Annotated in this window: 105 protein-coding genes, 1 tRNA gene and 2 pseudogenes (2 of these 108 cut by a window edge); 39 read left to right on the top strand and 69 right to left on the bottom strand. The window is 70.9% G+C overall.

Annotated features, from left to right (window positions below):
- On the top strand, positions 1 to 959 hold the 3' portion of the coding sequence (locus QC180_RS18745) for an MHYT domain-containing protein (protein ID WP_278264036.1). It extends 67 nt beyond the left edge of the window; 959 of the gene's 1,026 nt are visible here — the last part of the coding sequence; the start codon falls outside the window, past its left edge; it ends in the stop codon at positions 957 to 959.
- A gap of 1 nt (position 960) precedes the next feature.
- Here QC180_RS18745 and QC180_RS18740 read toward each other — a convergent pair whose 3' ends face one another.
- The 3 genes from QC180_RS18740 to QC180_RS18730 are packed head-to-tail and all read right to left on the bottom strand — an operon-like array spanning position 961 to position 3,036.
- Positions 961 to 2,139 carry a cation:proton antiporter gene (locus QC180_RS18740; RefSeq protein ID WP_278264035.1) on the bottom strand — a complete coding sequence of 393 codons (1,179 nt, stop codon included), beginning with the start codon at positions 2,137 to 2,139 and terminating at the stop codon, positions 961 to 963.
- Positions 2,140 to 2,144: 5 nt separating this feature from the next.
- The gene (locus QC180_RS18735) at positions 2,145 to 2,627 is read right to left on the bottom strand and encodes a cation:proton antiporter regulatory subunit (RefSeq protein ID WP_278264034.1); all 483 of its coding nucleotides are present in this window, start codon (positions 2,625 to 2,627) and stop codon (positions 2,145 to 2,147) included.
- Positions 2,628 to 2,664: 37 nt separating this feature from the next.
- Positions 2,665 to 3,036 carry a DUF952 domain-containing protein gene (locus QC180_RS18730; RefSeq protein ID WP_278264033.1) on the bottom strand — a complete coding sequence of 124 codons (372 nt, stop codon included), beginning with the start codon at positions 3,034 to 3,036 and terminating at the stop codon, positions 2,665 to 2,667.
- Between the two features lie 124 nt (positions 3,037 to 3,160).
- Here QC180_RS18730 and QC180_RS18725 point away from each other — a divergent pair, with 124 nt between their 5' ends.
- Both QC180_RS18725 and QC180_RS18720 read left to right on the top strand, forming a co-directional pair.
- Positions 3,161 to 3,334: a hypothetical protein gene (locus tag QC180_RS18725; RefSeq protein WP_278264032.1), complete on the top strand. Its 174-nt coding sequence runs from the start codon at positions 3,161 to 3,163 to the stop codon at positions 3,332 to 3,334.
- 105 nt (positions 3,335 to 3,439) lie between these two features.
- Positions 3,440 to 3,634, top strand: coding sequence for a DUF7455 domain-containing protein (locus QC180_RS18720; protein ID WP_029903635.1), 195 nt, complete (start codon positions 3,440 to 3,442; stop codon positions 3,632 to 3,634).
- 142 nt (positions 3,635 to 3,776) lie between these two features.
- Here the strand turns inward: QC180_RS18720 and QC180_RS18715 are convergent, their stop codons facing one another.
- Entirely contained in the window at positions 3,777 to 4,532 is a 756-nt protein-coding gene (locus QC180_RS18715) for a TetR/AcrR family transcriptional regulator (RefSeq protein WP_278264031.1), read from the bottom strand.
- A gap of 242 nt (positions 4,533 to 4,774) precedes the next feature.
- Here QC180_RS18715 and QC180_RS18710 point away from each other — a divergent pair, with 242 nt between their 5' ends.
- Both QC180_RS18710 and QC180_RS18705 read left to right on the top strand, forming a co-directional pair.
- Complete coding sequence (locus tag QC180_RS18710; protein WP_347567334.1) at positions 4,775 to 6,595, top strand: DEAD/DEAH box helicase; 1,821 nt, start codon at positions 4,775 to 4,777, stop codon at positions 6,593 to 6,595.
- The gene (locus tag QC180_RS18705) at positions 6,595 to 7,143 is read left to right on the top strand and encodes an SWIM zinc finger family protein (protein WP_278264030.1); all 549 of its coding nucleotides are present in this window, start codon (positions 6,595 to 6,597) and stop codon (positions 7,141 to 7,143) included. Before QC180_RS18710 ends, QC180_RS18705 begins: the two co-directional genes overlap by 1 nt.
- A gap of 127 nt (positions 7,144 to 7,270) precedes the next feature.
- Here the strand turns inward: QC180_RS18705 and QC180_RS18700 are convergent, their stop codons facing one another.
- Entirely contained in the window at positions 7,271 to 8,008 is a 738-nt protein-coding gene (locus QC180_RS18700) for an SDR family oxidoreductase (RefSeq protein ID WP_278264029.1), read from the bottom strand.
- 157 nt (positions 8,009 to 8,165) lie between these two features.
- Between QC180_RS18700 and QC180_RS18695 the strand changes: the two genes are divergently transcribed.
- Complete coding sequence (locus QC180_RS18695; protein ID WP_278264028.1) at positions 8,166 to 8,780, top strand: TetR/AcrR family transcriptional regulator; 615 nt, start codon at positions 8,166 to 8,168, stop codon at positions 8,778 to 8,780.
- A gap of 256 nt (positions 8,781 to 9,036) precedes the next feature.
- Here QC180_RS18695 and QC180_RS18690 read toward each other — a convergent pair whose 3' ends face one another.
- Positions 9,037 to 10,782, bottom strand: coding sequence for a DEAD/DEAH box helicase (locus QC180_RS18690; protein WP_474646485.1), 1,746 nt, complete (start codon positions 10,780 to 10,782; stop codon positions 9,037 to 9,039).
- A gap of 184 nt (positions 10,783 to 10,966) precedes the next feature.
- On the opposite strand from QC180_RS18690, the gene QC180_RS18685 reads away from it, so the two are divergent.
- A complete protein-coding gene (locus QC180_RS18685; protein ID WP_278264027.1) occupies positions 10,967 to 12,100 on the top strand; it encodes a YihY/virulence factor BrkB family protein in 1,134 nt (377 codons plus the stop codon).
- On the opposite strand, the gene QC180_RS18680 is transcribed toward QC180_RS18685, so the two are convergent.
- Positions 12,073 to 12,309, bottom strand: a complete 237-nt coding sequence (locus QC180_RS18680) for a DUF3039 domain-containing protein (protein WP_278264026.1) — start codon at positions 12,307 to 12,309, stop codon at positions 12,073 to 12,075. The genes QC180_RS18685 and QC180_RS18680 overlap by 28 nt on opposite strands.
- Before the next feature lie 83 nt (positions 12,310 to 12,392).
- Here QC180_RS18680 and QC180_RS18675 point away from each other — a divergent pair, with 83 nt between their 5' ends.
- Positions 12,393 to 12,809: a DUF3099 domain-containing protein gene (locus QC180_RS18675; protein WP_278264025.1), complete on the top strand. Its 417-nt coding sequence runs from the start codon at positions 12,393 to 12,395 to the stop codon at positions 12,807 to 12,809.
- Here the strand turns inward: QC180_RS18675 and QC180_RS18670 are convergent.
- Complete coding sequence (locus QC180_RS18670) at positions 12,806 to 14,191, bottom strand: MFS transporter (RefSeq protein WP_474646477.1); 1,386 nt, start codon at positions 14,189 to 14,191, stop codon at positions 12,806 to 12,808. The genes QC180_RS18675 and QC180_RS18670 overlap by 4 nt on opposite strands.
- 189 nt (positions 14,192 to 14,380) lie before the next feature.
- On the opposite strand from QC180_RS18670, the gene QC180_RS18665 reads away from it, so the two are divergent.
- The 3 genes from QC180_RS18665 (at position 14,381) to QC180_RS18655 (ending at position 17,988) form a co-directional block, all read left to right on the top strand.
- On the top strand, positions 14,381 to 15,127 hold the full coding sequence (locus QC180_RS18665) for a VOC family protein (protein ID WP_278264024.1): 747 nt from the start codon (positions 14,381 to 14,383) through the stop codon (positions 15,125 to 15,127).
- 202 nt (positions 15,128 to 15,329) lie between these two features.
- Complete coding sequence (locus tag QC180_RS18660) at positions 15,330 to 16,847, top strand: DUF7782 domain-containing protein (protein ID WP_278264023.1); 1,518 nt, start codon at positions 15,330 to 15,332, stop codon at positions 16,845 to 16,847.
- 172 nt (positions 16,848 to 17,019) lie between these two features.
- Positions 17,020 to 17,988, top strand: a complete 969-nt coding sequence (locus tag QC180_RS18655; protein WP_022566390.1) for a sigma-70 family RNA polymerase sigma factor — start codon at positions 17,020 to 17,022, stop codon at positions 17,986 to 17,988.
- 100 nt (positions 17,989 to 18,088) lie between these two features.
- On the opposite strand, the gene QC180_RS18650 is transcribed toward QC180_RS18655, so the two are convergent.
- Both QC180_RS18650 and QC180_RS18645 read right to left on the bottom strand, forming a co-directional pair.
- Complete coding sequence (locus tag QC180_RS18650) at positions 18,089 to 20,851, bottom strand: bifunctional acetate--CoA ligase family protein/GNAT family N-acetyltransferase (protein ID WP_474646476.1); 2,763 nt, start codon at positions 20,849 to 20,851, stop codon at positions 18,089 to 18,091.
- Complete coding sequence (locus QC180_RS18645; RefSeq protein WP_278264022.1) at positions 20,844 to 22,085, bottom strand: acetoin utilization protein AcuC; 1,242 nt, start codon at positions 22,083 to 22,085, stop codon at positions 20,844 to 20,846. Before QC180_RS18645 ends, QC180_RS18650 begins: the two co-directional genes overlap by 8 nt.
- 129 nt (positions 22,086 to 22,214) lie before the next feature.
- On the opposite strand from QC180_RS18645, the gene QC180_RS18640 reads away from it, so the two are divergent.
- Together QC180_RS18640 and galE are read left to right on the top strand one after the other, a co-directional pair.
- Positions 22,215 to 22,901, top strand: coding sequence for an iron-dependent transcriptional repressor DtxR (locus QC180_RS18640; protein ID WP_278264021.1), 687 nt, complete (start codon positions 22,215 to 22,217; stop codon positions 22,899 to 22,901).
- A 3-nt stretch (positions 22,902 to 22,904) separates the two neighbouring features.
- On the top strand, positions 22,905 to 23,885 hold the full coding sequence (galE, locus tag QC180_RS18635) for a UDP-glucose 4-epimerase GalE (RefSeq protein WP_278264020.1): 981 nt from the start codon (positions 22,905 to 22,907) through the stop codon (positions 23,883 to 23,885).
- A gap of 16 nt (positions 23,886 to 23,901) precedes the next feature.
- On the opposite strand, the gene QC180_RS18630 is transcribed toward galE, so the two are convergent.
- Both QC180_RS18630 and QC180_RS18625 read right to left on the bottom strand, forming a co-directional pair.
- Entirely contained in the window at positions 23,902 to 25,068 is a 1,167-nt protein-coding gene (locus tag QC180_RS18630) for a DUF4192 domain-containing protein (RefSeq protein ID WP_278264019.1), read from the bottom strand.
- Positions 25,069 to 25,218: 150 nt separating this feature from the next.
- A complete protein-coding gene (locus QC180_RS18625; RefSeq protein WP_278264018.1) occupies positions 25,219 to 25,941 on the bottom strand; it encodes a sensor domain-containing protein in 723 nt (240 codons plus the stop codon).
- A gap of 193 nt (positions 25,942 to 26,134) precedes the next feature.
- Between QC180_RS18625 and QC180_RS18620 the strand changes: the two genes are divergently transcribed.
- The 5 genes from QC180_RS18620 (at position 26,135) to QC180_RS18600 (ending at position 32,706) form a co-directional block, all read left to right on the top strand.
- On the top strand, positions 26,135 to 27,079 hold the full coding sequence (locus QC180_RS18620) for a proteasome assembly chaperone family protein (protein ID WP_278264017.1): 945 nt from the start codon (positions 26,135 to 26,137) through the stop codon (positions 27,077 to 27,079).
- Between the two features lie 26 nt (positions 27,080 to 27,105).
- On the top strand, positions 27,106 to 29,604 hold the full coding sequence (locus QC180_RS18615; protein WP_278264016.1) for a DEAD/DEAH box helicase: 2,499 nt from the start codon (positions 27,106 to 27,108) through the stop codon (positions 29,602 to 29,604).
- 104 nt (positions 29,605 to 29,708) lie between these two features.
- Positions 29,709 to 30,812 (top strand): type III PLP-dependent enzyme, encoded by a 1,104-nt coding sequence (locus QC180_RS18610; RefSeq protein WP_278264015.1) that lies wholly within the window; start codon positions 29,709 to 29,711, stop codon positions 30,810 to 30,812.
- Positions 30,813 to 30,819: 7 nt separating this feature from the next.
- Entirely contained in the window at positions 30,820 to 32,022 is a 1,203-nt protein-coding gene (gene speD, locus QC180_RS18605; RefSeq protein WP_278264014.1) for an adenosylmethionine decarboxylase, read from the top strand.
- Positions 32,023 to 32,145: 123 nt separating this feature from the next.
- Positions 32,146 to 32,706 (top strand): hypothetical protein, encoded by a 561-nt coding sequence (locus QC180_RS18600; RefSeq protein ID WP_278264013.1) that lies wholly within the window; start codon positions 32,146 to 32,148, stop codon positions 32,704 to 32,706.
- Between the two features lie 4 nt (positions 32,707 to 32,710).
- Here QC180_RS18600 and QC180_RS18595 read toward each other — a convergent pair whose 3' ends face one another.
- Genes QC180_RS18595 through QC180_RS18585 form a run of 3 tightly spaced genes read right to left on the bottom strand, consistent with a single transcriptional unit; the run spans position 32,711 to position 34,599 of the window.
- Positions 32,711 to 33,313, bottom strand: a complete 603-nt coding sequence (locus QC180_RS18595; protein ID WP_278264012.1) for an energy-coupling factor transporter transmembrane component T family protein — start codon at positions 33,311 to 33,313, stop codon at positions 32,711 to 32,713.
- Entirely contained in the window at positions 33,310 to 33,990 is a 681-nt protein-coding gene (locus tag QC180_RS18590) for an energy-coupling factor ABC transporter ATP-binding protein (RefSeq protein ID WP_278264011.1), read from the bottom strand. The genes QC180_RS18595 and QC180_RS18590 overlap by 4 nt, the downstream gene beginning before the upstream one ends.
- Positions 33,991 to 34,005: 15 nt before the next feature.
- Entirely contained in the window at positions 34,006 to 34,599 is a 594-nt protein-coding gene (locus tag QC180_RS18585; protein ID WP_278264102.1) for a biotin transporter BioY, read from the bottom strand.
- 134 nt (positions 34,600 to 34,733) lie between these two features.
- On the opposite strand from QC180_RS18585, the gene QC180_RS18580 reads away from it, so the two are divergent.
- Positions 34,734 to 35,819: a helix-turn-helix transcriptional regulator gene (locus QC180_RS18580; protein WP_278264010.1), complete on the top strand. Its 1,086-nt coding sequence runs from the start codon at positions 34,734 to 34,736 to the stop codon at positions 35,817 to 35,819.
- Between the two features lie 12 nt (positions 35,820 to 35,831).
- Here the strand turns inward: QC180_RS18580 and QC180_RS18575 are convergent, their stop codons facing one another.
- From QC180_RS18575 to QC180_RS18565, 3 genes are all read right to left on the bottom strand, one after another.
- A complete protein-coding gene (locus QC180_RS18575) occupies positions 35,832 to 36,479 on the bottom strand; it encodes a chymotrypsin family serine protease (RefSeq protein ID WP_474646475.1) in 648 nt (215 codons plus the stop codon).
- Positions 36,480 to 36,552: 73 nt separating this feature from the next.
- A complete protein-coding gene (locus tag QC180_RS18570) occupies positions 36,553 to 36,795 on the bottom strand; it encodes a hypothetical protein (protein ID WP_278264009.1) in 243 nt (80 codons plus the stop codon).
- 90 nt (positions 36,796 to 36,885) lie between these two features.
- The gene (locus tag QC180_RS18565; protein WP_278264008.1) at positions 36,886 to 37,794 is read right to left on the bottom strand and encodes a hydrogen peroxide-inducible genes activator; all 909 of its coding nucleotides are present in this window, start codon (positions 37,792 to 37,794) and stop codon (positions 36,886 to 36,888) included.
- Between the two features lie 79 nt (positions 37,795 to 37,873).
- Between QC180_RS18565 and QC180_RS18560 the strand changes: the two genes are divergently transcribed.
- The 3 genes from QC180_RS18560 to QC180_RS18550 all read left to right on the top strand — a co-directional run bounded on the left by QC180_RS18560 (position 37,874) and on the right by QC180_RS18550 (position 39,867).
- On the top strand, positions 37,874 to 38,461 hold the full coding sequence (locus QC180_RS18560; RefSeq protein WP_019048020.1) for a peroxiredoxin: 588 nt from the start codon (positions 37,874 to 37,876) through the stop codon (positions 38,459 to 38,461).
- 44 nt (positions 38,462 to 38,505) lie between these two features.
- Positions 38,506 to 39,045, top strand: coding sequence for an alkylhydroperoxidase, AhpD family (gene ahpD / locus QC180_RS18555; RefSeq protein ID WP_278264007.1), 540 nt, complete (start codon positions 38,506 to 38,508; stop codon positions 39,043 to 39,045).
- Positions 39,046 to 39,165: 120 nt separating this feature from the next.
- The gene (locus QC180_RS18550) at positions 39,166 to 39,867 is read left to right on the top strand and encodes a PhzF family phenazine biosynthesis protein (protein ID WP_278264006.1); all 702 of its coding nucleotides are present in this window, start codon (positions 39,166 to 39,168) and stop codon (positions 39,865 to 39,867) included.
- Here the strand turns inward: QC180_RS18550 and QC180_RS18545 are convergent.
- Together QC180_RS18545 and QC180_RS18540 are read right to left on the bottom strand one after the other, a co-directional pair.
- Positions 39,864 to 40,934: an RskA family anti-sigma factor gene (locus QC180_RS18545; RefSeq protein WP_278264005.1), complete on the bottom strand. Its 1,071-nt coding sequence runs from the start codon at positions 40,932 to 40,934 to the stop codon at positions 39,864 to 39,866. The genes QC180_RS18550 and QC180_RS18545 overlap by 4 nt on opposite strands.
- A 58-nt stretch (positions 40,935 to 40,992) precedes the next feature.
- Positions 40,993 to 41,580 carry a DUF5134 domain-containing protein gene (locus tag QC180_RS18540; protein WP_278264004.1) on the bottom strand — a complete coding sequence of 196 codons (588 nt, stop codon included), beginning with the start codon at positions 41,578 to 41,580 and terminating at the stop codon, positions 40,993 to 40,995.
- A 119-nt stretch (positions 41,581 to 41,699) separates the two neighbouring features.
- Here QC180_RS18540 and QC180_RS18535 point away from each other — a divergent pair, with 119 nt between their 5' ends.
- Positions 41,700 to 42,182 carry a GNAT family N-acetyltransferase gene (locus tag QC180_RS18535; RefSeq protein ID WP_278264003.1) on the top strand — a complete coding sequence of 161 codons (483 nt, stop codon included), beginning with the start codon at positions 41,700 to 41,702 and terminating at the stop codon, positions 42,180 to 42,182.
- Between the two features lie 53 nt (positions 42,183 to 42,235).
- Here the strand turns inward: QC180_RS18535 and QC180_RS18530 are convergent, their stop codons facing one another.
- Both QC180_RS18530 and QC180_RS18525 read right to left on the bottom strand, forming a co-directional pair.
- Complete coding sequence (locus QC180_RS18530; protein WP_278264002.1) at positions 42,236 to 43,459, bottom strand: aminotransferase family protein; 1,224 nt, start codon at positions 43,457 to 43,459, stop codon at positions 42,236 to 42,238.
- A gap of 54 nt (positions 43,460 to 43,513) precedes the next feature.
- Positions 43,514 to 44,155: a Pr6Pr family membrane protein gene (locus QC180_RS18525; protein ID WP_278264001.1), complete on the bottom strand. Its 642-nt coding sequence runs from the start codon at positions 44,153 to 44,155 to the stop codon at positions 43,514 to 43,516.
- A 168-nt stretch (positions 44,156 to 44,323) separates the two neighbouring features.
- Here QC180_RS18525 and hrpA point away from each other — a divergent pair, with 168 nt between their 5' ends.
- Positions 44,324 to 48,544 (top strand): ATP-dependent RNA helicase HrpA, encoded by a 4,221-nt coding sequence (gene hrpA / locus QC180_RS18520; protein WP_278264000.1) that lies wholly within the window; start codon positions 44,324 to 44,326, stop codon positions 48,542 to 48,544.
- Between the two features lie 6 nt (positions 48,545 to 48,550).
- Here the strand turns inward: hrpA and nrdR are convergent, their stop codons facing one another.
- The 3 genes from nrdR to QC180_RS18505 form a co-directional block, all read right to left on the bottom strand.
- A complete protein-coding gene (gene nrdR / locus QC180_RS18515) occupies positions 48,551 to 49,018 on the bottom strand; it encodes a transcriptional regulator NrdR (protein ID WP_278263999.1) in 468 nt (155 codons plus the stop codon).
- A gap of 51 nt (positions 49,019 to 49,069) precedes the next feature.
- Positions 49,070 to 50,299: a hypothetical protein gene (locus QC180_RS18510; protein WP_278263998.1), complete on the bottom strand. Its 1,230-nt coding sequence runs from the start codon at positions 50,297 to 50,299 to the stop codon at positions 49,070 to 49,072.
- 150 nt (positions 50,300 to 50,449) lie between these two features.
- Positions 50,450 to 51,160 carry a hypothetical protein gene (locus QC180_RS18505; RefSeq protein ID WP_278263997.1) on the bottom strand — a complete coding sequence of 237 codons (711 nt, stop codon included), beginning with the start codon at positions 51,158 to 51,160 and terminating at the stop codon, positions 50,450 to 50,452.
- A gap of 229 nt (positions 51,161 to 51,389) precedes the next feature.
- On the opposite strand from QC180_RS18505, the gene lexA reads away from it, so the two are divergent.
- Entirely contained in the window at positions 51,390 to 52,106 is a 717-nt protein-coding gene (gene lexA, locus QC180_RS18500) for a transcriptional repressor LexA (RefSeq protein ID WP_278263996.1), read from the top strand.
- Here the strand turns inward: lexA and QC180_RS18495 are convergent.
- The 7 genes from QC180_RS18495 to QC180_RS18465 all read right to left on the bottom strand — a co-directional run bounded on the left by QC180_RS18495 (position 52,103) and on the right by QC180_RS18465 (position 59,011).
- Complete coding sequence (locus QC180_RS18495; RefSeq protein ID WP_278263995.1) at positions 52,103 to 52,843, bottom strand: pirin family protein; 741 nt, start codon at positions 52,841 to 52,843, stop codon at positions 52,103 to 52,105. The genes lexA and QC180_RS18495 overlap by 4 nt on opposite strands.
- A 90-nt stretch (positions 52,844 to 52,933) precedes the next feature.
- Positions 52,934 to 53,836 (bottom strand): lysophospholipid acyltransferase family protein, encoded by a 903-nt coding sequence (locus QC180_RS18490; protein WP_278263994.1) that lies wholly within the window; start codon positions 53,834 to 53,836, stop codon positions 52,934 to 52,936.
- A 97-nt stretch (positions 53,837 to 53,933) separates the two neighbouring features.
- Positions 53,934 to 55,364 carry a GTPase HflX gene (gene hflX, locus QC180_RS18485; protein ID WP_278264100.1) on the bottom strand — a complete coding sequence of 477 codons (1,431 nt, stop codon included), beginning with the start codon at positions 55,362 to 55,364 and terminating at the stop codon, positions 53,934 to 53,936.
- Between the two features lie 170 nt (positions 55,365 to 55,534).
- The gene (gene dapF, locus QC180_RS18480; protein WP_278264099.1) at positions 55,535 to 56,416 is read right to left on the bottom strand and encodes a diaminopimelate epimerase; all 882 of its coding nucleotides are present in this window, start codon (positions 56,414 to 56,416) and stop codon (positions 55,535 to 55,537) included.
- A gap of 44 nt (positions 56,417 to 56,460) precedes the next feature.
- Positions 56,461 to 57,297: a TrmH family RNA methyltransferase gene (locus QC180_RS18475; protein ID WP_278263993.1), complete on the bottom strand. Its 837-nt coding sequence runs from the start codon at positions 57,295 to 57,297 to the stop codon at positions 56,461 to 56,463.
- Positions 57,294 to 58,241: a tRNA (adenosine(37)-N6)-dimethylallyltransferase MiaA gene (miaA, locus tag QC180_RS18470; RefSeq protein ID WP_278263992.1), complete on the bottom strand. Its 948-nt coding sequence runs from the start codon at positions 58,239 to 58,241 to the stop codon at positions 57,294 to 57,296. The genes QC180_RS18475 and miaA overlap by 4 nt, the downstream gene beginning before the upstream one ends.
- Positions 58,238 to 59,011 carry a class III extradiol ring-cleavage dioxygenase family protein gene (locus QC180_RS18465; protein WP_278263991.1) on the bottom strand — a complete coding sequence of 258 codons (774 nt, stop codon included), beginning with the start codon at positions 59,009 to 59,011 and terminating at the stop codon, positions 58,238 to 58,240. Before QC180_RS18465 ends, miaA begins: the two co-directional genes overlap by 4 nt.
- 263 nt (positions 59,012 to 59,274) lie before the next feature.
- On the opposite strand from QC180_RS18465, the gene QC180_RS18460 reads away from it, so the two are divergent.
- A complete protein-coding gene (locus QC180_RS18460) occupies positions 59,275 to 60,654 on the top strand; it encodes a DUF349 domain-containing protein (protein ID WP_278263990.1) in 1,380 nt (459 codons plus the stop codon).
- 54 nt (positions 60,655 to 60,708) lie between these two features.
- Here QC180_RS18460 and QC180_RS18455 read toward each other — a convergent pair whose 3' ends face one another.
- Together QC180_RS18455 and miaB are read right to left on the bottom strand one after the other, a co-directional pair.
- Complete coding sequence (locus tag QC180_RS18455) at positions 60,709 to 61,290, bottom strand: Rv2732c family membrane protein (protein WP_278264098.1); 582 nt, start codon at positions 61,288 to 61,290, stop codon at positions 60,709 to 60,711.
- A 128-nt stretch (positions 61,291 to 61,418) separates the two neighbouring features.
- Positions 61,419 to 62,963, bottom strand: coding sequence for a tRNA (N6-isopentenyl adenosine(37)-C2)-methylthiotransferase MiaB (gene miaB / locus QC180_RS18450; protein ID WP_278263989.1), 1,545 nt, complete (start codon positions 62,961 to 62,963; stop codon positions 61,419 to 61,421).
- 223 nt (positions 62,964 to 63,186) lie between these two features.
- Here miaB and QC180_RS18445 point away from each other — a divergent pair, with 223 nt between their 5' ends.
- From QC180_RS18445 to QC180_RS18430, 4 genes are all read left to right on the top strand, one after another.
- Positions 63,187 to 63,915: an amino acid ABC transporter ATP-binding protein gene (locus QC180_RS18445; protein WP_278264097.1), complete on the top strand. Its 729-nt coding sequence runs from the start codon at positions 63,187 to 63,189 to the stop codon at positions 63,913 to 63,915.
- 37 nt (positions 63,916 to 63,952) lie between these two features.
- Positions 63,953 to 64,789, top strand: coding sequence for a glutamate ABC transporter substrate-binding protein (locus tag QC180_RS18440; protein WP_278263988.1), 837 nt, complete (start codon positions 63,953 to 63,955; stop codon positions 64,787 to 64,789).
- A 90-nt stretch (positions 64,790 to 64,879) separates the two neighbouring features.
- The gene (locus QC180_RS18435) at positions 64,880 to 65,551 is read left to right on the top strand and encodes an amino acid ABC transporter permease (RefSeq protein WP_278263987.1); all 672 of its coding nucleotides are present in this window, start codon (positions 64,880 to 64,882) and stop codon (positions 65,549 to 65,551) included.
- Entirely contained in the window at positions 65,548 to 66,441 is an 894-nt protein-coding gene (locus QC180_RS18430) for an amino acid ABC transporter permease (protein WP_278263986.1), read from the top strand. Before QC180_RS18435 ends, QC180_RS18430 begins: the two co-directional genes overlap by 4 nt.
- 51 nt (positions 66,442 to 66,492) lie before the next feature.
- Here QC180_RS18430 and QC180_RS18425 read toward each other — a convergent pair whose 3' ends face one another.
- The 14 genes and pseudogenes from QC180_RS18425 to QC180_RS18360 form a co-directional block, all read right to left on the bottom strand.
- Positions 66,493 to 68,259 (bottom strand): oleate hydratase, encoded by a 1,767-nt coding sequence (locus QC180_RS18425; protein WP_278263985.1) that lies wholly within the window; start codon positions 68,257 to 68,259, stop codon positions 66,493 to 66,495.
- 40 nt (positions 68,260 to 68,299) lie between these two features.
- Positions 68,300 to 69,157: a 3-hydroxyacyl-CoA dehydrogenase gene (locus QC180_RS18420; protein WP_278263984.1), complete on the bottom strand. Its 858-nt coding sequence runs from the start codon at positions 69,155 to 69,157 to the stop codon at positions 68,300 to 68,302.
- A 157-nt stretch (positions 69,158 to 69,314) separates the two neighbouring features.
- Complete coding sequence (locus QC180_RS18415) at positions 69,315 to 70,313, bottom strand: glycine betaine ABC transporter substrate-binding protein (RefSeq protein WP_278263983.1); 999 nt, start codon at positions 70,311 to 70,313, stop codon at positions 69,315 to 69,317.
- The gene (locus QC180_RS18410) at positions 70,310 to 71,113 is read right to left on the bottom strand and encodes an ABC transporter permease (protein ID WP_278263982.1); all 804 of its coding nucleotides are present in this window, start codon (positions 71,111 to 71,113) and stop codon (positions 70,310 to 70,312) included. Before QC180_RS18410 ends, QC180_RS18415 begins: the two co-directional genes overlap by 4 nt.
- A gap of 226 nt (positions 71,114 to 71,339) precedes the next feature.
- Positions 71,340 to 72,500: an ABC transporter ATP-binding protein gene (locus QC180_RS18405; RefSeq protein WP_278263981.1), complete on the bottom strand. Its 1,161-nt coding sequence runs from the start codon at positions 72,498 to 72,500 to the stop codon at positions 71,340 to 71,342.
- A complete protein-coding gene (locus QC180_RS18400; RefSeq protein ID WP_278264096.1) occupies positions 72,493 to 73,143 on the bottom strand; it encodes an ABC transporter permease in 651 nt (216 codons plus the stop codon). The genes QC180_RS18405 and QC180_RS18400 overlap by 8 nt, the downstream gene beginning before the upstream one ends.
- 226 nt (positions 73,144 to 73,369) lie before the next feature.
- Positions 73,370 to 73,516 (bottom strand): annotated as a pseudogene (locus tag QC180_RS18395) (recombination regulator RecX); the annotation flags it as partial.
- A gap of 201 nt (positions 73,517 to 73,717) precedes the next feature.
- Positions 73,718 to 74,143: pseudogene (locus tag QC180_RS18390) on the bottom strand (regulatory protein RecX); the annotation flags it as partial.
- A 481-nt stretch (positions 74,144 to 74,624) separates the two neighbouring features.
- A complete protein-coding gene (gene recA / locus QC180_RS18385; protein WP_019048052.1) occupies positions 74,625 to 75,662 on the bottom strand; it encodes a recombinase RecA in 1,038 nt (345 codons plus the stop codon).
- A gap of 232 nt (positions 75,663 to 75,894) precedes the next feature.
- The gene (locus QC180_RS18380; protein WP_278263980.1) at positions 75,895 to 77,118 is read right to left on the bottom strand and encodes a tetratricopeptide repeat protein; all 1,224 of its coding nucleotides are present in this window, start codon (positions 77,116 to 77,118) and stop codon (positions 75,895 to 75,897) included.
- Between the two features lie 7 nt (positions 77,119 to 77,125).
- The gene (locus QC180_RS18375; RefSeq protein ID WP_278263979.1) at positions 77,126 to 77,317 is read right to left on the bottom strand and encodes a DUF3046 domain-containing protein; all 192 of its coding nucleotides are present in this window, start codon (positions 77,315 to 77,317) and stop codon (positions 77,126 to 77,128) included.
- 57 nt (positions 77,318 to 77,374) lie between these two features.
- Positions 77,375 to 78,523, bottom strand: coding sequence for a glycosyltransferase (locus QC180_RS18370; protein ID WP_278263978.1), 1,149 nt, complete (start codon positions 78,521 to 78,523; stop codon positions 77,375 to 77,377).
- A gap of 45 nt (positions 78,524 to 78,568) precedes the next feature.
- Positions 78,569 to 79,279 carry a PIG-L deacetylase family protein gene (locus QC180_RS18365; RefSeq protein ID WP_278263977.1) on the bottom strand — a complete coding sequence of 237 codons (711 nt, stop codon included), beginning with the start codon at positions 79,277 to 79,279 and terminating at the stop codon, positions 78,569 to 78,571.
- 31 nt (positions 79,280 to 79,310) lie between these two features.
- Positions 79,311 to 79,487 carry a hypothetical protein gene (locus tag QC180_RS18360; RefSeq protein WP_278263976.1) on the bottom strand — a complete coding sequence of 59 codons (177 nt, stop codon included), beginning with the start codon at positions 79,485 to 79,487 and terminating at the stop codon, positions 79,311 to 79,313.
- 197 nt (positions 79,488 to 79,684) lie between these two features.
- Between QC180_RS18360 and QC180_RS18355 the strand changes: the two genes are divergently transcribed.
- Positions 79,685 to 81,178 (top strand): carboxylesterase/lipase family protein, encoded by a 1,494-nt coding sequence (locus QC180_RS18355; protein ID WP_278263975.1) that lies wholly within the window; start codon positions 79,685 to 79,687, stop codon positions 81,176 to 81,178.
- Positions 81,179 to 81,232: 54 nt separating this feature from the next.
- On the opposite strand, the gene pspM is transcribed toward QC180_RS18355, so the two are convergent.
- From pspM to pgsA, 5 genes are all read right to left on the bottom strand, one after another.
- A complete protein-coding gene (gene pspM / locus QC180_RS18350; RefSeq protein ID WP_278263974.1) occupies positions 81,233 to 82,099 on the bottom strand; it encodes a phage shock envelope stress response protein PspM in 867 nt (288 codons plus the stop codon).
- Between the two features lie 163 nt (positions 82,100 to 82,262).
- Entirely contained in the window at positions 82,263 to 83,093 is an 831-nt protein-coding gene (gene pspA / locus QC180_RS18345) for a phage shock protein PspA (RefSeq protein ID WP_278263973.1), read from the bottom strand.
- A 146-nt stretch (positions 83,094 to 83,239) separates the two neighbouring features.
- On the bottom strand, positions 83,240 to 83,698 hold the full coding sequence (locus tag QC180_RS18340) for a helix-turn-helix domain-containing protein (protein ID WP_278263972.1): 459 nt from the start codon (positions 83,696 to 83,698) through the stop codon (positions 83,240 to 83,242).
- A gap of 91 nt (positions 83,699 to 83,789) precedes the next feature.
- Positions 83,790 to 84,281 carry a CinA family protein gene (locus QC180_RS18335; RefSeq protein WP_278263971.1) on the bottom strand — a complete coding sequence of 164 codons (492 nt, stop codon included), beginning with the start codon at positions 84,279 to 84,281 and terminating at the stop codon, positions 83,790 to 83,792.
- Positions 84,278 to 84,919: a CDP-diacylglycerol--glycerol-3-phosphate 3-phosphatidyltransferase gene (gene pgsA, locus QC180_RS18330; RefSeq protein ID WP_278263970.1), complete on the bottom strand. Its 642-nt coding sequence runs from the start codon at positions 84,917 to 84,919 to the stop codon at positions 84,278 to 84,280. The genes QC180_RS18335 and pgsA overlap by 4 nt, the downstream gene beginning before the upstream one ends.
- A 248-nt stretch (positions 84,920 to 85,167) precedes the next feature.
- Here pgsA and QC180_RS18325 point away from each other — a divergent pair, with 248 nt between their 5' ends.
- On the top strand, positions 85,168 to 85,734 hold the full coding sequence (locus QC180_RS18325; RefSeq protein ID WP_278263969.1) for an amino-acid N-acetyltransferase: 567 nt from the start codon (positions 85,168 to 85,170) through the stop codon (positions 85,732 to 85,734).
- A gap of 28 nt (positions 85,735 to 85,762) precedes the next feature.
- The gene (locus QC180_RS18320) at positions 85,763 to 86,047 is read left to right on the top strand and encodes a YciI family protein (RefSeq protein ID WP_278263968.1); all 285 of its coding nucleotides are present in this window, start codon (positions 85,763 to 85,765) and stop codon (positions 86,045 to 86,047) included.
- Positions 86,048 to 86,100: 53 nt separating this feature from the next.
- On the opposite strand, the gene QC180_RS18315 is transcribed toward QC180_RS18320, so the two are convergent.
- Positions 86,101 to 87,078, bottom strand: a complete 978-nt coding sequence (locus tag QC180_RS18315; RefSeq protein ID WP_278263967.1) for a TerC family protein — start codon at positions 87,076 to 87,078, stop codon at positions 86,101 to 86,103.
- Between the two features lie 417 nt (positions 87,079 to 87,495).
- Between QC180_RS18315 and QC180_RS18310 the strand changes: the two genes are divergently transcribed.
- Positions 87,496 to 87,569: transfer RNA gene (locus QC180_RS18310), tRNA-Leu, on the top strand.
- 152 nt (positions 87,570 to 87,721) lie between these two features.
- Here the strand turns inward: QC180_RS18310 and QC180_RS18305 are convergent.
- On the bottom strand, positions 87,722 to 90,277 hold the full coding sequence (locus tag QC180_RS18305; protein WP_278263966.1) for an FtsK/SpoIIIE family DNA translocase: 2,556 nt from the start codon (positions 90,275 to 90,277) through the stop codon (positions 87,722 to 87,724).
- 289 nt (positions 90,278 to 90,566) lie between these two features.
- Here QC180_RS18305 and QC180_RS18300 point away from each other — a divergent pair, with 289 nt between their 5' ends.
- Both QC180_RS18300 and QC180_RS18295 read left to right on the top strand, forming a co-directional pair.
- Positions 90,567 to 90,953 carry a DUF4189 domain-containing protein gene (locus QC180_RS18300; protein WP_278263965.1) on the top strand — a complete coding sequence of 129 codons (387 nt, stop codon included), beginning with the start codon at positions 90,567 to 90,569 and terminating at the stop codon, positions 90,951 to 90,953.
- 54 nt (positions 90,954 to 91,007) lie between these two features.
- Positions 91,008 to 91,562, top strand: a complete 555-nt coding sequence (locus QC180_RS18295; protein WP_278263964.1) for a WKL family lipoprotein — start codon at positions 91,008 to 91,010, stop codon at positions 91,560 to 91,562.
- 61 nt (positions 91,563 to 91,623) lie between these two features.
- Here QC180_RS18295 and QC180_RS18290 read toward each other — a convergent pair whose 3' ends face one another.
- Positions 91,624 to 93,726 (bottom strand): ribonuclease J, encoded by a 2,103-nt coding sequence (locus tag QC180_RS18290; protein WP_278263963.1) that lies wholly within the window; start codon positions 93,724 to 93,726, stop codon positions 91,624 to 91,626.
- Positions 93,723 to 94,631: a 4-hydroxy-tetrahydrodipicolinate synthase gene (gene dapA, locus QC180_RS18285; protein ID WP_278263962.1), complete on the bottom strand. Its 909-nt coding sequence runs from the start codon at positions 94,629 to 94,631 to the stop codon at positions 93,723 to 93,725. The genes QC180_RS18290 and dapA overlap by 4 nt, the downstream gene beginning before the upstream one ends.
- Positions 94,632 to 94,781: 150 nt before the next feature.
- Between dapA and QC180_RS18280 the strand changes: the two genes are divergently transcribed.
- The gene (locus QC180_RS18280; protein WP_278263961.1) at positions 94,782 to 95,228 is read left to right on the top strand and encodes a toxin-antitoxin system HicB family antitoxin; all 447 of its coding nucleotides are present in this window, start codon (positions 94,782 to 94,784) and stop codon (positions 95,226 to 95,228) included.
- A 7-nt stretch (positions 95,229 to 95,235) separates the two neighbouring features.
- Here the strand turns inward: QC180_RS18280 and QC180_RS18275 are convergent, their stop codons facing one another.
- From QC180_RS18275 to QC180_RS18240, 8 genes are all read right to left on the bottom strand, one after another.
- Positions 95,236 to 96,435 carry a winged helix-turn-helix domain-containing protein gene (locus QC180_RS18275; protein ID WP_278263960.1) on the bottom strand — a complete coding sequence of 400 codons (1,200 nt, stop codon included), beginning with the start codon at positions 96,433 to 96,435 and terminating at the stop codon, positions 95,236 to 95,238.
- A gap of 39 nt (positions 96,436 to 96,474) precedes the next feature.
- Complete coding sequence (locus QC180_RS18270; RefSeq protein ID WP_278263959.1) at positions 96,475 to 97,500, bottom strand: hypothetical protein; 1,026 nt, start codon at positions 97,498 to 97,500, stop codon at positions 96,475 to 96,477.
- A complete protein-coding gene (locus QC180_RS18265) occupies positions 97,493 to 98,707 on the bottom strand; it encodes a sensor histidine kinase (protein WP_278263958.1) in 1,215 nt (404 codons plus the stop codon). Before QC180_RS18265 ends, QC180_RS18270 begins: the two co-directional genes overlap by 8 nt.
- Positions 98,704 to 99,369 (bottom strand): response regulator transcription factor, encoded by a 666-nt coding sequence (locus QC180_RS18260; protein ID WP_278263957.1) that lies wholly within the window; start codon positions 99,367 to 99,369, stop codon positions 98,704 to 98,706. The genes QC180_RS18265 and QC180_RS18260 overlap by 4 nt, the downstream gene beginning before the upstream one ends.
- Positions 99,370 to 99,479: 110 nt before the next feature.
- Entirely contained in the window at positions 99,480 to 99,932 is a 453-nt protein-coding gene (locus tag QC180_RS18255; protein ID WP_278263956.1) for a flavodoxin family protein, read from the bottom strand.
- Positions 99,933 to 99,938: 6 nt separating this feature from the next.
- Positions 99,939 to 100,433, bottom strand: a complete 495-nt coding sequence (locus tag QC180_RS18250; RefSeq protein ID WP_278263955.1) for a hypothetical protein — start codon at positions 100,431 to 100,433, stop codon at positions 99,939 to 99,941.
- The gene (gene dapB / locus QC180_RS18245) at positions 100,430 to 101,176 is read right to left on the bottom strand and encodes a 4-hydroxy-tetrahydrodipicolinate reductase (RefSeq protein ID WP_278263954.1); all 747 of its coding nucleotides are present in this window, start codon (positions 101,174 to 101,176) and stop codon (positions 100,430 to 100,432) included. The genes QC180_RS18250 and dapB overlap by 4 nt, the downstream gene beginning before the upstream one ends.
- Before the next feature lie 73 nt (positions 101,177 to 101,249).
- On the bottom strand, positions 101,250 to 102,350 hold the full coding sequence (locus QC180_RS18240; RefSeq protein WP_278263953.1) for an alcohol dehydrogenase catalytic domain-containing protein: 1,101 nt from the start codon (positions 102,348 to 102,350) through the stop codon (positions 101,250 to 101,252).
- Between the two features lie 136 nt (positions 102,351 to 102,486).
- On the opposite strand from QC180_RS18240, the gene QC180_RS18235 reads away from it, so the two are divergent.
- Entirely contained in the window at positions 102,487 to 102,885 is a 399-nt protein-coding gene (locus QC180_RS18235) for a VOC family protein (protein WP_278264095.1), read from the top strand.
- Here the strand turns inward: QC180_RS18235 and QC180_RS18230 are convergent, their stop codons facing one another.
- Positions 102,886 to 104,145: an MFS transporter gene (locus QC180_RS18230; RefSeq protein WP_474646474.1), complete on the bottom strand. Its 1,260-nt coding sequence runs from the start codon at positions 104,143 to 104,145 to the stop codon at positions 102,886 to 102,888. It lies immediately after the preceding gene.
- A gap of 79 nt (positions 104,146 to 104,224) precedes the next feature.
- Here QC180_RS18230 and QC180_RS18225 point away from each other — a divergent pair, with 79 nt between their 5' ends.
- Positions 104,225 to 104,554: an ArsR/SmtB family transcription factor gene (locus tag QC180_RS18225; protein ID WP_278263952.1), complete on the top strand. Its 330-nt coding sequence runs from the start codon at positions 104,225 to 104,227 to the stop codon at positions 104,552 to 104,554.
- 16 nt (positions 104,555 to 104,570) lie between these two features.
- Here the strand turns inward: QC180_RS18225 and QC180_RS18220 are convergent, their stop codons facing one another.
- From QC180_RS18220 to QC180_RS18210, 3 genes are all read right to left on the bottom strand, one after another.
- Entirely contained in the window at positions 104,571 to 106,052 is a 1,482-nt protein-coding gene (locus QC180_RS18220; RefSeq protein ID WP_278263951.1) for a tetratricopeptide repeat protein, read from the bottom strand.
- A gap of 97 nt (positions 106,053 to 106,149) precedes the next feature.
- Positions 106,150 to 107,478: a M16 family metallopeptidase gene (locus QC180_RS18215; RefSeq protein ID WP_278263950.1), complete on the bottom strand. Its 1,329-nt coding sequence runs from the start codon at positions 107,476 to 107,478 to the stop codon at positions 106,150 to 106,152.
- Positions 107,479 to 107,575: 97 nt separating this feature from the next.
- Positions 107,576 to 114,367 carry the 3' end of a non-ribosomal peptide synthase/polyketide synthase gene (locus tag QC180_RS18210; RefSeq protein ID WP_278263949.1) on the bottom strand. Its footprint extends 16,050 nt past the window's final position, so the window shows 6,792 of its 22,842 coding nt (coding positions 16,051-22,842); the start codon falls outside the window, past its right edge; it ends in the stop codon at positions 107,576 to 107,578.

Here is a 114,367-nt window from a genome sequence, read left to right as displayed (position 1 = left end):
CCGGCTGCCTGCTCGGCCTCCAGTGCGCCGCACGCGGCCGCAACGCCACCGAGGGACGCACGGGCTGGCTCATCGGCGCGGCCGTGGCCATCGGCGGAACCGGCATCTGGGTCATGCATTTCATCGCCATGCTGGGTTTCAGCATCCGTGGCGCCGATATCCGCTACGACATTCCGCTGACCCTGTTCAGCGCGGTGACGGCGATGGTCGTGGTCGGTATCGGGCTGTTCATGGTCAACAAGCCGCAGCCGACGCTGCGGTCGCTGCTGTCGGGCGGCACGATCGCCGGTCTCGGCGTGGGCACCATGCATTACACCGGCATGTATGCGATGAAGTCGACCGCGACGCTGAGCTACGACGCGGGCACCGTGGCGCTGTCGATGGTGATCGCGGTCGTCGCCTCAGTGGTGGCGCTGTGGTTCACCTTGCGCGTCAAGGGTTTCCTGGCGACCGTCGGCGCCGCGCTGATCATGGGTGTGGCCGTGTGCGGCATGCACTACACGGGGATGGCGGCGATGCACGCGCACTCCGACCACCACGCCGCCCCGCCCACCGGCGCGGGCGCGATGGATCTACTGGCCCCGCTGATCGGCGTGAGCAGCATCGTCACGATGCTGGTGCTGATCAGTGTGAGCCTCACCGAGATCGAGAACGAGGAGGCGCTGCCGCGGATGTGGCTGACCTCCCGGCACCAGCCGCGACCCCGCCGCGCGCCCGCGCCCGTGCCGTCCGCCGTCACCCCGCCCGCGCCGTCGACCGCCAGGGCCGCGGCTCCCGCCGTCACCCGCGCCGCCGCGCCCGCCGGTCCTCGGCCCGCGCAGCCCCTCGCTCCCCGGCCCGCACAGCCCGTCGCTCCCCGGACCGCGCCGGTCACGCCCGGCGGCGAACCGATCGAGTACCGCACCGAGGAACTGGTCTACGACGGGGCGGGCAGCTGGCCGCGCCGGATCGTGGACTGACTCACACCGGCGCGGACTCCGCACGGCGACGGCCGAATTCGACCACCGGCTCGACGATCCTGGCGGCGACCGGCCCCAGGATCGCCATCAGCAGCACGTAGGCCGAGGCCAGCGCGGCCAGGCGCGCGTCCGCGGTGCCGTAGCTCACCGCGAGACCGGCGATGACGATGGAGAACTCGCCACGCGCCACCAGCGCCGCCCCCGCCCTGGCCCGGCCCATCCGGCGGATGCCCTGCCTGCCCGCCGCCCACCATCCCACCGCCATCTTGGTGACGGTGGTGACCACCGCCAGCAGCACCGCCCATCCGAACACCGGCGGTACCGCGCCGGGATCGATGGACAGGCCGAAGGCGACGAAGAACAGCGCCGCGAACAGGTCGCGCAGCGGTTCGAGCACCTTGGTGGCCTCCTGCGCGGTGGACCCCGAGATGGCGATCCCGAGCAGGAACGCGCCCACCGCGGCGGAGACGTTCAGCGCCGAGGCCGCACCGGCCACCAGCAGCGCCGAGCCGAGCAGTTGCAGCAGGAACACCTCGCGATCGGCGCTGTCGAGCACCGCCGAGACCACACGTCCGAACCGCAGCGCCACCACCAGCACCACGGTGATGGTCGCCAGCGCGATCGCCAGCGACACCAGGCCGCTGAGCAGGCTCAAACCCGCCAGCATCATGGTCAGGATCGGCAGGTACACCGCCATGGCGAGGTCCTCGAAGACCAGGATCGACAGCACCACCGGGGTCTCGCGGTTACCGAGCCTGCCCAGGTCGTCGAGCACCTTGGCCACGATGCCCGAGGACGAGATGTAGGTGACCCCGCCCAGCACCACCGCGCCGACCGCGCCCCAGCCCAGGATCAGCGCGACCGCGGCGCCCGGGAGCGCGTTGGCCACCAGGTCCAGCACTCCGGCCGCCCAGGAGCGCCGGAGGCCGGTCATCAGCTCGGGGGCGGTGTACTCCAGCCCGAGCAGCAGCAACAGCAGCACGACGCCGATCTCGGAGGCGAGATGGCCGAACTCGGTGGCGGCGTCGAAGTCGATGAAGCCGCCCTGCCCGAAGGCCAGCCCACCCAGCAGATACAGCGGGATCGGCGACATCCCGAACCGGCCCGCCACCCGGCCGCAGACTCCCAGCGCACACAGGATCACACCGAGCTCGACCAGAGCCAGGGCCTGCGAGGTCACCGCGCTCAGCCGTGCGTGAGGATCTTCGCGGCCGCGTCCAGGCCGTCCGGCGTGCCGACGACCACCAGCAGATCGCCCTCGGTGAAGGTGAAGTCGGGGCCGGGTGAGGGGTGCAGCTGACCGGCCCGCATCACCGCCACGATCGAGGTCTTGGTGCGAGTGCGCATCCCGGTCTCGCCGAGAGTGCGCCCGGCATAGGGTGATTCGTCGAGGACGGCGAGCTGGCGGGTGGTGATGCCGGGCAGGTCGCGGTGGTCGTCGTTGAGTTTGGCGACCAGTTGCGGCGCGCCGAGCAGGTTGGCCAGCACCGACGCCTCGTCGGTGGACAGCGGCACCTGGGCGGCGATCGCGTCGGGGTCGTCGGGCTTGGACACGATCAGGTCGATGTCGCCGTCGCGGTGGGCGACGACCCCGACGCGGCGGCCCGACCTGACCTCGAAATCCTTGCGCACTCCGATGCCCGGTAGCGCTGTGACGTCGACGTTCACCCCGTCCAGCGTAGTCGCGACGGCCCCCCGATGTGGCCTACGCCACGGTGCCGCGCCGGGGCGTCCCGAACTGTCCGTCGGCGCCGGGACGGTACTGCTCGGCCGCGAGCACCGCGCTCAGCGGCAGCGGCCCGTACAGGTGCGGGAACAGCATCGAGTCCGGATCGGTCGGGACGCCGGGTTCCCAGCGCACCGGGGCGGTGAACAGCTCGGGGTCCACCCACAGCACCATCATGTCGGCGCGACCGGCGAAGAGCCGGTTGGCGGGCAGATGCACCTGTTGCGGCGTGGACAGGTGGACGAAGCCGCTCTCGGCCAGCGACGGCGGCCTGCGTTCGCCGTCGTTTCGCAGTTGCAACCATTCTTGGGAAGTACACAGGTGAACCAGCGTGTGAGTGTCAGAGGTCACGGGTAATCTCCGGGTAGACAACAGGTTCGGACGAAGAAGACGCTGTCACAACACCGGGTTCCGCGCTCGTCGTGGTGGTCACGCTCGTGGCGTAACGAGCAACACCGCAGCGAGCGACATATCGGTGAGTGTCGGTATCGAGTGGGAGGTGGCGCACGGCTCCGCAGGTGTTCGGCGAGTACTCGACAACGATGGCCTGTTCCTGTTCGCTTTCAGCGAAACCGCAGGTCGTGTTATCGAAAACACAAAGATTCACTTCCGGGAACAAAGCCTGAACCCCGAACGTCTGACAGAGTAGTCGTACCCCTGCTGGGAAGTAGCGGATGCGAGCCTCGTGGAGTGACCACGGGGCCCACACCTAGGCGAACGGCCACGAAGCGCCGGGAGCCGGGACGGAGGAGTCATGCCAGGAACCCTGACCAGCACCCCACTGACCGCCGTCGATCGTTGCGATCGTTGCGGGGCGGCTGCCCGAGTGCGTGCCGTTCTTCCCGCGGGTGGCGAGTTGCTCTTCTGCCAGCACCACGCGAATGAACACATGGATCGCTTGCGCGAGCTGGAAGCCGTGATCGATACGGAATCCGCTCCCGCTCTCTGACCACTCCTCGCGTCCGAAACAACAGCATCCGACAACAGAACATCCCGACAGCGGGCACCCGGACAGGGCGCCCGCTGTCGCTGTGTTCGGGGGTGCCGCGCCACGATGGTCGATTGCCGGTGCCGGGCCCGCGCGAACTCGGTCAGACGTCGGCGAGGATGCCCTCGACCAGCGTCGCGATGCCGTAGGCGAAGGCGCCGTCCGGGTCCGCGGGCGCCTGGTGATACTCCCCGACCGCCGCACCCACCCGCCCGGCCAGCGGGAACGCCTCCTCGGGCATGACGCGGCCGAGCACCGGGCCGTACACCGCCCACCAGTCCGCGTCGCTGAGCTGCTCGGTCGCCCCGGCCGCCGCGACGGCGAGGCGGGCATTGCCGGTGGCGAAGTCGGTGAGCACCGCGATGGCGCGGTCCATCGCCAGATCGCTCAGACCGATACCGTCGACGGCACGCAGCTGGTTCTCGTAGCGGCGCATCCGGCCCGGTCCCAGCACCTGGCGCCACGGTGAGATCTCGAGCAGCCACGGGTGGGCCAGCAGCTCGGCGCGTACCGCGGTGGCGACGGCGATCATCCGGTCGCGGATCGGCAGGTCGGCCGGGATGGGCGCGTCCTCGGCGGCCACCGCGTCGACCATGAGCACCAGCAGGGCCTCCTTGCTCGGCACATAGGTGTAGAGGCTCATCGCGCGCACGCCCAGTTCGGCGGCGACCGCGCGGATGGTGAGCTTGGCGATCCCGTCCCGATCGGCCAGGGCGATCCCCGCCGCCACCACCGCGTCGACCGTGAGGCCGGGCTTGGGCCCCCGTGCGCCGGGTTTGGTGGGCAGTGAGTGCCGCCACAGCAATTCGAGGATCAGCGTGGCCTGCGCGGTGGACTTCTCGGCGCCGTCGGTGGGCACGAATTCGCCTTTCTGGCAAGCGGGAACAAACTCGGTACAGTGTACGTTGTTCAACCGTTCACGCTGCCCGATCAGAGGAGACCGCTCTGCCCGCCACCCAGGCCACCTATCTTCCCGACCGGCATCTGTTCGCCCTGTGGACGTGGACCGGGCACGGCGCGGGACCGGCGCCGTCCGGCATCGGCGACCCCGAAGAGCTCACCCTGGCCCTGCCCGTCGGCGAGCACGGCGCCATCGAGCCCGTGGCGATCCCCGCCGCCGTCGTCACGCCGAGCGAGCTCGCCGCCATGGACCGCGCCCTGGCACCGTCGGCCCTGGCCTGGCGCGCACTGCTCTCCCGCGACGACACCGCGATCGGCACCTCGACAGCCACAGCAGGCACGGTCGGCACCCCCGCGAGCTCAGCTGGTCCGGTCGACACCTCGGCTGGCTCGGCTGGCTCGGCTGGCTCGGCTGGCTCGGCTGGCTCGGCTGGCTCGGCTGGCTCGGCTGGCTCGGACGACGCCCTAGCAATCTCGGCGGATCGGGCTGATACCCCAGCGGCCTCGGACTGGACGGTTGGCGCATTGCCTCCGGCGGCGCACGCGGTGCCGGATGCGGTGGGTACGGCGATCGTGTCGGCGGAGCGGGCGGCGCGGGTGTTGTGCGAGACCGAGGTGCTCGACGTGGAGCTCGCGCGGGTGTTGGACGCGACGTTGCGGCCGTATCAGGTGCGGGGTGTGGGGTGGTTGCACGAGACCGTCGCGGCGTACGGCGGGGCGGTGCTGGCCGACGAGATGGGGCTCGGCAAGACCGTGCAGACGATCGGGTTCCTGCAGGGGCGAGCCGACGGGCCGCAGCTGGTGGTGTGCCCGACCTCGCTGGTGGGCAACTGGGTGCACGAGATCGCGCGGTTCGCGCCGGGGTTGAAGGCCCATGCCTGGCGGGGCGGGGAGGTGACGGCCGAGGCGGGCACGGTGCTGGTCACCGGGTATCCGACGCTGCGCCTGCACGGCGGTCTCCTGCACGAGCGTGAATGGGCGACAGTGGTCTTCGACGAGGCGCAGGCGTTGAAGAATCCGCGCACCCAGGTGTCGAAGGCGGCTCGGGCGCTCCCGGCCTCGGTCCGGGTCGCGCTCACCGGCACCCCGGTGGAGAACCATCTCGACGAGCTGTTCGCCCTGCTGAATCTCACCGTGCCGCGACTGTTCGCCCACCGCACCCAGTTCCGGCGCCGGTTCGTCCGGCCGATCGAGGAGGGCTCGACCGCGGCGGCCGCCCGGCTGCGCGACGCGGTCGAGCCGGTACTGCTCGCGCGCAAGAAGATTCAGGTGGCGGCCGCGCTCCCGGCCAAGATCCACAGCGACCTGCTGTGCGATCTCACCGCCGAGCAGGAACAGGTCTACGACGCCGCGCTCGCCCGCGCCGTGGACGAGGGTTTCGGTTCCGGTCTGCAACGCCAGGGGCGCATTCTCGCGGCACTCACCGAGCTCAAACAGGCGTGCAACCACCCCGGTCTGGTCTCCGGCGACCTGGCCGAGTTGGCCGGGCGCTCCGGCAAGCTCGACCTGTGCACCGACATCGTCGGCACCAATCTCGACACCGGCGACCCGACGCTGATCTTCACCCAGTACCGCAAGACCGGTGACCTGCTGGTCCGTCACCTGGCCGAGCAGTTCGGGATCACCGCGCCGTTCTTCCACGGCGGACTCGACGCGACCCGCCGTGGCGAGCTCGTCACCGAGTTCCAGTCCCCCGACGGCCCGCCGGTACTGATCCTGAGCCTGCGCGCGGCGGGCACCGGTCTGACCCTCACCCGTGCCGCCGACGTGATCCATTTCGACCGCTGGTGGAATCCGGCGGTGGAGGCCCAGGCCTCCGACCGCGCGCACCGGATCGGGCAGACCCGCACGGTCACCGTGACCACGCTGACCAGCGCCACCACCGTGGAGGAGCACATCGCGGCCATGCACACCCGCAAGTCGGCGCTGACCGATCTCGCCGATGCCGCGGGCATCGCCGAGTTGGCCCGCCTCGACGACGACGCCCTCGTCGACATCCTGCGCCGGAAGCGAGAGAACTGATGGCCGACAACGAATTCGGGTACACCGCCTGGGGCCGGGACTGGGTGCGCCTGGCCGAACCGCTGCGCCAGACCAAGCCCGAACCACTGCTGCCCCGCGCCCGCAGCATCGCCCGCAATCACGGGGTACGCACCGAGATCGGGGAGCGCACCGTGCGCGCGCACCTGCATCGCGGTGGGCAGGCCTCGGTCGCGCATATAGAGGTGGCGCCGCTGGACCGCGCGCGGGTCACCGCGATCGGGCGGATCATCCCCGATCCGAGCGTGCTCACCGACGAGATGCACCGGGCGCTGCTCGACGCCGGACACTCCCCCGCGCCGACCCTGGTGAGCACCGACTGTTCGTGCTCGGCGCGCACGGATCGGTGCGTGCACGTGCTCGCGGTGCTGTACGCGATCGCCGGTCAGGTGGACGAGAATCCGCGCCTGGCACTGGAACTCCAGGGCTACTTCGACGCGACCGTGAATACCGACACCCCGACCGCCGAGGCCCGCTGGACCAGCCTGCACACCCTCGATCCCGCGGAGTTCTTCACCGCCGCGCGCTGAATCGGTCGTCGGGCACCGCCGGAATCCGTCCGCCACGATGCCGCGACACGCGACGCCAGCGGCGCGTCGGCCGGATTGTTCGCATCGCCCCTGGTGCCTCGCCCCGGACGCGTGCGCGTCGCTCGTCTCAGGCGTTGGTGCCGCCGTCGACGGTGAAGAACGCGCCGGTGATCGAGCGGCCCGCCGGGCCCGCCAGGAAGGCGACGGTCTCGGCGATGTCCTCGGCGGTACCGAATCGACCGAGTGCGCTCAGCTCGCGTTGGAGCGGGGCGTGCTCGCTGTCGGCGGGGTTCATGTCGGTGTCGGTGGACCCGGGCTGCACGAGATTGACCGTGATGCCACGCGGACCCAGTTCGCGCGCGAGGGCTTTGGTGTAGCCGTTGAGCGCGGCCTTGCTGAGGTTGTAGAGCGCGAGCCCGCCGAAGGGCGCGTGCTCGGACAGGTTGGAGCCGATGGAGATGATCCGCCCGCTGTCACCGAAGTGGGGCAACGCCGCCTGGCCCGCCACGAAGGCGGCGCGCGCGTGGATGTTCAGCGCGCGGTCGATCTCGTCGAGGGTGAACTCCGCGTAGGGCTTGGCGGGGAAGATGCCCGCGTTGTTCACCAGCACGTCCAGGCCGCCGAGCTCGCGGGCGGTGGCGTCGACGGCGGCGACGACCTGGGCGGCGTCGGCGCTGTCGGCGCGGATCGGCAGGGCGCGACGACCCAGCGCCTCGATCTCGGCGGCGACCGACTCGGCGGCGGTCTCGTCGTGCCGGTAGGTCAGGGCCACGTCGGCGCCCGCCGCGGCCAGGCGGCGGGCGATGGCCGCGCCGATCCCCCGGCTGCCGCCGGTCACCAGGGCCACGGTGTCGGTGCTCGTCATCTCGCTCCTAATTTTGTGTTGGTCGATACATAAATAGACAAGCGCACGGCGGGCGACCCCGTCAAGAGTTTCTTATCGATCGACACAGAATTGCTGGGCGCGGATGAGCGGCCCGTGCGGGCGGGTATATTTATCGACCGACACAGAAAGGCTCCCCATGGCAGAACGCGGCCGCCCGCGCGGCTTCGACCGCGACGTCGCCCTGCGACGCGCCATGGAGGTGTTCTGGGAACACGGCTACGAGGGCGCGTCCATGGCCGACCTCACCACCGCGATGGGCATCAACTCCCCCAGCCTCTACGCCGCCTTCGGCGACAAGGAAGCGCTGTTCCGAGCTGCGGTCGAGCTCTACGGGCGCACCGACGGCGGACTCACCGCCCGCGCGCTGCGCGAGCAACCCACCGCCTACGCCGCGATCGAGGCGATGCTGCGCGACAACATCGTCGCCTACACCGACCCGGATCTGCCGCGCGGCTGCATGGTGGTGCTCGCGGGCGCCACCTACACCACCCGCAACGCCCCCATCCGCGAGTTCCTCACGCGGGCCCGCCGCGACACCGACGCCGACATCCGCGCCCGCCTGGACCGCGGCGTCGCCGAGGGCGACCTGGTCCCCGATACCGACACCGCCGCCCTCGCCACGTTCTTCAGCACCGTGCTCTACGGACTGTCGATCCAGGCCAGGGACGGCGTCGAGCACGCCGAACTCAGCGCCACCGTCGACAACGCACTGCGCGTCCTGGCGGCGGTGCGCCGAGACCAGCGCGTCTGAGCGTCGGCCTGCGCGACGGCGGCGCACCTGAGTCACCGGCCGCGCGCCCGAGTCACCGGCCGCGCGCCCGAGTCGAGGGGGCCCGTGTCAGCGGCGGGGCCCGAGTCAGGTCAGCGGTGCGTGCCCGCGTCAGCGGGGGGCCGAGTCAGCGGGGCGAGCCGAGTGAGCGGTGAGCGCCCGAGTCAGCGACGACAGCCGAGTCAGCGACGACAGCCCGAGTGAGCGGTGGGGGCCGAGTCAGCCGTGAGGGCCCGAGTCAGCGGCGGCGCAGCGCCGCGATCCGCTCACCGAGCTGATCGGCGGTGGCCAGCGCGGTCGGCGGACCACCGCATTCACGCCGAAGTTCCCCGTGGATCACCCCGTGCGGCTTGCCGGTGCGGTGGTGGTGCATGGCGACCAGACTGTTGAGCTCGCGGCGCAGTTCGCCGAGCTTGTCGGAGGTGGCGATCCGTTCGGCGACCGCGGCGGGCTGCGGGGCCGCCGCCTCCTGGGCGCTGCGATCGGCCAGCTGACGGGTCTGCCGCTCGCGCAGCAGCGCGCGCATCTGTTCGGCGTCGAGCAGGCCGGGAATGCCCAGGTAGTCGGCCTCCTCGTCGCTGCCCGCGATGGTCGCGGTGCCGAAGGAGGAGCCGTCGTAGATCACCTGGTCGAGTTCGGCGTCGGCGGCCAACGCGACGAAGGACTTCTCCTCCTCGCCGGGCTCGTCCTTGGTCTTGTTCGCGTCGATGAGCAGTTCGTCGTCGAGCGCGTTCTTCTCGCGGTGTGGCTTGCCGATCACGTGGTCGCGCTGCAGTTCCAGCTGCGCGGCCAGGTCCAGCAGCACCGGCACCGAGGGCAGGAACACGCTCGCGGTCTCGCCGGGCCTGCGGGCACGCACGAACCGGCCGATGGCCTGGGCGAAGTACAGCGGGGTCGAGGCGCTGGTCGCGTACACGCCCACGGCCAGGCGCGGCACGTCGACGCCCTCGGACACCATGCGCACCGCCACCATCCACGGCTGGGTGCCCTTGGCGAACTCGTCGATGCGGCTCGAGGACTGCGGGTCGTCGGAGAGCACGACGGCGGGCCGCTCGCCCGAGATGTGTTCGAGCAGTTCGGCGTAGTCGCGGGCACGTTCCTGGTCGGTGGCGATCACCAGGCCGCCCGCGTCGGGGATGCCGGAGGCGCGCAGCTGACGCAGCCGGGTGTCGGCGGCGCGCAGCACCGCCGAGATCCAGTCACCGGCCGGGTCCAGGGCGGTGCGCCAGGCGCGGGCGGTCTGTTCGGCGCTGAGCGGCTCGCCGAGGCGGGCGGTGTGTTCCTCGCCCGCGCTGTCGCGCCAGTGCGCGTCACCGGAGTAGGCCAGGAACACCACCGGGCGCACGACGCCGTCGGCGAGGGCGTCGGCGTAGCCGTAGGAGTGGTCGGCGCGCGAACGCGGGAAACCGGCCTCGTCGGGTTCGTAGGTGACGAACGGGATCTTCGAATCGTCGCTGCGGAACGGGGTTCCGGTCAGCGCGAGGCGGCGGGTGGCGTCGCCGAAGGCCTCCTCGGTGGCCTCGCCCCAGGTCTTGGCGTCGCCCGCGTGGTGGATCTCGTCGAGGATCACCAGCGTACGCCGGTTCTCGGTGCGCACCCGGTGCCGGGTGGGATGCGCGGCGACCTGGGCATAGGTCACCACCACGCCGTGGTAGTCGCCGGAAGTGCCGCCGGTGGAGTTGGAGAAGCGCGAGTCCAGCTGGATGCCCGAGCGGGCGGCCGAGGCGGCCCACTGGTGCTTGAGGTGTTCGGTGGGCGCGACGACGGTGATCTGATCGACCGTGCGATCGGCCAGCAACTCCGCGGCAACGCGCAGCGCGAAGGTGGTCTTACCGGCGCCCGGCGTGGCGACCGCGAGGAAGTCGCGCGGCTTGGTGGCCAGGTACTTCGTCAGCGCGCGCCGCTGCCAGGCGCGCAGGGACCCGCCCGGCACGCCCCCCGCGGCCGTCTCGCCCGGTGTACCCGCTTCTCTCGCCGCTGCGATGCCACCCGACCCAGTCACGCAGACGACCCTAGCCGCCCGAGGCGGCGTGTCGCCAAACCGACGCGGGGTGCGCGACCGGCATCACAAACGAGCCCGAGGTCACCGGCCATTTACCTGTTACCCACCGACACGATGCCCGGGCCGCACCACACGGACCCCCGTCGTGCGGGATGCTGGAGACGAGATGAGCAACGACCAGGTCCGCGCGGCCGACACGCCGCACCCGCCGCAGGCACCCCCGCGCGACGGGTCCGTCGTGCTGCCCACCCCCGCGTCCGGGGCCACCGGGCAACAGCCCCGCGAACACACGCGCGCGGTGCGGTGGCTGCTGACGGCGTGGCGGCTGGTGGTCCGGGTGGCCCAGAAATGCTGGGACAACTCGATCTTCGCCAAGTCGGCCGCCGCCGCCTTCTGGCAGACGTTGTCGCTGGCACCGCTGCTGCTCGGGTTGCTCGGCAGCCTGGGCTATGTCGGCGGACTGTTCGGGCCGGACACGGTCCAGATCGTCGAAGCCAAGATCATCGCGTTCAGCCGGGAGTTCTTCAGTCCGTCGGTGGTCTCGGACCTGATCGAACCGACCGTCGACGACGTGCTCGGGCGCGGGCGGGGCGCGGTGGTCTCGGTGGGTTTCGTGTTGTCGCTGTGGGCCGGGTCCTCCGCCATGGCGACCTTCGTCGACGCCATCGTGGAGGCCCACGGCCAGCAGGACGCCCGGCATCCGGTCTGGCAGCGGATCTTCGCGCTGCTGCTGTACGTGCAGTTCCTGGTGGCGGCGGTGCTGATCCTGCCGCTGATCGCGCTGGGGCCCACCCGGATCGGCCAGGTGCTGCCGGAGAGTTGGCGCGAGCCGGGCCTGCGGCTGATCGACACCTTCTACTACCCGATCGTCGGCATGCTGCTGATCGTCGGGCTGACCACCCTCTACAAGCTGGCGCTGCACAAATCGCTGCCGTGGCACCGGCTCTTCGGCGGTGCCCTGGTGGCGGGGGTGTTCTTCCTGGGCGCCAGCGACCTGCTGCGCCGGTATCTGGCCTGGATCACCGCGACCGGGGTGAGCTACGGCGCGCTGGCCACGCCGATCGCGTTCCTGCTGTTCACCTATTTCCTCGGCTTCGCGGTGATCCTCGGCGCGGAGTTCAACGCGGCGGTGCAGGAGTTCTGGCCCGCCCGCGCGACCAGGATGGAGCAGGTCAAGGAATGGTTGAGCAAGGTCCGCGCCGACGACGACGGACGCGAGTCACCGGCCGACGCCTCCCCCGAGACGTCGGCGGCACCGACCGGGCAGTCCGCTCAGTCGCCCTTGCGCAAGCCGTCGTAGACCTTCTTGCAGTCCGGGCAGACGGGCGAGCCGGGCTTGGGCGAGCGGGTCACCGGGAAGACCTCACCGCACAGGGCGACGACCATGGTGCCCATCACGGCACTCTCGGCGATCCGGTCCTTCTTCACGTAGTGGAAGAACTTGGGGACGTCGTCGCCGGTCGTCTCGTCGGTGGTGGTGTCCGGGCGTACCAGAGTGTCTGTACTCACGCCTTCCATGATGCCGCATCCGTGGCCCGCGCCGCTGACCAGCCGCGTGTGCGCGCCGCGAGCGCGAGTGGAAGACTCGGGGTATGCATTCCGACGGCGACACCTCCGGCGTCGGCGAGCCCACCCCGGACCCGCCGGTGTCCGAGCCCGCCGCGTCCTCTTCCTCGCGCGGGTACTTCCCCGGCGCCGACGCCAAACACCCGGTGCTCATCACCGAGGCGGCGCCGTCGCTCGACGAGCAGCATCGGGCCCGGGTCCGCCGTTACACGATCATCATGGCCTTCCGCATCCCCTGCCTGGTCCTGGCCGCGATCACCTACAGCATGTTCGAGAATCCGCTGATCTCCATCCTGATCATCGTGGCCTCGGTGCCGCTGCCGTGGATCGCGGTGCTCATCGCCAACGACCGGCCCCCGCGTACCAAGAACGAACCGAGCCGCTGGGACGGACGCAACAATCAGATCGCCCTGGAATCGGGGCACCGCAAAGCGATCGACTAGCGCGCCGGGCGGCGCACCAGCATCGACATCAGCGCCGCCGCCCCGCACAGGGCCCCGGCCAGGTACCAGGCCAGGTCGTAGGAGCCCTGCAGATCCCGGACCAGGCCCGCGCCGGTGGCCGCGATCGCGGCGCCGACCTGGTGGGCGGCGAACACCCAGCCGAACGCGATCGGCCCGTCGGCACCGAACAGTTCCCGGCACAGCAGCACCGTCGGCGGGACGGTCGCGATCCAGTCCAGGCCGTAGAACACCACGAACACCCACATGCTGGGCTGGGTGTGTGGGCCCAGCAGCGAGGGCAGGATGAGCAGCGAGAGCCCGCGCAGCGAGTAGTAGCCCAGCAGCAGGTAGCGCGGGTCGACCCGGTCGGAGAGCCAGCCCGAGGCGATGGTGCCCGCCACGTCGAAGATCCCGATCAGGGCCAGCAGCCCGGCGGCGGTGGTCGGCGGCATCCCGTGATCGTGCGCGGCGGTGACGAAGTGTGTGCCGACCAGACCGTTCGTCGACGCCCCGCACACCGCGAAACCCCCGGCCAGCAGCCAGAAGCCCCGCGTGCGCGCGGCGGTCGCCAGTACGCGCAGCGCCCGGCCCGCCCCACCGACGACGGTCACCCGCACGCCCACCTCCGAGCCGGGCGGCGCGCCGTAGGCCCGCACCCCGGCGTCGCTGGGATAGTCGCGCACGAACAACCACACCAGCGGCACCACCGCCAGCGCCACCACCGCGACCAGCACCGAGGGCACCCGCCAGCCGTGGTCGTGCGCCAGCATCGACACCAGCGGCAGGAACACCAGCTGACCGGTCGCGCCCGCGGCGGTGAGCACGCCGGTGACCAGGCCGCGGCTGCGCACGAACCAGCGTCCGGTGATGGTCGCCACGAACGGCATCGACATCGACCCGACTCCGAGCCCGACCAGCAGGCCCCAGGTGGCGACCAGCTGCCACGCCTGGGTCATGAACACCGTGAGACCACTACCCGCCGCGATCAGCACCAGCGCCGCGCAGACCACGCGGCGGATGCCGAAGCGATCCATCAGCGCGGCGGCGAAGGGCGAGATCAGGCCGTAGAGCAGCATGTTCAGCGAGACCGCGGCCGAGATGGTGGCGTGTGACCAGCCGAACTCGGCGTGCAGCGGCTCGATCAGGACACTGGGCACCGAGCGGAACGCGGCGGCGCCGAGCAGGGCCACGAAGCCGACGCCCGCCACGATCCAGGCGGGGTGCGGGCGGAGCGGTCCGGCTTTCCGCGCGCCGAGAGCGGTCTGCGCGGCGTCGGGGCGGGCGGCGCCGGTGCCGGGTCCGGCCACCGGGTCGAGATCGGCGCGGGGCGCGTCGTCGGACGAGGCGGTGGGGACGCCGAGGGGCGGGCGGAGATCGGTCACCGGATCAGGGTGCCGGACGGCGGGACGCGGAACGAGTGGCCGGGATGACATCTTTCGACGAAATCCTGCCAACCCGCTCGCGGCGCGGAAAAGCATCGACAGCGCCGCGCGCACGGCCTACCGTCGGGCAGCGTGACCCGTGCGCGCGGCGACGCGCGACCGATCGATCCACACCGCAAGGGAGACAGCATGATTCGCTGGACCTGGGCATTTCTCGACCGTCCCGCCGCCGGATTCGACGAGTGCGTGCGCTTCTGGGCGACGGTCACCGGCTCGACGGTGTCCGAACCACGCGGCGGGCACGGCGAATTCGTCACCCTGCTGCCCGCCGACGGTCCGGCCTGGCTCAAGATGCAGCGTGTCGGCGACGGCGGCGGCATCCACCTGGACCTCGACGTCGACGACATCGCCGCGGCCGTCGACACCGCGACCGCGCTCGGCGCCCGGGTGGTCACCGTCGCCGAGGACTACACCGTCCTGGAATCCCCCGCCGGACAGACGTTCTGCTTCACCCCCGCCGACAACGGCCCGTCCGCGCGCCCGGAGATCCCGCCGGTCACCGTGTCGAGTGCGCCGGACGGCACGGTCACCCGGCTCGACCAGGTGTGCCTTGACCTGTCCCCGGCCGACCTGGTCGCCGACACCGACTTCTGGCACGCGCTCACCGGCTGGACCCTGCGCCCCGGCCGCCGCGCCGAGTTCTCCCGCCTGCGCGGCCCCGACCAGCCCCTGCACCTGCTGCTCCAGCGCCTCGACGACCCGCGCCCGGCCGACGCGCACGCCGACCTGGCCTCCTCGAACATCGCCGCCACCGCCACCTGGCACGAATCACTGGGCGCGACCCGCGTCGCCGAGCAACCCGGCCAGTGGATCGTGCTGCGCGACCCCGGTGCCACCCACTACTGCGTCACCGCCCGCGACCCCTACACGGGCTGAGCACGGGCCGACTCCCCGTGCGCCCACTGTGCGACCGGGCTGCCGACGGCCTGCGCCTCGTTACCGTGCCCGCGCCTGACCTCCGCGGTCGGACCGGCCCACCGGCGGCCAGGGGCTGGGGACGCACGCGGTTTCCGCACGCGCCGCGACACGTGCTGTAGCTGGCGGTTCGCGTGTCGAGCCGCCCTGGCAGAGTAGGCGGGTGCCTACGAACCCCACCGCGACCGATTCCCTGCTCACCGCGCTGTGCCCCGATCTGCGGACCGCGCTGCTGCGGGTCGGTTATGACGCGGACACCCTCGTCGAGGCGCTGGGAGCCGACGTGCACGCGGCCCTGAGCCGTTCGGAGCCGGTGCCGGTGCGGCGGGCCGCGCGGGCGGCCGGTGAGCTGGGCACCCTCATCCGGCTGCTGCTGCTCGGCGACGCCCTGCCCGCACGCGAGGTCGGCGCGGCGCTGGCGCCGGTGCGCGTGGACGCCGCGATCGCGGCGGGACTGCTGGTGCGTGACGGCGACGAGATCCGGGCCGCGCTGGATCTGCGGCCGCTCGACACCGGCGCGGGCACCCGCTGGATCCTGTCCGACCTCGACGACTCGATGCGCAGGCGGACCCTGACCGAGGATCATGTGCTCGGCGTCGGGCACGCCTCGCTGTCGCTGCTGCGGGCCACGCCCACCGAACGGGTCGGCACCGTGCTGGATCTGGGCACCGGCTGCGGTGTGCAGGCCGTGCACGCGGCGAGCTACGCCGACCGGGTCACCGCCACCGACGTCAACGCCAGGGCACTGTGGCTGGCCGAGGCCACCGCGGCGCTCAACGAGCTCGAGTTCGAACTACTCGAGGGCTCCTGGTTCGAGCCGGTCGCGGGCCGCCGCTTCGACCGGATCGTGGCCAATCCCCCGTTCGTGGTCGGCCCGGCGCGTATCGAGCACACCTACCGCGATTCCGGGCTGGCGCTCGACGGCGCCAGCGAGTTGGTCATCGGACAGGCACCCGAGCTGCTCGTTCCCGGCGGTACCGCGTCCATGCTGGCCGCGTGGGTGCACCTCGACGGCCAGGACTGGCGCCAGCGGGTGTCGTCGTGGCTGCCCGCGCACGGTGTGGACGCCTGGGTGGTGCAGCGCGACGTGGCCGATCCGGCGCTCTACGTCGGCACCTGGCTGCGCGACGCCGGGCTGGACCCGCGCGATCCGGCCGCGCAGGCCCGCGCCGAGCAGTGGCTCGACGCCTTCGACGCCGCCGAGGTGTCCGGTGTCGGGTTCGGCTTCGTCTACCTGCGGTCCATCGACGGACCCACCGAGCTGCTCGCCGAGGACCTCACCCACGGTTTCGACGACCCGCTGGGCGCGGAGGTCGACGGCTACTTCGCCCGGTCGGCCTGGCTGCGCGCGGTCGCGGCCGATCCCGATCTCGCGTGGAACGCCCGGTTCGCCCCGAGCCCGGCGACCGCGCTGGAGCGGATCTCCCTGCCCGGCGAGTCCGGCTGGGAGCAGCGGGTCGCGCGCCTGCACCGCGGCGACGGGCCGCGCTGGCAGCACGAGGTCGACGAGTCCACGATCGCGCTGGTCGCGGGAATGCGACCGGACGGTCTGCCGTTGTCCGAACTGATCGAACTCCTCGCCTTCGCCGACGGCGCCGACGAGGTCACCCCGGAATTCGCCGGACAGGCGCTCGGCGTGGTCAGCGCTCTGGTGCGCCACGGACTGGTGATTCCGGCGTGAGTGGCACGGTGTGCGTGCCCACCGGTTCCCGGTAGCACCGCTTCTCAGGAACTTCTCAGCCGTCGGGGTAGGAATCCGCAGCTCAGCAGCTGTTTACCGACGACGGGATCGGGAACTTTCCTTATGTCGGTTCCGTTGAACGGAGTGAGACACCACCGACAGGAGGCAAGTCATGACAAGCCCCGCCACTACTCGTGTGCGCCCCAGCGAGTCCGATATCGACGCCCAGAGCCCCGCCGCCGACCTGGTACGCGTGTACCTGAACGGGATCGGTCGCACGGCACTGCTCACGGCGGCCGACGAGGTCGAGTTGGCCAAGCGTATCGAGGCGGGCCTGTATGCCCAGCACCTGCTCGAGACCGGTAAGCGGTTATCGGCCACGCGCAAGCGCGACCTGGCGATTCTGGTCCGTGAGGGGCAGGCGGCCCGCTCGCATCTGCTCGAGGCCAATCTGCGTCTGGTCGTCTCGCTGGCCAAGCGCTACACCGGCCGCGGCATGCCGTTGCTCGACCTGATCCAGGAGGGCAACCTCGGGCTGATCCGCGCGATGGAGAAGTTCGACTACGCCAAGGGCTTCAAGTTCTCCACCTACGCCACCTGGTGGATCCGTCAGGCCATCACCCGCGGCATGGCCGATCAGAGCCGCACCATCCGCCTGCCCGTGCACCTGGTCGAACAGGTGAACAAGCTGGCCAGGATCAAGCGCGAACTGCACCAGCAGCTGGGCCGCGAGGCCACCGACGCCGAACTGGCCAACGAGTCGGGTATCCCGGTGGAGAAGATCGCCGACCTGCTCGACCACAGCCGCGACCCGGTGAGTCTGGACATGCCGGTCGGCAACGACGAGGAAGCCCCGCTGGGCGACTTCATCGAGGACTCCGAGGCCACCTCGGCCGAGAGCGCCGTCATCGCGGGCCTGCTGCACCACGACGTGCGCAGCGTCCTGGCGACCCTCGACGAGCGCGAACAGCAGGTCATCCGCCTGCGCTTCGGCCTCGACGACGGCCAGCCGCGCACCCTCGACCAGATCGGCAAGCTGTTCGGCCTCTCGCGCGAGCGGGTGCGTCAGATCGAGCGTGAGGTCATGTCCAAGCTGCGCAAGGGTGAGCGCGCCGATCGGCTGCGTGCCTACGCCAGCTGATCCCTGAGCCCGACGGCCCCGCGGGGTCGTCTTCCGAAACGCCGACCGGTGTCCGCGGCCTGCCTCCTGGCGGGCCACGAGCCGGTCGGCGTTGCCGCGTTCAGGCCAGTCGCCGCGGCCCGGTGTCGAAGCGGCTGGGTTCGGGGCCGATACGCGCGCGGGCGTAGATGATCTCCGCGGAGGCGGGCGCGGCCAGCACCGGGTCGCAGGACAGTTCGCGCAGCTGCGGCAGGTCGTCGAACAGCGCCGAGATCCGTTGCGCGAGTTCGGCCAGCGCGGCCTTGTCGACCCCGGGCCCGCCCGCGCCCCCGGACAGCAGCGGTGCCGCGCGGGGCGCGTCGATCAGGGCCGAGGCCTCCTCGGCGGTCAGCGGCAGTGCCCGATAGGCCCGGTCCCCCAGCAGGTCGATGATCATCCCGGACAGCCCGAACTGGATGACCGAGCCGAAGGAGGGGTCGTCGGTGACCCGCAGCACGCAGCCCACGCCCTTGGTGGCCATCTGCTGCACGTGCAGCAAGGGGTCACCGCAGATCTCCACCAGGTCGGTGTAGGCCTGGCGCACCGCGTCCGGGCCCCACAGATCCAGGCGGACGCCGAGCAGATCGGGGCGCCGCCGCCACAGCTCGCCGGTGGCCTTGGCCGCGACCGGATAGCCGAGTTCGCCCGCTGCCGCGACCGCCTCCTCGGCACTGCGCACCGCCCGGAACGCCACCACCTCGATGCCGTAGCAGCGCAGCAGCCGCACGGCCTCGTCGTCGGTGAGCCAGCGCCCACCCGACTCGGCCAGCCAGCCCTCGACCAGCGCGGCCGCGGCCGCGGTGTCGATGCCCGGTGGCCGCCGTACCGGGGAGACCGGCCGGTCGCGCCATCGCGCGTAGCGTTCGACCCGGGCCAGGGCGCGCGCCGCGCGCTCGGGATCGGGATAGGACGGGATGGACCCGCGCGCGGGGGCGGTGCCGGTGGTGCGGACGGCCAGCAGGCGCGGAATGCCCGATTCGGCGACGAAGGTCGTCAGCACCGGCTTGCCCTGTCCCGGCGCGGACGCGGCGGCCGCGCGCAGGGCGTCGGCGAACCCGCCCATCGGCACCGGCACCGGCGGGGCCACGACGACGATGACGGCGTCCACGTCGTCACCGCGCAGGGCCGCCTGCACCGCCTCGCGGTAGTCGGCGGGCGTGGCCTCCGGGCCCAGATCCACCGGCCCGTCCACCGGCCCCGAGGGCGTGGCACCGGGGCGGGCGCCGCGTTCGGTCGGTCGGGCGCCGGGCCCCCGGTCCACGCGGGTCGCGGGCCGGTGTACGCGCAGGCCCTCGCTGTGCGCGGCGTCGATGGCCAGCCAGTTCAGGGCGGCGCTGTTGCCGATCACCGCCACCCGTGGCCCGCGCGGCAGCGGCTGGGTGGCCAGCAGGGCGGCACAGTCGAACAGTTCGGAGATGGAGTCGACCTGGATGATCCCGGCCTGGGCGAACAGGTCCCGGACCACCGTGCGGTCCATGTCCGCGCCCGCCGCGAGCCTGCCGCTGCTCACCGCCACGATCGGTTTGCCCCGGGCCACCCGGCGCGCCAGCCGCGAGAATTTGCGCGGATTACCGAAGCTCTCCAGGTAGAGCAGGATCACCTCGGTGTCGGCGGCGGTGTCCCAGTACTGCAGCAGGTCGTTGCCCGAGACGTCGGCGCGGTTGCCCGCCGAGACGAAGGTAGACAGGCCCAGGTTGCGCGCGGCGGCCTCGCCCAGGATGGCCGCGCCGAGCGGTCCGGACTGGCAGAAGAACCCGATCCGGCCGCGTTCGGGCAGGACCGGGGCGAGGGTGGCGTTGAGGCCGACCGCGGGATCGGTGTTGGCGATGCCGAGCGCGCTCGGCCCGACCACCCGCATGCCGTGCCCGCGCGCGGCGGCGACCAGGTCGTGCTCGGCGGCCAGACCGTCGGCACCGGTCTCGCCGAAGCCCGCGGTGAGGACCACCAGGCCCTTGACACCTTTGGCCATGCAGTCGTCGAGCACCGCGCCGATCGCGGCGGGCGGCACCGCGACCACCGCCAGGTCCACCTCGCCGGGGATCTCCCGCACCGTGGCGTAGGCGCGCACCCCGCGTACCGAGCGCCGGTTCGGGTTCACCGGGTAGACCGGTCCGCTGAACCCACCGGCCAGCAGGTTGGCCAGCACCGCGCCGCCGACCCTGGCCGGTTCGGGCGAGGCCCCGATCACCGCGACCGAACCCGGGGCGAGCAGGTTGCCGACGCTGCGCGCCTCCGAGGCCGCCTCGCGCGAATCCCGCACGGTCCGCAGCGCTTCGGTGGGGTCGATGGCGAATTCCAGATGGACCTCGGCCCCGTCGCGGCTGCGTTGCAGCTGATAGCCCGCCTCGCGGAAGACGGTGATCATCCCCTCGTTCTCGGCCAGCACCTCGGCCACGAAGGCGACCACCTCGTTCTCGGCCGCGGCGCCCGCGAGATGTTCCAGCAGTACCGAACCGAGGCCGCGCCCCTGGTGCTCGTCGGCCACGACGAAGGCCACCTCCGCCGCGCGCGGGCCGGGGCGGTCCAGCAGCTCGTAGCGCGCCACGGCGATAATCGCGTCACCGAGCACCGCCACCAGCCCGACCCGGTCGTGGTAGTCCACGTGTGTGGTGCGGTACATGTCCTTGGGCGAGATGCGCGGGTACGGACCGAAATAGCGCAGGTACCGGGTGCGTTCGGACAGGCCGGTGTGGAAGACGTCCAGCGCCTCGGCGTCGGCGGGCACGATCGGCCGGATCCGCACCACGCCACCGTCGGCGGCGAGCACATCGCCGAACCACTGCGGCGGGGGCGCGGGCGGATTCGCCGGGGTGTCGGGGGTGTCGGGCAGCAGGGGCTCAGTCACGAGGGTCCTCCGGGTCCAGGCCGAGCAGGCCGAAACTCGCGCGCCGGGTGGCGGTGATGGCGGTGTCGACCGCGCGCTGGGCCCGGATCTGGTCCGCGTCGCCGATCTCCGGGGTACCACCGGGACCGTCCCAGTGCCGGTAGGCGGTGTCGCCCCCGTCACCCATGGTCGTCGGCGGCTGCACGCGCGGAGCGGCCGCGCGCACCTGATCGATCCAGTCGGTGGGGATCGGGGTCTCCGGGGCCAGCGGCCGATCCAGCGCGGCGGCCAGCAGGTGGGTCCAGGCCCGGGGAACCACCCGCACCACGCCGTAGCCGCCCCCGCCGATCGCCAGCCAGCGACCCTCGGCGTAGCGGTCGGCGAGTTCGCGCATGGCCAGGAAGGCCGCGCGCTGGCCGTCCACGGTGAGTTCCAGGTCCGCGAGCGGGTCTTCCCGGTGGGTGTCCACACCACACTGGCTGACGATGATCTGCGGCCCGAACGCGGCGACCGCGCCCGGCACCACCGCGTGGAAACCGCGCAGCCACTGGGCATCCCGGGTTCCGGGCAGCAGCGGCAGATTGATCGAGGTGCCCTCGGCCTCGCCGACACCGGTCTCCTCCGGCCAGCCGGTGTTGGGCCACAACGTCGCCGGATGCTGGTGCAGGGAGATGGTGAGAACCCTCGGGTCGCCGTAGAACGCGCGCTGCACGCCGTCGCCGTGGTGGACGTCGACATCCAGATAGGCGATGCGGTCGAAGCCGTGGTCGAGCAGCCACGAGATGGCGATCGCCGCGTCGTTGTACACGCAGAACCCCGCCGCCGAATCGGGCATGGCGTGGTGCATTCCACCGCCGATGCTCACCGCGCGCCGCGTGCGACCGGCCGCGATCTCCGCGGCCGCGGCCAGGGTGCCGCCGACGATCACCGAGGCCGCCTCGTGCATCTGAGGGAAGATCGGGTTGTCCGCGGTGCCCAGCCCGTAGCGGGTGTCCTCGGCCGAGGGCGGCCCCGCTCCGGCCCGCCGCACCGCCTCGATGTAAGAACTGGTGTGTACCCGCATGAGTTCCGCGCGGGTCGCCGCACCGGGGGTCAGCAGCTCGACACCGTCGAGCAGGCCCAGACTTTCGGCCAGCGACATGGTGAACTGCAGGCGCGCCGGTTTCATCGGATGCTCCGGGCTCCACGTGTACCCGAGGAATCGCTCGGTCCAGACGACGGTGCCGGGGTCGACGCGGCGCGGCGATGTGACCATGCCCGCCACGCTAGCCGGAAGCAGCGGACCCCGTGCGGCGTTGACATGCAGTAGAAATAGGGCCGCCGGTCCAGCGGGCGAACAGGTGTTCGCGCGCGGGTAGAATTCCTGCCGACGAAGGGGTAACAGGTGAAGGATCTGGTCGACACCACGGAGATGTATCTCCGTACCATCTACGACCTCGAGGAGGAGGGCGTCGTGCCGCTGCGCGCGCGCATCGCCGAACGCCTCGAGCAGAGTGGTCCGACGGTGAGCCAGACAGTCGCGCGGATGGAGCGCGACGGACTGCTGCTCGTCGCGGGCGACCGCCACCTCGAACTGACCGACAAGGGCCGCTCGATGGCCATCGCGGTGATGCGCAAGCACCGCCTCGCCGAGCGACTGCTCGTCGACATCATCGGCCTCGACTGGGAGAACGTGCACGCCGAGGCGTGTCGCTGGGAGCACGTGATGAGCGAGGAGGTGGAGCGGCGCCTGATCGAGGTGCTCAACCATCCGACCACCTCGCCCTACGGCAACCCCATCCCCGGCCTCGACGAACTGGGCCTCGGTGACGCCCCCGCCGCCGAGGAGACCCTGGTGCGCCTGTCGGATCTGCCCAACGGCGCGCTGCACGCGGTGGTCGTGCGCAGGCTCGCCGAGCACATCCAGACCGATCCCGAGGTCATCGGCAGGCTGCGCGAGGCCGGTGTGGTGCCGGACGCGCGTGTCACCGTGGAGACCAAGCCGGGCGCGGTGCTGATCACGGTGCCGGGACACAGCGGTTTCGAACTGTCCGAGGAGATGGCGCACGCCGTCCAGGTGAGGCTGGTCTGATCCGTGAAACTCCTGGTCACCGGCGGAGCCGGCTATGTGGGCGGCGTCTGCGCCGCGGTCCTGCTCGAACAGGGCCACGAGGTGGTCGTCGTCGACGATCTGTCGACCGGTAACGCCGCGGGTGTGCCCGAGGGCGCGCGGTTCGTCCAGGGCGACATCGCCGACGCCGCGCCGGAGCTGCTGCGGGCCGAACCCTTCGACGGTGTCCTGCATTTCGCGGCGCAGTCGCTGGTGGGCGAGTCGGTGGAGCAACCGGCGAAGTACTGGCACGGCAACGTGGTCAAGACGCTGACGCTGCTCGAGGCGATCCGCGAGACCGGCACCCCGCGCCTGGTGTTCTCCTCCACCGCCGCGGTGTACGGCGAGCCGGAGCAGGTGCCGATCACCGAGACCGCGCCGACCCGCCCGACCAACCCGTACGGCGCGAGCAAGCTGGCGATCGACCACGCCATCACCTCCTACGCGGTGGCGCACGGTCTGGCGGCGACGAGCCTGCGCTACTTCAATGTGGCGGGCGCCTACGGCGGACTCGGTGAGAACCGGGTCGTGGAAACACATCTGATCCCCCTCGTGTTGCAGGTGGCCCTGGGTCACCGCAAGGCCATCTCGGTCTACGGCACCGACTGGCCCACGGCCGACGGCACCTGTGTGCGCGACTACATCCACATCCGTGATCTGGCGCAGGCGCATCTGCTGGCGTTGGGTTCCTCGCAGCCGGGCAGCCACCGGATCCTCAATCTGGGTTCGGGCACGGGATTCTCGGTGCGCGAGGTGATCTCGGCGTGCGAGCGGGTGACCGGTCTGCCGATCGAGGCGATCGACGCCCCGCGCCGCGCCGGTGACCCGGCCGTGCTGATCGCGTCGAGCGAACGCGCGGTGGCGGAGCTGGGCTGGCGGCCCGAGCACAACGATCTCGACGAGATCGTCACCGACGCCTGGGAATTCCTGCGTTCGCTGGGTGACGCGGCGCACAGCGCCCGCTGAGCACACCGACGCGGGTTCACGGCGCGACCGGGCCGATGTCGACGCCGAGATCGGCGGCGATCTGGTGGCCGCAGTGGGCGAGTTTGCGCAGGCGTTCGGGACGCAGCCCGCTCTGCAGCGAGGTCTCCAGCAGCACCGCCATGGGGTGCGTGGAGTCGGCGTCCACCGCGGCGGCCAGCGCGATGCCCGCGAACGGGCCGTCCCCGCGCAGGTAGGCGCTGAAGCCCAGCAGGGCGGCGGCTTCGGCCCGGTCCGTGCCGGGGGTGGCCCTGGCCAGCTGTGCCCACAACTGTTCGGCGGCCTCGGCGTGGTCGCCCAGTGCCAGCCCGTACATCGCGTCGCGGATCGGCCGGTCGCGCAGGATGGCGGCCAGCCGGGCCAGTTCCCGCTCGTCGCGCGGTGCCCCGGACTCGGTGTCGGCGATCTGCCAGAGCACCCATTCCAGCGCGCGCCGCTGGAACGCCAGGCCCTGGTCGGTCCGTTGCGCGGCGGCGAGCCGCTCGCGGTAGTGCCGCACCGCCGGGTCGAGCAGTGGTCGCAGCCGCGCGCCACGCAGCTCGTCGGGGGCGACCATGGCCGTCAATTCGGTGCGTGAGCGGCGGATCTGTCTGCCGTCGACGACCTGTGACACCGCGATCATCGAGGCCGCCGGATCGCCGACGTACCCGTCCGCGCCCGGCTCGAACAGATTGCGATACCGCTGCCCCGCCGCGATGGCCGGAACCGACCAGGCGCCGCGTACGGCGATCCCCTCGGCACCGAGCGCGTCGAGCAGCACGGCGGTCCGCAGCAGGGCCGCCGCCGAGGACGGCGCGCGATCGTCGACGACGACGGCCAGCACACCGGTCCCCCGCTCACGGACCACCACACCACTCACGCAGGCGGTGAACTGTTCGATGTGGCGCGGATCGCCCGCGCCGTCGAGGTCGAAGCGGACTACAGCCTCGATCGCCGCACCGCCCACCTGGCCCGGCCCGTGCAGCACGGCCACGACCAGGGAGCGTTCGGGAACGAATCCGAGCATGGCGGGCAGCGCGGCGATCAGTTCGCCCGCGTCGGCCACCCGCAGGAGTCTGCGCGGGATCTCACCGGGGTAGGCGGGGGTCGATTCGGCGCAGGCCAGCGCTCGGGGGAAGGGTCCGGTGCGCGAGGTCCGGCGGGGCGAGTTCGTCGAAGAGGTCATGGCTCCACGGTGCGCCGTGGCCACCACCACTCGATCGGTGTGACCTGGGCTTTCAGCGCCCCTGTGGACAGAGATTCGCCTGTGGAATTCCGGCGCTCCCGGTCGACGCCGCGGGGCGGATCTGTCGGACCGGCGTGGTAGGCGCCGAGTTCACTCGCCGCGCACCGACCGCACGGTCGTCGCGAACAGCTCGTCCACCGCGGCCGTATCGGGTGCGGTGTCGCCGAATGTCATGGAGGTCACCGTGATTCGCACGTCGCCGAGCTGGCCGACCGAGGTCCGCATGGTCTGGGTCAGTCCGGCACCACCCACCTCGGGAACGACGGTGCGCCGCAACGACACCGCGTCGTCGGCCCCGTCGGGCACCGACTGATCGAGCGTGGTGGACACCACCGTTTCCGCTCCGGCCCGGCTGACCCGGATCTGCTCGCATCCCGCGAGCCGGTCCCGCAGCGCGTCCATCGTCTCCGACGTGCGCGACAGTTCGACGGTCAGGGAAGTCCTGGTCGCGTCGTCGGTGCCGACGGCCACCGCCGCCGGTTCGGCGCCGGGTTCGGGCTCGGGCGGGGTGCACGTGGCCGGGCGCACGGTCGCCCCTGCCCCCACCCCGTCGAGGTCGCCCGCGGCCGCCGCGGCCGCCTGTGGCGGGAGCACCACCGCCGGATAGCGGGCCGGAAACCGGTCGGGGGCGGGCAGCAGATCGACGAGCGCGCCCTCGACGTGCCGCACGGCGACCGCGCTGCCCGCGACGGGCGTCCCGCTGACGCTCTGACCGCATCCGGCCAGCACCGCGACCGCGCCGACGGCCACACCGCACAGCAGCCCCCGGACAGCCCACAGCGCCCGGTCCGGTGTCGTCTCCGCCACGTTCACACCCTCCACTGTGCCGCACCGCGCGGATCCGGCCCCGGCCGCCACGCCGGGAATTCCGCGGCCGTACGCGCTGTTGTGCATCGGAGACGAGCCGTCCTCCGGCCGTGTGCGAGGCGAGTGCTCGTATGGGGGACAATGGAGAACGCCTCCCCCGCCGCGAGCGTTGGTGGACCGCGCAGGAAGGAGAACCGCGATGGATGACCAGTCGCACATGTACGAGCTGGAGTTCCCGGCACCGCAGCTGTCCTCGGAAGACGGTGCGGGCCCGGTGCTGGTGCACGGCCTGGAGGGCTTCACCGACGCCGGTCACGCCGTCCGCCTGGCGACCACACACCTGCGCGAGAGCCTCGAATCCGAGCTCGTCGCCTCTTTCGACGTCGACGAGTTGCTCGATTACCGCTCCCGTCGTCCCCTGATGACGTTCAAGACCGATCATTTCTCCGACTACGCCGAGCCGGAACTGAACCTGTGGGCGCTGCGCGACACCGCGGGCACCCCGTTCCTGCTGCTGTCGGGCCTGGAACCGGATCTGCGCTGGGAGAAGTTCACCACCGCGGTGCGGCTACTGGCCGAACAGCTCGGCGTGCGCCGCACGATCGGCCTGTCGGCCATCCCGATGGCCATTCCGCACACCCGCCCGCTGGGTGTCACCGCGCATTCCTCGGACCGCTCGCTGATCGGTGAGCACCAGCGCTGGCCCGGCGAGCTGCAGGTGCCGGGTAGTGCCTCCTCGCTGCTGGAATTCCGGATGGCCCAGCACGGGCACGAGTCGGTCGGGTTCTCGGTGCACGTGCCGCACTATCTGGCGCAGACCGACTACCCCGAGGCCGCGCAGACGCTGCTGGAGAACGTCGCCGAGAACGCCGGACTCGAGCTGCCGCTGGCGGCGCTGGGTGAGGCCGCCGCGCGGGTGCGCGAGCAGGTCGCCGAGCACATCGCGGGCAACGAGGAGGTCGAGACGGTGGTCCACGCGCTGGAACGCCAGTACGACAGCTTCGTGACCGCCCAGGAGGGTCAGTCGAGTTTGCTGGCCGGTGACGGCGAGCTGCCCAGCGGCGACGAACTGGGCGCCGAGTTCGAGCGTTTCCTGGCCGAACAGGGTGGTTACGGCGACACCGCCGCCGACGGCAAGGACTGAGCCACCGACCCACTAGGGTGGTCGGAGTGGATCTGACCGACCTGCTCGACATTCCCGGGACCGACGCCGACGCGCTCTACGAGTCGTTCGCGATGTGGGCCGACGAGCAGGGCACCACCCTGTATCCGGCGCAGGACGAGGCGCTGATGGAGCTGGCCTCGGGCGCCAACGTCATCCTGGCGACGCCGACCGGGTCGGGCAAATCGCTCGTCGCGGTCGGCGCGCATCTGTTCGCCATGGCCAACGGGCAGCGCAGCTACTACACCGCGCCGATCAAGGCACTGGTCAGCGAGAAGTTCTTCGCGCTGTGCGAGGTGTTCGGCGCGGAGAACGTCGGCATGGTCACCGGGGACGCGGCGGTCAACGCCGACGCCCCGATCATCTGCGCGACCGCCGAGATCCTGGCCAATCTGGCGCTGCGCGAGGGCGCGGCCGCCGAGGTGGGCCAGGTGGTGATGGACGAGTTCCACTTCTACGCCGACCCCGATCGCGGCTGGGCCTGGCAGGTGCCGATCGTGGAACTGCCGCGCGCGCAATTCCTGCTGATGTCGGCGACGCTGGGCGAGGTGGACTTCTTCGCCACCGATCTGGAGCGTCGCACCGGCCGCAGCACCGCCGTCGTCGCGGGGACCGAGCGCCCGGTGCCGCTGACGTTCTCCTACGTGCGCACCCCCATCACCGAGACCCTCGAAGAGCTGGTCACCACCCATCAGGCGCCGGTGTACGTCGTGCACTTCACCCAGGCCGCCGCCCTGGAACGCGCCCAGGCGCTGACCAGTGTGAATTTCGCCTCCCGCGCCGAGAAGGACGCGATCGCCACGGCCATCGGCGAGTTCCGCTTCGCGGCGGGTTTCGGCAAGACGCTCTCGCGGCTGATCCGCCACGGTATCGGCGTGCACCACGCGGGCATGCTGCCCAAGTACCGCAGGCTGGTGGAGAAACTGGCCCAGGACGGGCTGTTGAAGGTGGTGTGCGGCACCGACACCCTCGGCGTCGGCATCAATGTCCCCATCCGCACCGTGCTGCTGACCGGGCTCACCAAATACGACGGCGTGCGCACCCGCAGACTCAAGGCGCGCGAGTTCCACCAGATCGCCGGACGCGCCGGACGCGCCGGATTCGACACCATGGGCACCGTCGTGGTGCAGGCCCCCGAGCACGAGGTGGAGAACGCGCGCCTGCTCGCCAAGGCGGGCGACGATCCCAAGAAGCAGCGAAAGGTCCAGCGCCGCAAGCCACCCGAGGGTTTCGTGTCCTGGAGCGAGGAGACCTTCGACCGGCTGGTGACCGCGCAGCCCGAGCCGATGGTCTCGCGCTTCACGGTGACGAACTCGCTGTTGCTCAATGTGATCGCCCGCCCCGGCAACTGCTTCGACGCCATGCGCCACCTGCTCGAGGACAACCACGAGCCGCGTCCCGCCCAGCGCAAGCACATCCTGCGCGCCATCCGGCTCTATCGCGCGCTGCGCGATGCCGGTGTGGTGCAACAGCTCTCCGAGCCCGACGCCCAGGGCCGGATGGCCCGGCTCACCGTCGACCTGCAACGCGATTTCGCGCTCGACCAGCCGCTGTCGCCGTTCGCGCTGGCCGCCTTCGAGCTGCTCGATCGCGAAAGCCCCACCTACACCCTCGATGTCGTGTCGCTGATCGAGGCGACCCTGGAGGATCCGCGTCAGCTGCTGATGGCCCAGCAGCACAAGGCGCGCGGGGCCGCCGTGGCCGAGATGAAGGCCGAGGGCATCGAATACGAGGAGCGCATGGAGCTGCTCGAGGAGGTCACCTGGCCCAAGCCGCTGGCCGAGCTGATCGAACCCGCCTTCGAGACCTATCGGGCCGGGCATCCGTGGGTCTCGGAGTTCGCGCCGTCACCGAAGTCGGTGGTGCGCGACATGATCGAACGCGCGATGACCTTCGCCGAGCTGATCTCGTTCTACGAGCTGGCCCGCTCCGAAGGCGTGGTGCTGCGCTATCTGGCCGACGCCTACCGCGCGCTGCGACGCACCGTGCCCGACGCGGCCCGCACCGAGGAACTCGACGACCTGGTCGAATGGCTGGGCGAGCTGATCCGCCAGGTCGATTCGAGCCTGCTCGACGAGTGGGAGCAGCTCACCAACCCTGGCGCCGAGACCGACACCGAGCAGGTCGCCTTCGGCGCCGAGGCGGTGCGCCCCATCTCGGCCAACGAGCGCGCTTTCCGGGTGATGGTGCGCAACGCCATGTTCCGCCGGGTGGAACTGGCGTCGCGGCAGCGCTGGGACGACCTCGACGAACTGAGCCCCGGCACCGACTGGGCCGAGGAGCTGGCCCCCTATTTCGACGAGTACGAAACCCTCGGCACCGGCCCGGACGCGCGCGGACCACAGCTGTTCCAGGTGGAGAAACGGCCCGGGTTCTGGCATGTGCGTCAGGTGCTCGACGACCCCGCGGGCGACCACGGTTGGGCGCTGACGGCGATCGTGGATCTCGACGAGTCCGATGCCGCGGGCGAGGTCGTGTTCGACGAGGTCACAGTGGCGGCGGGCTGAGTCATACCGGATCCGCATGGACCCATATGACGAATGTTTGACGGATTCGTTTTTGGGTACGGGCCGCTGATACTCTCTCCCGGCCGCCGACCGAAAGTTCAACTATGCCCGAATCCCCGTACCTTGTCATCTACCCCGAGCGGGTACGTGCCAACTACCGAGCCCTCGCCGCGCTGGCGACACCGGGCACCCGGATCAGGTACGCGGTGAAGGCGGCGCCGGTCGACGAGATCCTCACCCTGCTCGCGGCCGAGGGCGCGGAGTTCGACGTCGCGAGCATCGGCGAGATCGACCAGTGCCTGCGGCTGGACATAGACCCGGCGACGCTGTGCTACGGCAACCCGATCAAGAAGAGCGCCCACATCGCGCGCGCCTTCGCCCTGGGCGTGCGCCGCTACGCCTTCGACACCGAGGACGATCTCGCCCGCATCGCCGAGCACGCCCCCGGCGCGGAGGTCGAGTGCCGGTTCCTGTCCTCGGCGCCGCAGTCACGCACCCCGTTCGGCACCAAGTTCGGCTGCGCGCCCGCCGAGGCGCTGCGCCTGCTGGTGCGCGCGCGCGATCTCGGTCTGGCCGTCGGTGGCCCGTACTTCCACGTCGGCTCCCAGCAGCTCGACCCGGCCGCCTGGCGGATCGGGATCGAGCAGGCCGGGCAGATCGTGCGCGCGCTGGCGGACAAGGGCATCACCGTCCCCGCGGTGAATGTCGGTGGCGGACTGCCGATCTCCTACGTCGACGCGGCACCGGAGCTGCCCGCGATCACGGCGGCGATGAGCGCGGCCGCCGCGGAGTTCCTGCCCGAGGGCACCGGCCTGATCGTCGAACCCGGCCGCGCCCTGGTGGGCGACGCGGGCACGATTCACGCCGAGGTGGTCGGCGTACGGTTCGCGCCGGACGGGCGGCGCTGGGTGTATCTCGACATCGGCCGATACAACGGTATGGCCGAGACGGAGAACGAGTACATCGCCTATCGCTTCGTCACCGATCGCGACGGCGATCCGGTGTCGGAGGCGGTGGTCGCGGGTCCGACCTGCGACGGCGACGATGTACTGTATCAACGCACGAAGGTCCTTCTGCCGACCACGTTGCGAGCCGGTGATCAGATCCAGATCCTCGACACCGGCGCCTATACCGCGAGTTATTCGTCGGTGTCCTTCAATGGTTTTCCGCCCTTGACCGTTCATGTCTCGGGCGCTGAGCGAGAGTGAGTTTGCCATGACGGCGGAATTCACCGGTTGGCATGTGCTGGCCGAGTTCGGTGGTGTCGACACAGACCTGTGTGACGATCTCGAACGACTCGAATCGGCGTTGCGTGAGTCTCTGATCGCGGCGGGCGTCACCATCTGCGATGTCGTTCACAAAAAGTTCGATCCGCAGGGGGTGACCGTCCTCGCCCTGTTGTCGGAGTCCCACGCCTCGATTCACACCTATCCGGAGTCCGGCGACATCTTCGTCGACGTCTTCACCTGCGGCAGCATCGGCGCGGGCGCGACGAAGGCGGTGGAAGTCCTGCGAGACAAGTTGTCTCCCAAGGGCGTTCGGATGAAGGTCGTCCAGCGCGGCCACGGTGCCGAGAAGATCTACGAGCCGGTGGGCGACGGCCTGACCCGGATCTGGGATCTGCACGAGGTGATCGTGGACACGAACACCCCGTTCCAGCACATGGTGATCGCGCGCACCGATCAGGGCATCTCCCTGTTCTCCGACGACGACCGCCAGTCCACCGAGTTCTCCCAGCTCACCTACCACGAGGCCATGATGGTCCCGGCGTTCGTGCTGGCCGAGAAGCTGGACCGGGTGCTGATCATCGGTTCCGGTGAGGGCGTGGCCTCGCAGATGTCGGTGGCGGCCGGGGCGAGCCTGGTCGACCACGTCGACATCGACCAGCGCGAGGTCGAGCTGTGCGCGCGGCACCTGCCCTACGGCTACACCCCCGAGGAACTGGCGGCGGCGGTCGCGGGCGAGGGTCCGGTGCACGTGCACTACGCCGACGGCTGGGACTTCCTGGCCAAGGCCCAGGAGGCGGGCACGCGCTACGACGTGATCGTCATCGATCTGCCCGACGAGCGCGTCGAGGACGCCCAGCACAATCGCCTCTACGAGGCGGAGTTCCTGTCCCGATGTAAGGCGCTGCTGGCCCCCGGCGGCGTGCTCTCGGCCCAGGCCGGGTGCGCGACCATGTGGCGCAACGAAACCCTCCAGCGCTCGTGGGGACGCTTCCACGAGCAGTTCGCCACCGTGGTCCCCTACGGCAGCGACGAGCACGAGTGGACCTTCCTGTTCGGCCTGAACGAGAAGATCGACGACCCGGTGCGCGGGATGACCGACCGCCTGGCCCTGCTCCCCTACCGCGCCGAGACCATCGACGCGCGGGCGCTCGAGCGTGGCGCGATCGAGCCGTACGCCCTGCGCCGCTGAGCGCACGACGACACCGAGGGCGGCGATCCGGACATTCCGGGTCGCCGCCCTCGTCGTCGGCGGGCCGAGCCGCACGCGCGATTCCGGTGCCGCCGGGCACCTGATCTTGGCACTATGCGAGGTATGACCTCGACATCGTTGTCCGCCGCCGGTCTGATGCCGGTGCGCCGACCGTCCGATCAGCGTCCCCGCCTGGACGGCCTGTCCGCGGCGGGGGTCGCGACGTTCCGCACGCTGTTCGACCGGGCGCCCGCGACCTCGGCCGCCGACTTCGCGCGCCTGGACGGCGATGTGTCGATGCGGTCGTTCCCCGGTGCCGCCGAGCGTGTGCTGGGTCCGCTGATGGCCCGGCCGTCGTACTTCTGGGTGGCGAAGTCGCTGCGGCACCTGGACGACGGCACCGCCGTGGGGCACAACGTCTTCCGCTTCCTCGGCGGCGTCCGCGCGCTGAATTTCGTGGCGACGGTGGGTGATTCGGTGCTCGACGGCCGCGCGGCGGTGCTGTTCGACTACGACGACCCGCGCGTGGGTTCGCGCCGCCCCGCCCGCCGGATCTACGACGAGCTGCGCGAGATCGAACCGGATCTGTGGCTGGGCCCGAGTTACTTCCTGACCGGAACCAGGCGCGTTCCGATGGGCTGGTTCGCCCTCGACGCCTCGGTCCCGTTCGACGGCCCGGCCTGATCGGTCAGTCGTCGTCGACGCCGCGCGCGGCCAGTGCCTCCCCCATGGCATCGGCGGTCCGCAGGGCACGCACCAGCACCGGGGTGAGCAGCGCCGTCGCCGACCACGACACCCCGCGCGCTCGCCGGGCCTCGGCGACCTCGTGCACGATCTGGGCCAGCAGCGGCACACAGCGGATGGCCAACGCCAGCAGCAGACCGGCCCGGTCCGGGTCGACGCCGACGCGGCGCAGCGGGCGCAAGGCCCGGACCAGGGCGTCGAGCAGATCGGTGACCCGGGTCGTCACCGTGACCAGGGCCGCGAGCGCGACCGAGGCGAGCAGGACGGCGCAGACGACCACCGCCCGCACCGGCGAGGTGGTGAGCAGCTGGAACACCCCGATGATCGCCGTCATCCACAGCACCGGCCGCAGCTGGGCCAGCGCCACCCGCCAGGAGATCCGCCCGAGCGCGAACAGGGCGGCCACGGCGAGCACCACGACGGCGACCCCGGCCAGATCGCGCACGAACACCGTCATCGCGACGATGGCGGCGACCAGCGCCAGCAACTTCGCCCCGGCGGGCAACCGGTGCAGCGGCGAGTCACTGGGCTGGTAGAGCCCGATCATCCGACCAGCGTGCGATAGGCGTCCACGGCGTCGACGGGGGTGCCGTCGAAGGCGACGGCGCCGTCGTCGAGCACGATGACGCGATCGAAGCCGTCGAGCAGGGCGAGCTGATGGGTCACCACGATCACCTGCTGGTCCAGCGAGTTCAGCGCCGCCGAGACCCGCCGCGCGTTGCGCAGGTCCAGCAGGGTCGTCGGCTCGTCGGCGATGAGCACCTCGGGCTCGCGGATCAGCGCCGAACCGATCGCCAGCAGCTGTTTCTGCCCGCCGGAGAGCAGGTGAGCGGGGTGATCGACGTGCCCGGCCAGGCCGAATCGTTCCAGGGTCGCCGCCACCTTCGCGGCGATCTCGGTCTTGCCCAGGCCGCTGCGCCGCAGCGAGAAGGCCAGGTCCTCGCCGACGGTCGGCATCACGATCTGGGTGTCGGGGTCGGTGAAGACGAAGCCGACCTTGCGCCGCACCTGGGCGCCCTTGCGCGCGGCGTCGACCCCGTCGACGGTGACCGTGCCGGTGCTCGGCGCCAGCAGGCCGTTGAACATCCGGGCCAGCGTCGACTTGCCCGACCCGTTGGCGCCGATCAGCCCGACCCGGTGTTCGGTGATCCGCAGATCGACCCCGCGCAGCACGGTCCGCTCACCGAAGCGGTGGCCGACCCCGGCGACGACGATCTCGCTCACGCGGCCCGCCCGCGCTCAGCCACGGATCAGCCCCGGGTAGGCCCGGTGCACACCCTTGGCCACGACGGTGGCGATCACGACCTTGGCCAGGTCGCCCGGCACGAACGCGAAGTTGGTCGACACCGCCGCCCACAGGCCCAGATCAGTGCGCAGCAGCAGCCCCACCGTGCCGCACAGGTAGATGATCACGATCCCGCCCAGCGCGTTGATCAGCAGACCGAGCACGATCGGGTACTTGGGCAGGATCGCGGCGGTGAGCAGGCCGATCACCAGCGTGGCCGGAATCCAGCCGAGCAGGTATCCGGCGGTCGGCGAGGCCAGCGCGGTCAGGCCGGTACGACCGCCCGACAGCAGCGGCAGGCCGATCATGGTCAACGCGATGAACACCAGCACCGCGGCGGTGCCCTTGCGCGCGCCCAGCACCGCGCCGGTGAGGATCACACCCAGGGTCTGCAGGGTGATGGGCACCCCACTGAAACCCACGGTGATCGCACCCGGCAGGCCGAGGGCGGCGATCAAACCGGCGAACACCGCGATCTGGGCGAGGTCACGGGCGGTGAACCGCACCGCCGACCGGGAGACTTTCTCGACTTCGGACACCGCAGACATCATCCTTCACAGCTGAATTGAACGATGTTCAAAATAGCAGCCCAGCTGCCCGGAGAGGATTTCGCGGTCGGCGAAGATCGACTAGGATTCGGGGGTTGGAGCAACTCGGAGGGCGATGCCGAGGAAGGGCCATCATGGCGATTGCGCTACAACGTTTCTCGACCTTGATCGCGGCGATCTACACCGCGGGCGACGACCCGGACCGCTGGGAGGCGGTGGTCCGCGAGATCACCGACACCTTCGGCGCGGTGCACACCCAGCTCGTCCTCACCGAGCCCGCCACCGGCGAGGTCTCGATGATCACCGCGGGCGCGGGCTTCAGCGCCCCGCAGCTCGGCGCGCTCGCCGAACGGGTCCCGACCCTGCCGACCGGGGCCACCGTGACCGGCGCCGACCTGTTCGCCCCCTGGGAACAGGGCCTGCTCCCGGCCGAACCTCCCAAACCGGACGGGCTGAGCGACTGTTTCGTCGCCCGGCTCACCGAGGAGGTCCCACCGTCCTGGATCTGTCTGGCCATGCCCGACGCCCGCGCGCTCACCGGTGAGTCGGCCGCGCGCACCCTGCTCGGCGTGCTCGTCCCGCACCTGCGCGGGGCGCTGCACACCCACTCACGGCTGGTCGAGCTGTCCCGGGACCGCGACTTCGCGCTCGCGACGCTGGAGAAGGCGAAATACGGGATCATGATCGTCACCGCCGACTCGGCGCTGGTCTTCGCCAACGCGATGGCCGAGGAGATCACCGGGCAGTCCGACGGGCTCACCGTCGACGCGAGCGGCCGACTCCGCGCGACCGCGGCGGCCGCGCCCGCCTCGCTGTGCGCGCTCATCCGCCAGGCGGCGGGGCCCGAGCGCAGCAGCGGCAACATCGCGCTGCCGCGGGCGTCGGGGGGCAGGCCGTTGATCGTGCGGGTCACCCCGCTCGACGGCGTGCGCGAGGACGGACCCTGGCAGCGCGCGGTGCTGCTGCTGGTGGTCGACCCCGAACACGATCCGGAACCGGAGCCCACGGCACTGCACGATCTCTACGGGCTGACCGACGCCGAGACGATGGTCGCGATGGGGGTGCTGCGCGGCGACGGGTTACCGGCGGTCGCCGATCAGCTGTCGGTCTCGCTGTTCACCGCGCGCACCCACCTGCAGCACATCTTCGCCAAGACCAGGACGCACCGGCAGGCCGAGTTGGTCCGGCTGCTGCTGACCAGCGCGATCTCCGCGCAGTGAGAAGCCTCTTCCTCAGATGGGATGGAATCCGACGCCGGGGCCGCCACGGTAGGCCACGTCGTCGAGGATGCGGGTGAAGTTGGCGCCGACCTGCGGTCCCAGGCAGGGCACCGCGATGTAGCCGTTGACGATGGCCACCAGCGTCGATCCCACGACGACCGGTCCGCCGGAATCGCCGACGATCACGCAGATCTGACTCAGCGTCCAGGTCGCGCCACCGAAGACGTCACCGTAGACCAGGCCACAGGTCTGCCCGGTGGTCCTGCCCTCCTTGCAGGCGACGGCGGGGAACTCCGCGGGCAGTCCGACGCCGGTGATCGTGGTGGAGCCGACGTGGTTCACCGGGTTCACCCGGCCCGCGTCGAAGCTGATCAGCGCGTAGTCCAGGTCGTTGTTGACGAACGACACGGTGCCCACGGTGCCCGCGTCCTGGTTCGCCTCGGCCGCGACCCCGGCACCGGCCGCGGCGCAGTGTCCGGCGGTGAAACCGACCAGCTGACCCGCGCCGTCGTAGCCGATGGTGGTGAGGGTGCAGACGGAGCCGTCGTCGAAGACGATGCCCGATCCACCACCGAGGGCCACCGGGGCCTGTGCGTTCGCGGTCCCGAAGCTCGCCCACGCCAGGACGAGCGCGGCGGCGAGGATCCACCATCGCCGCACCGACACAATCGGGGCACTCTCGCACCGGAGTGCGGGAGTGCCTCGGTCATTCCTCGGCTCGATCATGTGCGGGTCAGACCACGCACACCGGGTACAGAATGGGCAGGGTCACGAGAATCGGAACACAGGTCAGCAGTGCGCCGGGAATCGTGATGAACGGCGACAGCACGACGGGCTGCACTTCCACGGGCACCGGTGCGACGGGGACGGGGGCAGGGTCCGCCGCGGGTGCTGCACCGGCTACGCCGGCACCGAGAGCGATCAACGGCGCACAAGCAAACACCGCGATGGTGGAGCGAATCTTGTTGTTGATCATTGCCATTCCTTAGAACTTTTGGTGGCGGGATCGTCACCTCATCCAGAACAGCACCTGGGAACGGCACGCGCGTCGTTCGAACAGATGAGATCAGAACGGACGCTTGGAACGGATCACCGCGGCGAGGTACTCGTAGTCGTCGGCGCGGGCCGAGGACGCGCGGAAGGCCAGACCGATCGTGCGCCCCGGTGCGGGCGCGGCGAAGCGGGCGACCTCGAGGGTGCCGCGCGCGGTCTCGGCGGGTACAGCCATCTCGGGAATGAGTGTTACTCCGAGTCCGCCTGCCACGCACTGGACCACGGTCGTCAGCGAGGCGGCGCGGGTGTCCCCGACGGCGCCGGGGTGCACCTCGGCGCTGCGGCACAGTTCCAGGGTCTGGTCGCGCAGGCAATGGCCCTCGTCGAGCAGCAGCAGCGGCATCTCCGCCAGCACCGACGCGGCCAGGTCGGTGCGCCCGGCCAGCTCGTGCCCGCGCGGGGTGACCAGGACGAACTCCTCGGTGTAGAGCGGGATCTCCACCAGCCCCGGCGCCTCGCTGGGCAGCGCGAGCAGCGCGACGTCGAGCACGCCGGTGCGCAGGCCGTCGAGCAGCCGCGCGGTCTGGTCCTCCACCACCTGCGGCACCAGGGTGGGCAGTTTGCGGCGCAGCTCGGGTAACAGGTCCGGCAGCACGTAGGGGGCGACGGTCGGGATGATGCCCAACCGCAGCACGCCGCCGAGTCCGTCACCGGCAGCCGAGGCGACAAAACGATCGGCCGCCTCCAGCGTCGCGCGCGCCTGCGGGAGCAGTCGCATGCCCGCGGCGGTGACCAGTACCCGACGGGTGCTGCGCTCGATCAACTGCAGTCCCAGCCCGTTTTCCAGTGATGCCAGGGCCTGCGATAACGTGGGTTGGCTCACAGTCAAACGCGCTGCGGCGGTGCCGAAATGCCGATATTCGGCGACGGCGACGAACGCACGCAGCTGCGACAGGGTTGGCTGATAAGTCTGATCAGTCACGCCTATCAGTGTACGACAAGCAATCGGCTTTACCTTTTAGTACGCTGGCCCCAACCACACCACGAATGAGGAGATGAGCATGGCTCTGCTGACCATCGGCGACCAGTTCCCGGCATACAACCTCAAGGCCGTCATCGGAGGTGACCTGTCGAAGGTCGACGCGCAGCAGCCCGACGATTACTTCACCCAGATCACCAGCGACGACCACGCGGGCAAGTGGCGCATCGTGTTCTTCTGGCCCAAGGACTTCACCTTCGTGTGCCCCACCGAGATCGCCGCGTTCGGCAAGCTGAACGAGGAGTTCGCCGATCGTGACGCGCAGGTCCTGGGTGCCTCGGTCGACAACGAGTTCGTGCACTTCCAGTGGCGTGCCCAGCACGAGGATCTCAAGACCCTGCCCTTCCCGATCCTGTCGGACCTCAAGCGCGAACTGGCCGCCGCCACCGGTGTGCTCAACGCCGACGGTGTCGCCGACCGCGCGACCTTCATCGTCGACCCGAACAACGAGGTCCAGTTCGTGTCCGTGACCGCCGGTTCGGTCGGCCGCAACGTCGACGAGGTGCTGCGCGTGCTCGACGCCCTGCAGTCCGACGAGCTGTGCGCCTGCAACTGGAAGAAGGGCGATCCGACCATCAACGCGGGCGAACTGCTTTCCGCCAGCGTCTGATCCACCCCTTCCCCACCGATTCACCCCAGAGGAGCCCCACTGTCATGAGCATCGAGAACCTGAAGAACTCCCTCCCCGAGTACGCCAAGGACCTCAAGCTCAACCTGTCCTCGCTCGCGCGCACCACGGTGCTGTCCGAGCAGCAGCTGTGGGGCACCCTGCTGGCCTCGGCCGCCGCCACCCGCTCGGCCACCACGCTGCGCGAGATCGCCGAGGAAGCCGCCGACACGCTGTCGGCCCAGGCCTACGAGGCCGCCCTCGGCGCCGCCTCGATCATGGGCATGAACAACGTGTTCTACCGCGGCAAGGCGTTCCTGGACGGCCGCTATGACGATCTGCGCGCGGGTCTGCGGATGAACATCATCGGCAACCCGGGCGTGGACAAGGCCGATTTCGAGCTGTGGTCGTTCGCGGTGTCCTCGATCAACGGCTGCGCGCACTGCCTCGAGGCGCACGAGAAGACGCTGCGCGAGGCCGGTGTCTCGCGTGAGGTGATCTTCGAGTCGCTGCGCGCGGCGGCCATCGTGGCCGGTGTGGGCCAGGCCGTGGCCTCGACCGAGGCGCTGGCGGGCGCCGCGGTCTGAGCCACCGTGGAACCGGGGTCCATCGGCGCGTCCGCGCTGGTGGGCCCCGGTCGTTTCCTCGGGACACGACCGCGTCGGGGTTGGCCGGAGGACCGTGAGCGCGCCGGTAGGCTCGCCCGCATGAACGCACATGATGTGCCCGATGCCCCGGACATCCAGGTCGAGGTCGTCCGAGTGTTCACCGATCCCGCCGGACATCTCGGCAACGCGCTGGGCATCGCCCGGGCGGGCGATGTCGTCGCCCTCGACAAGCAGGAACTGGCCGCGCGCCTGGGCTACAGCGAGACCACCGTCTACGAGGACCCGGTCGACGGAGTCGCGGCCGTCCGGATCTTCACTCCCACCACGGAATTGCCCTTCGCCGGACATCCGACCGTCGGCACCGCCTGGTGGCTGGCCGAGCAGGGCATGGACGTGCACACCCTGCGGGTGCCCGCCGGTCCGGTGGCGGTGAGCCGCACCGAGGGCATCACCTGGGTCACCGCCCGCGCTGAGTGGACCCCGGAATTCACCTTCCACCAGCTGGATTCGCTCGACGAGCTGGCCCTGCTGCGTCCCGACGACATCACCGGCGGCCAGCACTACTACTGGGTGTGGACCGACGAGCCGCGCGGCGCGATCCGCGCGCGAATGTTCGCCCCCGCCATGGGTATCGCCGAGGACGAGGCCACCGGCGCCGCGGCCGTCGCGCTCACCGCCCGGTTACGGCGCGGGCTGGTGCTCACCCAGGGCCTGGGTTCCCAGCTCTACACGGCCTGGGATTCCGACGGCTGGGTGCGCCTGGGCGGGCGGGTGTCCGAAGATCACGTGATGGTGCTCTAGCCGCCGGGCGTTCCGCCGAAGCGACGTAGCCACGGGGGCCGGGCGCCCCAGTGGCCGCGTCGCGGCGGTGTGGCGCCCACGTCGGCGAGGATCTTGGCCTCGAGCTGGCGCGGCGGGGGGCGCTGATCGTCGTCGGCGAGCCGGGCGAGCACGTCGTGCACGGCTCTGACCCGCTCGGCGAAGATCGACAGGCTGTGCGGTGTGGTCGCGGCGAGTTTGTTCTCGATGTGGTGGTGTTCGAGTTCTGCCACCGCGTCGAGGGCGTAGGCGTCGGCCAGGGTCAGCACCGAGCCGGGCGGGCACCACGGCGGGCGGGTGCCACAGCGGGCCAGGCGCTGTTCGGCGAGGCGTTCGATGCCCTCGGCCAGCAACCGGGTGACCATCGGCACGCGCAGGCCCAGTTCGCGGCCGATCGCCCGGTAGGTGCGTCCGCCGTAGTAGGCCAGGACGAACACCTCGCAGTGGCTGTCTAGCGGGTCGTCGAAGCCGAGGCGGGCCGAGACCGCCAGCCACGGCATGTCCTCGCCGTCGTTGCGGTCCAGGCGCAGTCGCTGCACGGCCAGGCGGTGGACCTGGGCCAGCAGCCAGGTCTGTTCGGCGTCGAAGACGGTGGGTTCGGGGTCGGGCGCGACGAGGTCGGCGCCGGTGTAGTCGGGCAGGCGGTCGCCGTCGCGGCCGTAGACCGCGCCGCGACCGAAGGCGAGGTCGTAGGTGGGGCGGTCCAGATCGTGGGTGTCGGGCCGGGTGGCGACGAATGCCGAACGACCCCACGGTGTTCCGAGATCGGGGACCGGTGGGCCCGCGGGTTCGGCGGGCGGCTCGTCGGGTAACTCGTCGTCCTCGGCGGTGACCCACGGGGTCGCCCGGACCCGCCGGAACCCCTCGCGGACAACCTCTTCGGCCAGCCCCCGCCGATGCAGCACCCGCAGGGCCAGCCCGAAGGCCGCCGCGCCCGTGGTGCGGTAGAGCTCGCGCACCGCCTCCCTGCCCTCGGCACCGGACAGGATTTCCGGGGCGGCCGCCGGTACCCCACGCCGCGCCTTTTCGGGACCACGCTGTCCATTCATCGTCGAATTCCTGTCCGCACAACGGCAATTCGCAGCGCGAGCGGTTGTGGATCGGTATTCACCGGCCGATCGCGGCGATCAGCATGAACGCGGTGCCCAGATCCATCACCAGATGGGGTACCAGCGCCGAGGTCAGTCGATGGCCGCCGGGTGGATGGATCCAGCGCAGCAGCCGTGGCCGGTGACCGGCGGTGCCGAGCACCAGCAGCGCGTCGAGGACGAACAGCGCGGCCAGTCCGAGCGCGGGCCACGACGGCGCGCCCGCACCGTGGTCGGCGCCGTGTCCGTTCATCGCGTACAGCATGGCCGCCGCCGCGACGGTGTGGTAGCCCAGCGCGAACAGGTCCTCGGTGATGGGCAGCGCGCCGGTGCGCCACCGGAACAGCCGCTCCGCGAACAGCATCGCGAAGGTCACCGTGAGCGCGACGAGGATGCCGCGCATGGCGTGCGGGTCGCTGGCCACCGGAAAGATCAGCATCACCAGCATCACCAGACACATCAGCAGATGCGCCCCGTCGGCGGCGGCGTCCACCCGTTGTCCGGCGCGCGGCCGGGTCAACCGGCCGACCACGATCACCCCCGCGACGACGAACGCGGCGACCACCCACCACCGCACCATCCCGCTGTCCTGCACGAATTCGGCCACACCCCACCACCTTCGAGTCGACACCCGCCCCACCATGCTCGCACCGACCCTCGGCCCGCGCGGCCGTTTCGGACCGATCCCCACCTGCGGCAACGCCGATCGACGGGCACCATGGTCAGATGAGCGACCCCGCCACGACACCCTGGCTCATCACCACCGACGACCTGACCGGCCCCGAGATCACCGAGCTGTTGACCCGCCATCGCGCCCAGATGGCGGACAACTCCCCCGCCTGCAGCATGCACGCCCTGGACCTGACCGCCCTGCGCGATCCGGCGGTGACCGTGTGGAGCGTGTGGTCGGGCACGAGCCTGGCTGGCTGCGGCGCACTGCGGGAACTCGATCCGGCGCACGGCGAGATCAAGTCCATGCGCACGGCCGACGGGTACACCGGTCGCGGAGTGGGTGCGGCCGTCCTCGACCATCTCGTCGCGACGGCACGACAGCGCGGGTACGGGCGCCTGAGTCTGGAGACCGGGTCGAGCGAGTTCTACGCCCCGGCCCGACGGCTCTATCTACGGCACGGGTTCCGCGAGTGCGGTCCGTTCGGCGACTACGCCCCGGATCCGTTCAGCCGCTTCTTCACGCTGGACTTGGCATAGGCGGGCCCGCCCCGCGACCGACCCCCTCGACGGCGGGGTCGGTCGCGGAGTGGTCAGCCCAGAGCGCGGGCGAAACCGGCGGCGAGTTCGGCGACCTGGGCGTCGGTCATGACGAACGACGGCGAGATCTGCAACGCGCCGCCTCCGGCCGCACGGCCGGAGATGCCCTGGGCCCGCAGGTCTTTGACGAAGGCGGGTGCCTCGGCGGGGTCGGCGAGTTGGACGGCGGCCACCGCACCGAGGCCGCTGCGGACCTCGCTGACGCGCGGGTGGTCGGCCAGCGGGGCCAGCGCGGTGTCCAGGGACTGTTCGAGGCGGGCGGCTTCTTCGATCAAGCCCTCGCGTTCGATGATGGCGAGGTTGGCCAGCGCGGCCGCGGCGGCACCCGCGTGGCCGCCGTAGGTGTAGCCGTGGCGGAACCAGACGCCGCCGCCGAAGAACGGTTCGGCCAGGTGCGGGGCGACGAAGACCGCGCCCATGGGCACGTAGCCGGAGGTGAGGCCCTTGGCGGTGGTCATCAGGTCGGGTCGCAGGTCGAAGCGGCTCGACGCGAACCACGAGCCGCCGATGCGGCCGAAACCGGTGACCACCTCGTCGGCGACGAACAGGATGTCGTGGTCACGACAGATCTGGCGGACCTCGGCGAGGTAGCCCCGTGGCGGCGGGTACACCCCGCCCGCGCCGATGATCGGTTCGCAGAAGAACGCGGCGATCCGCTCGGCGCCGATGTCCTCGATCAGGGCCAGCAACGCCTTCGCGTCGTCCCAGTCGACGGTGCGGGTGTCGGGGACCAGCGTGCCGTAGCCCTCCAGATTGGGTGCCAGCCCGCCGAGCGCGGTGCTCGCGTAGTGCATGCCGTGGTAGGCGAGTCTGCGGCCGACCAGGATGGTCTTGTCGGTGCGGCCCTGCTCGAACCAGTAGCGGCGGGCCAGTTTGGCGGCGGTCTCGATCGAGTCCGAGCCGCCGGAGGTGAAGAAGATCTTGCTGCCCGGCACCGGGGCGATGGTGGACAGTTTCTCGGCCAGTTCCTGGACCGGCGGCTCGGTGAGATCACCGAAGTTGGAGTAGTGGGCGATGGTGCGCAACTGCGCGGCGACCGCGTCGGCGATCTCGGCGCGGCCGTGCCCGACGTTGGCGAACCACAGGCCCGCGGTGGCGTCGAGATAGCGGGTGCCCGCGGTGTCGTAGACGTAGGCGCCGTCACCCCGGGCGACGACGAACGCGCCGTCGCGGTCGACGGCACCCATATCGGCGAATCCATGCCAGAGCGCATTCATGGCTCCACACTTACCCCACCCGGGGCCGCGGCGCGCGCGGACCCGCGCGAGGTCTCAGTCCACGGACCGCCGATCGCGCCATCGCGCGGGCAGATCACCCAGCGACGCCATGGCTACCGCCAACACCGCGAAGACCAGGGTCAGCACGACCAGCCCGATCGCCATCGACAGATACCCCTGGCCGCGCGGGTCGATGAACGGATACGGATACCAGTCGACGATCGGTCCACGGATCAGGCTGTAGACGCCGAAGAGCAGCGGGAAGATCAGCCACTGGCCGACCAGCGCCGGGCTGGGCCGCAACCGGTGCGGCGCGGCCACCAGTATCCAGTCCAGGACCAGCACCAGGGGCAGGTACCGGTGCATCACATCGTTGATCCATTTGTCGTTGAGCATCACGTCGATGCGCGCGAGCAGCACCGCGTAGACGACCATGGTGATCAGCATGTACAGCGTCGCCGCGCCCCGGAACACCTGCCAGCCGCGTCCACCTGGTGCGAGCAACCCACCGACGAGCAGTGCGATCACCCCGAGGATGTTCGACTCGATGGTGAAGTAGCTCAGGTAGTTGGCGAGGGAGAACTCCGCCGACCCGAGATTGCGGAGCGGAATCCACAGCAGGGCCACCGCTCCGAGGGTCCCGAAGCCGATCCGGACGATCCTGATCCACCACGCCGCGCCCGCCGCTGTGCTCATACCGGGATCGTCGCACGCGCACACCGCCGCACGGCCATGACACGGCGCGCGTCGCGCCACACCGAGCGCACCGATCCCCGCCGTGGTGTGTCGTTGCTCTCGCCGACGCGGTCCGGCGACCGACGCGACGGAAAACCGCTGGCGGGCTTCGCTAGGCTGACAGGTGCAATGACCAGGACAGCTAGCACCGGTACCCGCGCGCTGCGCACCCGCCTGGCGGAGGTCTCGCTGCGCGACGAACACCGGCTCCAGCGCAAGCTCGACCGGGCGCGCCCCGACGACCTACCCGCCCTCGAGGCCGAGATCGCCGCCGCCGCGACCCGCGTGGCCAACCGCCGCGCGGCGGTCCCGTCGATCACCTACCCCGAGCAACTGCCGGTCTCCGCGCGCCGCGACGACATCGCCGCCGCCATCGCCGCGCACCAGGTGGTGATCGTGGCGGGTGAGACCGGCTCGGGCAAGACCACCCAGATCCCGAAGATCTGCCTCGAGTTGGGCCGCGGCGTGCGCGGCACCATCGGGCACACCCAGCCGCGCCGCCTGGCCGCGCGCACCGTCGCCGAGCGTATCGCCGAGGAACTGGGCACCGAGTTGGGCGATGTGGTGGGCTACACCGTCCGGTTCACCGATCAGGCCTCCGACCGCACCCTGGTCAAGCTGATGACCGACGGCATCCTGCTCGCCGAGATCCAGCGCGACCGGATGCTGCGCCGCTACGACACGATCATCATCGACGAGGCGCACGAGCGCAGCCTCAATATCGACTTCCTGCTCGGCTATCTGAAGCAGTTGCTGCCCAAGCGGCCCGATCTCAAGGTGATCATCACCTCCGCGACCATCGACCCGGAGCTGTTCGCGCGGCACTTCGCCGACGCCGAGGGCACGCCCGCGCCGATCGTGGAGGTCTCGGGTCGGTCCTATCCGGTGGAGCTGCGGTATCGGCCGCTGTCGCTGGAACTGCCGGGCCTCGAGGACGACGAGGACACCCGCGTGGTGGACCGCGATCCCACCGACGCCATCGCCGACGCGGTCACCGAACTGTTCGCCGAGGGCGACGGTGACGTGCTGGTGTTCCTGTCCGGCGAACGCGAGATCCGCGACACCGCCGACGCGCTGCGCGATCTGCGACTGCCGCGCACCGAGGTGGTTCCGCTCTACGCGCGGCTCTCGGCCGCCGAACAGCATCGGGTGTTCACCCCCCACACCGGCCGCCGGGTGGTGCTGGCCACCAATGTCGCCGAGACCTCGCTGACCGTGCCGGGTATCCGCTACGTGGTCGATCCCGGCACCGCGCGGATCTCGCGGTATTCGATGCGCACCAAGGTGCAGCGGCTGCCGATCGAACCGGTGTCGCAGGCCTCGGCCCGGCAGCGTTCGGGTCGCTGTGGTCGTGTCGCCGACGGCATCGCCATCCGGTTGTACTCCGAGGACGACTTCGCATCGCGGCCCGCGTTCACCGAACCGGAGATCCTGCGCACCAATCTGGCCGCGGTCATCCTGCAGATGACCGCGCTGGGCCTGGGTGACATCGAGAGTTTCCCGTTCGTCGAGGCGCCGGACCGCCGCGCCATCCGCGATGGCATCGCCCTGCTCGAGGAACTCGGCGCGCTGGCGCACGGCAGCGCGAAGGCCGTCGACGGCGAGGCCCACTCGGGCGGGCATCTCACCTTGACGCCGATCGGGCGCGAGATGGCGCAGCTGCCCGTGGATCCGCGGATGGCGCGAATGTTGGTGGAGGCCTACCGCGCCGGATGCCTGGACGAGGTGCTGGTGATCGTGGCCGCGCTGTCCATCCAGGACGTGCGCGAACGGCCGGTCGAACACCAGCATGCCGCCGACACCCAGCACGCCCGCTTCACCGTCGACGGCTCGGATTTCCTGGCCTACCTGCGCCTGTGGGACTACCTGACCGAGCAGCGCAAGTCGTTGTCGTCCAACCAGTTCCGCCGCATGTGCCGCGACGAGTTCCTGCACTACCTGCGCATCCGCGAATGGCAGGACCTGCACGGCCAGCTGCGCACCATCACCCGCGGGCTGGGTTGGAACGACACGAGCTCGGCACGCGGAACCGGCGAGTCCGATCACGCGACCTCGAACGGTGACCGCGGGCGACGGGGGCGGCGTAATCCCGAACGGGCACTGCCGCAGTCGGACACCGAGACTCCCGCCGGGGCCGACGGCGGACAGGGGCGCGGTTCGCGACGACGACGTGGCGGCGACCGGGCACAGCGCGCGGCGCAAGACGCGAAAGCTCCGGCGGCACAGGGCGTGCGGGGCGTGAAGGCCTCGGCGGCGAAGGCCGCTCAGACGGTGGACGACGCCGAGGCGGCTATGCCGTGGCCCGCCGCGCAGATCCACCAGGCGCTGCTGGCGGGCATGCTCTCCCACATCGGCGTGCGCGAGGCGGAGTCGCGCGAGTTCCTGGGCGCGCGCAACGCGAAGTTCATGATCTTCCCCGGGTCGTCGCTGGCCAAGAAGCCGCCGCGCTGGGTGATGGCCGCCGAGCTGGTGGAGACCTCCCGACTGTGGGGCCGGATCACCGCGAAGGTCGAACCCGAGTGGGCCGAGCGGCTCGCGGGCGATCTGGTGAAACGCACCTACTCCGAACCACATTGGTCGGCCAAGCGTGGTGCGGCGCGCGCCTACGAGCGGGCCACGCTCTACGGCGTGCCGCTGGTGACCGGCCGTCCCGTCGACTACGGCCGCATCGATCCCGAGCTCTCGCGCGAACTGTTCCTGCGCCATGCCCTGGTGCAGGGCGAATGGCAGACCCGACACGGCTTCTTCGCCCGCAACCGTGCCCTGATCGATGACGTCGCCGATCTCGAGCACCGGGCCCGCCGTCGCGACATCCTCGTCGACGACGAGGTGCTCTTCGAGTTCTACGACCAGCGCGTCCCGGCCGATATCGTCTCGGTGCGCCACTTCGACAGCTGGTGGCGCAAGGCCGAACGCGACGATCCGACGCTGCTGGACTTCTCGACCGAGACGGTCACCAATGCCGGTGCCGCCGCGCTGGATCCGACCGATTTCCCCGACGCGTGGCGCCAGGGCGAACTCAGCTTCCCGCTCACCTACCAGTTCGAACCCGGTCAGGACGACGACGGCGTCACCGTGCGGATCCCGGTCGAACAGCTCGCGCATGTGCGCGCGGTCGGCTTCGACTGGCTGGTACCGGGTCTGCGTGAGGAACTGGCCGCCGCCTTCATCAAGACCCTGCCCAAGACCCTGCGCCGCGCCGTCGTTCCGGCCCCGGACTTCGCCGCGGCGGCCCTGCGCGGGCTCACTCCCCGCGCCGAACCGCTGCGCACCGGCCTGTCCCGGGAGCTCTCGCGGCTGGGTTCGGTGACCATCACCGCCGAGGACCTGTCCCCCACCGCACTGCCAGATCATCTGCGGATGACCTTCGCCGCGGTCGATGGCGCGGGCCGGGTGCTCGCCAAGAGCAAGAATCTGGCCCAGTTGAAAGCCCGGCTGGCCGAGCAGGTTTCGGCCTCGGTGGCCCGTGCCACCGCGGGTGCCGAGCGCGCGCCCGCCACGGTGTGGACCTCCGAATCATTGGGCGCGGTGGCCGAGACCGTGCGTCGTGAAGTGGCCGGGCAGACCGTCACCGGCTATCCGGCGCTGGTTCCCGAGGGTGCGGGCGTCGCGGTGCGGGTGCTCAGTTCGCCGGGCGAACAGGCCGCCGCCATGCGCGCCGGGGTGCGAACCCTGCTGCTGGCCGCGATTCCCACCTCCACCCGCGCGGTCACCTCCGGGCTGCCCGCGGCCGACCGGTTGGCACTGAGCCAGAACCCCGACGGGTCCCTCGACAAGCTCGTCGAGGACTGTCGGATCGCCGCCGCCGACGAACTCATCGCCGAGGCGGGCGGGCCCGTGCGCAGCCCCGAGAAGTTCGACGAACTCGTGGCCGCCGTGCGACCGCGGCTCGCCGGAGCCGTCGGCAGTCTGATCCGCACGGTCGCGCCGGTGCTGTCGGCGGCGCACCGGGCCCGCGCGGCGCTGGCCGAGACCACCGAGACCGATATCGCCGAGGACGTGCGCCATCAGCTCGACGACCTGCTGTTCCCCGGCTTCGTCGCCGAGTGGGGCCGGGCGCGGCTGCGCGAACTCCCGCGCTATCTGCTCGCCGCGGCGCAACGCCTGGAATCACTGCCGGGCTCGGCCGTACGCGATCGACAGGGCATGGTCGAGGTGGACCGGATGCTGGCCGCCTACGACAAGCTGGTGCGGAGTCTGCCCGAGAACCGCAAGCACGCGCGCGATGTCACCGAGATCTGGTGGATGATCGAGGAACTGCGGGTGAGCCTGTTCGCGCAGAAGCTGGGCACCCCGTATCCGGTGTCGGCCAAACGGATCGAGAAGGCGATCGGCGCGATCCGGCGGTGAGCGGGGTCAGTCGGCGGCGACCGCGGCGGCCCGCGCGGCGCGCATCTCGGTGATCTCGCGTTCGAAATCCTCGGCGCTGGTGAAGGATCGGTACACCGAGGCGAAGCGCAGATAGGCGACCTCGTCCAGGTCGCGCAGCGGGCCGAGGATGGCCAGGCCGACCTCGTGGCTGGGGACCTCCGGGGAACCCTTGGCGCGCACCGCGTCCTCGACCTGCTGGGCCAGCAGGTTCAGCGCGTCGTCGTCGACCTCGCGTCCCTGGCAGGCGCGCCGGACACCGACGATGACCTTCTCGCGGCTGAACGGCTCGGTGACGCCGCTACGCTTGACCACCGACAGGATCGCGGTCTCGACGGTGGTGAACCGGCGACCGCAGGCCGGGCAGGATCGACGGCGGCGGATGGCCGTGCCCTCCTCGGCTTCCCGCGAGTCGACGACGCGCGAGTCGGGGTGTCGGCAGTACGGGCAATGCATCCGAGGGTTCCTTCGTCGAGGCGCACTCCATGGCACTTGACAGAATACCGCTCAGGACCGCACCAGCTGCCACTGCGTGGTCAAGTCCGCGACGATCTCCGGTAACCGGGCGATCATCCGGCCCCGGTCGAGCTTGACCGCGAACGGCTCGCGATACACCGCGCTCGCGTGCGCCGCGTCGGCGACCAGGTCCAGGTGGCGGGGCACCAGGTCGGCGGTGATGTAGGCCCAGCGGTCGGCGCGGTCGGCCCAGTCGAAGGCGGGCAGCGGCATGCGCAGGGCCAGCGTGCCGCCCGGCGCGCCCACCGTGACCGGCGCGTACACCCCGGGCGCCCGGGTACCGGGGACGGCCGGTTTCCCGGCGACGGTGGTGACGTAGGTGAGGACCCGGCCCAGGCCGTCGCGGCCCGCGGCGGTGGCGTCCCACTGGTCGGCGACGATGTGGTTCTGTTCGCGATCGGTCATCCGGAGCAGCGCGTCGGCGCGGCCCGCGGGGGTACCGCCGTCGATGCCCGCCCAGGCGGCGCGCATGCCGTCGTCGAGCAGCCCGGCGGCGCGCATCTCGTCGATGCCCGCCATGCCCTCGGCGAGGTAGGCCTCGTGCATCGGGACCAGGTCGGTGAAGATGTGTTTCTGCATGATCATCAGCCGGGTCTGGTACCAGGCCAGGTCGGCGGCGGTCAGGCGCGGACCGAGTTGGGCCAGTCCGGTGATGTCGGCGGGCACCTCGGCGAGCAGCTCCGGCGGTACCGCGCGCAGCACGTCCGCCACCGCCGAGCCCAGTTCGTGGATGCCCGCGAGCGAGAGCACTCCGCCGATATCGCCCACATCGAAGAAGCCCGACGCGAACGACCCACCGGCGATCCCGGCCAGACCGGCCCAGTAGAAGTCGGGCCGTGCGGCCGCGATGCGGAAGTAGTTCACATACACCTGGGTGAAGGTCGCGGTGCTGGCGGCGACGCCGCGGTAGGGCTCCCACGCGGCCAGATCGATGGCGGCGTTGTCGGTGGCGACGACGAGCCAGTACTGGTGCAGCAGGGTCGCGTAGCGGGCGGGCGCGATCGCGTCGGCCCTGGCCGCGTCGAGCGCGGCCCGTAGAGGTTCCTGGGACAGTGGCAGCGCCGGGTGTAGTCCCCCACCGAATTCGCCGTCGGCGTTGAGGGCGGGCAGGTCGAGGAACTCGGTGTAGGCGGGGTGGGCCTGCGCGGTGGGCGCGAGCAACGTGCCGAGCAGAAAGCCGAGCAGCAGGACGATCGAACAGCGGCGCACGGGACCTCGCATCCGATATCGGCCGAGGCGACCCCGCCCCGGTTCGGGATGCGAGTCACGGTAGCAACGTGTTCTAGTTTTGGAACGATTTTCGTCTGGGACAGTCCGGTGAGTTACCCATGGCTACCGACGGGAAACCCTTGCTGCGCAGTGCGGTTCGCGCTAGCCCTGCCCCGGGACAAGCCCCCTGGACGGCACGTCCGCCGGTTCGGTGATTCCCGGGATGGGCGCGTCGACGCGCTCGCCGAACCCGCCCGCGCGCAGGTGCGCCAGGCCGAGGAAGGCCACCACGATCAGCGCGGTCGCCAGCGCCGTCACGGCCAGCGCGGCGAATCCCCGCTGCGCGCGCTCGACCCGGCGTAAGGGGTGTTCGCCCCGCGCCGGACGCGCGGTGGGCACGGAACCCCGGCCATAGAGGGCGAGTTCGCCGCGCGGTCCACGGTCACTACGCGGCGCGCGCCCGCTCGTGCCCGCCGGACGCGGACGCACCACGGGCCGGGGTAACGGCTCCGAGCGCGGCACGGTGGCGAAGGCCAGATCCACTTCGGCGTCGGTGAGATCGAAGATCCGGCCGCGCCGCTCGGTGCGGACGAGATCACGCGGCGGCTCGATCCGCGCCGGTGCGAGCGTCGTCGCGCGCACCAGTACCGAACGGGCCTCCTCGGCCGGACGGGACACGGCGGGCCCGGCCGCCTGCTGTGCGACGTCGACCGGCGCCACCGACGGCGGGGCGACCCGTTCGGGCCGGGGACGCGCGGTGCCACGCACGAGGGCGAAAGGCCGTGGCGCGCGGGCGTTCCGGCGACGCCGGAGGACGGGCTCGCGGCCCGGGACGGGATCGAAGGAACGCAGGGCGCCGGTCGCTGTGCTCATCGGAAGAACCTCCGGGGTGGTGTGCTCCGCTGCTGAAGAAACTGCTGGTGAGGCGAATACGCCTGTCGCTGTTCGAACATGTGTGCGATGAACTGATGTTCGATTTCTACCACGCGGCGGCGCCGATGTCAGCACGAAACGCCCGACATGCTCGAACAGATGTTTGATAGTTCGGCGTGGCCCGACTAGCCTCGAAAGCGCGAATTCGACCAGCGAAAGGGCGGGACAGGTGACCCACACAGGCGACACGGGTGACGAAAGCGCTACCGGCACCGTCACATCGGGATCCGGCGCGGATCTCACCGTGCGTCAGCGCACGGTCCTCGAGGTCATCCGCACCTCGGTGACCGAACGCGGCTATCCGCCCAGCATCCGCGAGATCGGCGACGCGGTGGGACTCACTTCCACCTCCTCGGTGGCCCACCAGCTACGCGCGCTCGAACGCAAGGGCTATCTGCGCCGCGACCCGAACCGCCCCCGCGCGGTGAACGTGCGCGGGCTCGACGAGGCGGTCCGGTCGGTGACCACACTGCCGGTCGAACAGCCCGACGAGGCCGACGCGAGCCGTCCCACCCCCACCTTCGTCCCGGTCCTGGGCCGGATCGCGGCGGGCGGGCCGATCCTGGCCGAACAGGCCGTGGAGGAGGTCTTCCCACTGCCGCGCGAGCTGGTCGGCGACGGGTCGCTGTTCCTGCTCAAGGTCGTCGGGCAGTCGATGGTCGACGCGGCCATCTGCGACGGCGACTGGGTCGTGGTACGTCAGCAGAACGTGGCCGAGGGCGGCGACATCGTCGCGGCCATGATCGACGGCGAGGCCACCGTGAAGACCTTCAAGCGCACCGGCAAGGACGTCTGGCTGATGCCGCACAACCCGCATTTCGAGCCGATCCGGGGTAACGACGCGCAGATCCTCGGCAAGGTCGTCACCGTCATCCGCAAGATCTAGCGCACGCTGGCGTCCATCTCCCAGATCAGCAGTTCGGCGGCGGTCACGGCGGTCACGCGGTGGCCGCCGGTCGCGGTCAGGCGCACGGCGTCGCCCTGGTCCAGACGGCCGTGCCCCTCGTAGTCCACGGTGCCGCGCGCGACGAACACGTGACCATAGGGTGCGTCCGGCACCGCGATCGTGTGCCCCGGATCGAGTCGGGCGACATGGAAGGTGGCGTGGCTGTTGCCGATGCCGATCGCGGCGTCGTTGCGATGGCGTGCCATGCCGGAGGCCACCGGGACCAGGGTGTTGCGGGCGAGTTCGCCCGCGATGTCGAGTTCCTGATAGCCGGGCGCGGCACCGGCGGTGTCGGGCGGAATCCACATCTGCACCACGTGCAGGCGTTCGGTCTCCCGATAGCCCGCGCCGTTGCGTTCGGAGTGGCGGATGCCGGTGCCCGCGCTCATCCGCTGCGCCAGCCCGGGGTGGATCACGCCGGAGTGCCCGGTCGAGTCCTGGTGGACGACAGTGCCCTCCAGCACCCAGGTGAGGATCTCGGTGTCGCGGTGCTGGTGGGTGTCGAAGCCCTCGCCGGGGTCGACGGTGTCCTCGTTGTGCACCAGCAGCAGACCGTGCGCGTAGTCCTCGAGCACGAAATTGCCGGTCGCCGGGAACGACTGCTTCGAGACGAGCCATTCGTTGCGCCAGTGCCACCGGTCCGCGCCGGGGATCACCTGGACCCGCGCTGTCGTCATCGCCGCCACCTCTCACTACCCGGACTCAGGTCCGTATAGCGGGTAACCGTGCGGGTGGCGCGGACATTCCACGCCACCCCGGTCAGGCGGTCACCAGGGCAGTGCGCCCCGCAGGCGGCCGAACAGACTGCGTCCGGCGTCGCGCTCACGCTCGGCGAACAGGAACTGCAGTTCCTCCTCGAGGCCCTTGCGGACGACATCGCGCAGGTCGGCGGCCGCGCCGTCGAGATCCTCCGCCTCGAGCCACGGTGTCGGGTCGATCGGTGCGCCCGCGGAGAAGTAGAACCGCTCGGGGCGCGGGATCGGGGTGGGCCCGATGCCCTTGACCAGCGGCGGATTCAGTTCGGGATTGATGCCGAGCAGTTCGCAGGTCCAGCGCAGCGGCCGCATGGCGGGATGCTGGCCGTCGAAGACGATGTCGTAGGCGTCGTCGATGCCGATCATGGCCAGCGGCACGATCGGTACCCCCGCCTGGATGGCCATCCGCGCGAAACCGGTGCGGCCCTCCCACTTGAGCACGTACTTCTCGCCCTTGCGCCGGATCGCCTCGCGACCGCCACCCGGGAACACCACCACGGCCTCGCCGCGTTCGAGCAGCGCCAGGCAGTTCGAACGGGTACCGCGCACCGCGCCGAAACGATGCAGGATCTCCCGCACGCCCGGCTGCATCAGGACGTGTTCGGCCAAGCCGCGTACCAGTCGGCCACGCTCGCGCAGAATCGCGGGCATGAGCAGCGGCGCGTCGATACCGCCGAGCAGATTGTGGTTGGCCACGATGAGCACCGGGCCCTCGGCCGGAATGTTGTCCAGGCCGAAGAAGCGCGGGCTCGTCCAGGCCCGCAGCGGCGCGAAGAACGCCTCGAAGCCCCGGATCTCCCACTCGCTCGGGGCCGGATTCAACGGCGCCCCGTCGGAGAGGATCGGGCCGCCCTGCTCGGCCCGTCCTGTCCCGTCTTCTTTCACACTCGCTGGACCCCGCTGGTCGTTCGACATAACACCCTCCTGCTGTCGATATTCGACCATAGCTTCCGAAAAAGGCCGTGTCGCATCGACATTCGACCGCAAACGGTCGGCAAATCAGCGAAAAAGATCAGCTGAGCACCGGCTCGGCGGGCCCGGAATGGGCGTATTCGGACAGTGCCGCCGCCAAGGCGTGGGGCACCCGGGCACGCACCCTGGTCCCGCCTTCCTCGTGGTCGGAGGAGATGATACGGCCGTCGGCGTGGATGCGGGCCAGCAGGTCACCGCGGCTGTAGGGCAGCAGGACCGTGATGTCGACATCGAGTCCGCCGAGCACCTCGGAAAGTCGTTCGCGCAACTCATCGATGCCCGCCCCGGTGTGGGCCGAGACGAACGCGGCGTCGGCGAGCATGCCGCGCAGGCGGGTGAGCTCGTTCGGGTCGGCCGCGTCGATCTTGTTCACCACCAGTAGTTCCGGCGGCGCGGCGGTGCCCTGCTCCTTGATCACGTCGGTGATCACCTCGCGTACGGCCCTGATCTGCTCGAGCGGCAGCGGGTCGGACCCGTCGACGACGTGCAGCAGCAGATCGGCGCCGATGACCTCCTCCAGCGTCGAGCGGAACGCCTCGACCAGCTGGGTGGGCAGGTGGCGCACGAAGCCGACGGTGTCGGTGAACACCATCTCGCGACCGTCGTCGAGCGCGGCCCGGCGGGTGGTCGGATCGAGGGTGGCGAACAGGGCGTCCTGCACCAGCAGACCCGCGCCGGTGAGCGCGTTCATCAGGCTGGACTTGCCCGCGTTGGTGTAGCCGACGATGGCCACCGACGGCACCCCGCTGGCGCTGCGACGCGCGCGCATGGTGTCGCGGGCGGTCTTCATCTCGCGGATCTCGCGGCGCAGCTTGGCCATCCGCTCGCGGATGCGGCGGCGGTCGGTCTCGATCTTGGTCTCACCGGGACCACGCAGACCGACACCGCCGTTGGAACCGGCACGACCACCGGCCTGCCGCGACATGGACTCACCCCAGCCGCGCAGGCGCGGCAGCATGTATTCCATCTGCGCGAGCGCGACCTGGGCCTTGCCCTCGCGGGAGGTGGCGTGCTGGGCGAAGATGTCGAGGATCAGCGCGGTGCGGTCGATGACCTTCACCTTGACGACCTTCTCCAGCGCGGTGAGCTGGGCCGGGGTCAGCTCACCGTCGCAGATCACGGTGTCGGCGCCGGTCTCGAGGACCACGGTGCGCAGTTCCTCGGCCTTGCCGGAACCGATGTAGGTGGCCGGGTCGGGCTTGTCGCGGCGCTGGATCAGGCCCTCGAGGACCTCCGAGCCCGCCGTCTCGGCGAGCGCGGCCAGCTCGACCATGCTGGCCTCGGCCTGCGCGGAGCTGCCGGTGGTCCACACACCGACCAGCACCACGCGCTCGAGGCGCAGCTGCCGGTATTCGACCTCGGTGATGTCGGTGAGTTCGGTGGACAGTCCGGCCACGCGACGCAGCGAGGAGCGCTCGTCGAGCTGCATCTCGCCAACGGTGGGTTCGGGTGCCCAGCCGGGACGCCGCATGCGCGCCGCGTGGCGGGCGATGGCGTCGTCGACGTCGCCGCGGTCGGCGGCCACGTCGGGATCGACCGTGCTGGTGGGCTCGGTCGTGGCGTCTGTGGGGGTTTCTGGTTTCGTCATACGTTCTCCATGCTGCCACGTCACGGTGACAGCGCGCATCCGGTTATCCGCCGCTACCGCGCGTCCCACCAGTCGCGCGAGAGCGTGCCGGTGGCCAGCAGCACCGAGGGGCCGCGCAGCCAGGCGTGGCCATCGGTGATGGTGACGCGGACCTGTCCACCGGGGACGCGCACGGTGACCTCGCCGGTGCCGGAGCCGATCGAACGGCCCGCGGCGGTGAGCGCGGCGGCGGCCGCGGCCACGGTGCCGGTGCCGCAGGAGCGGGTCTCGCCGACGCCGCGTTCGTAGACGCGCATGTCGACGGCGTCGTCGGGGCCGAGCGCGGTGAGGATCTCGACATTGACCCCGTGCGGGAACAGATCGGGGTCGTAGCCGGGGGGCAGGGTGAGGTCGAGTCCGGCCAGCGCCTCGGCCGACAGTCCGGTGTCCACGCAGGCCAGGTGCGGATTGCCGACGTCGATGCCGATGCCCGACAGCGGGCGCCCGCTCAGGGTCGCGGTGGAGGAGCCCAGTTCGCGGACCTCGCCCATGTCGACGGTGACCTCGCCGTCGACGGGTCCGGCCGCGTGCACCACCACCGGCCGCGCGCCCGCCCGACTGCCGACCACGTACTCGGTGGCGGTCTCGAGGCCGGAGGCGTTGAGGTAGTGCGCGAACACCCGCACGCCGTTGCCGCACATCTCGGCGATGGAGCCGTCGGCATTGCGGTAGTCCATGAACCAGTCGCCGGGGCCGACGCCGGTGGGCAGTGCCTCGAGCACGCCCGCCGAGAGCAGTTCGGCCGCCTTGGCGACCCGCAACACACCGTCGGCACCGAGTCCGCGCTGCCGGTCGCACAGGGCGGCGACGCGGTCGGTGGTCAGGTCGAGGCGCACCTGCGGGTCGGGCAGCACCACGAAGTCGTTCTGGGTGCCGTGGCCCTTGCTGAATTCGATGTCGGACACAGCCGCCATTGTCCCCTGCCGGGCGGGCGCGCCCGCTACCGGGCGAAGGTGCGCCGCTGGCGGGCGATCTCGTAGAGGCCGATGGCCCCGGCCGAGGGCGCGCCCAGCGAGCTGGCGGTGCCGCCCATCGGGATGGTGACCAGGTCGTCGCACGCCTCGGCCCACGCGGCGCTCATGCCCGAGGTCTCGTTGCCGATCACCAGGATGGTGGCCTCGGTGAAGTCGTGGTCGTAGAGGGTGCTCGGGGCGTGTTCGTCGGTGCCGACGATGCGGGTGGGGATGCCGCGCGCGATCTGGCGGTCCCGGAATTCGAGGACCTGGGCGGGTCCGGCGGCACGCAGCACCGGCACCGAGAACAGCGAACCGGTGGAGGCGCGCACCGCCTGCGGGTCGAACTGGTCGGCGCCGTGGCCGGTGACGATGACGCCCGACGCACCGAAGGCGTCGGCGGAGCGGATGAGGGTGCCCAGATTGCCGGGCGAGTTCGGTCGGTCGAAGACCGCCACGACCGGCGCGTCCTCCCCCGGCTCGCCCGGCGCGAACTCGGCGAGGTCGGGCTGACGCGAGATCGCGACCGCCACGACCTCCGGAACGCTCGCCGACTTCTCGCCGAGTTCGGCCATCAGTTCGGGCACCAGCCCGACCTGCGGGACCTCGGCGGTGTCGAGCAGTTCGCGCGCCCAGCTCGACAGGTCCGGGGTGCCGAGGCGGTAGAGCAGGGTCTCGAGCGGCCAGCCGTTGTCGATGGCCTGGGTGATCGGACGCACGCCCTGCACGAGGAACCGGCCGTCACGATGACGTTTCGTCCGGTTGTTGAGGTAGGCCTGCCACACCTGCACCGAGGCATTGCGGGTACTCACTCGTCGGGTCACTGCGCGGTCCGTCCTGTCGGGTCTGGCTGATCAGCGGTGAGCAGCGCCAGCGCGGTCGTGGCGAGCTCGGGGTCGGCGCCGTCGACCCAGGACACCCGGGGATCGCGACGGAACCACGACCGCTGCCTGCGCACGTATCGGCGGGTGCCGATGAGGGTGCGCTCGCGGGCGTGGGCGAGATCGTATTCGCCGTCGAGATGGGCCAGCACCTGGGCATAGCCGATCGCGCGACGGGCGGTCTGGCCCTCGCGCAGGCCCGCGTCGAGCAGCGCGCGGACCTCCTCGACCAGGCCGGTGTCGAACATGCGCGCGGTGCGGGTCTCGATGCGGGCGTCCAGCGCGGCGGTCTCCCGGTCGACGCCCAGGATGCGGGTGTTCCAGCGGGGCTCGCCGATGGTCGGTGCCGAGGCCGCGAACGGCTGGCCGGTCAGCTCCACGACCTCGAGCGCGCGCACCATGCGCCTGCCGTCGGTGGGCAGGATGGTGGCCGCGGCGACCGGGTCCGCCTCCCGCAGCGCCGCGTGCACGGCCGCGACCCCACCCTCGGCCAGCAGTGCCTCCCAGCGCGCGCGGACCTCGGGATCGGTCGCGGGGAAGTCCCACTGGTCCAGCAGCGCCTGCACGTACATCATCGAACCGCCGACGATCACCGGTACGTGTCCGCGCGCCGTGATGTCGGTGACCACCGCCGACGCGGCGCTCTGGTACGCCGCCACGGTGGCCGTCTCGGTGACGTCGAGGACGTCGAGCAGGTGGTGTGGGATGCCCCGGCGCTGCTGCGGCGGCAGCTTGGCGGTGCCCACGTCCATGCCGCGGTAGAGCTGCATCGCGTCGATGTTGACGATCTCGCCGCCGAGCCGTTCGGCCAGGTCGAGGGCCAGGTCGGACTTGCCGGTGGCGGTCGGGCCGACGACGGCGATGGGACGGTCGAACCCGCTGGTCACCGACCGTCACCTTCCTGTCCGCACGGATGCCACACGCTCACGTCGTAGCCGACGCCGTAGGGGGCGCCCTGGTAGAGGGTACGCACCCGCGGATCGGCGGGATCGGCGGCGAACAGACCGCCGAGCGCCTGATAGGCGGCGCGGCCGTCGAGGACGAGTTGGGCGCACAGCTCGGGCTCGAGCACGGCCAGCCCCGCGCGCGAACCGGTCCGCAGAGCGGTGTCGAGGGCGTCCTGGACCGGCGCGGCGCGGTCGTCGAGATAGCCGGGGGCCGCGAGGGTCAGGGTCGCGGCGCCGTCGGCGAGGACCAGCACCGCGTGCGGGGCCGGATCGGCGTCGAGTTCGGCGCGCAGCGCGGCACCGACGCGCAGGCACTCGGCGGGGCTGGTGTCGGCGGCCAGCAGCCGGGCCTCGATCGAGATCGTGGGCGCGACCCGCTCCCGCAACCATCCGGCGACCAGCACCGGCAGCGGAAGCTGGGCGTCTGCTGGGACGGGGGGAATCCGCGCGGGCCCGAGCCCGACGACGACGTCGGCGCCGAACCCACGGAAGGTCCCGGTCGTCGCGGGACCGAACATCTCGGCCCGCTCGCCGACGCCGAGCACGGTCCAGCGCCGCGCCACGGCGGCCAGCGCCGTCGCGGCGTCGAGGGCGGCCGTGCGCAGCGCCACCACCGGATCGCCGGGATCGGCGCCGGGCGCCGCGGGACGTCCACACAGTTCGGGCACCAGCATCGGCGGCGACGGGACCAGGGCCGCAATCGAGAACACGCGGTAACCGTAGCCGGACGGTGCGCGGGGCCCCGCACCCGGCGCACCGTGACCGGGCGCCGGACTGCGAGTGTCCGACGCGGTGATACCCGCCGGGATTGCTAGTGTTTTCTGGTGCGACTACCCACGTCGCCCGGGACGAAATCCCAGGAAATGCGGCATCCGATCCCCCGGATCGATGGTTTCCTCGGCGCGAACCGGGTTCAATGGGATGTGCTAGGGCGTAACCAGGCAGCCGTGACGCGCGGCAGGGACGGAGAGCAATGACCGACAGCAACGGAACCGCGAAGCCCACCCCCGGTCCGGGCCCGCGACCGTCCGGTACCCCCAAGCCCGGTGGACAGTCTCCGCGTCCGCCGAAGCCCCATGCCGTGAAACCGGCGCCGGGCCCCGATCAACCGCATCCGCACCCCGTGATCGTGCCGACCGTGACCGACCCCAGCAAGTGGGGTCGCGTCGACGAGGACGGCACCGCGTGGGTCAAGACCGCCGACGGCGAACGCGTCATCGGTTCCTGGCAGGCGGGTGACGCCGCCGAGGGCCTGGAACACTTCGGCCGCCGCTTCGACGACCTGGCCACCGAGGTGGCCCTGCTCGAGGCCCGGCTGGCCGCGGGCGCCGACGCGCGCAAGACCAAGGCCGCCGCGCTGGCTCTCGCCGAGACGCTGCCGACCGCCGCCGTCATCGGGGACATCGACGGCCTGGCGACCCGGCTGCAGGCCATCACCGAGCACTCCGAGGAAGCCGCCGCGCACGCCAAGGAGGAGAAGGAGCGCGCCCGGCACGAGCACACCGAGCGCAAGGAAGCCCTCGCCGCCGAGGCCGAGCAGATCGCCGCCGAGTCCACCCAGTGGAAGGCCGCGGGCGACCGGCTGCGCGAGATCCTCGACGAGTGGAAGTCCATCCGTGGCGTCGATCGCAAGGTCGACGACGCGTTGTGGAAGCGCTACTCCAAGGCCCGTGAGGCGTTCAACCGCCGACGCGGCGCGCACTTCGCCGAGCTCGACCGCGAGCGCGCCTCGGCCAAGACGCGCAAGGAAGAGCTGTGCGTGCGCGCCGAGGAGCTGTCCGGCTCCACCGACTGGACCGGCACCGCCGCGGTCTTCCGCGATCTGCTCACCGAGTGGAAGGCGGCCGGGCGGGCCCCGCGCGAGGCCGACGAGGCGCTGTGGCGGCGGTTCAAGAGCGCCCAGGACGTGTTCTTCGCCGCCCGCAACGCGGCGGTCTCCGAGCGCGACGCCGAGTTCGAACACAACGCCACCGCCAAGCAGGAACTGCTGGCCGCCTACGAGCACATCGACCCGGCCACCGGGCTCGACGCCGCCCGGGCCGCGCTGCGCGAACTGCAGGACAAGTGGGACGCCATCGGCAAGGTCCCGCGCGAGCGGATGCAGGAGCTGGAAAGCAAGCTGCGCACCATCGAGAAGCGGGTGCGCGACGCCGCCGACCAGCAGTGGCGCCGTACCGATCCGGAGGCCGTGGCCAGGGCCGCGCAGTTCCGCGAGCGGGTCGCCCAGTTCGAGGAGCAGGCCGCCAAGGCCACCGCGGCGGGCAAGAAGCGCGACGCGGAGAAGGCCCTGGAACAGGCCAAGCAGTGGCGTGAGTGGGCCGAAGCGGCCGAAGGCGCCGTCAGCAACCGGTGAGTCCACGACGAAGCCCCCGACCGATTCGGTCGGGGGCTTCGTCGTGGTCGGGGTCTATTCTTCGCCGGTCAGGCGCTTGCGATCGCGTTCCTCGGCCTCGCGGGCGGCGTTGCGACGCTGTTCCTCGGCGGCCAGCTGCACCGCGGTGCGGCTCCACACCACACGCACCCAGTGGAAGGTCAGCACCATGATGGCGATGGTGCCCAGGATCAGGCCGATGCCGGGTCCGGTGCCCTCGTAGTTGCCCAGGCCGGGGGTCTGCCGGTGCCAGATGGACAGCACCCCGAACACGCTGGCCACGGCCGAGCCCGCCACCGCCAGCCAGGCCAGCACCCAGCGACGGGTGGTCAGCGCCAGCAGCGAGAAGCCGACACCGAACACGATCACCAGCCAGACGAACAGCCGCGAGGGCAGGCCGATGTGCTCGAGCCGGGCGGCATCGGTGTTGAGCAGCACGTCGAACCCGCGCGCGGTGCCCGTGTGCGGCAGCACCAGCGAGATCAGCAGCGCGAAGACCGCGCCCGCCACCACCATCGCCCGCGCGCCGGGATCGATCTCCCCGGCGATGCGGCGTTCCACCGCGTCGAGCTCACCGCGAAACTGTTCGAAATCCTGGTCGTCGTCCACCCGGGTCACCGCGTTCTCGCTCCTGTTGTCGGCAGGCTGGTCGTTGCTGCTGGTCTCCACTGTGCCATCACCGGCCGGGCCGCCGTCGGGCGACCCACTACGACCGGTAGTAGGTTCGGGCCCGCCGGACGGCGCGGTCACGCCGGGCAGCCGGTCGAGCAGCCGCTGTCCACGGGCTCGACGACGGGTGCGCCGATCCGCGGCAGGCCGAGACCGACCCCGATCGGGGCGGTCTTGGGGGTGACCCCGCGTTCGTGCGCGTCACCGGCCCTGGTCCGGCGGTGCGACTTCACCACGCCGTCGGCGATCAGGTGGTGCGGCGCGGCGGCGGTGATGTCCACGACGACGACGTCGCCGGGACGGATCCCCGCGTCGTCACCCGGTCGGAAGTGCACGAGCCTGCCGTCGCGGGCGCGACCGCTCATCCGGGCGGTGGCCGCGTTCTTCTTGCCCGCGCCCTCGGCGACGAGCAACTCCACCTCGGTACCGATCAGCGCCTGGTTGCCTTCCAGCGAGACCTGCTCCTGCAGCGCGATCAGCCGGTCGTAGCGCTCCTGCACGACCGCCTTGGGCAGCTGGTCGGGCAGCTCGGCGGCCGGGGTGCCGGGCCGCTTGGAGTACTGGAAGGTGTAGGCGCTGGTGAAGCGCGCCTTGCGCACCACGTCCAGGGTCTCCTGGAAGTCCTCCTCGGTCTCGCCGGGGAAGCCGACGATGATGTCGGTGGTGATCGAGGCGTGCGGCATGGCGGCGCGCACCTTGTCGATGATGCCCAGGAAACGCTGCTTGCGGTAGGAGCGACGCATGGCCTTGAGCACCCGGTCGGAGCCGGACTGCAACGGCATGTGCAGCTGCGGGCAGACAGTCGGGGTCTGCGCCATGGCCTCGATGACGTCGTCGGTGAACTCGGCCGGATGCGGCGAGGTGAAGCGCACCCGCTCGAGACCCTCGATCTGCCCGGTCGCGCGCAGCAGCTGGGCGAAGGCGCCGCGGTCGCGCGGCTGTTCCGGGTCGACGAAGTTCACGCCGTAGGAGTTGACGTTCTGGCCCAGCAGCGTCACCTCGAGCACACCCTGCTCGACCAGCGCCCGCACCTCGGCGAGCACGTCACCGGGACGACGGTCGACCTCCTTGCCGCGCAGCGCGGGCACGATACAGAAGGTGCAGGTGTTGTTGCAGCCCACCGAGATCGACACCCAGCCCGCGTAGGCCGACTCGCGCTTGGCGGGCAGGGTGGACGGGAACGCCTCGAGCGATTCGAGGATCTCGACCTGGGCCTGCTCGTTGTGCCGGGCACGTTCGAGCAGCACCGGCAGCGACCCGATGTTGTGCGTCCCGAAGACCACGTCGACCCACGGCGCCTTGCGCACCACGGTCTCGCGGTCCTTCTGCGCCAGGCACCCGCCGACCGCGATCTGCATGCCGGGGCGGCCCTGCTTGACCGGGGCCAGATGACCCAGCGTGCCGTAGAGCTTGTTGTCGGCGTTCTCGCGCACCGCGCAGGTGTTGAACACCACCAGGTCGGGGGTGTCCTCGGGTGCCGCTTTCACATAGCCCGCGTCCTCGAGCAGGCCGGACAAGCGTTCGGAGTCGTGTACGTTCATCTGGCAGCCGAAGGTGCGGACCTCGTAGCTGCGCGCCTGCGGGTGCGCGCGCTGCGTCGCGTCCTGTCCGTTCGAATCCACGCGTCCAGGGTACGGCCAGCCTCCGAGGTGGTCTGCGTCGCGGTCGGGAGGCGGGCCTGGTCCCGGTAGGTTACCGGCGGGTTGCGGCCCGGCGTGCCGTGACGGCGAGTCGCCGAAAGGCGGGCAAATCTCCGAAGAACGCCTAAGGTTTCTGTCCATGACCGACGACGCCGCACCCGCGACCGGGAACGCCGACGGGCCAGCCACTGCCGCTGCGCCGCCGATGATCTCGATGCGCAACGTGGACAAGCACTTCGGTGACCTCCACGTTCTGCGCGATATCACCCTCGATGTGCCCCGCGGGCAGGTCGTGATCGTCCTCGGCCCGTCGGGCTCGGGGAAATCGACCCTGTGCCGCACCATCAACCGGCTCGAACCGATCGATTCCGGCGACATCGCCGTCGACGGTGTCGCGCTGCCCGCCGAGGGCAAGGCCCTGGCCGCGCTGCGCGCCGAGGTGGGCATGGTGTTCCAGTCGTTCAACCTGTTCGCGCACAAGACGATCCTGGAGAACGTCATGCTCGCGCCGGTGAAGGTGCGCGGCAAGAAGAAGGACGAGGCGCGCAAGCACGCGCTGGCCCTGCTCGAGCGGGTCGGCATCGCCAACCAGGCCGACAAGTACCCCGCGCAGCTCTCCGGTGGTCAGCAGCAGCGCGTGGCCATCGCCCGCTCGCTGGCGATGGACCCCAAGGTGATGCTCTTCGACGAGCCGACCTCCGCGCTGGACCCGGAGATGGTCAACGAGGTGCTCGAGGTGATGGTCTCCCTCGCCAAGGAGGGCATGACCATGCTCGTGGTCACCCACGAGATGGGCTTCGCGCGCCGCGCCGGTGACCGGGTGCTGTTCATGGCCGACGGCGAGATCGTCGAGGACGCCGCGCCCGAAGCGTTCTTCACCAACCCGACCTCGAATCGCGCCAAGGACTTCCTCGGCAAGATTCTCAGCCACTGACGCTGTATCCACACCACAAGAGGGAGAAGGAAACTCGATGAGGATCAATCGTGCGGTGCGCGTCGGCATCGGCGCCGTGGCGGTCGCGCTGGCCGCGACCGTGACCGCGGCCTGCGGCGGTGGTGACGAGAACTCGGCGCTGGACAACGCCAAGGACGGCAAGCTCACCATCGGCATCAAGTTCGACCAGCCCGGCCTGGGCCTGCGCAACACCGACGGCACCTACAGCGGTTTCGACGTCGACGTGGCCACCTACGTCGCCGACAAGCTGGGTGTGAAGCCGGAGAACATCACCTTCAAGGAGGCCCCCTCCGGCCAGCGCGAGACGCTGATCGAGAACGGCCAGGTCGACTACATCGTGGCCACCTACTCGATCACCGACAAGCGCAAGGAGAAGGTCGACTTCGGCGGCCCCTACTACGTCGCCGGTCAGGACCTGCTGGTGCGCGCCGACAACACCGACATCACCGGCCCCGAGTCGCTCGACGGCAAGAAGGTCTGCTCGGTGAAGGGCTCCACCCCCGCGCAGAACATCAAGGACAAGTTCCCGCAGGCGCAGCTGCAGACCTACGACACCTACTCGCTGTGCATCGACGCGCTGCGCAACGGCGCGATGGACGCGGTCACCACCGACAACGTCATCCTCGCCGGTTACGCCGCCCAGGCGCCCGGTGTCTTCAAGCTGGTGAACAAGCCGTTCACCACCGAGAAGTACGGCGTCGGCCTGAAGAAGGGCGACACCGAACTGCGCACCAAGGTCAACGACGCGATCGAGGCGATGATCGCCGACGGTTCGTGGAAGGCCTCGCAGGAGAAGAACTTCGCCGGTACCGGCATCGCGGTGCCCGCGCCGCCGACCGTCGATCGCTACTGATCCCCGGGTGTTCGACGGCCCGGTGCGTCCGGGCCGTCGAGCACCGCTGTCCCCTCTGCCCTGTCCCTATCGATCGGAGGACGCGCGTCCGTGTTCGACCTGATCTCGAGGTATCACTCCGAAATCCTCGACGCCTTCTGGGTGACCATCAAGCTGACGTTCTTCTCGGCGATCGGCGCGCTGATCCTCGGAACGATCGTCGCGGGCATGCGAGTGTCGCCCATCCCGGTCGCACGCTGGGTCGGCGCGACCTATGTGTCGATCTTCCGCAACACCCCCCTGACCCTGATCATCGTGTTCTGCTCGCTCGGCCTCTACAACACGCTGGGCTGGAAGCTGGCCGGTGAGTCCCTGGTGGACAACAACTTCCGCTGGGCCGTGGTCGGCCTGAGCGTCTACACCGCCTCGTTCGTGTGCGAGTCGCTGCGCTCGGGCATCAACACCGTCGCCCTGGGGCAGTCCGAGGCCGGGCGCTCGCTCGGTTTCGGCTTCGCGCAGAACCTGCGGCTGATCGTGCTGCCGCAGGCCTTCCGGGCGGTCATCGCGCCGCTGGGCAGCGTGCTGATCGCGCTGACGAAGAACTCCACCATCGCCTCGGCCATCGGGGTCGGCGAGGCGGCGTTGCTGATGAGCGAGATGAACGAGAACGAGGCCGCGATCCTGGCCATCGGCGCGATCTTCGCCCTCGGATTCGTGATTCTCACCCTGCCCACCGGCCTGTTGTTCGGCTGGCTGGCCAAGCGATACGAGGTGGCACGATGAGTTCAGGCGCGTCGGTCCTGTTCGACGCACCGGGCCCCCGCGCCCGGCTGCGCCACCACCTCTACTCGCTGCTGGTCGTGATCGCGCTGGTGGCGGCGGGCTGGTGGCTCTTCGACGCCTTCGCCGACAAGGGCCAGTTCACCGCGGAGAAGTGGAAGCCGTTCCTCGAATCCGGGGTCTGGGAGACCTATCTGCTCCCCGGCCTGCGCGGCACGCTGTTGGCGGCGGCGATCTCGATCGTCGGCGCGCTGTTCTTCGGCATGCTCTTCGGCATCCTGCGCCTGTCGGATCACCGCTGGGTGCGCTGGACCGCGGGCGCGGTCGTCGAGCTGGCCAGGGCCATCCCGGTGCTGATCCTGATGATCTTCCTGTTCGCGCTGTTCGGCGAGTACAAGCTGTTCCGCTCCGATGATCTGGCGTTGGCCGCGGTGGTCATCGCGCTGGTCATCTACAACGCCTCGGTGATCGCCGAGATCGTGCGCGCGGGCATCAAGGCGCTGCCCAAGGGCCAGAGCGAGGCCGCGGTGGCGCTGGGCCTGCGCAAGGGCCAGCTGATGCGGCTGGTGCTGCTGCCGCAGGCGGTCACGGCGATGCTGCCCGCGCTGGTCTCGCAGATGGTGGTGGTGCTCAAGGACACCGCGCTGGGCTACCAGATCACCTATGTGGAGCTGGTGCGCTCGGGTCAGCAGGTGGGTGCCTCGCAGCAGAACACCATCCCCGCCCTGATGGTGGTGGCGGTGATCATGATCTCGCTGAACCTGGCGCTGACCTTCCTGGCGACCCGGCTGGAGAAGCGGTTGCGCTCGCGCCGCAAGAAGGGCGGGGCGGTGCTCGCCGCCGACTCCGTCCTCACCGACGCCGCGCCCGGCGTCGACCTCACCACCAAGTAGTCCACCCACACCGCGGGCCCGCTCGGATCGAGCGGGCCCGCGGTGCTGTGTTCAGTCCTCGCCGAGCAGTCCGGAATCGCGCAGCAGCGCGCCGATCTCGGTGTCGTCGAGCTTGTCGAGCAGCTTGGAGCGCACGAACTTCGGGCCCGGCAGCGTCACCTCCGCGCCGTCGCGCAACCGGCTGGTGGCGGCCAGCAGCGCCCGGATGTCGTAGGTCGAGCCGAACACCTCCGGCACCCCGCGTTCGATGCCGAGCAGCTGGTAGGCGGCCTCCATGCCGGTGCGCACCGAGTACTCGGTGGTGAAGATGCAGTCACGGGTGGTCTCGGCGAACTGCCCGATGAAGGCGAAGTTCACCGCGCCCTCGGGCACCACCCGCGGCCGGTCACCGTCCTGGCGCGGCATGAAGAACGCGGTCACGTACGGCATCATCACCGGCACACAGGTCGCCGCCTGGGCCGCGAGCTCGTCGATCTCGGCTTCGGGCACCCCCAGGTGGTAGAGCCATTCCCGAGTGATCTCCTCGCCGGTGCACTCCTGCATCGACTTGTTCACGTAATCACCGGGGGTGTCGGCGAACAGCGCGTACACCCACACCACGATCTGGTCGGCGGGCTGCTGTTTGAAGTGCGGCTGCCGGTTGACCGTCCAGCTCATCAGCCACGACGAGTCCTTCACCGTGACGATGCCGCCGGTGACCACCTTGCCGCTGAACGGGTCGCGCTTGCAGATCTTGCGGATGTAGCGGGGAATTCGCTCGTCGAGCGTGGTGACGGTGGCCGACTCCCATTTCGTCTCCGGAATGTGGTCGGCGAACACCCCCGGATGCCCGAAGGCGGGGTCCTTGGCCGCGATGCGCCGCCACAGATCCCAGGCCGGTGCCGGACCCTCGTCGAGCTTCGCCGGGGTGTGCTGATCGCCCTCGTCGGAGTTCTCGGTGAGCGAGCCGATGGTGGCGAACACCAGATCGTGCTCGGTCAGATCGACACCGCCCGGCACCCCGTCGGCGGTCCAGTGGATCCGGGTGGCCCGCTTGCGGTCGGCGGTGATCGCGAAGTCGATGTCGGTGACCTCGGTGTCGAAGCGGAAGGTCACCCCCTGGTCGAGCAGCCACCGGTACAGCGGCAGCACCAGCGACTCGTACTGGTTGTACTTGGTGAACTTCAGCGCCGAGAAGTCCGGGAGTCCGCCGATGTGGTGGATGAAGCGGTGCAGGTAGAGCTTCATCTCCAGCGCGCTGTGCCATTCCTCGAAGGCGAACATGGTGCGCCAGTACAGCCAGAAGTTGCTGGCCAGGAAGTCCGCGCCGAATACCTCGTCGATGCGCTTGTTCGCCATCTCCTCGCGGGTGGCCAGGAAGACCTTGACGATGTCCTTCTGCGCCCGGTCGGTGAGGGTGAACAGGCCGTCGGTGTGCGCGTCCTGGCCACGGTCGACGGTGGCCCGTTGCAGCGAGAAGTTCGGGTCGTCCTTGTTGAGCCAGTAGAACTCGTCGAGCACGCTGGCACCCTCGATCTCCATCGAGGGCACCGAGCGGAACAGATCCCACAGACACTCGAAGTGGTTCTCCATCTCGCGCCCGCCGCGGATGACGAACCCCTTCTTCGGTTTCTTGATGCCGTCGAGCGCGCCGCCGGGCAGCGGCAGCCGTTCCAGCACGGTGATCTTGTCGCCCGACATCTGTCCGTCGCGGATCAGGAACGCCGCGCCCGACATCGAGGCCAGTCCCGCCCCGACGAACCAGGCGGTCTTGTCGTCGACGCCCTCGGGCTTGCGGGGACGGGCGAACGCTTCGTAATTGCCACTGCTGTAGTACATCTCACTCCTTCGTCCGGTCCGGACATCGACGGGTGCGTGCCTAGCCGTAGCGGTAGAAGCCCTCCCCCGAGGCGATGCCGAGCTTGCCCTTGTCGATGTAGTTCTGCTTGAGCCAGTCCGCGAGCTGCTGGTTCTGTTCGTTGCCGCTGTCGTTGAGGATGTTGTAGGGGGTGGTCAGCCCGACGATGTCGAGGATCTGGAACGGGCCCATCGGCGCGCCGGTGGCGATGCGCCAGGTCTTGTCCACCGCCTCGGGTTCGGCGTACCCGCCCGCCGCGAGCGCGATGCCGGAATTGAGGAACGGCACCAGCAGCGAGTTGAGCACGTAGCCCGCCTTCTCCTTGTGCAGCGGGATCGGCACCATGCCGATCTGCTCGGCGAAGGCGACGACGGAGTCGAAGACCTCCGGATCGGTCGCCTCGGTGCCCATCACCTCGGCGGTGTTGAACGCCCAGACACGGTTGGCGAAGTGCAGGGCCAGGAACCGAGCGGGACGGCCGGTGTAGTCGGCGATATCGCTGGGCAGCAGGGTCGAGGAGTTCGTCGCGAAGACGGTGCGCTCGGGGGCCAGCTCGCCGAGGCGGGTGTAGAGGTCGCGCTTGATCGAGAGCACCTCGGGCACGGCTTCGATGATCAGGTCGGCCTCGGCGGCCGCGGCGAGGTCGGTCGTGAGGGTGATGCCCCGCGCGGTCGCGGTGGTCTTGTCCGCGTCGGCGCCCGATACCTCCTGCTGGTAGGTGCTGGCCAGCACGTCGAAGCGTTTCCTGGCGGCGGTGACGGCCGCGTCGTCGATGTCGTAGGCGGTGACGTCGAAGCCGTGGAACGCGGTCTGGTACGCGATCTGCGATCCCAGCACGCCGGTGCCCAGCACGCTCACCTTGCGGAACTCGATGGTCATGGACGCTCCTCCACTCGCTGTGTCGGTTTCCGGTGTGTCACCACCGCCGTCCATCATGGCCCGGATCTCCGGTGCCGTGGGGACGACGAGCCCCACGGTATCGGACATCTCGGGCAGGCAGGGGTAACAGTTCGGCAAACCGACCCGGGCACGTGGCTCAGCCCGCGGTGACCAGCCCCTCGGCGACCAGCCAGTCGCGGGCGATGTCGGCCGGTTCGGCGCCGTCGATGTCGACGCGCCGGTTGAGCTCGGTGATCACCGGGTTGGTGAGTCGGGCCGAGATCGGCGCCAGGATCTCGACGACCTCGGGATGGGCCTGCGCGAAATCGCGGCGCATCACCAGCGCGGCGTTGTACTTCGGGAAGAAGCCGCGGTCGTCGTCGAGCAGCACCAGATCCAGGGCCGGGATGCGGCCGTCGGTGGCGGCCACCGAGCCGAATCGGCACTGGGCGGCGTCGGCGGTGGCCTGGTAGACCAGGGCGTCCTGGACGATCTGTCGGCGGGCGGCACCCGGGTCGATGCCGTAGGCGACGGCCAGGCCGGGGTAGCCGTCGGGGCGCACATTGAACTCGGTACCGACGCAGGTGGTGGCCGCGGCCGGGTCGGCGGCGAGCAGGCGCGCGTAGTCCGACAGCGTCCGCACGCCGGTCTCCTCGGCGACGCGTCGGCTGGTGACCAGGGCGTAGGTGTTGTTCATCGGGGCCATGGCGGCCCACACCATGTCGTGTTCGGCCAGGTCGGCGTCGCGGGTGGCCTCGAACTGCTGGACCTCGACCGAGGCGGGATTCGCCGGGTCGGCCACGATGGGCTTGTCCTTGCCCAGATAGTTGATCCAGCCGGTGCCGGTGTAGTCGTAGGCGATGTCGATCTGGCCGTGCAGCTGGGCGTCGCGCAGGCTGTTGGAGCCCTGGATATTGGTCAGGTCGCGCACGTTCGCCCCCGCGGCGGTGAGCGCGAATTCGATGAGGTAGCCGAGGATGTTGGCCTCGGTGAAGTCCTTGGAGCCCACCGTGATCGCGACACCGTCGAGCGCGGGCACCGGCTCGATACTGCCCGGCCCGACCGGCAGCGGCACCGAACTGCCCGATTGCAGCCCGCAGCTCGCCAGCAGCACCACGCCCAGCGCGGCCGCGAGTCCGCGCAGTGAACGGCTCACCGCAACCCCCTCGGTCCCAGATACTGTTCGGCCAGCGCGCCGAGCCAGTCCACCAGCAGAGCCAGCGCCACGGCCAGCACCGCGCCCAGCGTCAGGGTGACGGTGTCGCGCAGTTTGTAGCCGGTGTCGATGAGGATGCCCAGCCCGCCCGCGCTCACCATGAACGACAGGGTCGCGGTGCCGACGGCGAGTACCAGCGCGGTGCGCAGTCCGGCCAGGATGTAGGGCACGGCCAGCGGGAACTCGATGCGGCCCAGCACCTGTGCGCCCGACATGCCCTGCCCACGTCCCGCGTCGATCAACGCCGGGTCGACCTGCTGGTAGCCCAGGATAGTGTTGCGCAGCACCGGCAGCACCGAGCAGAACGCGATGGGCGCCACCCCCACCCAGAAGCCGGTGGTCCGGGTGACCAGGTAGCACAGCACGATCAGCCCGATGGCGGGCGCGGAGGCGCCGATATTGGCGATGCCGACGAAGATCGGCGCGAGTCCACGGAACCGCTTGCGCGAGAGCAGCGTTCCCAGCGGCACCGCCACGGCCACCACGATGAGTACGACGGCCGCCGTGATCAGCACATGCTGCCAGGTGACCTCGGCGATGTTGTGGACACTGATGCTGGCCTGCTGGGTGACGGTGAGATCGCGCCGGAACGCCCACACCAGCACTCCGACGGTGAGCACCAGCACCAGCACCGGCTGCACGAGCAGGCGCAGCAGTTCGGCGCGGCGCTGCGCCGCGGGAGCCGTCGCGGCGGAGGACGTCGCGGAGATCGTTTGTCCCGGAGCGGAATTGGTCACCATCGATACCTCCGCGACGGATCGGGGGCGGGCCCGTCGGCACATGCTTCGGCGGGAACCGGCACCGGCGACCGAAACGCCCCGCCGTCTCCTGGACATCCGGCGCCGAGCGACCGGGTCCGGACGGCGGGCCCGGCAGCACCCGAACGCCGTGCCAAGGGGAACTCGGCGCGCGCCCGGCCGCCCCCGTACCGCTCGGTCCGATGGTGGATCTTCCCGGTGCCCGCCGTCATGCCGGTGCGGGTTCGGTCGGGGCCAGGTGGGCGATGAGTGTGTCCACGGTGACGATCCCGGCGTAGGCGCCCGTGGCATCGACGACGACGGCGGAGGCGGTGCGGTCGGTGAGCAGCACCGCGAGCGCGTCCTGGAGGGTGGCCTCGGCGGGCAGGGTGGTGCCGATCGGGGTGCCGAGGTCGCTGAGCGAGTCCGCGTGGGCGAGTTCGGTGGCGGTGATCCGGCGCACCGGCCGGTGCTGGTCGTCGAGGACCACGGCCCAGGGTCGCTCGGCCTCGCCCAGCGCCGTGACCAGGGCGGCGGGCGTGGTTCCAGGGTCGGCGGTGACGCCGCGGCCGAGCTCGAGATCGCCCAGGACGGCCAGGCCGAGGCGATCGATGGCGGGGGTGGCGCCGACGAATCCGGCGACGGTGTCGTCGGCGGGGGCGGCCAGGATCGCGGCGGGTGTGTCGTATTGGAGGATGCGGGAGCGCTCGCCCAGGACCGCGATCCGGTCGCCCAGTTTCACGGCTTCACCGAAATCGTGGGTGACGAAGACGATGGTCTTGCCGAGTTCGCCCTGCAGGCGCAGCAATTCGTCCTGCAGCAGCGCGCGGGTGATCGGGTCGACGGCACCGAACGGTTCGTCCATCAACAGCACCGGCGGATCGGCGGCCAGCGCCCGCGCCACCCCCACCCGCTGCTGCTGACCGCCGGAGAGCTGGCGCGGGTAGCGGTTGCGGTAGGTGCCGGGGTCCAGGCCGACCAGGCCGAGCATCTCGTCGACGCGGGCGGCCGTGCGCTTGCGGTCCCAGCCGAGCAGACCGGGCACGGTGGCGATGTTCTTGGCGACGGTGAGGTGCGGGAACAGGCCCGCCTGCTGGATGGAATAGCCGATGCCGCGCCGCAATTCGTCGGCGTCGATGGTGGCCGCGTCGCGACCGCCGATGGTGACGGTGCCCGAGCTCGGTTCGATCAGCCGGTTGATCATCCGCATGGTGGTGGTCTTGCCGCAGCCCGACGGACCGACCAGGACCACGATCCGCCCGGCCGGAATCGTCATGCTGACCTCGTCGACCGCGGGCGCGGCCTGGTCGGGATAGCGTTTGGTGACCCGGTCGAGCACGATCTCGACGCCGGAGACCGCGTCCCCGGTGCGGGTGTCGGTGTCAGTCACGAATTCCCCTCGATATGGTGAGCCGTCCGAGCAGGACCAGCACGCCGTCGAGCGCCAACGCGAGCACGACGACGAGGACGGTGCCGGTGAGTGCCTGCGGCACGGCGTTGGGGCTGCCGAGGCGGCCGAGCCCGGAGATGATCAGATTGCCCAGGCCCGGCCCCTTCGCGTAGGCGGCCAGCGCCAGGATGCCCATGATCATCTGCGTGCTGACCCGCATCCCGGTGAGAATGGACGGCCAGGCCAGCGGCAGTTCGATGGTGGTGAGCAGCCGCAGCCGGTTCATCCCGACGCCGCGAGCGGCATCGATCACCGCCGGGTCCACACTCGACAATCCGAGCACGGTATTGCGCAGGATCGGCAGCAGCGCGTACAGCACCAGCGCCACGATGGTGGGCCCGACACCGAGCCCGAGGAACGGGATCAACAGTCCGAGCAGCGCGAACGAGGGCACGGTGAGAATCGCACCGGCCGTGGCGGTCGCCGCCGCCGAACCGAACGGACTGCGGTACACCAGGATGCCGACCAGCACGGCGATCAGGGTCGCGACCGCCAGGGACTGCACGACCGCCGACACGTGCAGATAGGAGTCGAGCAGCAACTGCTCCCGTCGGCTCACCACGAACGACCACAACGCGTCCAGAATCCACCTCCCCGTCGCTCGACGGCCTCACGGCCCTGCTCCCCCGAATGCCCACCCGCACCCCGGGTGAAACGCCTCACCCACACCCCACCGACACACCCGCACACGACGAAACTCCCTGCGCGAAGCCATGTTTCACTGGCGACGAATCATCCTACGCGCCACCGCTCCTCGGCGCGCCGTTTCGCACCGGACCCACCCACGACCACAGGGCGAGGGCATCACCTCACCGATCGGATGCGGCCAGTTCGGCTTTCACCACGGAGTAGGCGACCGAGGCGCTGTAGCCCCGTCGCGCGAGCATGTCGACCAGGCGGCGGGTGGCCTTGGCGCGGTCGAGGTCGGCGGGCAGGGAACGGATCTTGCGCCGGACCAGCTCGGCGGCATCGTGCTCGTCGCCGGGGACCGGTCTGCGCGCGGATAATCGGGCCCGTGTCGGCTCGGCGGTCTCATCGAGCTGAGCCGTCTCCAGTTCATCGGTGTCCGCCACGGGTTTCACCGGGTCGGACGCCCGTTCTTCCACGGGCTCCGGTGAGTGGCACTGCCGGAAAGGTGCGCGGTCGAAGCCCGCGTCGGAGAGTTCGGTGGTGACGACGGCGAAGGCGGTGGACTGGTCGTAGCCGCGGCGGGCGAGCATGCCGACCAGGCGGCGGGTGGCCTTGTCGCGGTCGAGGTCTCGGGAGAGGGTGGTGAGTTTGCGGCGGACCAGGTCGGTGGCGCGGGCGCGTTCGGCTTCGTCAGTGACGGCGGCGAGGGCGTCCTCAGCGGCGGCGGGCGCGACACCCTTGTCGCGGAGTTCGCGTTGCAACGCGCGCTTGCCCCGGCCGGAGTAGGTGTGGCGTTCGTGCACCCACTGTTCGGCGAACGCGGTGTCGTCGATGAGGCCCACTTCGGCGAGGCGGTCGAGCGCGGCCGCTGTCACCTCGAGCTGGAAACCCTTCTCGCCGAGTCGTTTCTCCAGTTCGGCACGGCTGCGGGCCCGCACGGCCAGCAGGTTCAGACAGGCGTCTTTGGCCTGGTCGACGGTGGCGCCGGGACGGTCGCCCGGGGCGAGCCGGCGTGTGCCGGCCCGCCTGTCGGGCTCTCCCGGCTCGGATCCGGCCGCCACCGGATCCGCCTGTCGACCGTCGTCACCACCGACGACGGTCGACAGGGAGTCTGCTCCCCCGTTCCCCCACTCTTCATGATCAACACCGGTCCGCGCAGCGGAATACGGTGATTGATCACGATCGGCGAATCCGGTCGGGTGCGCGCGCTGCGGATCGCCCGCACCCGACCGAATTCTCCTCGCACCCGGATCGGCTCGTTCGGCACGAGCCGATCGGGCGAGTTCGGTGCCGCCGTCCCCGGCTTCGCCCGCCCGCGTCAGGGACTGTGGCTCGACCTCGATACCGAGGCGGGCCAGCTGCCTGCGCATGTCCTCGACCGGGTCGGCCGCGTCGCGGCGGGCACGGCGACCGGGGGGCGGCGCGCTCATGCGATCAGAAGTCGGCGGGAGCGTCGGCCTCGGCGGTCAGGTCGGCGCCGATGCCCAGCTTCTCCTTGATCTTCTTCTCGATCTCGTCGCGCACGTCGGTGTTCTCCAGCAGGAACTTGCGGGCGTTCTCCTTGCCCTGACCCAGCTGGTCGCCCTCGTAGGTGTACCAGGAGCCGGACTTGCGGATGAAGCCGTGCTCGACGCCCATGTCGATGAGCGAGCCCTCCTTGGAGATGCCCTGGCCGTAGAGGATGTCGAACTCGGCCTGCTTGAACGGCGGGCTCACCTTGTTCTTGACGACCTTCACGCGGGTGCGGTTACCGACCGCGTCGCTGCCGTCCTTGAGGGTCTCGATGCGGCGCACGTCCAGGCGGACCGAGGCGTAGAACTTCAGCGCCTTACCACCGGTGGTGGTCTCCGGCGAGCCGAACATGACGCCGATCTTCTCGCGCAGCTGGTTGATGAAGATGGCGGTGGTGCCCGAGCTGTTGAGCGCGCCGGTCATCTTGCGCAGCGCCTGGCTCATGAGGCGGGCCTGCAGGCCGACGTGGCTATCGCCCATCTCGCCCTCGATCTCGGCGCGCGGCACGAGGGCGGCGACGGAGTCGATGACGATGATGTCGATGGCGCCGGAACGCACCAGCATGTCGGCGATCTCGAGCGCCTGCTCACCGGTGTCGGGCTGGGAGACCAGCAGCGCGTCGGTGTCGACGCCGAGCTTGCGAGCGTAGTCGGGGTCGAGCGCGTGCTCGGCGTCGATGAACGCGGCGACGCCGCCCGCGGCCTGGGCGTTGGCCACCGCGTGCAGCGCGACGGTGGTCTTACCCGAGGATTCCGGGCCGTAGATCTCGACGACGCGACCGCGCGGCAACCCGCCGATACCGAGGGCGACGTCGAGGGCGATGGACCCGGTCGGGATGACGGAGATGGGCTGGCGGGCCTCCTCGCCCAGCCGCATGACGGCGCCCTTGCCGAAGCTCTTCTCGACCTGCGCGAGTGCCAGTTCCAGCGCTTTGTCGCGATCGTAGGCCTGCGGTGCCATGGTGTGATCCCCTTCTTCGAGGTGAGTGTCTCTCTGGTTGGCGCCCACAGTAGAGGCCGGCACCGACAAGTTCTGGCGCCCAGATTAGTCGAACACCCATTCGAGTCAAGCGACGCGCCCGGCAACACGCGGACCGGCCGTCGTGACCAGCGAACCCGCCGCGAAACCGGACGTCAACACCCCCACGATTCAGTGCTGCGGCAGCTCCCGGACCATTCCACCGTTCGGCCGGTCAGAACAGTTCGTCGAGCAGTCGGTAGTAGTCGAGTTTGGGGCGGGCGGGGTCGGGCAGGCCGTAGGCGGTGAAGAAGGCCGTCACCGCCTCGGGGCCGAAGTCGCCGGAGAGGTCGCGTTCGGCCAGGGCGAGGTCGCGGTAGCGATCGGCGCGACCGAGGGCGCCGACATCGAGCAACAGGCCACCGGTGAGGACGTTGCCGGGGGTGAAGTCGCCGTGGGCGACGACCAAGTCCTCGGCGGCCGGTCGCCGCGCGCGCAGGCGGTCGAGGATCTCGACGGGGGCGAGCGCGCGGTGGTCGTCGTCGAAGTCGGCGGGGTCGACGAAGCCCTCGACGACCGCGCGGTGTGCCTGGGCGAGTGTCACGTCGAGGCCGCCCGCGAAGGGGCAGGACGCGACGGGCAGCGCGTGCAGGGTCCGCAGCACGGTTCCCATGAGCGTGCCGACCTCGTGCGCGTCCGGGGCGTCGGCGAGCGATGGCACGCCCGCGTCGGCGAGGACCAGTACGTCCTCGGCGAAGGCCGCCACCTCCGGGACCGCGATCCCGTTCTCGCGCAACCAGATCAGCCGCTCGTACTCGGCCACCGCGCGTGGACCCCGCTTGATCCAGTACCCGCCCGCGCGCAGCAGATTGCCGCCGCGGCCCTCGTGCTCGTCGGACCAGGCCGGGAGCGGGCCGAGGAGTTCGGCGACGGCAGGGGGCAGCGGTAGCGCCAGTTCGGCGAGATGGTCCAGGGCGGCTCTGGTGGATTCGATGAGCTCGGAATCGCCCTCGGCCACCCGCCGCTTCATGGCCTCCGCGAGCAGCTGCGCGGCCTCGCGCGGACGATGCTGTTCGGCGAGGGACTTGCCCAGGTGGTGGGCGGCGAAGGAGACCAGGTCGGGGTCGTCCAGGACCCGGCTGAGCTCGAGGGCGCGCCGGTAGAGGACCTCGGCGCGGGCGGGTTCGCCCTGGTAGCGGTAGACGTCGGCGAGATTGATCCAGACGGTGATCCGCCGCGGTTCGGTGTCGGCCAACGCCAGCGCCTGGTCGAGCCGGTCCAGCGCCTGCTCGTAGCGGCCCAGCAGCATCAGGGCGATGCCCAGCCTGCGCAGACCGGCGAAGTCGTGCGGATCGGCGGCCGCGACCCGGGCCGCCAGCACCTCGGGATCGGCCGGGATCATCCGCAACCGTTCGTCGAACCGGTACGGACGGGACGGATCGCGCGCGGTCACGGCCATGGCCGGATCACCAGCGCGACCGGGGGACGTCGAACTCGGCGCACAACGCCCGCCACACATCCCGCGGGTCGGTCCCGGCCTCGATCGCGGCCGCGCCGGTTCTGCCGAACGTCGGGATGACGTGGTCGGCGAGCAGGGCGTCGGCGCGCGCCGTGCCGAACTGCGTGTGCATCAGTTCCTGGAATTCGGTCAACCGCACGCTGCCCAAGATACTCGCGCTCGGTGACCACCGCCGGTGCCGCCGCGACGCGGGAGCTCAGCGGGCGGCTCGGTGACAGATCTCGACCGGGTCCTCGACCTCGGCGGCGCTCTCGGCCGCCCGGCGCGCCGCGGCGGTGAAGGCCGGGTCGTCGAGCACCCGCCGGACCGCGTCGCCGACCGCCTCGGGCGTGAGCGGGCGGACCAGCAGCGAACTGCCCTGGCGGACCGCGCGATTGGCGAGTTCCCACTGGTCCCCGCCGCCGGGCACGGTGACCACCGGGACACCCGCCGACAGCGATTTGGCGAGCAGCCCGTGTCCGCCGCCACCGACGACCACCGCCGCGTGGCCGAGCAGCTCGTCCTGGCGGCCCAGGCCCGCGGTGGCCCAGGCGGGCAGTTCGGCGGGCGGGGTGTCCAGGGTCGAGATCGCCGCCCGCACGTCGAGCCCGGTCAGGCCATCGAGGACGGTCTCGGCCATCCCGGCCACCCCGGTATGGGCGGTGGAGGGCGCCACCATCACCAGCGGGGCCCCGCCCGGTGGCAGCGGGAGTACGGCGTCGGTCGGCTCCCACAGCAGCGGCCCGACGACGTGGGTGTCGGCGGGCCAGTCCGGGCGCTCCACCTCCAGGGCGGGCAGGGTGGCGACCAGTCGGGCGGTGGGGCCGGGGTCCTCGGCGGGCAGGCCGATGCTCTCCCTGGCCGCGCCGCGCTGCCGATGCCCGTTCCGCACGGCACGCGCGGTCATCGTGCGCAGGACGCCGTCGCGCATGCGGCCGCGCACGCCCTCGCCCGGTGCCAGGCCGCTGCCGATCGGCGGCAACGCCCGGGAGGGCAGGTAGAGCGGGTGGGGGGACAGTTCCACCCAGGGCAGCCGCAGCCGCTCGGCGGCCATGCCACCGCCCGCGGTGAGCACATCGGAGACGATGAGGTCGGGCAGCATGGCGCCCAGTTCGGGCAGGTTCTCGGTCGCGATGTGGGCGGCGCGTTCGTGGATGCGCGCGCCCGCGTCGGTGTCGTCGTCGACCGCGCGGGGGGCCAGGCCCTTGAGTCTGCGCACGCCGATCCCCGCCGCGCGGGCGGGCTCGAGCCAGCGCGGGCCGGTGAACAGCACCGGCTCGTCGCCCGCCGCCAGCAATCGCAGACACAACGCGATCGCGGGAAACGCATGCCCCGGATCGGGCCCGGCCACCACGGCAATTCGCATGCGCCACAGCCTGCCACACCGCATCGGGGCAGGCCGTCGAGGTGCTCAGCCGGCGAAGGTGAACAGCTCGAAGCCCACCGCGTGCTCGGCGGGGAATCCGTCCCTCGGCCCGGTCGCCCGTTCGACGATGGCGCGCACCTGTTCTTCGACCGGCACCGGACTGAGCACCTGCAGATAGCGGCGGTGCGCCGACAGTGACGCGCGCGCCTGTTCGAGGAATCCCCCGACATCGACCGCGTGCGTCGCCACCGGACCCATCACCGCGGCCCAGCGCGCCGACCACGGGGCCAGCTCGGCGAGCTCGGGGAAGATCCATTCGTTGCCCGCGTCGGACACGGCGTCCATGGCCGAGCGGCCGACGGCGCGGTGATCGGCGCTGTTGACGAAGCCCGGTGCCCAGGTGTCACCGAAGTTGAACAGGACCACCATTTCCGGGCGGTGCCTGCGCAGCGCGGCGGCCAGATCGCGGCGCAGGGCCAGGCCCTCTTCGATGCGGCCGTCGGGATGGTCGAGGAATTCGACGGTGTGCACGCCCACCTCACGGGCACCGGCGATCTCCTCGATCTCGCGCAGCGGACCGGCCTGGGCGGGCGGCATGCCCGCGATTCCGGCCTCACCCCGGGTGACCAGCAGATAGCGGATGTCCTTGCCCTGCTGGGTCCAGCGGGCGACGGCGGCGGCCGCGCCGTATTCGATGTCGTCGGGGTGCGCGACGATCACCAGACCGCGCTGCCAGTCCTCGGGTAGCTGCTCCATTTCGCCCATGCTAGGCGCGGCCACCGACCGGTCACTGCTTGCTGAGCGGGCTCTGCTCGTTCGCGCCGGTGACCGCCTTGTACAGCAGGTAGACGCCGGTGCCGATGGCGGCGATCACCAGGATCGGCAGCAGGGCCTTGATCAGCGCGCCGATGATCCAGATCGCGATCACCGCGACGACGACCATGCCGATGATTTTCCAGACCATGATGAGCTCCTTGCCGGTTGCGCGACCGCCGTCCGACGATCCGTGTCCTCGATGCTTCCATTGCGCTGCCGATAAATCACCAGGTCAGCACCGATATCCGGGTGGAGATCAGGGTTCACCCCGAGACCGCGGTGCCAAAGCCGACACCCGGGCGGGGGTCGGCGGCCATAATCGGGCTCACTCGCAAGGAGGAGCCCATGGAACCGATCGTCACAATCGCCGGTGGCGCTATTCGCGGACGCACCGAGAACGGTGTCAGCCGATTTCTCGGAGTGCCGTACGCGGCGGCCCCGGTCGGGCCGCGGCGGTTCCAGCTGCCCGAACCCGCACCCGAGTGGGAGGGGGTCCGTGAAGCCGCCGAGATGGGTGCCACCTGCGTGCAGTCGCCCTATCCGGCGCCGATCCACGCGCTGTTGGGCAGCGACGGGATTCCCGGCGACGAGTATCTGAACGCGAACGTGTGGACCCCGGACCCGGCGGCGAGCGGCCTGCCGGTGCTGGTGTGGATCCACGGCGGGGCCTTCGTGCGCGGGTCCAATGCCCGCGCCATCTACGACGGCACCGCGTTCGCGCGCGACGGTGTGGTGCTGGTGTCGATCAACTATCGGCTCGGGGTGTCCGGGTTCGCCGTGCTCGAGGGCGCGCCGCTCAATCGTGGTCTGCACGATCAACTCTGCGCGCTGCGCTGGGTGCGCGACAACGTCGCCGCGTTCGGTGGCGATCCGGACAATGTGACGATCTTCGGTGAGTCCGCGGGCGGGATGAGTGTGGCGGCGTTGATCGCGGCGCCGCAGTCGGCCGGGTTGTTCCGCCGGGCGATCGTGCAGAGCGCCAACGGGGCGGTCGCCGCCGATCCCGACGACGCGCGTCGGGTGTCGGCGGCGCTGGCCGAGGAACTCGGGATCGCGCCGACCGCCGCCGCTTTCGGCGCGCTCGGGCCCGACGAGCTGCGGACCGCGCAGAACGCGGTGGCGCTGGCGGTGATGATGGACCCCGATCCGCAGCGCTGGGGCGCCACCGTGATCGAGCAGGGCCTGGGCATCATGAGCCTGTTCCCGGTGCGCGACGACGACATCGTGCCCGGCCCCGCCACCGAGGTCCTGGCCGCCCATCCCGAACGCGCGGTGCCGCTGATCACCGGCACCACCGCCGACGAGTTCCGCTTCTTCACCGTGCCGACCGGCCTGGCCGCCGGGATCACCGCCGACACCCTGCCGTTTGTCCTCACCCGCTACGGCATCGATCCCACGGTGGCGCAGACGTATTCGACCCAGCGCCACGACGCCACCCCGCCGGAGATCTTCAACGCGATCCTCACCGACTGGTGTTTCCGCTCCGGCACCCTGGACTTCGCCGACGCCAACGCCGCGGGCGCATCCACCCACGTCTACGAATTCGCCTGGCCCACCGAACTTCCCGGCCTCGGCGCCTGCCACGTCCTGGAGATCCCGTTCGTCTTCGACACCCTCTCCGCCGCCCACACCCTCACCGGCCCGATCCCACCCCAGACCCTGGCCACCGAAATCCACACGGCCTGGGCCCGTTTCGCCACCGACGGCACCGCCCCCTGGCCCACCTACACCCCCGAATCCCCCCACGTCCGCCTCTTCGACTCCCCCGAATCCTCCACGGTCACCAACCTGCGCCCCACCGAACTCGCCGCCCTCCGCCAAGCCATCCCCCGGGCGTGAACAGCAGCACGGACCGGTCCCGCGATGTCGTGGGACCGGTCCGTGTGAATGGGTCTAGCGGGAGGAATCCCGGTACATCGTGGCGGGGCCCCGGTCGGCCATCTCGGTGAGGGCCTGGGCCCAGCCGTCGAGGCGGTCGGCGGCTTCGCGGAGGTCGGCGACGATGCCGTTGAACTGGTAGGCGACGACGGTGTCCTCGGGGACGGCGAGGATGCGGGCCGCGGCGGCGACGAGTTGTTCGTATTCGACGACGCCGGTCGACAGGCGGGTGAGGACGTCGGTGACGGTGGATTTCAGGGCCGCGACGGTCTCCGGGTTGGCGCGGCCGACGGTGTCGGCCGCCTGTTCCATGGCGACCACGTCGGCGGCGAGCGCGTGTAGCGCGGCGGCGCCGGAGCGGGCCGTGTCGAGCAGGTCGCGCAGTTCGTCCTCGGGGAGGCGACGGGTGCGGCCGATCTGGGCGCCGAGGCCGTGGAGGGCCCGTTCGGCGCGGAGGAGGCGTTGGATCGGGGGGCGGGCCACCGAGCGGATTCCCGGTGACTTGCGGGCTACGAACGCGGCCTGCGGCAGTGGTTTGTCCCGCAGTTGGAGATAGCGGCGGGCGCTCAGGGCCGTCCCGGTGACGAACGCGACCGCGCCCCCGCCGATGACGACCACAGCCCAGGCGGGTGCCGACACCACGGCCAACCCCACTGCTCCCACCGTGGTGATCCCCGACGCGGTCCCGAACTGGAAGCTGCGCCTGCGCGCCCGGCGCCGACGCCGCAGTTCGCGTTCGCGCGGATCGGCCCAGCGCCGCACCGCTACGAGCGCCTGCTCACCGACCCCGCGCAGGGTAGCGGGCACACCACCGGGCACCGTCTCCACGACAGCACCCGGCTCGACGACCTCGGCGCGCTGCCGCCGCGTCTTCCCGCTCATCTCCCGTTCCTTCCGCCCCGAAACCACCGGGACCGGCCCCGGCTACCCGAAACCCTACGGCCACCCTCCGACACACACCCGAATCACGCACCCACGATGACCGCCCGTGCGACTCCGAGCCGCGACCGGCCACACCATGGCCGGTCGCGGCCGGTTCGCCAAACTACTGCTGCGTGGCCTGGCCCTTGTTGATCTGCGGGGGCTGGGCGGGCTGCTGCTGCTTGGCCGGGTCGATGGCGCCCGCGCTGTTGTTGCCGGTGGGCAGCGCGTCCCCGCGCATGGAGGCGCGGATCTGCTCGAGCTTGCTGTGTCCGGCCATCTGGATGCTGGCCTGCTGGACTTCCATCATCCGGCCCTGGACCGAGTTCTGGGCCAGTTCGGCGGCGCCGAGGGCGTCGGCGTAGCGGCGTTCGATCTTGTCGCGGACCGCGTCCAGGCTCGGGGTGGAGCCGGGGGCGGACAGGGTGGAGTCCATGCGCTGCAGCGAGGCCGAGACCTGCTCCTGCATCTTGGCCTGCTCGAGCTGACTGAGCAGCTTGGTGCGCTCGGCGACCTTCTGCTGCAGCATCATGGCGTTCTGCTCGACCGCCTTCTTGGCCTGTGCGGCGGCCTGCAGCGACTGGTCGTGGAGCACCTTGAGGTCTTCGACCGACTGTTCGGCGGTGACCAGCTGCGCGGCGAACGCCTCGGCGGCGTTGGTGTACTGGATCGCCTTCTCGGTGTCGCCCGCGGCGGCCGCCTGGTCGGCCAGGGTGACGGCCTGTCGGGCATTGGCGTTGAGTTTCTCGACCTCGTCGAGCTGACGGTTCAGCTTCATCTCCAGCTGACGCTGGTTGCCGATCACCGACGCCGCCTGCTGCGACAGCGCCTGGTGCTGACGCTGCGCCTCCTCGATAGCCTGCTGAATCTGGACCTTCGGATCCGCATGCTCTTCGATCTTGGAATCGAAGAGGGCCATCATGTACTTCCAGGCCTTCACGAACGGATTAGCCATCGATTGATCCCGCCTCCATCTGTGCGTCGCTCGTGCGACTGGTGGTGCGCGACCGTCACGCACCAGATACGTGCTTATCCTTCACCATGCGGCACCAGGACCGGTGTGACCGGCCCGCTCGACGCCTGCGGAGAATCTATCGGTTCTCACATTCCCTTCACCAGTACCAGCATCTCGGCACGGGGTGCCGGGATGACGATGCGGGTGTCCTCGGCGATACCGATGCGCGGTCCCTGCTCGGCGACCGCGCTGGCGGTGGCGGCGGCGGGTTCCTCGGTGGCGGCCGGTTCGGCAGACGGCGCGGGCTCGGCCGCGGCCTGCTCCTGTTCGGCGCCCGGACCGGTCAGCGCGGGCTCGCGCGGGGCCGAGCCGTCGGCTCCGGCCATGATGGTGCTCACGTCCCACAGCACCCGCGACAGCGGCACGTCCAGCGCCTCGCAGATGGCGGCGAGCAGTTCACTGGAGGCTTCCTTGCGGCCGCGCTCCACTTCCGACAGATAGCCGAGGCTCACGCGCGCCGAGGTCGACACCTCGCGCAGCGTTCGATGCTGGGCGAGACGCGCACGCCGCAGACTGTCCCCGATTGCCTCCCGCAGCAGCGTCATCTCGTTCTCCTCCACCTCGTGTCACCGCCGTGGCGGTGTTCACCTCTTTCTGGCACAACGTCGAGCATCGGCGGGTGGTTCCCGGCCGCGGCTAGTTCGTCGTCACACAGCGCAGCAACTCCCGCACCGCGTCGTGCACCGCACCGATCCTGATCGTCCATCGGTCACCGCGCAGTTTCAACCGGACCACTTCGCTGTGTCGTGGACCGGCCAATCCGAGGTATACCGTCCCGACCGGGTGCCCGTCCTGGGAATCGGGTCCGGCGACCCCGGTCAGGCCGACACCCCAGTCCGCGCCGCAGCGCTGTCTGGCGCCGACCGCGAGTTGTTCGGCCGTGGACGCGGCGACCGGTCCGTCGGTCCGCAGGACGGCGTCGTCGACGCAGGCCAGACCGTTCTTCAGGTCGGTCGCGTAGACGATCAACCCGCCGCGCAGCACCGCGCTCGCACCCGGCACTCCTGCCACGGTAGCCGCCAACAGACCCGCGGTCAGCGATTCGGCGGTGGCGACGGTCTGTCCCGCCGCGATCAGGGCCTCGACCAGTTCGGCGACCGGCGCGCCGTCGACGAGCGGATCGCTCACGAGCGGGACTCACCGCGCGCCCGGCCACCGGCCAGCCACAACCGGGCCGCCTGGCCGACGTAGTCCAGGCCGGTGATCACCGTCAGCGCCACCGCCAGGTACATCAGCCACATGCCCGCGGTCTCGTAGGCGCCCGACAGCGGCAACAGCAGCAGCGCGATGGCCACCGACTGCACCAGTGTCTTGAGTTTGCCGCCGCGCCCGGCCGGGATGACCCCGCGCCGCACGACCACCAGCCGCAGCAGCGTGATGCCGATCTCGCGGCCGCAGATGACCAGCGTGATCCACCAGGGCAGATCGCCCAGGATCGACAGCGCGATCAGGGCCGATCCGATCAACGCCTTGTCCGCGATGGGGTCGGCGAGCTTGCCGAAATCGGTCACCAGGCCGTATTTGCGGGCCAGTTGCCCGTCGAAGCGATCGGTGATCGCGGCCAGGCCGAAGATGGCGGCGGCGGCGACGCGCCAGCGGGTGTCGTGCCCCCCGCCGGTGAACAGCGCCAGCACGAACAGCGGGACCAGCACGATCCGCGCGATGGTCAGCACATTGGCGATATTGAGCAGGGGAACGTGGGTGTCGGCCCGCTCCGGGACCGGCCGCGTCAGTCCCCGCTCGACTTCCTCGGGTCGTACGCTCATGCCGTGACCGTCCGAGCGTTGTCCGTGGTTCGGCAGACCGCCTCCTCCGCGCGCTGACCTCTCATGCCCCCGACCTCTCGGCATACCCGGCGCTGCGCCGCTGTCCACAACCGGTCGCGCGCGGTTTGCTCGCGCGCGGCGCGCCGCCCGATCCGGTCGACGGGCCCGGCGCGATGCGGTGAGCGGATCGACAGGATGTGCGGCACATGTTCAGACTATCGGTAAGCGGGCCGACTACTGTGCACCCCATGACCTCACGGGGACCACTGGGTGGTTCGACCAGCGACGCGCACTCCGTCGCGCCCACTGTGGCGCCTGTTCCCGGCCTGGTCGTCCGACGCGCGCGAACCTCCGATGTCCCCGTGATCAAGCGCCTGGTCGACGAGTACGCGGGCCGCATCCTGCTGGAGAAGAACCTCGTCACCCTCTACGAGTCGGTGCAGGAGTTCTGGGTGGCCGAACTCGACGGGCAGGTCGTCGGATGTGGCGCGTTGCACGTGCTGTGGGCCGATCTGGGCGAGGTGCGCACGGTCGCCGTGGATCCCGTCGTCAAGGGACGCGGGGTGGGCGGGGCGGTGGTCGACCGGCTGGTGGCCGTCGCGCGCGATCTGCAGTTGCAGCGGTTGTTCGTGCTGACCTTCGAGGTGGACTTCTTCGGCCGCCACGGTTTCGTCGAGATCGACGGCACGCCCGTCACCGCCGAGGTGTACGCCGAGATGTGCCGCTCCTACGACACCGGCGTCGCCGAATTCCTCGACCTGAGTTATGTGAAGCCGAACACGCTCGGCAACACCCGCATGCTGCTGACCCTCTGACCGCGCTCCCCACCAGAAAGTGATCGACGTGCCGATCTTCGCTGTCCACTACACCTATTCCGAGGCCACCGCCGCCGACCGGGCGACCAACCGCCCCGAGCACCGCGCCTGGCTCAACGCCCTGGTCGACGCGGGCACCGTGCTCAGCAGTGGCCCCTACCCGGACGGGACGGGCGCGCTGCTGCTGTTCCGCGCCGAGGACGCGCCCTCGCTGACCGCCCTGCTCACCGAGGACCCCTTCGCGAAGCTGGGCCTCGTCGACGCCGTGCGCGTGGTCGAGTGGCTGCCGGTGATGGGCGCCTTCGCCGACTGACCCCCGGACACAGCACTGCCCGGAACCTGGTCCAGGTTCCGGGCAGTGTGCGTTCAGGAGGTGGTGCGGCGGGTGCGCAGCAGGCTCGCCACCGTGGCCACGACCAGGATGCCGATGATGACCCCCAGCGAGACCGCTGTGGAGATCTCCGGGACGCTCACGTGCTCGCCACCGTTGATGAACGGCAGGGTGTTCTCGTGCAGCGCGTGCAGCACCAGCTTGATGCCGATGAACGCCAGGATCGCGGCCAGCCCGTAGGACAGGTAGACCAGGCGATCGAGCAGGCCACCGATCAGGAAGAACAGCTGCCGCAGACCCATCAAGGCGAAGGCGTTGGCGGTGAACACCAGATACGGCTGTTCGGTGAGGCCGTAGATGGCCGGGATGGAGTCCAGCGCGAACAGCAGGTCGGCGAAGCCGATGGCCAGCAGCGCCAGCAGCAACGGCGTCACCACCCGGCGGCCGTCGATCGTGGTGACGAGCTTGTCGCCGTCGTAGCGGTCGGTGGTCGGCAGGATCCGCTTGGCCAGGGTGACGATGCGGCTGTCGCGTTGTTCCTCGTGCTCGACCTCGTGCCCGCTCTCGCGCAGCAGCTTGACGGCGGTGAAGATCAGGAAGGCGCCGAACAGGTAGAACACCCAGCTGAACGCGCTGATCGCGGCCGCGCCCACGGCGATGAAGACACCGCGCATGACCAGCGCCAGCACGATGCCGATCAGCAGCACCTTCTGCTGGTAGATCCGCGGCACCGCGAAGGTGCTCATGATGATCAGGAAGATGAACAGGTTGTCGACCGAGAGCGCCTTCTCGGTGACGAAACCGGCGTAGTACTCACCGGCGAAGGTGCCGCCCCATTTCCAGGCGACGAACAGGCCGAACAGCAGGGCCAGGCCGATGTAGACGGCCGACCACAGCCCCGATTCCTTGAAGGTCGGTTCGTGCGGGGTGCGCACATGGGCGAAGAAGTCGAAGACGAACAAGCCGAGGATCACCACACCGGTGATCACCCACTCGAGCGTGGTCACCTGCATGTGGTGGTCCGATCGATGAAGTTCATGCCGCCCATCATGCCTGAAATGTCCGTTTCAGTCGCGTTGCGGAACGATTGCCCGTCATGATTTCACACACAGCGTCGACGACCCGCGCACGGGCCGCTCGGCGCGCGGAAAAATCCGTTTCGCCACCGGCCCCGGCCTTGCTACCGTCGCTACATCGTCGACCACCACCGGCACCCCCGAAAGGAGCCAGCCGTGCAGGAATCCACCGCGCAGTACGAACGCCGTGTCGATATGCCCGGGCTGTTCCCGGGTGTCGTGGGCTCGCTACGTCTCGCACCCGCCTGCTGACGGGCACTCTTCCCGCCTGACCCAGGCCATTCCCACGACGCGGCGGCGCCGCGTCTCTCTTCCCGTACCCGGTCCGTTCGTCGGCCCGGGTAGCTCCCCCGTTCCCTCGTAGCCCAAATGGCAGAGGCACCGGTCTCAGGTACCGGCCAGTGCGAGTTCGAGTCTCGCCGAGGGAACTCCGGCTCACGCAGGTGCAGGCGGGCTCTCATAAGGCCCGTGCGCGCGGTTCGACTCCGCGGTGAGCCACGGTCCCTCCTCGTCCGTCGCCGCCCGCTCCCGGCACGGCCAGAGCAAACCAGCAGGACGCGCCGACCCGGCGTGCGCCGACCTAGTCGTCCCCGTCCCCTCCGGGGTCGCCGCCACGAATCGAATACAGCAAGCCGTCCAGTTCGTCGGGCTTGATGAGGACATCGCGCGCCTTGGACCCCTCGCTGGGGCCGACGACACCGCGGGTCTCCATCAGGTCCATCAACCGGCCCGCCTTGGCGAAGCCGACGCGCAGCTTGCGCTGCAGCATCGAGGTGGACCCGAACTGCGAGGTGACGACCAGTTCCACGGCCTGCAGCAGCACGTCCATGTCGTCGCCGATATCGGGGTCGACGTCCTTGGTCTCGCCCTGCTTGGCGGCGGTGACGCCGTCCTGGTAGTCCGGCTCGGCCTGGGTCTTGCTGAACTCGACGACCGCGTGGATCTCCTCGTCGGAGATGAACGCGCCCTGCAACCGGGTCGGTTTACCGGCGCCCATCGGCAGGAACAGACCGTCGCCCATGCCGATCAGCTTCTCGGCGCCGGGCTGGTCCAGGATGACGCGCGAGTCGGTGAGCGAGGAGGTGGCGAAGGCCAGCCGCGAGGGCACGTTCGTCTTGATCAGGCCGGTCACCACGTCCACCGAGGGGCGCTGGGTGGCCAGCACCAGGTGGATGCCCGCGGCACGGGCCTTCTGGGTGATCCGCACGATCGCGTCCTCGACATCGCGCGGCGCGGTCATCATCAGGTCGGCGAGCTCGTCGACGATGGCCAGGATGTAGGGATACGGCCGGTAGACGCGCTCGCTGCCCAGCGGGGCGGTGATCTGGCCCGACTTCACCTTCTTGTTGAAGTCGTCGATGTGGCGGACCTTGTTGGCCTGCATGTCCTGATACCGCTGTTCCATCTCCTCCACCAGCCAGGCCAGCGCGGCGGCGGCCTTCTTGGGCTGGGTGATGATGGGGGTGATCAGGTGCGGAATGCCCTCGTACGGGGTGAGCTCCACCATCTTCGGGTCGATCAGGATCATCCTGACCTCCTCGGGGGTGGCCCGGTGCAGCAGCGAGACCAGCATCGAGTTCACGAAGCTGGACTTACCCGAACCGGTGGAACCGGCCACCAGCAGATGCGGCATCTTGGCCAGGTTGGCCGAGACGAACTCGCCCTCGATGTTCTTGCCCAGGCCGATCACCAGCGGATGGTGGTCGTTGCGGGTGTGCGGCGACTTGAGCACGTCGGCCAGGCGCACCAACTCGCGATCGGAATTGGGGACCTCGATGCCCACCGCCGACTTGCCCGGGATCGGCGCGAGCAGGCGCACGTTCTCGGTGGCCACCGCGTAGGCCAGGTTGCGGGCCAGCGCGGTGATCTTCTCGACCTTGACGCCGGGGCCCAGCTCCACCTCGTAGCGGGTGACCGTCGGGCCGCGCACGAAGCCGGTGACGGCGGCGTCGATCTTGAACTGCACCAGCACCTCGGTGATCGCCTCGATCATCGATTCGTTGGCGGCCGAGCGCTTCTTGGGCGGATCGCCGTCGAGCAGCAGGGTCAGCGGGGGCAGCGTGTAGTCGCCGTCGACCACCCGGTCGGTGACGAACTCCGGCTCCGGCGGCGCGGGCGGGGTCTGGTCGACGGCCTTGGCGGCCGGGCGCTTGCGCGCCGGTTTGGGCGCGGGTTCCGGCGCCGGGGGCTGCTCGTCGAAGCTCAACTGCTTGGCGTCGCGCAGCGGGGGTTCGCCCAGCGCCTCGGTGACCGCGTCGGAGCCGCCGAACTCGTCGGGCGGGTAGTTGTCGTCGGGGGTGCGTCCCCGGCGTCGGGTGCGCGGGCGGTGCACCGGGAAACCGTCGGCGTCGTAGTCGGCCGGGTCGTAGGGGTCGTCGGAGTGTTCGCCGAGGCCGAAGTACTCGCGCAGCCGCGCGGGCGCCTCGCGCACCGTGGTGCCGGTGAGCAACAGCACGCCGAACACCATGGCCAGCAACAGGATCGGCAGGGCCAGCCAGGGGGTCAGGCCCTGGCCGAGCGGGCCGCCGACGGCGTAGCCGAGAACGCCCGCGGCGTCGGCGCGTCCGCGCGCGTCGGTGGGTGAGCCCGCCGCCAGGTGCCAGATACCCAGCGCGGGCGCGATGACCAGCAGCCCACCGAGCACCAGCCGCGGGCGGATCTCCGGATGCGGTTCGGTGCGCATGAGGATCACCGCGAGCCCGACCAGCAGGATCGGGGCCAGGACCGCCGCCGACCCGGCGATCGCGCGCACCACGTCTTCGAGGAACCGGCCGACCGGTCCGCCCGCCGAGAGCCACATGGCGGCGGCGATGATCACGCTCAACGCGATGAGCGCCAGGCCGATGCCGTCGCGGCGGTGGCCGTGCTCGAGATCACCCGCCCGGCTCAGCGTGCGGGTGGTGGCGCCGACGCCGCGCGCGAGCATGTTCCAGCCGTTGCGGATTCCGCGCCCGATCACCGCGGGCGGTGCGGTGGGTGAGGCCTTCTTGACGGGTCTGCGGACGGGGGTGGTGCGCCCGCGCGGCGCCGACGACGCTCGCGGAGTCGCCGAACGAGACCGCGCCGCCGGTGTCTGCCCCCGGCTCGATCCCGCCCGCGCACGAGAGGTCGTGGTGCTGCGGGACTTACCTGCCATGACCATCAGGCTAGCCGCTCGGGCCCCGTCCGGACCATCCGCAACACTGGCCACACCCCGCTCGAGCGGGGTCTGCGCAGGTCGAGGGCCCCCGGTCACGGCACGGAAACGCCGATTCCGACCGCGTTTCGCGGCCGCGGCGCTTACGGAATGCTTACCGATCACTGATGTTTCGGGCATTCCGGGCGTCGAGTGGCTGGCGCTGGGCGGGACCGGCTGGGTAGTTTGACTGCGCTCCATCGGGCCGAGTCGGCCCGTGCTTACGAAGGGGAAGCAACACGTGAAGAGAATGCTCACCAGTGCCGCCGTCCTGGCGACGACCACCGCGGCGCTGTTCGCAGGGCATATCGCCCCGGCCCAGGCGCAGTCGGGCAACTACTACGGCGCCATCGCCGCCAACGTACGCGCGGGCGTCTACGGCTACGCGCAGGACTACGGCAGCTACGGCGAGGCCAGGCAGGGCGCGCTGGACGCGTGCGTCCGGGGTGGGGGTGGCGGCGGGTGCGCCGTGAAGGTGTCCTACCGCAACGGCTGTGGCGCGATCTCGATCTCGCGCGGCTGGTGGGGTTTCGGGGCCGCGTCGACCGTCGGTGGCGCCAAGCAGGAAGCGCTCAACGCCAACCCGGGCAATGCCTGGATCAAGCACTGGAACTGCACCAGCAACCACTCGCTCTGACCGACGACGACCTGCCGGGCCCCGCGCCCGGCGCCGACAGACTTAGGGATATCCGTGCGTAACCGTTCCATGAAGACCGCCGCAGCCGTGCTGGCCACCCTCGCCGCCCTCGGCCTCACCGCCTGCGGCTCCTCCGACGACACCGCCAGCGGCGCGGGCGCGACCACCACCGCCGCGGGCGACCAGTTCGAGACCGGCGACACCGCGCCCGGCAAGGAGGAGGGCACCGAGCCCTCGGCCACCACCCCGCCGAACCTGCCCAAGCCCACCGCCGAGGAGCTCAACGCCCGGCTGAACAAGGCGCTGGCCGGTCAGCTGACCAAGGACGAGAAGAAGACCTACATCGAGGACGCCGACCAGGACCCGATGCTGGTCGACAAGTTCGTCGACGCGGCCAAGAAGAACAACGTCACCGTCGCCATCACCACCGTCGGCGAGCCAGCCAACGGCAAGCTGCGCGCCGACGCCGACGTGACCATCGACGGCAGCAAGGTGGAGAACGCCTTCGTCGAGTTCGTCGCCGAGGACGACTCGTGGAAGGTCTCGCACGTCTTCGCCTGCAACATCGTGAAGTCGGCGAAGCTGGACTCCGCGGCCTGCCAGGCCTGAGCCACACCGACGAAAACCGCCGGGCGACAGTGTCACCCGGCGGTTTTCGCGTGTCAGGGGGTCAGACCCCGATGACCGTCGGCACGATCATCGGACGACGCCGGTAGGTGTCGGCGACCCAGCGCCCGACCACCCGGCGCACGCCCTGGGCGATGCGGTGGGTGTCGGTGATGCCCTCCCCGGCCAGGCGCAGCAGTTCGGCCTCGACCAGTTCGACGGCGCCCCGCAGCGCGGTCGGGTCGTCGGAGAAACCGCGCCCGTTGAGTTCGGTGCTGACCGCCTTGCCGGTGGTCGAGTCGATGACGACGGTGATCGACAGGAAACCGCCCTCACCGAGCACCAGACGATCCGACAGGGTCGACTCGCCGACGTCACCGACGGACAGACCGTCGACGTAGACGTGGCCGACCGGCACCCGGCCGACGATGGAGGCGATGCCGTCGACCAGGTCGACCACCACGCCGTCCTCGGCCAGCACCACGCGCTCCTCGGGCACCCCGGTCGCCACCGCCAGCGCGGCGTTGGCGCGCAGGTGGCGCCATTCGCCGTGCACCGGCATGGCGTTGGTGGGCCGCACCGCGTTGTAGAGGTAGAGCAGCTCACCGGCGGAGGCGTGTCCGGAGACGTGCACCTTCGCGTTCTGCTGGGTGATCACCGTGGCGCCGAGCCGGGCCAGGCCGTTGACCACGGCGAACACCGAGTTCTCGTTGCCGGGGATCAGCGAGGAGGCCAGCACGATCAGATCGTCGGCGCGGATGTTGATCTGGCGGTGGTCGCCGCGGGCCATGCGCGCCAGCGCCGAGAGCGGCTCGCCCTGGGAACCGGTGGAGATGAGCACCAGGCGGTCACCGGGCAGGGTCGCGGCCTGGTCCAGCTCGACGACCACATTGTCGGGCACGGTCAGGTAGCCCAGGTCCTGCGCGATCTGCATGTTGCGCACCATCGAGCGGCCGACGAAGCAGACCTTGCGGTTGTACTTCTGCGCCACGTCGACGACCTGCTGGATGCGGTGCACGTGACTGGCGAACGACGCCACGATCACGCGGTTGCGCGCCTTGCCGATCACATTGTCGAGCACCCCGCCGATCTCGCGCTCGGGGGTGACGAAGCCGGGGACCTCGGCATTGGTGGAGTCGACCAGGAACAGGTCGACGCCCTCGTCGCCGAGGCGGGAGAACCCGGCCAGGTCGGTGAGGCGCCCGTCCAGGGGCAGCTGGTCGAGCTTGATGTCACCGGTGTGCAGCACCACGCCCGCGCCGGTGCGGATGGCCACGGCCAGCGCGTCGGGGATGGAGTGGTTGACCGCGAAGTACTCGAGCTCGAACGGGCCGTGCACGGTGGTCTCGCCCTCGGCGACCTCGCGCAGCTTGGGCTGCAGGCGGTGCTCGCGGGCCTTGGCGGCGATCAGGGCGAGGGTGAACTTGGCGCCGATCACCGGGATGTCGGAGCGCAGGCGCAGCAGGAACGGCACCGCGCCGATGTGGTCCTCGTGGCCGTGGGTGAGCACGATGGCCTCGATGTCGGCCATCCGGTTCTCGATGGGGCCGAAGTCGGGCAGGATCAGGTCGACGCCGGGCTGCTGGTCCTCGGGGAACAGCACACCGCAGTCGACGATGAGCAGCTTGCCGCCGTACTCGAAAACGGTCATGTTACGGCCGATTTCGCCGATACCGCCGAGGGCGAACAGGCGCAGGCCGTTCTTGGGCAGCTTCGGCGGCGGGCCCAGACGATCCTGAGGCGCCTTCTCGCGCGGCTCGGCGGGGGCGTCACCGCGACCGCGTCCGCCCTGCCTGCCGCGGCCACCGCCGCGCCGGTTCTGTTGCGGCGCGGCCTGTTCGGCGGGCTTGTTCTTGGCGCGGCGTGGGGCCTTCTTGGCCGCCGGACGCTCCTCGGCCGCACCGAGCAGGTCGGTGCCGACCTCGGCCGCACCGGCCAGGTCGGCGGCCGCGGCGATCTCGGCGACGGGCTCGGGCGCGGCCTGCTGCGCGGCGGGCGCGGCGGATTCGGCGACCGGCTCGGGCGCGGCGGCCTGCTGCGCGGCGGGCGTGGTGGGTTCGGCGACGGCGGGGGTGGTGGGCTCGGTACGCACCGGGGTGGGTTCGGGGGCGCCCGCGGCCCGGGAGGCCGAGCGGCGGCGGGGCTTGCGCGCGGTGGGTTCGGTCATGCCGACACCCCCGCGGCCTGCAGGTCCAGGGCCAGCTCGTCGAGCTGGGCCGCGGTCGGCATCAACTGCGGCAACCGGGGTTCACCCACGTCGACGCCGAGCAAACGCAATGCTCCCTTGCACATCGCCACACCTCCCAGGCGGGTCATGGCCGCGAACAGCGGCAGCAGTGTCGCGTTGATCTCCCTGGCCGTGGTCACGTCACCGATCGCGTAGGCCGAGTGGATCGCACGCAGCTTCTCCGGCACGAGATGGCCGATGACACTGATGAATCCGGTCGCGCCGACCGAGAGCCACGGCAGGTTGAGCCCGTCGTCGCCGGAGTAGAAGGCCAGGCCGGTGGTGGCGATCAGATCGGCGCCGGAGACCAGGTCGCCCTTGGCGTCCTTCACCGCGACGATGTTCGGATGTTCGGCCAGCTGCCGGATGGTGTCGATGGCGATCGGCACGATCGAGCGGGGCGGAATGTCGTAGAGCGTGATCGGCAGCGAGGTCGCGTCGGCGACCGCGGTGAAGTGCGCGATCAGGCCCTCCTGCGTGGGGCGCGAGTAGTACGGGGTCACCACGAGCAGGCCGTGCGCACCGGCGTTCTCGGCGGAGCGGGCCAGTTCGATCGAGTGCGCGGTGTCGTAGGTACCGGCACCGGCGACCACGGTGGCGCGGTCACCGACGGCGTCGACCACGGCGCGCAGCAGGTCGGCCTTCTCGGTTTCGGTGGTGGTCGGCGATTCGCCGGTGGTCCCCGAGATGATCAGCAGGTCGACGCCGCGATCGACCAGGCGCGCCGCCAGCCCCACACCGGCATCGACGTCGAGCTTGCCCGCGGCGCTGAAGGGGGTCACCATCGCGACACCTACCGTGCCGGACGCGTGCAGCTCCGTTGGCGTCGATTCACCGTTCGTCATGGTCAGAAAGGCTACCCGGTCGTCGCATGAGCCTCGACACCCTAGCGCCCTCCGCGGCCGCCGGTGCGGATTTTCCGGCGGATTCACTCCCCCGAACATGATGTCACCGGGATCCTTGCGTGATGTCATCCATGACGTCACACTGATGTCATGGACTTGAACGCGCATACCGCGCGGCTTCGCGAGGAACTCATCGCCGCGGCCGCCCTCGGGGACGAGAAAACGCAGGCCACCGCCGCCGCACTGGCCGCGGCGGTGGAGAGCTCGAGCCGGTTGGTGCTGCTGTCGGCGCTGTCGGAACTGGCGGCCGAGATCAGCACCGAGCTCGGTGACCGCACCGTGCGCGTGCGGCTCGACGGCACCGATGCCGTCGCGGACGTGCGCAAGAACACGCCGTCGGATTCCGGCGAGGCACCGACTTTCGAGGAGATGACCGGTGACATCAGCCGGGTCACCCTGCGCCTGGTCGAACAGCTCAAGGCCCGCGCCGAGGAGGCGGCCCAGCAGAACGGGCAGTCACTGAACTCGTGGCTGTCCGGCGCGGTCAGCGGGGCCCTGCGCGATCAGATGCGGGGGCAGGGCCCGAAGGGCTGGTGATCGGCGCTCACAGCAGCGGCGCCAGATCACCACGCTCGCCGATCACGACGTCGTCGAGTTCGAGCCAGTCGGCCATCTCGCGTAAGGCGCCGCGCAGGGCGTGCGCGGTCTCGGGCGTGGCGTGGCCGGGTTCGGCGAAGGCGGCCGGGGCGAGCAGGTGCCCGGAGGCGCGCTCGGCGCGCAGGTCGACCCGGCCGACCAGCTGACCGTCGAGCAGGAACGGGAAGACGTAGTAGCCGTGCACGCGCTTCGGTTCGGGCGTGTAGATCTCGATCCGGTAGTGGAAGTCGAACAGGCGCTGGGTGCGCGGCCGGAAGAAGATCAGCGGGTCGAACGGGCACAGCAGGGCCGCTCCGGTGACGCGGCGCGGCGTGCTCGCCTCGGGGTGGAGATAGGCGGGCGCGTCCCAGCCGTCGACGACGGTGGGGATCAGTTCGCCCGCGTCGACCAGCGCGGCGATGGCCGGGGTGCTCTGCCGCTTGTTCAGGCGGTAGTAGTCGCGCAGGTCGGCCTCGGTGGCGATGCCCAGCGCGCGGCTCGACCGGCGGATCAGCTCGCGGACCGCCTCGTCCTCGGGGACCTCGCGGGCGCGCACGTCGGCGGGGACGACCCGTTCGGTGAGGTCGTAGTGGCGGGTGAAGCCGACGCGGCGGCCGGTGGACAGTTCCCCGGCGGCGAAGAGCTGTTCGCAGATGAGTTTGGTGTCGCTGAGATTCCACCAGGTGCCCTTGGGGCGTGGCTTGTCCAGTTCCAGGTGTTTCTCGATCTCGCCCGCGCTGGCCGCGCCCACCTCGGTGACGACATCGAGAATGTCCTTGCCCAGGGTGGGATTGCGTTCGGCGGCCTTGCGCATGCCCGACCAGCGGCCCAGCTGGTACTCGGCCATGCGCCAGCGCAGCAGCGGCCAGTCCGCCACCGGGATGAGCGCGGCCTCGTGCGCCCAGTACTCGACCAGCCCGCGACGGGCGCGCGGGCTGTCGCTCCAGGCCGCGCGTTCGAGCAGCGTGCGGTCGTAGGGACCGATCCGGCTGAACACCGGCGCGTAGTGCGCGCGCACCACCGCCGACACCGAATCCAGTTGCAGCAGGCGGGTTCTCGCGACCACGTCGAGTACCGCGCGCCGGTTGGGGTTGGCTGGTCGCCGCTTGCCGAAGCCCTGCGCGGCCAGCGCCGTCCGCCGGGCCGTGGCCGCATTCATCCGCTGCATCCCCTCAGCCTGGCAGAGGGGTCCGACAGGTTCGCCGGGTCAGTCGCGGGTCCGGATCGCGCCCGCGGTATCGATCTCGACGCGCCGGTCGCCGTCCGGGTCGGCGGCCAGCACGGTGGCCACCCAGCGCCGCCCGACCGGCAGCACCCGCACCGTGACGGTGCCCGCCCGCGCGGCCTCGAGCGCGTCCACCGCGGCCTCGATCACCTTGCCGCGCACCCATTCCGGGACACCACGGAAGCCGCCGTCGTCGAGCAGCGTCACCTCGACCCCGCGACCACGGGCCTCGCGCGCGGCGGTGCTGAGTCGCTCGGTGACCAGTTCGGGCGCGCGCAAGCCGTCACGCAGTTCGGCCTCGAGCAGGCGGCACTGTTCGCGTTCGGCGGCGGTGAGGTGGGCGCCCTCGGCGATGCGGGCCAGCATGGGCCGGGCCACCTGGTCGAGTCGGGTCAGCTGACGGTCGCGTTCGGCGGTGGCCGCGCCCAGCGCCGCCTCGGTGGCGGCCCGCCGGTTGGCCTGCCCGCGCAGTTCGCGCAGCGAGCGCTGTGAGGGCCGCACGATCGCCATGAACACCGTCACCGCGCCGACGGTGGCGACCGGGGTCAGCGCGCGGATCACGGTCTCGGGATGCCAGTCGGTGAACACACCCAGCGTCACCAGGACCGTCGCCGCGGCCGCCACGCCCAGCCAGGCGGCCCCGATGCGGCCGCGCAGCACCAGCATGGCCAGCAGATAGGAGGTCGGATAGGCGGTCCAGAGCTGGTGGGAGAAGCCGGTCGGGTTCTCGATCCACGGCACGGTCACCGCCATCGCGACCGGCCCGGCGCAGGCCACGAACGCGGTGGCGGGCCAGGGCAGCGGGTCGACCGGGAAGACCAGCACGACCAGCGCGGCGACCGCCATCAGCACCAGCGCCGCGCCCGCCATGAGCGGCGGCACGAAATCGAAGTTGACGCGCAGGTACAGCACGATGGTGGCCTCGAAGATGACCACGAACAGCCAGGCCATGCCGTCGCTGAGACCGAACAGGTCCCGCATGCCGAAGGGCAGGTCACGATCAACCACGCGCACTCCACATCAGCGTCACCACGGTGCCCTTGCCCGGCGCCGATTCCACGAACGCCGTGCCGCCCGGCAGCGAGAGCATGCGGCCCTGGATGCTGCCCGCGACGCCCATCCGGTCGGCGGGGACCCGGGCGGGGTCGAACCCGGCGCCGTCGTCGGACAGCACCACCCGCACCGCGCCGGTGGCGATGGTGATCGAGACGCCGCGCCGCACCCGGCGGCCGGGGATGTCGGCGTGGCGCACACTGTTGCGCACGGCCTCGGTGAGCGCGGCGCCGAGCACCTGCGCGGCCTCCATCGGCAGGCTCAGCACCGCGTCGCGGCGGGTGGTGACCTGCACGGGGATGTCGGGGTCGGCGTCACGCACGGCATCGCGCAGGAACGCGACCGCCGCGGCGGCGTCGAGTTGCACGCTCTCCGGCGCGCCGCGGGCCTGCTCGAGCTGTTCGAGGGTCTTGGCGGCCTGGCTGCGCAGCACCGGCGAGGACCGCTCGGTCCGCGACGCCTCGAGCAGGGTGGACAGCACCGCGTCGTGGATGAGTGCGGCGAAGCGGGCGCTCTCGCGGTCGCGGGCCGCGGTCGCGGCGACCGTCGCCGCCCTGGTGCGCTGCCGCACCGCCTCCTGGTCGACCCGTTCGGCGGCCGAGCGCGCGTAGACCACACACCACAGGAACAGCGCGGCGACCCCGAGCGCCCGGGTGACGTCACCGAGCAGCGCCCACACCGAGGTCCCCGGCACCACGAACACATTCGACACGCTGGTCGCGACGGCCAGCGCCCCGGCGTAACACGCGGCCACCCGCAGCGGCCACGCCAGTCCGGCGGCCATCACACCCAGCACCAACCCGCGATAGGGCCAGGACGCGAAGGAGCCGATGTGGACCACCGAGTAGACCAGGGGCGTGCAGACGGTGGCGGCGAAGTAGCAGATCGCGGCACCACCGGCGACGCGGCGGATCATCGTCACCGGGCCGCGCGCGGAGACCAGCGCCAGCGGCGCGAACAGCGCGTAGGCGGCCACCAGGTGCACCTCGGGCCACACCGACCGGTTGACCGGCTGCACCAGCACCGCGGGCAGCTCCAGCACCATCACCATGGTCGCCCCGATGCCCACCACCAGGCCGAGCCTGCGGCGGATCTGCTCGGTGGCGGCCCGGTCCAGCTCGATGTCGGGGCCTGTCACCGCGCGGACCGCGGTGGCGATCACGTGCGCTGCTGCCGTTCCGGCACCGGTAACCAGCCGTCCTCGACGGCGCGTTTGTACAGGTCGGTCTTGGTCGGGGCCGGGCGGCCCGCGTCGGCGTACTTCTGCCGGATCCGGCCCAGGTAGTCGTTGACGGTCTGTTCGGACAGCCCGGTCAGCCGGGCGACCCGCGACGCCTTCTCCCCCGAGGCGTAGAGCATGAGCACTTCCTCCTGGCGGGGGCTCAGTCCCACGTCCGACAGCTGCGGGTCACCGTCGATGGCCGCGGCCCAGTCGGTGGTGACGACCTGCTCCCCCGAGGCCGCCCGCCGCACCGCCTCGACCACGGTCGCCACGCTCTCGGACTTGCGCAGTACCCCGAGCACTCCGGCCTTGGCGGCAGAGCGGACCAGGAAGGCGTTGTCGGCACCGGTGAACACCAGCACCTCGATGCCGTGTTCGCGCAGCGCGTGCACATTGTCCTCGGGGGTGGAGCCGTCGGGCAGGCGCAGATCGAGCACCACCAGGTCGAGGTCGGCGTCGATGGCGAGCAGTCCCGCCACCGTCTGCGCGGTCGCGACCAGGTCCAGGTCGGGCTCGGGGCCGAGCATGGCCGCCAGGCCGATCGCCACCGACTCGTGGTCCTCCACCAACCCGATGCGCCGCACCGCCGGATTCTCGCTCACCGACCACTCACCATCCTCGAACACCCACCGCGGCCAGCCCGCAACACGTCGGTGTCGAGTTCTACCGCATCCGCGCCCGGGTTGTCAGCCCACCAGAATTCGGGGCGCGCTCAGTCCATCAGGCTCGCGGCCAGGGTCGCGCCCAGCTCCCAGCACCGTTCCAGCTCCGCCTTCCCGGGCGGTCCGGACACCACGACCGGCGCGGCGGCCCGGTTCCAGCCCAGCCCGGTGGTGATCCGGTCGACCGACGCCTCCGCCCCCTCGGTGCCCTCGTTGCCGTGCACGTACAAGCCGTACGGCCGCCCACGGGTCGAGTCCAGGCACGGGTAGTAGATGGTGTCGAAGGCGTGTTTGAGGGCGCCGCTCATGTAGCCGAGGTTGGCGGGGGTGCCCAGCAGGTAGCCGTCGGCGGCGAGGACGTCGACCGCGGTGACGGCCAGGGCGGCCCGGCGCACCACCTCCACGCCCTCGATCTCCGGGTCGCTGGCCCCGGCCAGGACGGCCTCGAACAGGGCCTGGGTGTGTGGTGAGGGGGTGTGGTGGATGATCAGCAACCGGGCCATGGCTCGCTACTCTCCGCTGTCGCGTTCCAGCTTCTCCAGGGCGACCGCGCGGCGCATGGTCTCGCGGGCGCGGGTGCGGTCACCGGCGTAGTCGTAGGCGCGGGCCAGCCGGTAGGAGGAGCGCCAGTTGTCCGGGTCGGCCTCCCATTCGGCCTTGATCTCGGCGAACAGGGCATCGGCGGCGGGCCGCTCGATCCGGCCCGAGGGACGACGCGGCAGCTGCGAGGTGTCCACCTCGCGGCCCTCCTCGTGGATGCGCTTGGCCAGCCGCTGATGGGCGAAGGCCGCCTGCAGGGTGGCCCACAGGATCCAGGCGCCGACGATCGGCAGCAGCAGCATCGCGACACCGAGCGCGATGCCCGCGGGCTTGCCGTCGGCGATGAACGCCACCGCCAGGCCACCGAGCCGGACGAAGTAGAAGACCACCGCCAGGACCAGCAGCGCCACCAGTGTGACGATGCGGTAGACCTGCCGGTCGGGTCGCGCCGATGCGGCGTTCACAGATCCAGGAACGGGTCGAGGCCGACGGTCAGCCCCGGACGCGCCCCGATCTCCCGCACGCCGAGCAGCACGCCCGGCGCGAAGGAGTTGCGGTCGATGGAGTCGTGCCGGATGGTCAGGGTCTCGCCCTGGGTACCGAAGAGCACTTCCTGGTGCGCGACCAGCCCGGCCAGGCGCACCGAGTGCACCCGCACCCCGTCGACGTCGGCGCCGCGGGCGCCCTCGAGTTCGGTGGTGGTGGCGTCGGGGCTGATCCCGACACCGGCCTTGTCCCTGGCCGCGGCGATGAGCGCGGCGGTGCGGTAGGCGGTGCCGGAGGGGGCGTCGAGCTTGTTCGGGTGGTGCAGCTCGATGACCTCGACCGAGTCGAAGAAGCGGGCCGCCTGCTCGGCGAAGCGCATCGACAGCACCGCGCCGATGGCGAAGTTCGGGGCGATCAGCACGCCGACCTCGGGCCGCCGCGCCAGCCAGGACCGCACCTCGTCGAGGCGGGTCTGGTCGAAGCCGGTGGTGCCGACGACGGCGTGGATGCCGTTCTCGACGAGGAACTTCAGGTTGCCCATCACCACGTCGGGGTTGGTGAAGTCGACCACGACCTGGGTGCCGGTCTCGGTGAACTTCGCCAGCGTGTCGTCCTTGTCGACCGTGGCCACCAGCTCCAGATCGTCCGCGGCGTCCACCGCGGCGCAGATCGCCTGCCCGACCTTGCCGTGTGCACCGAGCACTCCGACCCGAATGGTCACCGGTATCTCCTCGTCGTCTCGCGTCGTCGTCGCTGTCAGCCTATCGAGCAGCGGCGCGGCGGTGGGCGCGAGGTCAGTCGAACACGATCACCTGGCGCAGCGCGGCGCCCGCGGCGAGTTCGTCCATGGCCTCGTTGACCTGATCGAGACCGATGCGCGCGGAGACGAGCCGGTCCAGCGGCAGCGTGCCCGCCCGCCAGCGCCGCACGTATTCGGGGATGTCGCGGTCGGGGACGGCGGAGCCGAGGTAGCTGCCGATGATGGTGCGGCCCTGGGCGACCAGCGTGAGCGGCGAGATCGTGGCGGTGGCATCGGGGGCGGGCAGCCCGACCGTCACGGTGACGCCACCGGGCGCGGTGGCGGCGACGGCGGTTTCGAAGGCGCGGACATTGCCCGCGGCCTCGATCACCACCTCGGCGGTGACCCCGGCCAGCTCGCCGGGCGCGTAGACCGCAGTGGCGCCGAATTCGCGTGCCAGCGCCAGTTTTTCGGGGACGGTGTCCACGGCGATCACCTCGCCCAGCCCCAGCGACACCGCCACCAGCACCGCCGCCATCCCGACCCCGCCGAGCCCGACCACCATGATCGAGTCGCCCGCACCGGGTTTCGCGGCATTGAGCAGGGCGCCGCCGCCGGTCAGGACCGCGCAGCCGAGCACCGCGGCCACCTCGGGCGGCACGTCGGCGTCGACGGGGACCACCGAGCGCCGGTCGACCACGGCATGCGTCGCGAAGCCCGAAACACCCAGGTGGTGATGCACTTGCGCGCCGTCGCGGTGCAGACGGCGGCCACCGCCGAGCAGTTCCCCGGCATTGTTGGCGACGCTGCCCGGCCCGCACGGGGTGCGGCCGTTGCTCGCGCAGCCCGCGCACTCGCCACAGCGGGGCAGGAACGTCATCACGACGCGCTGACCGGGCGTCACATCGTCGACCCCGGCACCGACCGACTCGACGATGCCCGCCGCCTCGTGGCCCAGCAGCATCGGCACCGGACGCACCCGGTTGCCGTCGACCACCGACAGGTCCGAATGGCACAGGCCCGCCGCCTCGATACGCACCAGCAGCTCGCCGGGACCGGGCTCGGCCAGGTCGAGTTCGCACACGGTGATCGGCCGCGACGCGGCGAACGGCGCCGGATCGGCGATGCGTTCCAGGACGGCTCCACGAATCCTCATGGCGCGAACCTACCGTCCGTCGACCGTTGCACGGCGCGAGATCGGTCGCTAATCTCGATCGCGGTGATGGTGCTCCTGTCGGCCGCCTCGTACCGAGCCCAGGGTCGGTGCCATCACGAATCCAGGAGGAAATCCCCTGTCAGTACAGTTCAATCACACCATTGTCGGATGCAAGGACAATAGGGAAACCGCCGAATTCTGGGCGGACATCCTCGGATTGGACATCGGAAAAGAGTGGGGCCCGTTCATCGCGCTCCCCCTCGACCACGGCGCCGTCTTCGATTTCGCGAAGGTGCCGCCGCCTGTCTCCGAGATCCAGCCACAGCACTACGCGTTCCTGGTCTCGGAAGCCGAGTTCGACGCGTCCTACGCCAAGATCCAGCGCTACCAGCTGGACCACTGGGCCGACCCCCAGCAGCACGGGGTGAACGAGATCAATCACAACGACGGTGGCCGCGGGGTCTACTTTCTCGACCCCAACGGCCACTTCCTCGAGCTGATCACCGTCCCGTACGGTGGCTGGCCGCCGGAGTAGTCAGTCGTTCCGGCCGGTCTCCGGACCGGCCGGAACCACCGCGACCAGCTGTGCGGCGACACGATTGCCCCGGATACCGAGCAGCGCGGCCAGCACACAGGCCACCGCGACGATCGCGATGAACCACGGGAAGACGGTGGCGATCCCCCAGGTGGTGGCGGCCCAGCCCGCGGCCAACGTGGGCAGCGCCATCGAGGAATAGGCCAGCAGATAGTAGGCCGACATGGTTTCGCCCCGACGATGCGGCGGAACCACCTCCGACAGATGCCGCAGCGACCCACCGAAGCCGAGACCGAAGGTCGCGCCGAGCACCAGCCCGGCCACCACCACGACGACCGGCCGCGCGGTGGCCAGCGCGGGAATCGTCGCCAGCAGCGCGGCGGCCATCCCGAGGTCACCGAGGATGGCGGCGCGCCGGGCCGGGATGCGGGTGGCGAACAGCTGTGCCATCGCGGCGGCGAAGGCGGTACTGGCCACGACCGCCCCGCCGAAGACGAGATTGTGCACGCCGGTCTCGGCCGAGGCCAGCGACGGATACAGCGACAGCAGCACGCCGAGCACCGACCAGGCGGCCATCACCCCGATGGCGGAGAACCAGAAATCGGCGCGGATCTCGCGCGGCACCGCGGGCTTGGCGATGGTGATGCGGGTGCGCACGCGCGCGGTGTGCGGTTCGCGCAGGGCCAGCATGCCCGCGGCCACCGCCAGACAGATCACCGCGATCACCACATACGGGGTGCGCAGCGGGGAGGGCGCGTACTGGGCGAGCACCGCGGTGCCGAGCACGGCGACCGCCATGCCGACATTGAACGCCACCCCGCTGAGCTGCCCGGATCGCGCGCCGCGGTCGGGCCGCAGGTCCAGCAGCGCGGCGGCACCGGCCACCACCGTGGCCCCGACCGCCGCCCCGTGCAGGGCCCTGGCCACCAGCAGCATGGGCATGGAATCGGCCAGCAGGAAGGCGACCAGCCCGAGAATCATGGTGACGAACGCGCCGACCATCACCGGCTTGCGCCCCACCACATCGGAGATCCGCCCGGAGACCAGCACCGCGCCCAGCGCCGAGATGCCGTAGACGGCGAAGACGGTGGTCGTGCTGAGCGGGCTCAGATGCCACTGGGTCTCGTAGATGCCGTAGAGCGGCGCGGGCGCCCCGGAGACGCCCAGTGCCACCCCGGTCGCCGCGAGCACGAGCCCGTACGCCCAGCGCTGCCCGGATTCGACCGGGGCCATCGTCGTCGCTGCCACAGCATCCCCCATCAGCGGAGTTTGATCGTCATCGAACAGAGCAGACGCTACGCCGAGTATGATGGTTATCAAACCCCCAGTGAGGTAGATCATGACCCAGGCGAAAGATCTCCCCCCGGCGCCGACCCTGCCCGTCGCCGGGCTGCCGACCGTACTCGGGGCGCTGCACGATCCCGTCCGACTGGAGATGGTCCGTCGTCTGAGCAACGCGGGCACCGCCGTGCGCTGTGCGGCCCTCTACGAGGCGATCAACAAGTCCACGGCCACCCACCATTTCAAGATCTTGCGCGAGGCCGGGCTGATCGAACGCCTGATCATCGACGGCCAGACCTATCAGCGATTGCGCGTCGCCGAGGTCGAGGACGCCGTGCCCGGCCTGCTCCCCGCGATCGTCGAGGCCGCCAACCGCGCCCAGGGGTGAGCCGGACCGGCGCGGGTCAGCCCTCGGCGGGGACCGGCGGCCGGATCACGGTGGTCTGGAGGAATCGGCTCGGGATCGTCGGCAGCGGTGGCCGCGTCGTCGTCGGAAAGGTCGGCGTCTCGAACAGTTCCCGGCCACGCACCTGTCCGTGGACGAGCTCACCTCCACCCCACCGGACAGCGGCGCCCGCTCCGACCACCAGCACCAGGACGACCACCGCGATGGCCACGAGTCGCCGGTGCTGCCGCCGGTCCCGCCAGATCGCGTACCCGGCTTCGATCACCAACGCGCCCACCACGATCCCGCCCGCGGCGACCAGCGCGCCGAAGGCACCCGGTTGTCGCGCCCAGCCACGGGTGAGCCAGGCGATCAGCACCACGGGAAACGCCCCCGTGCCCAGGACCAGGAGCTGGGTCAGCGCGAAGTCGAAGCCGTCGTCGGGGTCGGGATCGTCGACCCGGGAACGCAGCCATGCGGTGAAGATCAGCAGGTGCCCGCAGGCCGCGCCGAACGCCCCCAGCACCAGCAGCAGCCCGCCGAGCCGGACGAATCCGGCGATCTCGGAGCGCATCGCGACAGCGCCCACGTCGACGAGCAGTCCCGACCCCGCTGTCGCGACCAGCGCGAGCACCACCCGGGGCGCGCGCACCCGAGTCCGCAGGTAGCCGGGTGGCAGCTGGCCGCGCAGCGTGCGGAACACCCGCCACCACGCGTAGGGCAGCGCGGCGAACATCAAGGGCGAGAGCACCCGCAATACGAGGGCCGGGGCCCACATCGCCACGGCGGCATAGCATCCCGCGAACGCCCAGACCCACGCCGCCAAGCGCAGCAGTGCCCGCCAGTGCACTTCGGCGAGCAGGCGCCGGGCCTTGCCGTCGGTGGGGGCGTGCGCGAGCAGGCCGCGCAGGGTGGCCACGGCGGCGGGCCGGTCGCCCCCGGAGAATTCGGCCTGGGCGTGCATCCGCAACAGGTCGACGTGGGCCGGGTCGATCGCGAGTCCGGCCGCGATGTGCCGTCGCATCGCGTCGGTGTCGCCGAGTCGCTCGTAGATCTCGGCGGCCGAGCAGTGCGCGCCCGCGTCGTCGGGTGCCAGCGCGAGCGCTTCGGTCACCGCCCAACGGGCCCGGTCCGGGTCGTTGCGTGGGGCGTGCGCGGACAGCCACGCCACCAGCAGCAGCGCCGCGGGGTCGTGGGGTCGGAGCCGGATCGCGGTGGCCGCGTGTTCGGCGGCCGGGTCCCAGCGGCCGAGCATCGAGGACGCCATCGCGATCAGGACGTGCGCGCTGTCGGTGTCGGGGTCGGCGAGCACCGCCTGTCCGGCCAGGCGGATCGCCTCGTCGTAGTCGTCGCGGTCGAAGGCGAGTTCGGCCAGTCCGACCAGGACCCGGGGATCGTCCGGCGCGGTCAGCACGGCGGTGCCGAGCAACCGCTGGGCCTCCTCGACCCGCCCGATCCGCCTGGCCACCTCGGCGCGTTCGAGCGCCACCTCCACCTGCACGACCGTCTCCCCCTGTGCACGCGGGCGCGGTCCGTCGCGATCGGCCCGTGCCTCCCCCGGTATCTCCGGGGTGGAGACTACCTCGAAACGGGCACGCTCAGCGGTCGACGAGTTTGCGCACGGAGGCGGGCAGGTCGCGGGTGCGCTGGTAGGGCCCGGCGACGCAGGCGCCGTAGGGCCGAGCGAGCAGGGTGCGGGCGATCTCGCTGACCTCCTCGGTGGTCACCGCGTCGATGCGGGCCAGGGTGGCCGAGACGCTGCGATGGTTGCCGTAGCTGAGTTCGCTGCGGCCGATGCGGTTCATCCGCGAGGCGGAGTCCTCGAGGCCGAGCACCAGTCCGCCGCGCAACGAGCCCTTGGCCCTGGCGCATTCGGCGTCGGTCACGCCGTTGGCCGCGACCTCGTCGAGGACACCGCGCGCCAGCACCGCCACCTGGGCGAGGTTCTCCGGCTGACAGCCCAGCGCCACCGAGAACGCGCCGGTGTCGGCGAAGGTGTCGACGCTCGAGTACACCGAGTACGCCAGCCCGCGTTCCTCCCGAATGCGCTGGAACAGACGCGAACTCAGGCCGCCGCCGACGATGGTGTTGAGCACCGACAGCGGCCAGCGCTGCTGTCCTTCGTGCCTGCCGAAGGCGCGCACACCGAACACCAGGTGCGCCTGCTCGCTGTCGCGATTGATCCGCACCAGCCCGGGCGTGGCCTGCGCGCGGAAGGTGCCCTCGCGCCGCGGCGCGGGGTCGACGGCGGTGTCCAGGCGCGCCTCGAAGGCCCGGTGCACCAGCTCCACCACCCGCTCGTGCTCGACATTGCCCGCCACCGCGACGACCATCCGCTCGGGCCGGTAGCGGCGCTGGTGGAAACCGCGCAGCTGGGCGGCCCGCATGCCCTCGATGGACTCGACGGTGCCGATGACCGGCCGACCGATGGGGTGGTCGCCGAACATGGCGGTGAGGAAGGAGTCGGCGACCAGGTCCTCGGGGTCGTCGTCGCGCATGGCGATCTCCTCGAGCACCACCTGACGCTCCACATCGACGTCCACGGCCCGGCACAGCCCGTTGAGCACCACGTCGGAGACGAGTTCGACCGCCAGCGGCAGGTCCTCGTCGATGACGTGGGCGTAGTAGCAGGTCTGTTCCTTGGCGGTGAAGGCGTTGAGTTCGCCGCCCACCGCGTCCATGGCCTGGGCGATGTCGAGGGCAGTGCGGGTGGGTGTCGCCTTGAACAGCAGGTGTTCGAGGAAGTGCGCGGCCCCGGCCACGGTGGGGCCCTCGTCGCGGGAGCCCACGCCGACCCACACGCCGATCGAGGCCGACCGCACGCCGGGCACCTGTTCGGTGACCACGCGCAGCCCGCCGGGCAGCACGGTACGGCGGACGCCACCGTCGGTGGCGAGATCCTCGGAGGTGGTGGGCGATTCGCTCAACTGTGGCTTCGTCACCCGATCCCACCGGACGGCTGTACGGGCATGGTGTGCTCAACCTCTCGAACTCAGAGCCGGTGACGTGCGGGTTCCCGCGATTCTATGCGCCCATCGCCCCCGCTCGCGCGGCGGCCCCGGCCGGGTCACCGGGTTCGGCCCGGTCGAGCACCGCGGCGATGCGGGCCAGCGCCCGCTCGCCGGTCATCGCCCAGTGCGTGGTGTCGACGCCGTGCCGGTGCACGGTGCCACCGATCGCGTCGACCCAGCTCGCCGCGCCCCTGGCACCGGTCGGGTCGTCGACGGTGGCGGCGAAGTACACCAGGTCGCCGTCGAAGCGGCGGGGACGGTAGTCGTCGACCATCCGCATCGAGGCCGCGGCGGCGTCGACGATGCGGGTGACGCGGGCGCGGTCGAGTCCGGCCAGCGGGCCGCCGAGCGCGGCGGCGGCGTCCACCAGGCCGTCGACGTCGAACGGCACGTCCGGTCCGGCGAACCCGCCGAGCAGGTCGCCGACGGTCGGCGCGGCGGTGTCGGTGGGAGCGTCGCCGAGCCAGCTGTCCATCATGGCCAGCTGGGCCACCGTGGCGCCGTCGGCCTGGAGCCGGGTGGCCACCGCGTGCGCGAGCAGACCGCCGAGCGACCAGCCGAGCAGGTGGTAGGGCCCGTCGGGCTGCACCGACCGGATGGCGGCCACGTAGCGATCGGCCCAGTCCTCGATGGTCGCGGGCAGCGGTTCGTCGGCGCCGAGCGCGGGTGATTGCAGGCCGTAGACCGGACGTTCGGGATCGAGATGCCGGGTGATCCCCGCGAACGACCACGACACACCACCGACGGGGTGGATGCAGAACAGGGGTTCGCGGTGTCCGCCGGTGCGCAGCGGCAGCAGCACCGCGAACGCGTCGTCGGCCGAATCTCGCTGTCCGGCCACCCGTTCGACGATGACCGACGGGGTCGGCTCGGCGAACAACCACGCCACCGGCACCGACACGTCGAGCGCCTCGCTCAGCCGCGCCGACAACTGGACCGCGGTCAGCGAGTTGCCGCCGAGGTCGAAGAAGTTGTCGTCCATGCCGATCCGGTCCAGGTCGAGCACCCGGGCGAATTCGGCGGCGACGCGCTGTTCGGTGGCGGTGACCGGGGCGCGGTAGGCGGCCTGGCGCAGTTCCGGCCGGGGCAGGGCGGCGCGGTCGAGCTTGCCGGAGGTGTTGACCGGGAACGCGTCGAGCGTGAGGACCACGGCGGGCACCAGGTAGCCGGGCAGTTCGGCGGCGAGCGCGGCACGCAGGTCACCGAGATCGGCCTGGGCGTCGCGCGGGACGACGTACCCGACGAGCCGATCGGCGCCCACTCCGGCGACCACCGCGGCCGCGGCCTGGGCGACGCCCGGCTGCCGCCGCAGCGCGGCTTCCACTTCCCCGAGTTCGAGGCGCTGCCCGTTGAGCTTCACCTGTAGATCGACGCGGCCGAGGTATTCCAGTGCGGCCGAACCACTCTCGTCGGCACGCAGCCGCACGAGGTCACCGGTGCGGTACATCCGGGTGCCGGGCGCGCCGAACGGGTCGGGCACGAATCGTTCGGCGGTGAGTTCGGCGGCGCCGAGGTAGCCGTGCGCGAGTTGCCCACCGCCGACGTACAGTTCGCCGGTCACGCCGGTGGGTACCGGACGCAGGCGCGCGTCGAGCACGTACAGCCCGGTGGCGCGCACCGGGGTGCCGATCGGCACGGTCGCCGTGTCGGCCTCGGTCACCGTGTGCGCGCTCACCTGGACAGTGGTCTCGGTGGGCCCGTAAAGATTCACCACGTCGGCGCCGGTGAGCGCGCGGACCCGCTGGGCCAGCGCGGCGGGCAGTTCCTCGCCACCGGCGAAGACCCGGCGCAGCGAACTCTGCCGCACCGCACCGCGTTCCACCTCCGCGGCGTAGGCGGCCAGCAGGGTCGGCGCGAACTGCACGGTGTCGACGCCGTATTCGGCGACGAGCCCGGCCAGATAGGCCGGATCGCCGTGGCCGCCGGGGCGGGCGACGACGGTGCAGGCACCGACGCGCTGGGGCAGCAGCAGCTCCCAGATCGAGGCGTCGAAGGTGACCGGGGTCTTGTGCAGCACCGTGTCCCCGGCCGTGAAGCCGAACCGCTCGGCCAGCCAGTCGAGTTGGCCGACGATCGCGCGGTGCGGCACCCCGACACCCTTGGGCAGACCGGTCGAACCGGAGGTGAAGATCACGTAGGCGGTGTGCTCGGGCAGCAGCGGCTGGGCCCGTTCGGCGTCGGTGATCGGGGCGTCGGAGTAGGCGGTGAGATCCACCGTGTCCACCTCGACCGTGTCGGGTCCCCCGGGCAGCTCGTCGCGGTCGCCGCTGGTGGTGAGCACGCAGGCGGGCTGGGCGATCCGCAGGATGCGGGCGATCCGCTCGGCGGGGTGATCGGGGTCGACCGGTACGTAGGTGCCACCGGCGGCGAGCACCGCGTACACCCCGACCAGCAGGTCGGCCGACCGACGCACCGCCACCGCGACGGCGGTGTCCGGGCCGACGCCGTGGGCGAGCAGGTGCCGGGCCAGCCGGTGCACCCGACCCGCGAAGTCGGCATAGGTGAGCCAGGTGTCGCCGTCGACCACCGCGACGGCCTCCGGGGTGGCGGCGGCCTGCCGGGCGAAACCGTCGGGCAGCACCTGGGTCGCGGTCGGAACCTCGGTGGCACACCAGGTGTCGAACAGCGCGCGATCGGCGTCGGTGCGCAGATCGACTTCGCCGACCGTGCCGTCGGGGTCCGCGGTCACCGCGTCCAGGACCCGCACGTAGCCCTCGGCCAGTCGCGCGGCGGTGGTCGCGTCGAACAGGTCGGTGGCGTAGGTGAGGCTCACCGCGCAGCCGCCGTCGGTGGTGTCGGTGAGCACCAGGTCCAGGTCGAACCTGGCGACGGCGGCCGGGGCGTCGAGTCCGGTGACGGTGAGCTCGGGCAGCACCACTTCGGCCGGGGCGGCGTCGAGGTTCTGGAAGGCGAGCAGCACCTGGAACAGCGGGGTGTGGGCGGCGGAGCGGACCGGGTCGAGCGCGTCGACGAGCCGTTCGAAGGGCACGTCGGAGTGTTCGAAGGCGTCCAGGTCGACCCGGCGGGCCCGGTGCAGCAGCGCGCGGAACGAGTCGGCGGGGTCGACCTCGGTGCGCAGCACGAGGGTGTTGACGAACATGCCGACCAGCGCGTCCAGGGCCTGCTCACCGCGTCCGGCCACCGGGGTGCCGACGGCGATGTCGCGGATGCCGCTGAACCGCGCGAGCAGCAGCGCCAGCGCCGCGTGCGCGACCATGAACTCGCTGGCCTCCGCACCACGGGCGAGCCGCCCGACGCGCTGCCAGATCCGCGCCGGGATCACGGTGTCCACGCTGGCGCCGCGCTGGGAGGCGACGGCGGGGCGGGGCCGGTCGGTGGGCAGGTCGAGCAGGCCGGGCAGCCCGGCCAGTTCGTCACGCCAGAACCGGAGTTGGCGGGCGGCGAGCGATTCTGGGTCGTCCTCGTCGCCGAGCAGCTCGCGCTGCCACAGCGTGTAGTCGGCGTACTGCACCGGCAGCGGGGCCCAGCCGGGCGCGGCGCCCGCGCGGCGCGCGAGGTAGGCGGCGGTCATATCGCGCAGCAGCGGTCCGGCGGAGAAGCCGTCGGCGCTGATGTGGTGCACGACCACCACCAGCACCACCTCGTCGGGCGCGCACCGCAGCACGCGCACCCGCACCGGCGGCGCGACGGTGACATCGAAGCCGCGGCCGATCTCGGCGGCCACGATGGCGGGCACCGCGATCCGATCGACCGCCTCCACCACCGGCGCGGGCACGAACTCCCACACCGCCTGGTGGCCGATGCCGTCGATGGCCGGGTAGGCGGTGCGCAGCACCTCGTGCCGGTCGAGCACATCGGTGACCGCGGCGGCCAGCGCCGGGGCGTCGATGTCGCCGGTGAGCCGCACCGCGATCGGGATGTTGTAGGCGGCCGAGTCCGGGTCGAGCCGGTTGAGCAACCACATGCGCCGCTGGGCGGCCGAGAGCGGAATCCGTGATGGCCGTGGGCCCGCCACCAGGGCGAGTCCGGCGCCGGTGCCCGCCTGTCCGGCCAGCGCGGCGGCCAGCCCGGCGACGGTGGTGGCCTCGAACAGCACCCGTACCGGCACCCGGGTCGACAGCGCCGCGCCGAGGCGGGCGGCCACCCGGGTGGCGACGAGGGAGTTGCCGCCGAGTTCGAAGAAGTCGTCGTCGAGGCCGATTCCGGTGCGGCCCAGCACGTCACCGAAGACGTCGGCGACCGCGCGTTGCACCGGGGTGACCGGGGCACGGAACGGCCGCGCCACGAATTCCGGTGTCGGCAGGGCCTTGCGGTCGAGCTTGCCGGAGGTGTTGAGCGGGAAGGCGTCGAGGACCACGATCACCGAGGGCACCATGTACGACGGGAGTACCGCCGCGACCTCGGTGCGCAGCGTGACCGGATCGAGGTCGGCGCCGGGGACCGGCACGGCGTAGCCGACCAGCCGGTCGCCGGTCTCCCAGGTGGAGACGACCGCCGCGGCCTGGCTGACCTCGGGCAGCGCGCCGAGTGCCGCTTCGATCTCGCCCAGTTCGATGCGCTGACCACGGAATTTCACCTGGAAGTCGATGCGCGCCAGGTAGCTCAGCACGCCGTCGCGGTTCCAGCGCACCAGGTCACCGGTGCGGTACATCCGCTGTCCCGGCGCGCCGAACGGGTCGGCGACGAACCGGTCGGCCGAGAGGTCGGGGCGCCCGAGGTAGCCGCGGGCCAACTGCTCCCCCGCGAGGTAGAGCTCGCCCGCGACACCGGGCGCGACGGGCCGCAGCCGGTCGTCGAGAACATAGACGCGGGTGTTCCAGGCGGGCACGCCGATCGGCACGGTCGCGCCGCTCGCCCCGGCGGCGGGCCACGCGGTGACCGACACCGCGGCCTCGGTCGGTCCGTACAGATTGTGCACGGGCGCCGAGGTTTTCGCGCCGACGGCGGCCACGATCTCCGGGGTGAGCGCCTCACCGATGGCGAGCAGCAGACGCAGCCCGGTCAGCTGCCGTGCCTCGGCCTGCGCGGCGAACACCGCCAGCACCGAGGGCACGAAGTCGGCGACGGTGACGCCGCGCGCCGCGACGAGCTCGGCCAGGTACTGCGGGTCGCGATGCCCGTCCGGGGTGGCCAGCACCAGGGTCGCGCCCGCCGCGAGCGGGGCGAAGTAGCCCCACACCGACAGGTCGAATCCGGCCGCCGACTTCTGCAGGTACACATCGTCGCCGTCGAGCCGGTACCGCTCGATCAGCCATGCGATCTGGTTGCGAATCCCCGCGTGGCTCATGGCCACGCCCTTGGGCCTGCCGGTGGAGCCGGAGGTGAACAGCACGTAGGCCAGGTGCGCATCACGCAGCGGTGCACGCAGTTCGGTGTCGGCCACCGGATGTCCGGCGTACCGCGCGGTATCGATGTCCTCGAGGGTGAGGAGTCTCGGCGCGGCGCTGGGCACGGTGAACTCGTCCCGGTGGGTGGTGAGTACCAGGTGGGGGCGGGCGGTGTCGAGGACCTGGGCGATGCGGTCGGCGGGGTGGTCGGGGTCGATCGGCACATAGGCGCCGCCCGCGGTGAGTACCGCGTACATGGCCACGACCAGGTCGAGGGATCGGCGCAGGGCCAGGGCGACCAGGACGTCCGGGCCCACGCCTTCGGCGATCAGGTGGCGGGCGAGCCGGTTCACCCTGGCGTCGAACGCGGCGTAGGTCAGGATGGTGTCCTCGAAGACCAGCGCGGTCGCGTCGGGCCGGGCCAGAGCCTGGGCGCGGTAGGGAGTGAGCAGGGTCGCGGTGCGGTCGATCTCGTGGGTGGTGGCGTTCCACTCGGTGAGGATGCGCGTGCGTTCGGCGGGCTCGAGCACGTCGATGGTGTCCAGGGACGCGTGCGGGTCGGCGGCCACGGCCGTGAGCAGCCGTTCCAGGCGGGTGCCGATGGCGGCCGCGGTGGCGGTGTCGAACACGTCGTGGGCGTAGGTGAGCACACCGGTGACGCCCGCGGCGCTGCCGTCGGCGGCGTAGTCGTCGCTGACGATGAGGTGCAGGTCGAACTGCGAGAGCTCGGTGTCGGTGTCGATGCCCGACACCGTGATCCCGGGCAGGGCCAGTTCGGCGCGCTCGAAGTTCTGGAAGGAGAACCCGACCTGGAACAGCGGGTGTCGCGCGGTCGATCGGGCCGGGTCGAGCACCTCGACCAGGCGCTCGAAGGGCACGTCGGCGTGGGCGTAGACCGCGAGGTCGGTGGCGCGCTGCCGGATCAGCAACTGCCGGAACGATTCTCCCGCCGTGAGCCGGGTCCGGAAGACCAGCGTGTTGACGAACATGCCGATCAGGTCCTCGAGCGCGGCCTCCCCGCGCCCCGCCACCGGCGTCCCGACGGTGATGTCGGCGCTGCCGGAGAGCCTGCTGAGCAGGGCGGCGAAGGCGGTGTGCACCACCATGAACAGCGTGGCGCCCGCCTCCTTCGCCAGGGCGTTGAGCCGGGCGTGGGTGGCGGCGTCGAGGGTCACCGGCACGGTGCCACCGGCGAGGGTGCGTACCGGCGGGCGCGGCCGGTCCAGCGGCAGCGCGAGTTCCTCGGGCAGGTCGGCGAGTTCGGTGCGCCAGAAGTCGAGCTGACCGGCGGCGACGGAGCCGGGATCGGCTTCCTCGCCGAGCACCGCGCGCTGCCACAGCGCGTAATCGGCGTACTGCACCGGCAGCGGTGTCCACCGGGGCGCCGTGCCGTCGCGGCGCGCGAGGTAGGCGGTCATCAGGTCGCGCACCAGCGGCGGCATGGAGGACCCGTCGGCGCTGATGTGATGCACGACCAGCGCCAGCACGGCCTCCTCGGCCGTGACGCGGTACAGCAC

It is taken from the genome of Nocardia anocheti (genome assembly GCF_029675105.1).
In the GTDB taxonomy this organism is placed as follows: Bacteria; Actinomycetota; Actinomycetes; order Mycobacteriales; family Mycobacteriaceae; genus Nocardia.
Note: the sequence above shows the minus strand (reverse complement) of the source record. Positions and strands in the feature narration are given on the sequence as shown.

Excerpts from the sequence above, each read along its gene's own strand:
- QC180_RS18720 (WP_029903635.1), top strand. The coding sequence starts at position 3,440 with ATGCCAGGAACCCTGACCAGCACCCCACTGACCGCCGTCGATCGTTGC.
- QC180_RS18705 (WP_278264030.1), top strand. The coding sequence starts at position 6,595 with ATGGCCGACAACGAATTCGGGTACACCGCCTGGGGCCGGGACTGGGTG.
- QC180_RS18700 (WP_278264029.1), bottom strand. The coding sequence starts at position 8,008 with ATGACGAGCACCGACACCGTGGCCCTGGTGACCGGCGGCAGCCGGGGG.
- QC180_RS18695 (WP_278264028.1), top strand. The coding sequence starts at position 8,166 with ATGGCAGAACGCGGCCGCCCGCGCGGCTTCGACCGCGACGTCGCCCTG.
- QC180_RS18685 (WP_278264027.1), top strand. The coding sequence starts at position 10,967 with ATGAGCAACGACCAGGTCCGCGCGGCCGACACGCCGCACCCGCCGCAG.
- QC180_RS18675 (WP_278264025.1), top strand. The coding sequence starts at position 12,393 with ATGCATTCCGACGGCGACACCTCCGGCGTCGGCGAGCCCACCCCGGAC.
- QC180_RS18665 (WP_278264024.1), top strand. The coding sequence starts at position 14,381 with ATGATTCGCTGGACCTGGGCATTTCTCGACCGTCCCGCCGCCGGATTC.
- QC180_RS18655 (WP_022566390.1), top strand. The coding sequence starts at position 17,020 with ATGACAAGCCCCGCCACTACTCGTGTGCGCCCCAGCGAGTCCGATATC.
- QC180_RS18645 (WP_278264022.1), bottom strand. The coding sequence starts at position 22,085 with ATGGTCACATCGCCGCGCCGCGTCGACCCCGGCACCGTCGTCTGGACC.
- QC180_RS18630 (WP_278264019.1), bottom strand. The coding sequence starts at position 25,068 with ATGACCTCTTCGACGAACTCGCCCCGCCGGACCTCGCGCACCGGACCC.
- QC180_RS18620 (WP_278264017.1), top strand. The coding sequence starts at position 26,135 with ATGGATGACCAGTCGCACATGTACGAGCTGGAGTTCCCGGCACCGCAG.
- QC180_RS18610 (WP_278264015.1), top strand. The coding sequence starts at position 29,709 with ATGCCCGAATCCCCGTACCTTGTCATCTACCCCGAGCGGGTACGTGCC.
- speD (WP_278264014.1), top strand. The coding sequence starts at position 30,820 with ATGACGGCGGAATTCACCGGTTGGCATGTGCTGGCCGAGTTCGGTGGT.
- QC180_RS18600 (WP_278264013.1), top strand. The coding sequence starts at position 32,146 with ATGACCTCGACATCGTTGTCCGCCGCCGGTCTGATGCCGGTGCGCCGA.
- QC180_RS18595 (WP_278264012.1), bottom strand. The coding sequence starts at position 33,313 with ATGATCGGGCTCTACCAGCCCAGTGACTCGCCGCTGCACCGGTTGCCC.
- QC180_RS18585 (WP_278264102.1), bottom strand. The coding sequence starts at position 34,599 with ATGTCTGCGGTGTCCGAAGTCGAGAAAGTCTCCCGGTCGGCGGTGCGG.
- QC180_RS18580 (WP_278264010.1), top strand. The coding sequence starts at position 34,734 with ATGGCGATTGCGCTACAACGTTTCTCGACCTTGATCGCGGCGATCTAC.
- QC180_RS18570 (WP_278264009.1), bottom strand. The coding sequence starts at position 36,795 with ATGATCAACAACAAGATTCGCTCCACCATCGCGGTGTTTGCTTGTGCG.
- QC180_RS18560 (WP_019048020.1), top strand. The coding sequence starts at position 37,874 with ATGGCTCTGCTGACCATCGGCGACCAGTTCCCGGCATACAACCTCAAG.
- ahpD (WP_278264007.1), top strand. The coding sequence starts at position 38,506 with ATGAGCATCGAGAACCTGAAGAACTCCCTCCCCGAGTACGCCAAGGAC.
- QC180_RS18550 (WP_278264006.1), top strand. The coding sequence starts at position 39,166 with ATGAACGCACATGATGTGCCCGATGCCCCGGACATCCAGGTCGAGGTC.
- QC180_RS18545 (WP_278264005.1), bottom strand. The coding sequence starts at position 40,934 with ATGAATGGACAGCGTGGTCCCGAAAAGGCGCGGCGTGGGGTACCGGCG.
- QC180_RS18535 (WP_278264003.1), top strand. The coding sequence starts at position 41,700 with ATGAGCGACCCCGCCACGACACCCTGGCTCATCACCACCGACGACCTG.
- QC180_RS18530 (WP_278264002.1), bottom strand. The coding sequence starts at position 43,459 with ATGAATGCGCTCTGGCATGGATTCGCCGATATGGGTGCCGTCGACCGC.
- QC180_RS18525 (WP_278264001.1), bottom strand. The coding sequence starts at position 44,155 with ATGAGCACAGCGGCGGGCGCGGCGTGGTGGATCAGGATCGTCCGGATC.
- hrpA (WP_278264000.1), top strand. The coding sequence starts at position 44,324 with ATGACCAGGACAGCTAGCACCGGTACCCGCGCGCTGCGCACCCGCCTG.
- nrdR (WP_278263999.1), bottom strand. The coding sequence starts at position 49,018 with ATGCATTGCCCGTACTGCCGACACCCCGACTCGCGCGTCGTCGACTCG.
- QC180_RS18510 (WP_278263998.1), bottom strand. The coding sequence starts at position 50,299 with ATGCGAGGTCCCGTGCGCCGCTGTTCGATCGTCCTGCTGCTCGGCTTT.
- QC180_RS18505 (WP_278263997.1), bottom strand. The coding sequence starts at position 51,160 with ATGAGCACAGCGACCGGCGCCCTGCGTTCCTTCGATCCCGTCCCGGGC.
- QC180_RS18495 (WP_278263995.1), bottom strand. The coding sequence starts at position 52,843 with ATGACGACAGCGCGGGTCCAGGTGATCCCCGGCGCGGACCGGTGGCAC.
- QC180_RS18490 (WP_278263994.1), bottom strand. The coding sequence starts at position 53,836 with ATGTCGAACGACCAGCGGGGTCCAGCGAGTGTGAAAGAAGACGGGACA.
- hflX (WP_278264100.1), bottom strand. The coding sequence starts at position 55,364 with ATGCGGCGTCCCGGCTGGGCACCCGAACCCACCGTTGGCGAGATGCAG.
- QC180_RS18460 (WP_278263990.1), top strand. The coding sequence starts at position 59,275 with ATGACCGACAGCAACGGAACCGCGAAGCCCACCCCCGGTCCGGGCCCG.
- QC180_RS18445 (WP_278264097.1), top strand. The coding sequence starts at position 63,187 with ATGATCTCGATGCGCAACGTGGACAAGCACTTCGGTGACCTCCACGTT.
- QC180_RS18440 (WP_278263988.1), top strand. The coding sequence starts at position 63,953 with ATGAGGATCAATCGTGCGGTGCGCGTCGGCATCGGCGCCGTGGCGGTC.
- QC180_RS18430 (WP_278263986.1), top strand. The coding sequence starts at position 65,548 with ATGAGTTCAGGCGCGTCGGTCCTGTTCGACGCACCGGGCCCCCGCGCC.
- QC180_RS18425 (WP_278263985.1), bottom strand. The coding sequence starts at position 68,259 with ATGTACTACAGCAGTGGCAATTACGAAGCGTTCGCCCGTCCCCGCAAG.
- QC180_RS18420 (WP_278263984.1), bottom strand. The coding sequence starts at position 69,157 with ATGACCATCGAGTTCCGCAAGGTGAGCGTGCTGGGCACCGGCGTGCTG.
- QC180_RS18410 (WP_278263982.1), bottom strand. The coding sequence starts at position 71,113 with ATGGTGACCAATTCCGCTCCGGGACAAACGATCTCCGCGACGTCCTCC.
- recA (WP_019048052.1), bottom strand. The coding sequence starts at position 75,662 with ATGGCACCGCAGGCCTACGATCGCGACAAAGCGCTGGAACTGGCACTC.
- QC180_RS18380 (WP_278263980.1), bottom strand. The coding sequence starts at position 77,118 with ATGGCCGTGACCGCGCGCGATCCGTCCCGTCCGTACCGGTTCGACGAA.
- QC180_RS18370 (WP_278263978.1), bottom strand. The coding sequence starts at position 78,523 with ATGCGAATTGCCGTGGTGGCCGGGCCCGATCCGGGGCATGCGTTTCCC.
- QC180_RS18365 (WP_278263977.1), bottom strand. The coding sequence starts at position 79,279 with ATGGAGCAGCTACCCGAGGACTGGCAGCGCGGTCTGGTGATCGTCGCG.
- QC180_RS18360 (WP_278263976.1), bottom strand. The coding sequence starts at position 79,487 with ATGGTCTGGAAAATCATCGGCATGGTCGTCGTCGCGGTGATCGCGATC.
- QC180_RS18355 (WP_278263975.1), top strand. The coding sequence starts at position 79,685 with ATGGAACCGATCGTCACAATCGCCGGTGGCGCTATTCGCGGACGCACC.
- pspM (WP_278263974.1), bottom strand. The coding sequence starts at position 82,099 with ATGAGCGGGAAGACGCGGCGGCAGCGCGCCGAGGTCGTCGAGCCGGGT.
- pspA (WP_278263973.1), bottom strand. The coding sequence starts at position 83,093 with ATGGCTAATCCGTTCGTGAAGGCCTGGAAGTACATGATGGCCCTCTTC.
- QC180_RS18340 (WP_278263972.1), bottom strand. The coding sequence starts at position 83,698 with ATGACGCTGCTGCGGGAGGCAATCGGGGACAGTCTGCGGCGTGCGCGT.
- pgsA (WP_278263970.1), bottom strand. The coding sequence starts at position 84,919 with ATGAGCGTACGACCCGAGGAAGTCGAGCGGGGACTGACGCGGCCGGTC.
- QC180_RS18325 (WP_278263969.1), top strand. The coding sequence starts at position 85,168 with ATGACCTCACGGGGACCACTGGGTGGTTCGACCAGCGACGCGCACTCC.
- QC180_RS18315 (WP_278263967.1), bottom strand. The coding sequence starts at position 87,078 with ATGCAGGTGACCACGCTCGAGTGGGTGATCACCGGTGTGGTGATCCTC.
- QC180_RS18305 (WP_278263966.1), bottom strand. The coding sequence starts at position 90,277 with ATGGCAGGTAAGTCCCGCAGCACCACGACCTCTCGTGCGCGGGCGGGA.
- QC180_RS18300 (WP_278263965.1), top strand. The coding sequence starts at position 90,567 with ATGCTCACCAGTGCCGCCGTCCTGGCGACGACCACCGCGGCGCTGTTC.
- QC180_RS18290 (WP_278263963.1), bottom strand. The coding sequence starts at position 93,726 with ATGACCGAACCCACCGCGCGCAAGCCCCGCCGCCGCTCGGCCTCCCGG.
- dapA (WP_278263962.1), bottom strand. The coding sequence starts at position 94,631 with ATGACGAACGGTGAATCGACGCCAACGGAGCTGCACGCGTCCGGCACG.
- QC180_RS18280 (WP_278263961.1), top strand. The coding sequence starts at position 94,782 with ATGGACTTGAACGCGCATACCGCGCGGCTTCGCGAGGAACTCATCGCC.
- QC180_RS18275 (WP_278263960.1), bottom strand. The coding sequence starts at position 96,435 with ATGCAGCGGATGAATGCGGCCACGGCCCGGCGGACGGCGCTGGCCGCG.
- QC180_RS18255 (WP_278263956.1), bottom strand. The coding sequence starts at position 99,932 with ATGGCCCGGTTGCTGATCATCCACCACACCCCCTCACCACACACCCAG.
- QC180_RS18240 (WP_278263953.1), bottom strand. The coding sequence starts at position 102,350 with ATGAGGATTCGTGGAGCCGTCCTGGAACGCATCGCCGATCCGGCGCCG.
- QC180_RS18230 (WP_474646474.1), bottom strand. The coding sequence starts at position 104,145 with ATGGGGGATGCTGTGGCAGCGACGACGATGGCCCCGGTCGAATCCGGG.
- QC180_RS18225 (WP_278263952.1), top strand. The coding sequence starts at position 104,225 with ATGACCCAGGCGAAAGATCTCCCCCCGGCGCCGACCCTGCCCGTCGCC.